This is a genomic window from Corynebacterium glyciniphilum AJ 3170 (assembly GCF_000626675.1).
Taxonomy (GTDB): Bacteria; Actinomycetota; Actinomycetes; order Mycobacteriales; family Mycobacteriaceae; genus Corynebacterium; species Corynebacterium glyciniphilum.
Map to the genome: position 1 here is coordinate 1,143,055 of NZ_CP006842.1, position 109,229 is coordinate 1,252,283.

General features: G+C 64.6%; 117 protein-coding genes and 3 pseudogenes (2 of these 120 only partly in view). 54 read left to right on the top strand and 66 right to left on the bottom strand.

All coding sequences use genetic code 11. The annotated features are described in order from the left end of the window. Nucleotides 1-639 carry the 5' portion of an ABC transporter permease gene (locus CGLY_RS05305; protein WP_038547072.1) on the bottom strand. The gene continues 174 nt to the left of window position 1, outside the view, so only the first 639 of its 813 coding nucleotides appear in the window; it begins with the start codon at nt 637-639; its stop codon lies beyond the left edge, outside the window. Next, a pseudogene (locus tag CGLY_RS05310) lies at nt 636-1,511 on the bottom strand (ATP-binding cassette domain-containing protein); the annotation flags it as partial. The pseudogene CGLY_RS05310 and the gene CGLY_RS05305, both read right to left, overlap by 4 nt. 141 nt (nt 1,512-1,652) lie before the next feature. On the opposite strand from CGLY_RS05310, the gene CGLY_RS05315 reads away from it, so the two are divergent. The 5 genes from CGLY_RS05315 (at nt 1,653) to CGLY_RS05335 (ending at nt 7,250) form a co-directional block, all read left to right on the top strand. Next, entirely contained in the window at nt 1,653-2,777 is a 1,125-nt protein-coding gene (locus CGLY_RS05315; protein ID WP_038547077.1) for a TetR/AcrR family transcriptional regulator, read from the top strand. A gap of 52 nt (nt 2,778-2,829) precedes the next feature. Then, nucleotides 2,830-3,891, top strand: coding sequence for a YdcF family protein (locus CGLY_RS05320; protein ID WP_038551485.1), 1,062 nt, complete (start codon nt 2,830-2,832; stop codon nt 3,889-3,891). Nucleotides 3,892-3,948: 57 nt separating this feature from the next. Further along, nucleotides 3,949-4,644: an HAD-IA family hydrolase gene (locus tag CGLY_RS05325; RefSeq protein ID WP_038547082.1), complete on the top strand. Its 696-nt coding sequence runs from the start codon at nt 3,949-3,951 to the stop codon at nt 4,642-4,644. A 34-nt stretch (nt 4,645-4,678) separates the two neighbouring features. Beyond that, entirely contained in the window at nt 4,679-6,397 is a 1,719-nt protein-coding gene (ilvD, locus tag CGLY_RS05330) for a dihydroxy-acid dehydratase (RefSeq protein WP_038547084.1), read from the top strand. 91 nt (nt 6,398-6,488) lie between these two features. Next, nucleotides 6,489-7,250: a lysophospholipid acyltransferase family protein gene (locus CGLY_RS05335; protein WP_052539708.1), complete on the top strand. Its 762-nt coding sequence runs from the start codon at nt 6,489-6,491 to the stop codon at nt 7,248-7,250. On the opposite strand, the gene CGLY_RS05340 is transcribed toward CGLY_RS05335, so the two are convergent. From CGLY_RS05340 to CGLY_RS05350, 3 genes are read right to left on the bottom strand one after another with little or no spacing between them, the layout of a single operon-like run. Continuing rightward, the gene (locus CGLY_RS05340; protein WP_038547087.1) at nt 7,235-8,263 is read right to left on the bottom strand and encodes an ABC transporter substrate-binding protein; all 1,029 of its coding nucleotides are present in this window, start codon (nt 8,261-8,263) and stop codon (nt 7,235-7,237) included. The two genes, CGLY_RS05335 and CGLY_RS05340, sit on opposite strands and share 16 nt — an antisense overlap. Then, nucleotides 8,260-9,048, bottom strand: coding sequence for an ABC transporter permease (locus tag CGLY_RS05345; RefSeq protein WP_052539712.1), 789 nt, complete (start codon nt 9,046-9,048; stop codon nt 8,260-8,262). The genes CGLY_RS05340 and CGLY_RS05345 overlap by 4 nt, the downstream gene beginning before the upstream one ends. Continuing rightward, the gene (locus CGLY_RS05350; protein ID WP_038547090.1) at nt 9,045-9,836 is read right to left on the bottom strand and encodes an ABC transporter ATP-binding protein; all 792 of its coding nucleotides are present in this window, start codon (nt 9,834-9,836) and stop codon (nt 9,045-9,047) included. Before CGLY_RS05350 ends, CGLY_RS05345 begins: the two co-directional genes overlap by 4 nt. 368 nt (nt 9,837-10,204) lie before the next feature. On the opposite strand from CGLY_RS05350, the gene CGLY_RS17090 reads away from it, so the two are divergent. The 3 genes from CGLY_RS17090 to CGLY_RS05360 all read left to right on the top strand — a co-directional run bounded on the left by CGLY_RS17090 (nt 10,205) and on the right by CGLY_RS05360 (nt 12,080). Then, the gene (locus CGLY_RS17090) at nt 10,205-10,381 is read left to right on the top strand and encodes a beta-class phenol-soluble modulin (protein ID WP_144313632.1); all 177 of its coding nucleotides are present in this window, start codon (nt 10,205-10,207) and stop codon (nt 10,379-10,381) included. Nucleotides 10,382-10,514: 133 nt separating this feature from the next. Next, a complete protein-coding gene (locus tag CGLY_RS05355) occupies nt 10,515-11,438 on the top strand; it encodes an arginase family protein (RefSeq protein ID WP_227590394.1) in 924 nt (307 codons plus the stop codon). Between the two features lie 12 nt (nt 11,439-11,450). Beyond that, nucleotides 11,451-12,080, top strand: coding sequence for an HAD family hydrolase (locus CGLY_RS05360; protein ID WP_038547096.1), 630 nt, complete (start codon nt 11,451-11,453; stop codon nt 12,078-12,080). Between the two features lie 24 nt (nt 12,081-12,104). Here CGLY_RS05360 and CGLY_RS05365 read toward each other — a convergent pair whose 3' ends face one another. The 3 genes from CGLY_RS05365 to CGLY_RS05375 form a co-directional block, all read right to left on the bottom strand. Further along, nucleotides 12,105-13,280, bottom strand: coding sequence for a calcium:proton antiporter (locus CGLY_RS05365; RefSeq protein WP_038547099.1), 1,176 nt, complete (start codon nt 13,278-13,280; stop codon nt 12,105-12,107). Nucleotides 13,281-13,389: 109 nt separating this feature from the next. Beyond that, the gene (locus CGLY_RS05370; protein WP_038547102.1) at nt 13,390-14,700 is read right to left on the bottom strand and encodes an SLC13 family permease; all 1,311 of its coding nucleotides are present in this window, start codon (nt 14,698-14,700) and stop codon (nt 13,390-13,392) included. 203 nt (nt 14,701-14,903) lie between these two features. Continuing rightward, a complete protein-coding gene (locus tag CGLY_RS05375; protein ID WP_144313633.1) occupies nt 14,904-15,593 on the bottom strand; it encodes an EamA family transporter in 690 nt (229 codons plus the stop codon). Between the two features lie 289 nt (nt 15,594-15,882). Here CGLY_RS05375 and CGLY_RS05380 point away from each other — a divergent pair, with 289 nt between their 5' ends. Together CGLY_RS05380 and CGLY_RS05385 are read left to right on the top strand one after the other, a co-directional pair. Next, nucleotides 15,883-16,791, top strand: a complete 909-nt coding sequence (locus CGLY_RS05380) for a LysR substrate-binding domain-containing protein (protein ID WP_038547108.1) — start codon at nt 15,883-15,885, stop codon at nt 16,789-16,791. Nucleotides 16,792-16,864: 73 nt separating this feature from the next. Continuing rightward, the gene (locus tag CGLY_RS05385; RefSeq protein WP_081803786.1) at nt 16,865-17,947 is read left to right on the top strand and encodes an alpha/beta hydrolase; all 1,083 of its coding nucleotides are present in this window, start codon (nt 16,865-16,867) and stop codon (nt 17,945-17,947) included. A gap of 3 nt (nt 17,948-17,950) precedes the next feature. On the opposite strand, the gene CGLY_RS05390 is transcribed toward CGLY_RS05385, so the two are convergent. After that, entirely contained in the window at nt 17,951-18,595 is a 645-nt protein-coding gene (locus tag CGLY_RS05390; RefSeq protein WP_038547111.1) for a TetR/AcrR family transcriptional regulator, read from the bottom strand. 150 nt (nt 18,596-18,745) lie between these two features. Here CGLY_RS05390 and CGLY_RS17950 point away from each other — a divergent pair. From CGLY_RS17950 to CGLY_RS05400, 3 genes and pseudogenes are all read left to right on the top strand, one after another. Beyond that, nucleotides 18,746-18,958 (top strand): annotated as a pseudogene (locus tag CGLY_RS17950) (MFS transporter); the annotation flags it as partial. 73 nt (nt 18,959-19,031) lie between these two features. Continuing rightward, nucleotides 19,032-20,084, top strand: a complete 1,053-nt coding sequence (locus tag CGLY_RS05395) for an MFS transporter (RefSeq protein WP_265101961.1) — start codon at nt 19,032-19,034, stop codon at nt 20,082-20,084. Nucleotides 20,085-20,270: 186 nt separating this feature from the next. Continuing rightward, nucleotides 20,271-21,299: pseudogene (locus CGLY_RS05400) on the top strand (MFS transporter). On the opposite strand, the gene CGLY_RS05405 reads toward CGLY_RS05400, so the two are convergent. Beyond that, the gene (locus tag CGLY_RS05405; RefSeq protein WP_038547114.1) at nt 21,260-21,817 is read right to left on the bottom strand and encodes a GNAT family N-acetyltransferase; all 558 of its coding nucleotides are present in this window, start codon (nt 21,815-21,817) and stop codon (nt 21,260-21,262) included. The pseudogene CGLY_RS05400 and the gene CGLY_RS05405 overlap by 40 nt on opposite strands. A gap of 49 nt (nt 21,818-21,866) precedes the next feature. Continuing rightward, complete coding sequence (locus CGLY_RS05410; RefSeq protein WP_144313634.1) at nt 21,867-22,478, bottom strand: TetR family transcriptional regulator; 612 nt, start codon at nt 22,476-22,478, stop codon at nt 21,867-21,869. A 91-nt stretch (nt 22,479-22,569) separates the two neighbouring features. Here CGLY_RS05410 and CGLY_RS05415 point away from each other — a divergent pair, with 91 nt between their 5' ends. Beyond that, entirely contained in the window at nt 22,570-23,112 is a 543-nt protein-coding gene (locus CGLY_RS05415) for a GNAT family N-acetyltransferase (RefSeq protein ID WP_227590395.1), read from the top strand. Here the strand turns inward: CGLY_RS05415 and CGLY_RS05420 are convergent. Together CGLY_RS05420 and CGLY_RS05425 are read right to left on the bottom strand one after the other, a co-directional pair. Beyond that, nucleotides 23,060-24,280 (bottom strand): MFS transporter, encoded by a 1,221-nt coding sequence (locus CGLY_RS05420; protein WP_038547120.1) that lies wholly within the window; start codon nt 24,278-24,280, stop codon nt 23,060-23,062. The two genes, CGLY_RS05415 and CGLY_RS05420, sit on opposite strands and share 53 nt — an antisense overlap. Before the next feature lie 16 nt (nt 24,281-24,296). Further along, complete coding sequence (locus CGLY_RS05425; RefSeq protein WP_038547123.1) at nt 24,297-24,914, bottom strand: TetR/AcrR family transcriptional regulator; 618 nt, start codon at nt 24,912-24,914, stop codon at nt 24,297-24,299. Between the two features lie 106 nt (nt 24,915-25,020). On the opposite strand from CGLY_RS05425, the gene CGLY_RS05430 reads away from it, so the two are divergent. Both CGLY_RS05430 and CGLY_RS05435 read left to right on the top strand, forming a co-directional pair. Continuing rightward, nucleotides 25,021-26,106 carry a helix-turn-helix transcriptional regulator gene (locus CGLY_RS05430; protein WP_052539719.1) on the top strand — a complete coding sequence of 362 codons (1,086 nt, stop codon included), beginning with the start codon at nt 25,021-25,023 and terminating at the stop codon, nt 26,104-26,106. Nucleotides 26,107-26,129: 23 nt separating this feature from the next. Beyond that, entirely contained in the window at nt 26,130-27,599 is a 1,470-nt protein-coding gene (locus tag CGLY_RS05435) for an MFS transporter (RefSeq protein ID WP_158407374.1), read from the top strand. Here the strand turns inward: CGLY_RS05435 and CGLY_RS05440 are convergent. The 3 genes from CGLY_RS05440 to CGLY_RS05450 form a co-directional block, all read right to left on the bottom strand. After that, nucleotides 27,555-28,184, bottom strand: a complete 630-nt coding sequence (locus CGLY_RS05440; protein WP_038547126.1) for a class I SAM-dependent methyltransferase — start codon at nt 28,182-28,184, stop codon at nt 27,555-27,557. The genes CGLY_RS05435 and CGLY_RS05440 overlap by 45 nt on opposite strands. Nucleotides 28,185-28,193: 9 nt before the next feature. Further along, nucleotides 28,194-28,475: a PLDc N-terminal domain-containing protein gene (locus CGLY_RS05445; RefSeq protein WP_052539724.1), complete on the bottom strand. Its 282-nt coding sequence runs from the start codon at nt 28,473-28,475 to the stop codon at nt 28,194-28,196. A 103-nt stretch (nt 28,476-28,578) separates the two neighbouring features. Beyond that, nucleotides 28,579-29,361 (bottom strand): class I SAM-dependent methyltransferase, encoded by a 783-nt coding sequence (locus tag CGLY_RS05450; RefSeq protein ID WP_038547129.1) that lies wholly within the window; start codon nt 29,359-29,361, stop codon nt 28,579-28,581. 103 nt (nt 29,362-29,464) lie between these two features. Between CGLY_RS05450 and CGLY_RS05455 the strand changes: the two genes are divergently transcribed. Continuing rightward, nucleotides 29,465-29,788 carry an ArsR/SmtB family transcription factor gene (locus CGLY_RS05455; protein ID WP_038547131.1) on the top strand — a complete coding sequence of 108 codons (324 nt, stop codon included), beginning with the start codon at nt 29,465-29,467 and terminating at the stop codon, nt 29,786-29,788. Next, nucleotides 29,785-30,957 (top strand): MFS transporter, encoded by a 1,173-nt coding sequence (locus CGLY_RS05460; RefSeq protein ID WP_038547134.1) that lies wholly within the window; start codon nt 29,785-29,787, stop codon nt 30,955-30,957. Before CGLY_RS05455 ends, CGLY_RS05460 begins: the two co-directional genes overlap by 4 nt. Here CGLY_RS05460 and CGLY_RS05465 read toward each other — a convergent pair. Further along, the gene (locus CGLY_RS05465; RefSeq protein ID WP_227590396.1) at nt 30,929-31,990 is read right to left on the bottom strand and encodes a glucose 1-dehydrogenase; all 1,062 of its coding nucleotides are present in this window, start codon (nt 31,988-31,990) and stop codon (nt 30,929-30,931) included. The genes CGLY_RS05460 and CGLY_RS05465 overlap by 29 nt on opposite strands. Nucleotides 31,991-32,012: 22 nt before the next feature. Continuing rightward, nucleotides 32,013-32,891 (bottom strand): SMP-30/gluconolactonase/LRE family protein, encoded by an 879-nt coding sequence (locus CGLY_RS05470; protein ID WP_038547137.1) that lies wholly within the window; start codon nt 32,889-32,891, stop codon nt 32,013-32,015. Between the two features lie 102 nt (nt 32,892-32,993). Between CGLY_RS05470 and CGLY_RS05475 the strand changes: the two genes are divergently transcribed. The 3 genes from CGLY_RS05475 to CGLY_RS05485 are packed head-to-tail and all read left to right on the top strand — an operon-like array spanning nt 32,994 to nt 37,090. Further along, nucleotides 32,994-33,632, top strand: a complete 639-nt coding sequence (locus CGLY_RS05475) for a YczE/YyaS/YitT family protein (protein WP_038547140.1) — start codon at nt 32,994-32,996, stop codon at nt 33,630-33,632. Between the two features lie 31 nt (nt 33,633-33,663). Then, nucleotides 33,664-35,082, top strand: a complete 1,419-nt coding sequence (locus CGLY_RS05480; RefSeq protein WP_227590397.1) for a magnesium chelatase — start codon at nt 33,664-33,666, stop codon at nt 35,080-35,082. Next, complete coding sequence (locus CGLY_RS05485) at nt 35,075-37,090, top strand: vWA domain-containing protein (protein ID WP_052539726.1); 2,016 nt, start codon at nt 35,075-35,077, stop codon at nt 37,088-37,090. Before CGLY_RS05480 ends, CGLY_RS05485 begins: the two co-directional genes overlap by 8 nt. On the opposite strand, the gene CGLY_RS05490 is transcribed toward CGLY_RS05485, so the two are convergent. The 4 genes from CGLY_RS05490 to CGLY_RS05505 all read right to left on the bottom strand — a co-directional run bounded on the left by CGLY_RS05490 (nt 37,087) and on the right by CGLY_RS05505 (nt 40,443). Continuing rightward, nucleotides 37,087-37,863, bottom strand: a complete 777-nt coding sequence (locus CGLY_RS05490) for an SCO1664 family protein (protein ID WP_038547142.1) — start codon at nt 37,861-37,863, stop codon at nt 37,087-37,089. The two genes, CGLY_RS05485 and CGLY_RS05490, sit on opposite strands and share 4 nt — an antisense overlap. Nucleotides 37,864-37,885: 22 nt before the next feature. Continuing rightward, nucleotides 37,886-38,470 carry a DUF3090 domain-containing protein gene (locus CGLY_RS05495; protein WP_038547145.1) on the bottom strand — a complete coding sequence of 195 codons (585 nt, stop codon included), beginning with the start codon at nt 38,468-38,470 and terminating at the stop codon, nt 37,886-37,888. 127 nt (nt 38,471-38,597) lie between these two features. Beyond that, nucleotides 38,598-39,293 carry a histidine phosphatase family protein gene (locus CGLY_RS05500; protein WP_038547148.1) on the bottom strand — a complete coding sequence of 232 codons (696 nt, stop codon included), beginning with the start codon at nt 39,291-39,293 and terminating at the stop codon, nt 38,598-38,600. A 10-nt stretch (nt 39,294-39,303) separates the two neighbouring features. Next, nucleotides 39,304-40,443, bottom strand: coding sequence for an FAD-dependent monooxygenase (locus tag CGLY_RS05505; protein ID WP_038547151.1), 1,140 nt, complete (start codon nt 40,441-40,443; stop codon nt 39,304-39,306). A gap of 70 nt (nt 40,444-40,513) precedes the next feature. Here CGLY_RS05505 and CGLY_RS05510 point away from each other — a divergent pair, with 70 nt between their 5' ends. Next, nucleotides 40,514-41,113, top strand: a complete 600-nt coding sequence (locus tag CGLY_RS05510; RefSeq protein WP_038547154.1) for a TetR/AcrR family transcriptional regulator — start codon at nt 40,514-40,516, stop codon at nt 41,111-41,113. Nucleotides 41,114-41,214: 101 nt separating this feature from the next. After that, nucleotides 41,215-42,420, top strand: coding sequence for an MFS transporter (locus CGLY_RS05515; RefSeq protein ID WP_227590398.1), 1,206 nt, complete (start codon nt 41,215-41,217; stop codon nt 42,418-42,420). A gap of 28 nt (nt 42,421-42,448) precedes the next feature. Here the strand turns inward: CGLY_RS05515 and CGLY_RS05520 are convergent, their stop codons facing one another. After that, nucleotides 42,449-43,042 (bottom strand): TetR/AcrR family transcriptional regulator, encoded by a 594-nt coding sequence (locus CGLY_RS05520; protein ID WP_038547159.1) that lies wholly within the window; start codon nt 43,040-43,042, stop codon nt 42,449-42,451. Nucleotides 43,043-43,182: 140 nt separating this feature from the next. Between CGLY_RS05520 and CGLY_RS05525 the strand changes: the two genes are divergently transcribed. After that, the gene (locus tag CGLY_RS05525; protein WP_038547162.1) at nt 43,183-44,400 is read left to right on the top strand and encodes a Cmx/CmrA family chloramphenicol efflux MFS transporter; all 1,218 of its coding nucleotides are present in this window, start codon (nt 43,183-43,185) and stop codon (nt 44,398-44,400) included. Between the two features lie 459 nt (nt 44,401-44,859). Here CGLY_RS05525 and CGLY_RS05530 read toward each other — a convergent pair whose 3' ends face one another. Further along, nucleotides 44,860-45,852 (bottom strand): ABC transporter substrate-binding protein, encoded by a 993-nt coding sequence (locus tag CGLY_RS05530; RefSeq protein WP_052539727.1) that lies wholly within the window; start codon nt 45,850-45,852, stop codon nt 44,860-44,862. 267 nt (nt 45,853-46,119) lie between these two features. Between CGLY_RS05530 and CGLY_RS05535 the strand changes: the two genes are divergently transcribed. Together CGLY_RS05535 and CGLY_RS05540 are read left to right on the top strand one after the other, a co-directional pair. Further along, the gene (locus CGLY_RS05535; RefSeq protein WP_227590399.1) at nt 46,120-46,518 is read left to right on the top strand and encodes a MerR family transcriptional regulator; all 399 of its coding nucleotides are present in this window, start codon (nt 46,120-46,122) and stop codon (nt 46,516-46,518) included. Nucleotides 46,519-46,553: 35 nt separating this feature from the next. Next, a complete protein-coding gene (locus CGLY_RS05540) occupies nt 46,554-47,468 on the top strand; it encodes an NADP-dependent oxidoreductase (protein WP_038547168.1) in 915 nt (304 codons plus the stop codon). A gap of 137 nt (nt 47,469-47,605) precedes the next feature. Here CGLY_RS05540 and CGLY_RS05545 read toward each other — a convergent pair whose 3' ends face one another. Genes CGLY_RS05545 through CGLY_RS05560 form a run of 4 tightly spaced genes read right to left on the bottom strand, consistent with a single transcriptional unit; the run spans nt 47,606 to nt 50,302 of the window. Beyond that, on the bottom strand, nt 47,606-47,878 hold the full coding sequence (locus CGLY_RS05545) for a hypothetical protein (protein ID WP_038547170.1): 273 nt from the start codon (nt 47,876-47,878) through the stop codon (nt 47,606-47,608). A 6-nt stretch (nt 47,879-47,884) separates the two neighbouring features. Further along, entirely contained in the window at nt 47,885-48,118 is a 234-nt protein-coding gene (locus tag CGLY_RS05550; RefSeq protein ID WP_038547172.1) for a hypothetical protein, read from the bottom strand. 53 nt (nt 48,119-48,171) lie between these two features. Next, nucleotides 48,172-49,956, bottom strand: coding sequence for an ABC transporter ATP-binding protein (locus tag CGLY_RS05555; RefSeq protein WP_052539728.1), 1,785 nt, complete (start codon nt 49,954-49,956; stop codon nt 48,172-48,174). Continuing rightward, complete coding sequence (locus tag CGLY_RS05560; protein WP_038547175.1) at nt 49,943-50,302, bottom strand: MerR family transcriptional regulator; 360 nt, start codon at nt 50,300-50,302, stop codon at nt 49,943-49,945. Before CGLY_RS05560 ends, CGLY_RS05555 begins: the two co-directional genes overlap by 14 nt. A 57-nt stretch (nt 50,303-50,359) precedes the next feature. On the opposite strand from CGLY_RS05560, the gene CGLY_RS05565 reads away from it, so the two are divergent. The 8 genes from CGLY_RS05565 (at nt 50,360) to CGLY_RS05600 (ending at nt 60,516) form a co-directional block, all read left to right on the top strand. After that, nucleotides 50,360-50,926: an RBBP9/YdeN family alpha/beta hydrolase gene (locus CGLY_RS05565; RefSeq protein ID WP_038547177.1), complete on the top strand. Its 567-nt coding sequence runs from the start codon at nt 50,360-50,362 to the stop codon at nt 50,924-50,926. Nucleotides 50,927-50,931: 5 nt separating this feature from the next. Then, a complete protein-coding gene (locus CGLY_RS05570) occupies nt 50,932-52,140 on the top strand; it encodes an MFS transporter (RefSeq protein WP_081803791.1) in 1,209 nt (402 codons plus the stop codon). Continuing rightward, a complete protein-coding gene (locus tag CGLY_RS05575) occupies nt 52,137-53,333 on the top strand; it encodes an MFS transporter (protein ID WP_038551536.1) in 1,197 nt (398 codons plus the stop codon). Before CGLY_RS05570 ends, CGLY_RS05575 begins: the two co-directional genes overlap by 4 nt. 88 nt (nt 53,334-53,421) lie before the next feature. Beyond that, on the top strand, nt 53,422-54,477 hold the full coding sequence (locus tag CGLY_RS05580) for an SGNH/GDSL hydrolase family protein (RefSeq protein ID WP_038547183.1): 1,056 nt from the start codon (nt 53,422-53,424) through the stop codon (nt 54,475-54,477). Between the two features lie 86 nt (nt 54,478-54,563). Then, entirely contained in the window at nt 54,564-54,743 is a 180-nt protein-coding gene (locus CGLY_RS05585) for a hypothetical protein (protein WP_144313635.1), read from the top strand. 261 nt (nt 54,744-55,004) lie between these two features. Beyond that, nucleotides 55,005-56,525 (top strand): DUF3375 domain-containing protein, encoded by a 1,521-nt coding sequence (locus CGLY_RS05590; RefSeq protein ID WP_038547188.1) that lies wholly within the window; start codon nt 55,005-55,007, stop codon nt 56,523-56,525. Continuing rightward, nucleotides 56,522-57,178, top strand: coding sequence for a DUF4194 domain-containing protein (locus CGLY_RS05595; RefSeq protein ID WP_038547191.1), 657 nt, complete (start codon nt 56,522-56,524; stop codon nt 57,176-57,178). Before CGLY_RS05590 ends, CGLY_RS05595 begins: the two co-directional genes overlap by 4 nt. A 2-nt stretch (nt 57,179-57,180) precedes the next feature. After that, nucleotides 57,181-60,516: an ATP-binding protein gene (locus CGLY_RS05600; protein ID WP_227590438.1), complete on the top strand. Its 3,336-nt coding sequence runs from the start codon at nt 57,181-57,183 to the stop codon at nt 60,514-60,516. On the opposite strand, the gene CGLY_RS05605 is transcribed toward CGLY_RS05600, so the two are convergent. The 10 genes from CGLY_RS05605 to CGLY_RS05650 form a co-directional block, all read right to left on the bottom strand. Then, a complete protein-coding gene (locus tag CGLY_RS05605) occupies nt 60,513-60,827 on the bottom strand; it encodes a hypothetical protein (RefSeq protein ID WP_038547197.1) in 315 nt (104 codons plus the stop codon). The genes CGLY_RS05600 and CGLY_RS05605 overlap by 4 nt on opposite strands. A gap of 5 nt (nt 60,828-60,832) precedes the next feature. Further along, nucleotides 60,833-61,435 (bottom strand): hypothetical protein, encoded by a 603-nt coding sequence (locus CGLY_RS05610; protein ID WP_052539730.1) that lies wholly within the window; start codon nt 61,433-61,435, stop codon nt 60,833-60,835. 18 nt (nt 61,436-61,453) lie between these two features. After that, nucleotides 61,454-61,708 (bottom strand): hypothetical protein, encoded by a 255-nt coding sequence (locus CGLY_RS05615; protein WP_038547200.1) that lies wholly within the window; start codon nt 61,706-61,708, stop codon nt 61,454-61,456. A 19-nt stretch (nt 61,709-61,727) separates the two neighbouring features. After that, complete coding sequence (locus CGLY_RS05620; protein WP_038547203.1) at nt 61,728-62,198, bottom strand: universal stress protein; 471 nt, start codon at nt 62,196-62,198, stop codon at nt 61,728-61,730. 72 nt (nt 62,199-62,270) lie between these two features. Next, nucleotides 62,271-62,750 (bottom strand): universal stress protein, encoded by a 480-nt coding sequence (locus tag CGLY_RS05625; RefSeq protein WP_038547206.1) that lies wholly within the window; start codon nt 62,748-62,750, stop codon nt 62,271-62,273. Then, nucleotides 62,747-64,387, bottom strand: coding sequence for a tripartite tricarboxylate transporter permease (locus CGLY_RS05630; RefSeq protein WP_081803792.1), 1,641 nt, complete (start codon nt 64,385-64,387; stop codon nt 62,747-62,749). The genes CGLY_RS05625 and CGLY_RS05630 overlap by 4 nt, the downstream gene beginning before the upstream one ends. Next, a complete protein-coding gene (locus CGLY_RS16675; protein WP_052539732.1) occupies nt 64,384-64,899 on the bottom strand; it encodes a tripartite tricarboxylate transporter TctB family protein in 516 nt (171 codons plus the stop codon). The genes CGLY_RS05630 and CGLY_RS16675 overlap by 4 nt, the downstream gene beginning before the upstream one ends. Beyond that, nucleotides 64,899-65,915, bottom strand: a complete 1,017-nt coding sequence (locus CGLY_RS05640; RefSeq protein ID WP_081803793.1) for a tripartite tricarboxylate transporter substrate binding protein — start codon at nt 65,913-65,915, stop codon at nt 64,899-64,901. Before CGLY_RS05640 ends, CGLY_RS16675 begins: the two co-directional genes overlap by 1 nt. Before the next feature lie 296 nt (nt 65,916-66,211). Continuing rightward, a complete protein-coding gene (locus CGLY_RS05645) occupies nt 66,212-66,523 on the bottom strand; it encodes a cupin (protein WP_038547211.1) in 312 nt (103 codons plus the stop codon). Continuing rightward, on the bottom strand, nt 66,520-67,497 hold the full coding sequence (locus tag CGLY_RS05650; protein WP_038547214.1) for a quinone oxidoreductase family protein: 978 nt from the start codon (nt 67,495-67,497) through the stop codon (nt 66,520-66,522). Before CGLY_RS05650 ends, CGLY_RS05645 begins: the two co-directional genes overlap by 4 nt. 71 nt (nt 67,498-67,568) lie before the next feature. Between CGLY_RS05650 and CGLY_RS05655 the strand changes: the two genes are divergently transcribed. After that, nucleotides 67,569-68,594 carry an aldo/keto reductase gene (locus tag CGLY_RS05655; protein WP_052539734.1) on the top strand — a complete coding sequence of 342 codons (1,026 nt, stop codon included), beginning with the start codon at nt 67,569-67,571 and terminating at the stop codon, nt 68,592-68,594. A gap of 11 nt (nt 68,595-68,605) precedes the next feature. On the opposite strand, the gene CGLY_RS05660 is transcribed toward CGLY_RS05655, so the two are convergent. The 3 genes from CGLY_RS05660 to CGLY_RS05670 form a co-directional block, all read right to left on the bottom strand. Continuing rightward, the gene (locus tag CGLY_RS05660) at nt 68,606-69,709 is read right to left on the bottom strand and encodes a DNA alkylation repair protein (RefSeq protein WP_038547217.1); all 1,104 of its coding nucleotides are present in this window, start codon (nt 69,707-69,709) and stop codon (nt 68,606-68,608) included. Next, nucleotides 69,702-70,217 carry a MarR family winged helix-turn-helix transcriptional regulator gene (locus CGLY_RS05665; protein WP_038547220.1) on the bottom strand — a complete coding sequence of 172 codons (516 nt, stop codon included), beginning with the start codon at nt 70,215-70,217 and terminating at the stop codon, nt 69,702-69,704. Before CGLY_RS05665 ends, CGLY_RS05660 begins: the two co-directional genes overlap by 8 nt. A 77-nt stretch (nt 70,218-70,294) precedes the next feature. Continuing rightward, nucleotides 70,295-71,026 carry a siderophore-interacting protein gene (locus CGLY_RS05670; protein ID WP_265101962.1) on the bottom strand — a complete coding sequence of 244 codons (732 nt, stop codon included), beginning with the start codon at nt 71,024-71,026 and terminating at the stop codon, nt 70,295-70,297. A 205-nt stretch (nt 71,027-71,231) separates the two neighbouring features. Here CGLY_RS05670 and CGLY_RS05675 point away from each other — a divergent pair, with 205 nt between their 5' ends. Next, the gene (locus CGLY_RS05675) at nt 71,232-71,849 is read left to right on the top strand and encodes a TetR/AcrR family transcriptional regulator C-terminal domain-containing protein (RefSeq protein WP_038547223.1); all 618 of its coding nucleotides are present in this window, start codon (nt 71,232-71,234) and stop codon (nt 71,847-71,849) included. On the opposite strand, the gene CGLY_RS05680 is transcribed toward CGLY_RS05675, so the two are convergent. Both CGLY_RS05680 and CGLY_RS05685 read right to left on the bottom strand, forming a co-directional pair. Continuing rightward, on the bottom strand, nt 71,815-72,177 hold the full coding sequence (locus CGLY_RS05680; protein ID WP_038547225.1) for a DoxX family protein: 363 nt from the start codon (nt 72,175-72,177) through the stop codon (nt 71,815-71,817). The genes CGLY_RS05675 and CGLY_RS05680 overlap by 35 nt on opposite strands. A gap of 8 nt (nt 72,178-72,185) precedes the next feature. Next, nucleotides 72,186-72,488: an antibiotic biosynthesis monooxygenase family protein gene (locus tag CGLY_RS05685; RefSeq protein ID WP_038547228.1), complete on the bottom strand. Its 303-nt coding sequence runs from the start codon at nt 72,486-72,488 to the stop codon at nt 72,186-72,188. A gap of 174 nt (nt 72,489-72,662) precedes the next feature. Between CGLY_RS05685 and sigJ the strand changes: the two genes are divergently transcribed. Together sigJ and CGLY_RS05695 are read left to right on the top strand one after the other, a co-directional pair. Then, nucleotides 72,663-73,571 carry an RNA polymerase sigma factor SigJ gene (sigJ, locus tag CGLY_RS05690; RefSeq protein ID WP_038551554.1) on the top strand — a complete coding sequence of 303 codons (909 nt, stop codon included), beginning with the start codon at nt 72,663-72,665 and terminating at the stop codon, nt 73,569-73,571. 24 nt (nt 73,572-73,595) lie between these two features. Beyond that, nucleotides 73,596-74,030 carry an NUDIX hydrolase gene (locus CGLY_RS05695; RefSeq protein ID WP_052539736.1) on the top strand — a complete coding sequence of 145 codons (435 nt, stop codon included), beginning with the start codon at nt 73,596-73,598 and terminating at the stop codon, nt 74,028-74,030. Nucleotides 74,031-74,126: 96 nt separating this feature from the next. On the opposite strand, the gene CGLY_RS05700 is transcribed toward CGLY_RS05695, so the two are convergent. Continuing rightward, nucleotides 74,127-75,581 carry an MFS transporter gene (locus CGLY_RS05700; RefSeq protein ID WP_081804031.1) on the bottom strand — a complete coding sequence of 485 codons (1,455 nt, stop codon included), beginning with the start codon at nt 75,579-75,581 and terminating at the stop codon, nt 74,127-74,129. 133 nt (nt 75,582-75,714) lie between these two features. On the opposite strand from CGLY_RS05700, the gene CGLY_RS05705 reads away from it, so the two are divergent. Further along, nucleotides 75,715-76,584, top strand: coding sequence for a helix-turn-helix transcriptional regulator (locus CGLY_RS05705; protein WP_052539740.1), 870 nt, complete (start codon nt 75,715-75,717; stop codon nt 76,582-76,584). Between the two features lie 154 nt (nt 76,585-76,738). Here CGLY_RS05705 and CGLY_RS05710 read toward each other — a convergent pair whose 3' ends face one another. The 4 genes from CGLY_RS05710 to CGLY_RS05725 are packed head-to-tail and all read right to left on the bottom strand — an operon-like array spanning nt 76,739 to nt 79,814. Further along, nucleotides 76,739-77,656 (bottom strand): MsnO8 family LLM class oxidoreductase, encoded by a 918-nt coding sequence (locus CGLY_RS05710; RefSeq protein WP_038547231.1) that lies wholly within the window; start codon nt 77,654-77,656, stop codon nt 76,739-76,741. Next, on the bottom strand, nt 77,653-78,174 hold the full coding sequence (locus CGLY_RS05715; protein ID WP_038547234.1) for a hypothetical protein: 522 nt from the start codon (nt 78,172-78,174) through the stop codon (nt 77,653-77,655). Before CGLY_RS05715 ends, CGLY_RS05710 begins: the two co-directional genes overlap by 4 nt. After that, nucleotides 78,171-79,016 carry an alpha/beta hydrolase gene (locus CGLY_RS05720; RefSeq protein ID WP_052539742.1) on the bottom strand — a complete coding sequence of 282 codons (846 nt, stop codon included), beginning with the start codon at nt 79,014-79,016 and terminating at the stop codon, nt 78,171-78,173. The genes CGLY_RS05715 and CGLY_RS05720 overlap by 4 nt, the downstream gene beginning before the upstream one ends. Before the next feature lie 9 nt (nt 79,017-79,025). Next, nucleotides 79,026-79,814, bottom strand: a complete 789-nt coding sequence (locus CGLY_RS05725; protein ID WP_038547235.1) for an SDR family NAD(P)-dependent oxidoreductase — start codon at nt 79,812-79,814, stop codon at nt 79,026-79,028. A 172-nt stretch (nt 79,815-79,986) separates the two neighbouring features. On the opposite strand from CGLY_RS05725, the gene CGLY_RS05730 reads away from it, so the two are divergent. Continuing rightward, a complete protein-coding gene (locus tag CGLY_RS05730) occupies nt 79,987-80,307 on the top strand; it encodes a cupin domain-containing protein (RefSeq protein WP_227590400.1) in 321 nt (106 codons plus the stop codon). Nucleotides 80,308-80,449: 142 nt separating this feature from the next. Here the strand turns inward: CGLY_RS05730 and CGLY_RS05735 are convergent, their stop codons facing one another. Continuing rightward, complete coding sequence (locus CGLY_RS05735) at nt 80,450-81,754, bottom strand: MFS transporter (protein ID WP_052539744.1); 1,305 nt, start codon at nt 81,752-81,754, stop codon at nt 80,450-80,452. A gap of 126 nt (nt 81,755-81,880) precedes the next feature. Between CGLY_RS05735 and CGLY_RS05740 the strand changes: the two genes are divergently transcribed. Further along, nucleotides 81,881-82,198 (top strand): ArsR/SmtB family transcription factor, encoded by a 318-nt coding sequence (locus CGLY_RS05740; protein ID WP_038547238.1) that lies wholly within the window; start codon nt 81,881-81,883, stop codon nt 82,196-82,198. Nucleotides 82,199-82,209: 11 nt separating this feature from the next. On the opposite strand, the gene CGLY_RS05745 is transcribed toward CGLY_RS05740, so the two are convergent. After that, nucleotides 82,210-82,653 (bottom strand): DUF7937 domain-containing protein, encoded by a 444-nt coding sequence (locus tag CGLY_RS05745; protein WP_038547241.1) that lies wholly within the window; start codon nt 82,651-82,653, stop codon nt 82,210-82,212. Between the two features lie 39 nt (nt 82,654-82,692). On the opposite strand from CGLY_RS05745, the gene CGLY_RS05750 reads away from it, so the two are divergent. Then, nucleotides 82,693-83,313, top strand: a complete 621-nt coding sequence (locus tag CGLY_RS05750; protein WP_038547243.1) for a TetR/AcrR family transcriptional regulator — start codon at nt 82,693-82,695, stop codon at nt 83,311-83,313. On the opposite strand, the gene CGLY_RS05755 is transcribed toward CGLY_RS05750, so the two are convergent. From CGLY_RS05755 to CGLY_RS05765, 3 genes are all read right to left on the bottom strand, one after another. Continuing rightward, complete coding sequence (locus CGLY_RS05755; protein ID WP_144313636.1) at nt 83,310-83,642, bottom strand: hypothetical protein; 333 nt, start codon at nt 83,640-83,642, stop codon at nt 83,310-83,312. The two genes, CGLY_RS05750 and CGLY_RS05755, sit on opposite strands and share 4 nt — an antisense overlap. A gap of 154 nt (nt 83,643-83,796) precedes the next feature. Beyond that, nucleotides 83,797-84,669, bottom strand: a complete 873-nt coding sequence (locus CGLY_RS05760; RefSeq protein ID WP_038547248.1) for a Fic/DOC family protein — start codon at nt 84,667-84,669, stop codon at nt 83,797-83,799. Nucleotides 84,670-84,859: 190 nt separating this feature from the next. Further along, nucleotides 84,860-85,669, bottom strand: a complete 810-nt coding sequence (locus CGLY_RS05765) for a TrmH family RNA methyltransferase (RefSeq protein WP_038547250.1) — start codon at nt 85,667-85,669, stop codon at nt 84,860-84,862. A gap of 140 nt (nt 85,670-85,809) precedes the next feature. Between CGLY_RS05765 and CGLY_RS05770 the strand changes: the two genes are divergently transcribed. Then, complete coding sequence (locus CGLY_RS05770) at nt 85,810-87,012, top strand: MFS transporter (RefSeq protein ID WP_038547253.1); 1,203 nt, start codon at nt 85,810-85,812, stop codon at nt 87,010-87,012. Nucleotides 87,013-87,069: 57 nt separating this feature from the next. Here CGLY_RS05770 and CGLY_RS05775 read toward each other — a convergent pair whose 3' ends face one another. From CGLY_RS05775 to CGLY_RS05785, 3 genes are read right to left on the bottom strand one after another with little or no spacing between them, the layout of a single operon-like run. Next, nucleotides 87,070-87,897, bottom strand: coding sequence for an SDR family NAD(P)-dependent oxidoreductase (locus CGLY_RS05775; RefSeq protein WP_038547257.1), 828 nt, complete (start codon nt 87,895-87,897; stop codon nt 87,070-87,072). Then, complete coding sequence (locus CGLY_RS05780; RefSeq protein ID WP_227590401.1) at nt 87,894-88,841, bottom strand: SDR family NAD(P)-dependent oxidoreductase; 948 nt, start codon at nt 88,839-88,841, stop codon at nt 87,894-87,896. Before CGLY_RS05780 ends, CGLY_RS05775 begins: the two co-directional genes overlap by 4 nt. A 5-nt stretch (nt 88,842-88,846) precedes the next feature. Beyond that, nucleotides 88,847-89,482, bottom strand: coding sequence for a TetR/AcrR family transcriptional regulator (locus CGLY_RS05785; RefSeq protein ID WP_052539746.1), 636 nt, complete (start codon nt 89,480-89,482; stop codon nt 88,847-88,849). 148 nt (nt 89,483-89,630) lie between these two features. Here CGLY_RS05785 and CGLY_RS05790 point away from each other — a divergent pair, with 148 nt between their 5' ends. Beyond that, a complete protein-coding gene (locus CGLY_RS05790; RefSeq protein ID WP_038547259.1) occupies nt 89,631-90,272 on the top strand; it encodes a LysE family translocator in 642 nt (213 codons plus the stop codon). Here the strand turns inward: CGLY_RS05790 and pdxR are convergent. Both pdxR and CGLY_RS05800 read right to left on the bottom strand, forming a co-directional pair. Next, on the bottom strand, nt 90,263-91,672 hold the full coding sequence (gene pdxR / locus CGLY_RS05795) for a MocR-like pyridoxine biosynthesis transcription factor PdxR (RefSeq protein ID WP_038547262.1): 1,410 nt from the start codon (nt 91,670-91,672) through the stop codon (nt 90,263-90,265). The genes CGLY_RS05790 and pdxR overlap by 10 nt on opposite strands. Nucleotides 91,673-91,775: 103 nt before the next feature. After that, the gene (locus CGLY_RS05800; RefSeq protein WP_038551575.1) at nt 91,776-92,099 is read right to left on the bottom strand and encodes a HigA family addiction module antitoxin; all 324 of its coding nucleotides are present in this window, start codon (nt 92,097-92,099) and stop codon (nt 91,776-91,778) included. Nucleotides 92,100-92,240: 141 nt separating this feature from the next. Here CGLY_RS05800 and CGLY_RS05805 point away from each other — a divergent pair, with 141 nt between their 5' ends. Continuing rightward, nucleotides 92,241-93,137 (top strand): DNA-3-methyladenine glycosylase family protein, encoded by an 897-nt coding sequence (locus tag CGLY_RS05805; protein WP_038547264.1) that lies wholly within the window; start codon nt 92,241-92,243, stop codon nt 93,135-93,137. On the opposite strand, the gene CGLY_RS05810 is transcribed toward CGLY_RS05805, so the two are convergent. The 3 genes from CGLY_RS05810 to CGLY_RS05820 all read right to left on the bottom strand — a co-directional run bounded on the left by CGLY_RS05810 (nt 93,112) and on the right by CGLY_RS05820 (nt 97,028). Then, nucleotides 93,112-93,990 (bottom strand): RCC1 domain-containing protein, encoded by an 879-nt coding sequence (locus CGLY_RS05810; protein WP_227590402.1) that lies wholly within the window; start codon nt 93,988-93,990, stop codon nt 93,112-93,114. The two genes, CGLY_RS05805 and CGLY_RS05810, sit on opposite strands and share 26 nt — an antisense overlap. A gap of 168 nt (nt 93,991-94,158) precedes the next feature. After that, entirely contained in the window at nt 94,159-96,036 is a 1,878-nt protein-coding gene (locus CGLY_RS05815) for a calcineurin-like phosphoesterase C-terminal domain-containing protein (protein WP_052539747.1), read from the bottom strand. 98 nt (nt 96,037-96,134) lie between these two features. Further along, nucleotides 96,135-97,028 (bottom strand): LysR family transcriptional regulator, encoded by an 894-nt coding sequence (locus CGLY_RS05820; RefSeq protein ID WP_038547270.1) that lies wholly within the window; start codon nt 97,026-97,028, stop codon nt 96,135-96,137. 79 nt (nt 97,029-97,107) lie between these two features. Here CGLY_RS05820 and CGLY_RS05825 point away from each other — a divergent pair, with 79 nt between their 5' ends. From CGLY_RS05825 to CGLY_RS05835, 3 genes are read left to right on the top strand one after another with little or no spacing between them, the layout of a single operon-like run. Continuing rightward, nucleotides 97,108-98,100 carry an EamA family transporter gene (locus CGLY_RS05825; RefSeq protein WP_081803797.1) on the top strand — a complete coding sequence of 331 codons (993 nt, stop codon included), beginning with the start codon at nt 97,108-97,110 and terminating at the stop codon, nt 98,098-98,100. After that, nucleotides 98,097-98,741 carry an NAD(P)-dependent oxidoreductase gene (locus tag CGLY_RS05830; protein WP_038547273.1) on the top strand — a complete coding sequence of 215 codons (645 nt, stop codon included), beginning with the start codon at nt 98,097-98,099 and terminating at the stop codon, nt 98,739-98,741. Before CGLY_RS05825 ends, CGLY_RS05830 begins: the two co-directional genes overlap by 4 nt. Next, on the top strand, nt 98,710-99,315 hold the full coding sequence (locus CGLY_RS05835; protein ID WP_038547276.1) for an MFS transporter: 606 nt from the start codon (nt 98,710-98,712) through the stop codon (nt 99,313-99,315). Before CGLY_RS05830 ends, CGLY_RS05835 begins: the two co-directional genes overlap by 32 nt. Nucleotides 99,316-99,398: 83 nt before the next feature. Here CGLY_RS05835 and CGLY_RS05840 read toward each other — a convergent pair whose 3' ends face one another. The 4 genes from CGLY_RS05840 to CGLY_RS05850 all read right to left on the bottom strand — a co-directional run bounded on the left by CGLY_RS05840 (nt 99,399) and on the right by CGLY_RS05850 (nt 102,772). Then, the gene (locus CGLY_RS05840; RefSeq protein WP_038547278.1) at nt 99,399-99,839 is read right to left on the bottom strand and encodes a GNAT family N-acetyltransferase; all 441 of its coding nucleotides are present in this window, start codon (nt 99,837-99,839) and stop codon (nt 99,399-99,401) included. 26 nt (nt 99,840-99,865) lie between these two features. Next, nucleotides 99,866-100,480, bottom strand: a complete 615-nt coding sequence (locus CGLY_RS17100; RefSeq protein WP_081803799.1) for a TetR/AcrR family transcriptional regulator — start codon at nt 100,478-100,480, stop codon at nt 99,866-99,868. Nucleotides 100,481-100,600: 120 nt separating this feature from the next. Continuing rightward, on the bottom strand, nt 100,601-101,203 hold the full coding sequence (locus tag CGLY_RS05845) for a M23 family metallopeptidase (protein WP_038547281.1): 603 nt from the start codon (nt 101,201-101,203) through the stop codon (nt 100,601-100,603). Nucleotides 101,204-101,206: 3 nt separating this feature from the next. Then, nucleotides 101,207-102,772, bottom strand: a complete 1,566-nt coding sequence (locus CGLY_RS05850; RefSeq protein ID WP_038547284.1) for a GMC family oxidoreductase — start codon at nt 102,770-102,772, stop codon at nt 101,207-101,209. Nucleotides 102,773-102,877: 105 nt separating this feature from the next. Between CGLY_RS05850 and CGLY_RS05855 the strand changes: the two genes are divergently transcribed. The 6 genes from CGLY_RS05855 to fni are packed head-to-tail and all read left to right on the top strand — an operon-like array spanning nt 102,878 to nt 108,734. Continuing rightward, nucleotides 102,878-103,165 carry a hypothetical protein gene (locus CGLY_RS05855; RefSeq protein WP_038547287.1) on the top strand — a complete coding sequence of 96 codons (288 nt, stop codon included), beginning with the start codon at nt 102,878-102,880 and terminating at the stop codon, nt 103,163-103,165. Continuing rightward, on the top strand, nt 103,165-104,517 hold the full coding sequence (locus CGLY_RS05860) for a tripartite tricarboxylate transporter permease (RefSeq protein ID WP_038547290.1): 1,353 nt from the start codon (nt 103,165-103,167) through the stop codon (nt 104,515-104,517). The genes CGLY_RS05855 and CGLY_RS05860 overlap by 1 nt, the downstream gene beginning before the upstream one ends. A 56-nt stretch (nt 104,518-104,573) precedes the next feature. Continuing rightward, entirely contained in the window at nt 104,574-105,500 is a 927-nt protein-coding gene (gene mvk, locus CGLY_RS05865) for a mevalonate kinase (protein ID WP_227590403.1), read from the top strand. Then, entirely contained in the window at nt 105,497-106,522 is a 1,026-nt protein-coding gene (mvaD, locus tag CGLY_RS05870) for a diphosphomevalonate decarboxylase (RefSeq protein ID WP_038547298.1), read from the top strand. Before mvk ends, mvaD begins: the two co-directional genes overlap by 4 nt. After that, on the top strand, nt 106,519-107,634 hold the full coding sequence (locus CGLY_RS05875) for a phosphomevalonate kinase (RefSeq protein ID WP_227590404.1): 1,116 nt from the start codon (nt 106,519-106,521) through the stop codon (nt 107,632-107,634). The genes mvaD and CGLY_RS05875 overlap by 4 nt, the downstream gene beginning before the upstream one ends. 14 nt (nt 107,635-107,648) lie before the next feature. Continuing rightward, nucleotides 107,649-108,734, top strand: a complete 1,086-nt coding sequence (gene fni / locus CGLY_RS05880; protein WP_038547300.1) for a type 2 isopentenyl-diphosphate Delta-isomerase — start codon at nt 107,649-107,651, stop codon at nt 108,732-108,734. A gap of 5 nt (nt 108,735-108,739) precedes the next feature. Here fni and CGLY_RS05885 read toward each other — a convergent pair whose 3' ends face one another. Beyond that, nucleotides 108,740-109,229: the end of a 2-isopropylmalate synthase gene (locus CGLY_RS05885; protein ID WP_052539750.1), read on the bottom strand. Its footprint extends 1,283 nt past the window's final position; 490 of the gene's 1,773 nt are visible here — the last part of the coding sequence; the start codon falls outside the window, past its right edge; its stop codon occupies nt 108,740-108,742.

A 109,229-nucleotide genomic window follows, 5' to 3' on the forward strand; every position in this document is an offset into this window, starting at 1 on the left:
TCCGGGCAGTGTGTCGATAGGTGCAGCCAGACTGGTGCCGAAAAGCAGCACGATGAAAGCGAAGAACACGAACATCATCAGGGTGTTCTCGTCCTTGAAGAGCACGCCGAGGAACACGGTCACCCAACTGATGCAGAAACCGAAGAAGATGGCCAGGGCAGCCGCGCCGAGTGCAGAGACCGCATCAGTGTGGACGCGGAATCCCATGAGGAACCCGATGGCGAAGAGAACCACCACCGCAATGACGTAACGGACGACATCGGCAAGAATGGAGCCGAGCAATGGTGTCGTCCTGCCGATCGGCAGACTGCGGAACCTGTCGAAGACGCCCTTCTTCATGTCGATGTTGAGCGCCATACCTGATGAGAGCATCCCGGACAATCCTGCCCCTGTCACGACGATTCCCGGGAAGACGTACTGGATATAGTCCCCGGAGGAGCCTGAGACCGCACCGCCGAAGAGGTACACGAACAGCACGAGAAAAATCACCGGTGTCATCACGCCGTTGGCCAGAAGTCCGGGATTGCGTGCGGTCTTGGCCAGGCTCCGCCTCATGAGCAGGAGGCTGTGCCGCCAGAATGCACCGGGCCTGGGGGAGGCCGGCGGGGTGATGGTGGTCGGGGTCGTGGCGGTCATCATGATCGTGCTCCTTGGGGCGCATCCTCGGTGAGGGAGTGGAAAACTTCGTCCAGGCTCGGCAACTGCAGGGAGAATTCGTTCAGGGTGATGTTCTCCTCGGCGAAGCGTCGGGTCATCTCCATCACCGACCGGTCATCGGCGACACGGACCCGTAGTTCGTGGGAGCTGACCCGCTCAACGGGTGCATGGGTGACCTGTTCCAGGATGGACGCGGCGCCGTCGAGAGTGCGTGGCTCGGCGGGGTGGACCCGGACGGTCTGGCCGCCGATCCTGCGTTTGAGTTCGGCCGGGGAACCGTGCGCGATGACCTGCCCATGGTCGATGACCGAGATCGCGTCGGCGAGGGCATCCGCTTCCTCGAGGTACTGGGTGGTCAACAGCACGGTGGCACCGTCGCGGACCATGCTGCGGATAATGTCCCAGAGGTCCGCACGTTTCCCCGGGTCCAGGCCGACCGAGGGTTCGTCGAGGAAAATGACGGCAGGATTCCCGACGAGGCTTGCGGCCAGGTCGAGCCGTCTGCGCATACCTCCCGAATAGGTGGATACCGCGCGGGACGCGGCGTTCGTCAGTCCGAAACGTTCCAGGAGTTCATCGGCTCTGGTTTTCGCCGTCGATGCGGGAAGGTCCAGTAGCCGGCCGAGAAGGGTGAGATTGCCGTGGCCGGTGAGTTCCTCGTCCAGGGTGGCGTACTGACCCGCCAACCCGATCAGCCGACGGACCTCGGCAGCCTCACGGACAACGTCGAACCCGCCGACGTGAGCAGAACCGGCGTCCGGAGAGATCAGTGTCGAAAGAACGCGGATTGCTGTTGATTTTCCTGCGCCGTTCGGTCCCAGGACGCCGAGAACGGTGCCTGGCGGAGCGCTGAGATCTACGCCGTCGAGGGCGGTCGTGGAGCCAAATTTCTTTACGAGACCTTCTGCCCGGAAAGCCTCGGTCATGTTTCGGATATTCATGACACATGATGATATCATCTGAAACAGAGACGGGTCAGACACGAGGAGGAACACATGGCTGGAGGACGTAGGGCCGAGCAGCAGGAACGCAACCGGCACCGCATCCTGTCCGCGGCTCGGGACGAGTTCTCGGACGTCGGGTACCGGAGTACGAAGATTGACGCCGTTGCCGGACGCGCGGAACTGACGAGGGGAGCGGTCTACTCGAATTTTGTCGGGAAACGCGCTCTCGGACTCGCCGTTGCTGTCGGTGTACTTTCCGAGACCGCCGATGCCGCTGACTGGGCAGGACGGCCCGCCCCCACACGACAGGACGCAGTGTCGTCACTGGCGCGGGGGTGGCTCGCTCGTCTGCCCGCCGGAGGAGCAACAGGGGACTCGGAGCTCGCTCATCTTGTCAGCGACCTCCACGCCGAGATCCGGAATGACCGTGATCTACGCGACGCCTATTCCCAGCTCCTGGCCCTGGACGCCATCATTCTCGGCCGGGCGTTGGAGACACTCGGGCAGGGAGAAACGGGCCGTCAGGTCAAGGTCGCCTCGTCGCTGTTGTCGCTGCTGCACTCGGCTGGCAACCTCAGCGCCATGGCCCCCGGATTCACCGACCCGTTCGATGTCGTGACCGGATGTACCTCACTTGCGGCGACGGATTTCTCTGATGCATGGACGCCTCCGCACGCATCCATCGTGCCACCCGTTCACGCCGAGGACCGCCCGTGGGAGCCTCCGACAGGAATGTATGACCTGATCACTGGCAGTGCTGTGGAGTCGTGGGCCACGGGTGGCGACACCATCATTGCGGTGCTCGGTCTGCGACAGGCCGCCGCGGTGGAACAGGCGCTACGGTCGGCAGATGGCGAGCACGTCACCCTGGTCTTGGTCACCGACGACCCTGGCGAACGTGCGCCACTCGCTGAGATGGCGCTCGCCGAACTTCTCGGCGTCCTGCGCCCTGTGGTGCCTTCCGATGCGCTCGCCGGACTGACCGTCATCCTGGATCGCGACGGTCGTTGTGCAGAGGCTGTCGGTCTCCGGGCCGCCACCGACGACACTCACGTGGCGCTTCGCATCGGCGGAGGTCGTATCACCGCTCGCGCGGAAGGCCCGGCAGCCTGTCACGCGCTGACCACCATGTCTGACCACATGTCCGACCACGGGATGAGTCGACCCGCCCGGTAGTTCAGTCCTGGGCACGATGACCGGGCGACCGGAACCGGGGATAGTGACCACCATGCACACCGCCTCAGTCATCTCGCTCGCCTGCCTGACGATCGTTGCCGCGGTGACTGTCTGGCGGATACGCAGGCACCCGCGGCGTCCGTCCAACGGGTTCTGGTTGCTCGCCACCGTCGGTGCACTCTGGTATGCGGTACTGGCACTGACGTCGGCACTGATGCCCGTGCACGCGGTGTCGGTTCCGGCATTGATCGGTACGGCACCCACGCTCATCCTCCCCGCACTGGTGATCATTGCCGGAGTCTCACTCATTGCCAATACCGGGGTGGTGGTACGTCGTGAAGGCGTGCGTCCGGCAACCCTGACGCCTGCCGTGATCGGAGTTGCCCTGCTGGGGACGGTGGGTCTCGCGACGACGGCGCTCTATATCGCGGCGGGCGACGTCACCGTATTGTCCTGGTCGGCGCGTGCGGCGGTGAATGTCGCCGTGCTGGCCCTGATTCCCGGCACCATGCTGATCGTCGAACTGGTCGCCTACACCGTGTACGCGGTGGTCTACCGGTGGCTCCCGCATCGCGACGAAGCGAATGTCATTGTCGTCCTCGGCTGCGGACTCGTCGACGGCGCGGTATCGCCGCTGCTGGCTGCACGGGTGGATACGGCGATCGCCGAGTACACCGCTCGGGAGGATGCAGGAACAGCTCCTCTGCTGGTCATGTCCGGCGGACAGGGGGCGGACGAGACGCGTACAGAAGCGGAGGCCATGGCGGAGTACGCGCGGGAACGAGGGGTGCCCGACGACAGGATCCTCATGGAGATGCAGTCCACCAACACCGAGGAGAACCTGTTGTTCACCGAAGAGCTGCTGGAGGACGCGGGGTTCGCCGACCCGTCCCTGCTCATCGTGACCAGTAATTTCCACGTCCTGCGGTCGGTGTCGCTCTCGCGCCAACTACGCCTGCGGGTAGGCGCACTGGGGTCGCCGACGCCGTCGTACTACCTGCCCTCGGCGTTCCTCCGGGAGTTCGCCGCACTTGTGGTCCACTACCGGTGGGCGAACGTCCTCGTCTGGCTCATGCTTACGGCACTGTGGGCTGTCCCGTTGATTGTCATGTGACCGTAGACTCGTGCCACACCGCCAGAACCCACGCCGACGCCACCCACGGGAGCATTGATGAGTACAGATTCCAGATTCACTGTCGCGGCCATCCTCTTCGACATCGACGGCACGCTGGTGGATTCCACCCCTGCCGTGAACCGGGCGTGGCGTGCCTGGGCAGCCGAGCACGCCATTGACGCCAGCGAGGTCCTCGCCGTGTGCCACGGGCGCCGATCCGCCGACACCATCGCGGACTTCCTCCCGGCGGACCAGGTGGCAGCCGAGGCCGAGAAGCTTGAGGCGCAGGAAGCCGGAGACGTGGACGGTGTCGTCGCACTGCCAGGCGCGGCAGAACTGCTCACGTCTCTGCCCGCCGGCATGTGGGCGGCAGTCACCTCGGGTTCACAGGCATTGATGCGTGCACGGCTCAGTGCGGCGGGCCTCCCCGTCCCGGGGAACCTGATTGCCGCCGAGGACGTCACCGAGGGAAAACCGGATCCGCAGGGGTACCGGAAAGCAGCTGAGGCACTGGGGGTCGAACCCGAAGACTGCCTGGTCATCGAGGATGCCCCGGCAGGATTAGGTGCCGGACGCGCCGCCGGTGGCCGGGTACTCGCGGTGGCGACCTCCCACGCACGCGAAGAACTGGAAGCGCTCGGACGCGGTGAGGCGCCGGACGCCGTCCTTGATGACCTCACGGATCTCCGGATCGAGGCTCAGGACGGTCGGCTTGCCGTCACAATCGCCGACGGCGAGAGCAAGCAGGAGTAACCGTCGCACAGGTCAGGTCTACTAGAGTTGGGATATGGATCACAGCACAGACAACAGAGACCCAGTAGACATCAAACCCCGGTCCCGGGATGTGACCGACGGCCTGGAGAAGACGGCAGCCCGGGGCATGCTCCGCGCGGTCGGCATGGGCGACGACGACTGGGACAAACCTCAGATCGGCGTCGCCAGTTCCTGGAATGAGATCACCCCCTGCAACCTGACCCTGAAGAAGCTCGCCGGCTTCGCCAAGGAAGGCGTGCACGCGGCAGGCGGGTACCCGCTCGAGTTCGGCACGATCTCCGTGTCCGACGGCATCTCGATGGGGCATGAGGGCATGCATTACTCGCTGGTGTCCCGCGAGGTCATCACGGACTCGGTGGAGACGGTCATGTCCGCCGAGCGGCTCGACGGCTCGATCGTGATGGCAGGCTGTGACAAGTCCATTCCCGGCATGCTCATGGCCGCGGCGCGGCTGGACCTGTCCTCGGTGTTCCTCTACAACGGCTCGACGATGCCGGGACAGGCACGTCTGTCGGACGGGACGGAAAAAGAGGTCACTCTGATCGATGCTTTCGAGGCGGTCGGCGCCTGTCGGGCGGGCAAGATGTCAGAGGAGGACGTCGGAATCATCGAGCGGGCCGTCTGCCCCGGAGAGGGGGCGTGCGGCGGCATGTACACCGCGAACACCATGGCGTCCGCCGCAGAGGCTATGGGGATGAGCCTGCCCGGCTCCGCCGCGCCGCCGGCGATCCACCGGAACCGCACCGAGTACGCACGCCGCTCCGGGGAGGCCGTCGTCGGCCTGCTGCGCAAGGGCATCACCACCCGTGACATCATCACCCGTGAATCCCTGCTCAACGCTGTGGCGGTGGTCATGGCCCTCGGTGGCTCCACCAATGCGGTGCTGCACCTGATGGCTATCGCACATGAGGCGGGCGTCGACCTGAAGTTGCAGGACTTCAACGACGTCGGCGACCGGGTTCCGCACTTCGGTGACCTCAAACCGTTCGGCCGGTACGTGATGAATGACGTCTTCAGGGTCGGCGGCATCCCCGTGGTCATGCGCGCGCTGCTGGACGCCGGCCTCATCGACGGCACCTGTCTGACCGTGACCGGTAAAACGGTTGCGGAGAACCTTGCCGAGATCAACCCGCCGGATCCTGACGGGAAGATTCTGCGCAGCATGGACGAGCCGTTGCACGCGACCGGCGGACTGAGCATCCTCACGGGGTCGTTGGCACCTGAAGGAGCGGTGGTGAAGACCGCCGGCTTCGATGCCGAGGTGTTCGAGGGCACGGCACGGGTGTTCAACCAGGAGAAGCCGGCGATGGATGCTGTGCTCAACGGTGAACTGAAGAAGGGCGACGTGGTCGTGATCCGCTACGAAGGGCCCAAGGGAGGGCCTGGAATGCGGGAGATGCTGGCGATCACCGGTGCCATCAAGGGTGCCGGCATCGGTAAAGACGTCCTGCTGATCACCGACGGTCGGTTCTCCGGCGGGTCGACGGGCCTGGTCATCGGTCACGTCGCTCCGGAAGCGGTGGACGGTGGTCCGATCGCCTTCATTGAGGACGGTGATCCCATCAGAGTGGACATCCCGTCCCGCTCCATCGATCTCCTCGTCGACGAGGAGACGCTGGCGGACCGGGCCAACGGCTGGACGCCGCCACCGAACCCGCGGTTGCACGGAGTACTCGGGAAGTTCGCCAAGCTGGTGCAGTCCGCGTCGGTGGGAGCGGTCACGAACATCTGAGGACCGGCGCACCCTGCCGTCCCTACGATTTCCTCAAGGAACTTCAGGGTTTCTGGGCCGATCGTCCCCAGGGGCGGCTAGGGTACTTGCCATGTCGAACGAAATGTCCTGGGCGGCGCGTGCCATCATCACCAGAACCAACGGTACGGTCGCAGCGCCCCGGCAGCGTCGACGGACGCTCTACGATCTGGTGAAGAATATGATCCTGTGGATCTTCTACCTGCAGAATATCCGCATCGAGATCGAAGGGGCAGAGAACATCCCGCTCACCGGCGGCGTGATCCTCGCCCCGAACCACCGTGCCTACTATGACGTCATCCCGGTCAGTGGACCGCTCCAGCTGCGCGGCGACCGTAAACCGCGCTACATGCTGAAGAAGGAGGCCTTCGTGAACCGATGGATTTCGAAACTGTTCGTCGAACTCGGTGGCATCGCGGTGGACCGCGCACCGGGAAAGGGACGGGAGTCATTGTCTGCGGCCGTCGATGCGTTGCAGGACGGAGAGGTTGTCGCGGTCTTTCCTCAGGGGACGATCCGCCATGACAAGGAGATCGGCGAGCTGAAATCCGGCGCGGTACGCATGGCGGCCCGGTCCGGAGCGGTGATCGTTCCGGTCGGGTGTTCCGGGACGCAGAAACTGTGGACCCGGGGAGAGCGACCGCGTCTGGGTGGACGTCGGGTGACCGTGTATGTCGTGGTCGGCGAGCCCATCACTGTGGACGGCAAGGGTACGGAGGGTACGGAGGGCACGGAGGAAATGGACGCCGGAACCTCAGCGCTACGGGCCCGGTTGCAGTCGGTCAAGGACCGGGCCGATGAGGCGGCGATGAGGCGCACCTACGCCGGGAGGTAGTCGTTGGTGGTGGCATCGGCACCGTTGATCAGCGCATTGCTTCCTGTTGCCGCATCGAGCAGTCCGTTCTCGCGCATCCAGTCGGCGTAGTCCGACCACGCCTGCGGATTCTGCACCCCGAAGGTGGTGTCGCCGTCGCTGTTGCCCTTCTCCAGGATATCGATGGTCGCCTCGACCATCGCCGCCAGCAGGTCGGGGTCGTAGGCACCCGCAGTTTCCGGGGTGAGCGCGTCGACGGCCAGGGCTGCGTCCCGCATCGCCGCATCGTGGCCGTCGGCAGTGCCGGCGAGGAAATTGCGGACGCGGTCGGCGTACGCGTCGTCCTCGGAGAGGCGGGTGGGGTTGGCGATGATCACTAGTTCCGCAGAGGACGGTACACCCATCTCGGCGGCTGTCAGCGTGGTGATGTCGGTGCGTTGTGCGAGTTCAACGCCCTCGATGTTGGGGTAGGCGCCGAAGATGGCATCCACCTGATCGCTGAGCAATGCCTGGTTGAGGTTTTGTTGGACGTTGGGCATGGTGATCGACTCCGGGTCGATCCCAGCTTGTTCCGCGATGTAGTTCAGTGTGGCCTGCTGCGACGGGAGCCCTGACGTGGCCACGGATTTTCCCTCAAGGTCGCTGGGCTCGGTGATTCCGGAGCTGGCCTTGGTGATCAGAGAGTTCAGGGGTGTGGGGATCAGAGCACCGACATTGATCACGTCCAGGCCCTCGGCGCGGGCAATGATCGTGTCGGTCTCGTAGCTGATCGCCAGGTCCGCCCGTCCCAGGGAAACGTCCTTGGCGGCGTCAGCGGTGTTTCCGGGAAGCAGGAATTCCACGTCCAGACCCTGCTCATCGTAAGCGCCGGTGTGGTCGGCGGTGTAGAGGGCCAGGTGGTCGGGGTTCGGGTTCCAGTCCAGTAGAACGCGGGTGTGACCGGTGTTGTCGTCCTCCGCGCCGCCGCAGGCAGTCACCGACAGTGTGGTGGCCACAGTGACAAGGAGGGCGGCGGATCTGATCAGGGGTTTCATCGGGAACCTTTCGGAGATTGTGAGGGGGAGTGGGCCGCCCAGGGGCAGCAGAGTCGCTCCAGCATGGTGGCCAGCAGCAACAGCGTGGCGGACATGACGGTCAGCACCACCACGAGGGCGAAGACATAGTCGGTCTGTAGCCGGGGGATGGCCTGGAGCAACAGGTACCCCACACCGTCGGTGGAACCGGTGTACTCCGAGAACACCGCGGCAACCGGGGCATAGGTCACCGCGACCCGGAGCCCGGCGAAGCCGGCGGGCAGGGCGGACGGGAACCGCAGGCGCCAGAACACCGCGTGGCGGGTGCCGTGCAGGCTGCGCATCGTGTCCACCAGCCGCTGGTCGACTCCGCGGATACCCGACAACAGGTTCATCGCCACCGGGAAGAAACAGACCAGGGCAACCACGATCACCTTGGGCAGCATCCCGTACCCCAGCGCGATCGTGAGTATCGGGCCGAGCACGATGGTGGGTACCGCCTGCGACGCCACCAGCAGTGGCGTCAGTGCGCGTCCGAGTAGCGGCAGGTAGCCTGCTGCAACGGTGACAACCAGGGCGACCGCCACTCCGCACAGGATGCCCAGCAGCGTTTCGGTCAGCGTAAGCCACGTCGCCGGGGCCAATCGTCCCGCCCAGTTATCCCGTAGCGCGGTGACGACCGACCCGGGCGAGGGGAGGACGTAGTCCTCGATGCGCGTCCCGGAGGTTGCCGCGACCCAGAGCAGGGCGATGAGGACCACCGTGACCAGGGGAGGAGCGACGGAGGAGAGGGCGCGTGTACTCACTGCCCACCTCCTGCGAGTTCACGCAACAGGGCGGCGCGGGCCTCCGCGAAATCCGGATCAGCGAGGACGTCTTCCCGGGGGCGTCCAGCGCGACGGCTAAACCATCCCGGCCACGTCTGTCGCACCCGACCGTCGGCCAGGAGAATGACCCGGTGGGACAGCAGCAGAGCCTCGTCCACATCATGAGTCACCATGATCATCGTGGTCGCTGCCTTGTGGATGTTGTCCGTGGCCGGTGCGCTGAGCACGGTATGGAGCCAGTCCTGGATGTCGGCGCGGGTGATTGCGTCCAGTGCACCGAGCGGTTCGTCCGCGAGTAGGACGGGTTTCTCCGCGAGCAACGCCCGGGCCAGCGCGGCACGCTGTCGCATACCTCCGCTGAGTTGGTCGGGACGGCGACGACCGTGGTGCTCCAACCCGCACCAGGCCAGCACTTCGGCGGCTCGGGCACGGGCCGCGCGTCGGCCTACGCCACGGTTGCGCAGTGGAACGGCAACATTGTCACGGACGCTGAACCAGGGCAGTAGGCTGTCGCCCTGGGGCATCAGGGCACAGTGATCGAGCCGTGAGGAGTCGTCGGTGTGGTTGAGGACGGTCACACTGCCCTGTGCTGGAGAGACGAGCCCACCGATGAGGTGCAGCAGTGTGGACTTGCCGCACCCGGAGCGGCCGATGACGGCGACGTGCTCGCCGGCGGTGACGGTGAGATGGACGTCCTGCAGGACGGCAGGAGAGTGCGGGTAGGCGACGTCGACACGGTCGACGGCCACCGCCGTGACGGGCGGCATAGGACATTCCTCCGCTCATGTGAATGAGGTCAGGTTCAGCGGGTGTGATCTCAGCCCCGGCGCAGCGCAGTTGCTGCGTGGCGGGACACCCCGTGTCTGTGGGTGGTCAGGTATTCAGTTGGTTACGTACTGCCTGGAGACATCATAGGGGACCGGCGCGCGTTTCGGGAGCTTCCAGCGTCTCCGGTGGCGGACGAGCTGACATAGCACGTCTCGCGGGAAAAGGTGTTTATGGGGGAGGCACACATTCTAATGTGGTGCGCGACACTTTCCGGTGCGGTCCACACTAACCGGTTTATAGTCCACAGGTGATGGTCGAATACCGACCATCAAGACCCGTTCTTTTGACCTCACTCAAGGAGAAATACATGTTCGACGCGCTCACTGAACTCGCAAAGTCTATCGCAGGTATCGTCACCTCTGCCATTGAGGGCGACTGGGCAGGTCTCGCCACCAACATTGTGGGCACTGTCCGCGATTCGATTGGTGTCGGTTCCTCTGCTCTGGAGGCAGGTTCCTCGGTTATTGAGGCCTCCGCGGAGTAGCACAGTTCCGGAAGATATGCGGTTGACTGCTGGCCGGTCACGCGAGCACGGGAAAGGTTAACCGGTTATCTGGCAGAATGCGCACAACTCGTGTCTGTCACTCCGTCCCTGACGGCTGGTAGCATTTCCCCTGATGAACATCGAGCTGATTGGTGTGCCCTTTGACGGCTACGGTCGGACTGGACATCAGGATTGCGCTGCCGCAGTGCTTCGCGAGACCGGGCTGGTTGAAGCCCTGCGTCCCCATGATCTCTGTGACCGTGGGGATCTTCAACTGCCCTCGGGGGAGTCTGTCCGAGGAGCGCAGACAAACTTACTGAATGAGCCTGCCCTCATAGAGATGACTGAGCAGTTGAACACGAGGGTGGCCGAGACGCTCAGTGCCCACAGGTTTCCTGTCGTTGTCGGGGGTGACTGTTCGCTGCTGCTCGGGGTGGTTACCGGGGTGCGCGACGCTCTTGGGCGCATCGGTCTGTTGTTTATCGACGGGCACGAGGACACCATGCCGTTGGATGTCGTTGAGGATGGGGAAGCCGCCAACTGTGAGATCGGTTTATTGCTCGGACTAACTGGGCGTCAGCTAGCGGGCCCACTCGCTGGAAAACTCCCGGCATTGGATCGACACCGTCTGGCGATGATAGGTCAGCGTGACGCGGAATGGCGCCGACGGTTCAATGTCGGCAGCCTCGCAGATGCGGGAGTGTGGTCGAGGGACCTCGATCAGATGCACAGTTGCCCGGAGACCTCGGGTCGGGTTGCGGCGGAACACTTGCGTCAACATGCCGACGGTTGGTGGCTACATGTGGATCTGGATGTGCTGGATCCAGTGGTGTTCTCCGCCCAAGGCCTGCCTGATTACCCAGATGAACCTGGTGGACTTGATATGGCACAGCTGGAGGCCGTTGTCGGCGGTGCTGTTCGTGCCGGAGGCTGTGTGGGGATGAGCGTGACGATCTATGACCCTGCACAGGATCCAGATCGGTCAGGTGCCACGGCAGTTATCGGGCTGATCGGCGACATCCTGCGAGAATGTGCGCACGATTCACATGACTTCTAAGGAAGGTAGTTGATGATAATGAACCCCCGTGACCTTCGATGTGAGGCTGTTGTTTTTGATCTCGGAAACGTTCTCATCGGCTGGGACCCTTATCTCCCCTTCTGTGATGACATGAGCAGAGCTGAATGGCAGGAGCTCTCCTACAGCGCAGACTTCAGTGCGCTGAACATCATGGCGGACAAAGGTTCTCCGCTGGATGAGGTAATTTCCCAAGCGTACGAGAGGGGGTCCCGGTACGGTGAATTCATCGAGCGTTACTATGATCGCTTCGACCGGTCGCTGACGGGGCCCGTTCCTGGAACGGCGGAGGTCGTCGACGACCTTGAGGCCACAGGTGTGAGACTGCTTGGGCTGACTAACTGGTCGGCTGAAACCATACATCACGCGCCTCGTCACGCTCCTTCCATCCGCAAGCTGGAAGGCCTTGTTGTCTCCGGTCAAGAAGGAGTAGCTAAACCTGATCCGGTGGTTTTCCGACGTCTGATCCAGCGCTACGGCATTGACCCTGTCACGTCCGTATTTATCGATGATTCAGTGCATAACGTCGAAACTGCGAATGAACTCGGTTTCACCGCGATCCAGTTCGTTGATGCGGAGCGCTTAAGGGATGTGCTTGCCCATCGTGGAATCCTGAGTGCCTGAAACTGACATCGTTGCGGGCCCGGATCAGGCGAATATAGACAACCCGTACACAAAAAAGACCATCAAGTGCGCCGCGCCGTGGAGAGCCGTCACCCGACGTCCGGTGAACGTCGCTACCGACAGCATCAGAGTGACCGCCAGGAGAACCAGATTGGTCGGCGACTCGAAGAGCTCGACCCGCTGGCCGGTCAGCATGCCGATGGTCAGGACGGCTGGGATCGTCAGCCCCACCGTCGAGACCAGCGCCCCGTGGCAGAGATTGCTGACCCGCTGGATTTCGCCCTGATGGGCCGCCCGGATGGTCGTGATCGTCTCCGGCAGGAAGACGACCATCGCGATGAGCACACCGGAGAGCGCGACCGGCACGCCGGCGCGGGCCAGTCCGTCGTCCAGCAGGGTGGCCATGTCGTGAGACAGCAGGACGATGGGGAGCACGGTCAGGAGCAGGATCACCGAGCGCGCCATGACCTCCGGGCGGTGTTCGGCGAGAATGTCACGGACGCTGGTGCGCGGTGTCGTCTCGGCGTTCTCGTCGGCGGGGTGAGCGGGCTGTTGGCCGACTTCCTGGAAATCGCCGCGCTGCGCCCCCATCTGTCGGTAGAGGAAGAAGACGTAGAGCGCCACCGTGAAGACGATGATCGGGATCTCCTGGCCCACGGTATAGGTGCCATCTGATCCAATCAGGCCGGGCATGACGAAGGCCATCGTCGCCAGGACCACCAGTACGGAGAGATAGGCTGAGGTGCCCGTGCGGTTGGGGAGCATGCCCCCGTGGCGGTGACCACCGACGATCAGTGCCACTCCGATGACCAGGTTGAGGATGATCATGGACACGGCCATGACGGAGTCACGGGCGATGGTGGTGTGGTCACCCGGACCGAGCATCACCGCAGAGATCAGGATGACCTCGATGACCACGATCGAGAGGGTGAGTATCAGGGTGCCGTAGGGATCACCGAGTCGGTGAGCCAACCGCTCTGCCTGGGCGACGACGCCGAACGCACAGATGACGATGACGGCGATGATTCCCACGAGAACGGCGGTCAGCGCCGATGTCGACAGAGTGCTCTGGAGCCACGGCCGGGCCAGGAGGGTGGTGAGAAAGGTTCCCCAACCAAGGACCAGACGGAAGATGACGGCGGAGGAGAAAGCGCCGCGCAGGGAACTACGGTGCCCTGCGCGATCGGATGCACTGGTCATAGCTGTGTACCCGGGGTTTCTGCGGGGTCGTCCCTGCTCAGGGTGTAACCGGCCGGGTCGTCCCGGCGAGTGTTGTGACCAGACCATGTTAACACCGTATTTCGGAGACTCAGAACGGCAGGAACACCAGGAGCCACGCCAGCAACGGTCCGATGACCACAACCACCCCGGAGTAGATGAGCATCTGGCGGAAGAACTGGTCGCGGTGCGCGGCGTCGACGTTGGCCAGGACCATTGCGCCGTTGGTGGAGAACGGTGAGACGTCCACGACCGTGGCCGCGATGGCGATCGCCGCGGCTGTCCCTGCGATAGGTAAGTCGCCGCTGACCAGGAACGGTGCTGCCATCGTGATCGCGATACCGATCGTCGCTATGGACGACGCGAGCGCTGAGACGATCCCGGAGAGGTAACACAGCAGGAGCAGACCGATCAGCGGAGCTCCGAGGGAGGAGACCGCGTCGGAGATCACGTCAACCGTGCCTGCGGCCTCCAGAACCTCGATGTAGGTGATCATGCCGCCGACCAGCACGATCGTCGACCACGAGACAGTGGACAGCGCCGTGTGGGAGGCGGTCGGCTTCAGGATGGCCAGACAGCCGCCGATGATCAGTGAGACAACACCGATATTCAGGCCGAAGATACCGGCGCCTATCACGAGTGCCGCGAGTCCGACCATCGTGGCGATCTGGTATGAGCTGATCCGGGTGCGTGTGGTGGTGGCTCCGGGCTCCGCGGGGAGTCCGGCCGACTCGTCGGCGTCGACGAGATCCTGGTCGGCCCGCGCGAGGGCGCCGAAGAGGTGACGTCCACCGAGGAAGACGTAGACGATGATCCCCATCAGCACGTTGAAACCCAGTGCCATGAGGAAGAGTGTCCACTGGTGGTTGCCGAGGTCATTGTTGCGCAGGAAATCGTTGACGTAGATCCCGTACACACTCAGCGGAGAGAGTAGTCCCGCCATGCCCCCGTGGACGACCATCATGCCCATCATGAGCTGGTTGATGCGGTATCGGCGGGCGAAGGGAATGGCCAGTGGAGAGATGACCCCGATGGCGAAGATTGCACCGATGGACATGAACGCCCCGGTCAGGGCGAAGAAGATCCAGGGCATCACTGCGCGGTTTCCGCGCACTGCTTTCATCGCCCAGTCGAGGATGATGTCGATGGTGCCGTTCTGCTGGGCGAAGCCGAACAAATAGGTCAGTCCCATGAGAGCGATCATCAGGTCGACGGGGAACCCCGCGAAGACCTGATCGAAGACGCCGTCGGCGCCGCCACCGGCATCATCGCCGAAGCCGGGGACAACAAGACCTACGATGAATGCCCCGATAAGTCCTAGAATGCCGAGGTTGACATTACGTAATGTGCCGATGAGGAAGATCAGCACCAGGACAGTGATCGTCAGGACGTGCGGGCTCACAGTACTCCTAGCGGGAAACAAGTTCGCTGCCGGTGCCAGTACGGGACGGCTACCGCATGGGGTGGGCGGTGACCCGTCACCGCGCCTGGGAGCGGCGGGGACTCGACGCGACATGCCGTGGTGAGGCGTGCGACCGGAGTGATGGTACTCCGGTGTGGAAACGTCACTGTCACAGGGATATAGAGGAGAGCACGACCGGAGGTTCAGGTCGTCATATTGATCAAGGGCAGGACGACTGCGGCGATCGTCAGCCCGCTGATCTGCGTCAAGCTGAGGCGTTCCTTGAGCACAACCAAGGCAAGAACCACCGGGACCGCCGGATACAGGGCGATCGCAACCATCACCGGTGCCAGGTTCGCCTCGCGAGTCGCGTAGAGATAGCTGACCATGGCTAACGCAGCCAGGACTCCGACCGCCGTGGCTTTTACCGCCCTGCCACGCTCCCGGTAGATGAGAGCAACGGGGGCACGGTCTGCCTTGATCCATAAGATCATCCCCAGGGGAATCACACTGACCAGCTGACCCACCAGCATCGGTGCCGCCGGATCAGGGCCACCGATACGGCTGAGGGAGAAGAGCTGTACGGCATATCCGAGACCGGCGACCAGACCGAAAGCGACAGCGGTTGCACCACCCGCTGACGGTTCATCGCATTTCTCTCGACGGGAAGGCCGACTCAGCATGATGGTCGCGGGGATCAACAGCATCCCCGCGGCAAGGAGGCCTGGCTCCACTGGTTCACCCAGGGCGACGATCGACAGGAGGAAAGGCACGGCCACGGAGACGATGCTTGTCACCGGGACAACGACGGTGATCCGGCAGTGCCGCATGCCTTCATAGAGAACGCCGACACCCCCACCGGCGCCGAGACCTGACACCACTGCCCAGAGCATGTCAGTACCGGGAGGCCAGCCTCCCGAGAGCGGTAGCGTCAGTACTAACCAGACCACGAATAAGACAGCACCGCCGAGCTGAGAACAGATGGCCACCACCGCGGCCTGAGTCCGTCGTGCCAGCACACCATTGAAAAAATGTGATGTCCCGAACATGACAGCTGCCATGACCCCCAGAGCCTCACCGATAAGACCTCACTCCTTCCCGGATCTCCCGGGTTTCACACTATGGTGGACTTTCTGTGCGGTCTAGTTCCTGTTAAGCAACGATATTGTTTACTCTGGGTTCATGCTTGATCGACGTATGGAGCTGTTGCGCGTTCTCGACCGGGTAGGAACTATCACCGGTGCCGCCGAGCTGCTTTACCGCAGTCCCTCCGGATATTCGCGACAACTGAGCAGCCTGGCCGACGAGCTGGGCGTTCAACTATTGGAGCAGCACGGTAGAGAAGTGCGGTTGACCGCCGCGGCGCGCAGATTGGTCTCCTATGCCGACGAGGTAAAGACATCATGGCTGCGGACGAGGGCCTCGCTAACTGAAGAATCAGACGGCGGTGGACGGCTGAGGATCGGAGCGATCCCCACCTCTCTGTCCAGGCTTGTGGTTCCTCTCCTCGGTGATTTGTCAGCAGCGCACCCGCTGCTGAGCATCCGGTTGTCAGAGGTTGATGCTCCAAGGTGCTTTGACCAGCTCATCGCCGACCAGCTCGATGCTTGCCTCGTTCCCGCCCGGGCCGGGGTTCCGCCGCAGAGTGACCGCAGATTCCACCAGAGATCAGTGATCGTTGAACCGATTGACGCGCTGGTCCCTCCGGAGCATCCCGCTGCCGGACGCCCCGGGATTTCACTCAAGACACTGGCAGAGGACCGCTGGGTCCTGCCAGGTGATGAACGCTCAGGTCATGAGGAGATTCTCAGTGCCTGTCACGCCGCCGGGTTCACACCTCAAGTACAGCACTATGCGCAGGACACGCAAGCGGTGTCGGATCTGGTTGCAGCCACTGGTGCTGTCAGTTTGACGTCGAGGTTCGCTACCTACCGCTCGCTCGCCGTCCGCGTTCCGTTGACCGGTAGTCCACAGCCAGGACGGCAGCTCCTGCTCTGTACCGCTGCGGGGGCGGAGAACACAGCCGCACTCGGCACGTTGGTGGAGCTCATCCGGCTTCGGACGCCCGTGACAGATCTTGGCGAGGATTGAAGAGCACCACCCACGAGGGCACTTATCACCATTCAATTCCGCCGGGGTCGGTAGCTCTGTACGCTGCTGTTTCATGATCAGATTGTCTGCAGGGATTCCTGCGCACCCCTCACCACTCTCCGTTGCCAGGATCGCCGCCGCTCTCACTGCAGGAGCACTTGTTGCCGCAATCGTCCCGCTCGCCGCTGCCGGACCTAACTCTGTGACCGAGTACTCGGTTCCCGCCGGATGTGCGCCCTACGCGCCGCGGGACGTGGAAGAATCGGCATCCTCTGGTTCGGGTGGTGGGCCGCCGAAGCTGATGGAGGATGCACCCGGAGCCGTGGAATGCCAGGTCCCGTCGCCCTCGATGGGGCGCGACTTCTCGGTGATCGTCCGCCCGTCGCTGTCCCCGAACAATGAGAAGGTCGCCCTTTTCCTCGACGGGGCCGACTCTGGTGAGGTCAACGGCTGGGTCGAGAAAGCAGGCGCGGTCAACAAGCTCACCGACGTTGACATGACTCTCGTCTTCCCGGTTATCGACCCGTGGACGTGGTCACAGAACTGGGACGGGGGAGTGGAGTCGTCCGACGCACAGTTCGAGACTTTCCTTGCCGGTGAGCTGCCGGACTACCTGGAAAACGCCTTCGACGTGCCCGGCGGCGGACGCGGAACCACAGGTGTGGTCGGCTTGAGTGCCGGGGCCTACGGCACGTTGAATCTGGCGACGAAGTATCCCGAGCAGTACAGCTCGGTGTACGCCCTCAGCGGGATCTACGATCCGCAGTCTGCGGGAGGGCGCTTCGCCATCGACGCAACATCGACCTACCTCAGTGGTCGGGAGCGTGCGCCGTGGACGTCCGAGGCGAGTCGGGCTGCGAACAATCCGATGCGTAACCTGCACAAGCTCACCATGCCTGCGATAGTCAACGTCTCCACCGGCATCGTTCATCCGGAAGAGATGGTGGGCACGGATCCGCTGTCGGCGTTCTTCGTCGGCGGCCCGGTGGAGACCGGAACGTTCGTGATGACCGCCCAGCTGCAGGCCGAGGCGATCCGCCAGGGCATGGACAACATCGACTTCCGTTACGACATTCTTGGCGGGCACACCTGGCCTACCTGGCGACGGGCTGCCTTCGACAACGGGACGATCTGGACGTTCCTGGAACGGATCTGAGTTCTAAGACGGGCCCCGTCGGGTGTTGCGTCGGGCTGGTCCCAGCGGCTCCTGTTCAGCGGTCAGGGTAAGTACTTCGCTGGTGTTGTCTTCGAAGATACAGGTCATGAGATTCCGGGCGTCGGGGTTGTCGTCGACGACCTCGGGAAGGCCGAGTCCGAGGACCGTGTTGATCAGCATCCCCTTGGCGAGGAATGCTTCGCACTGTGCGTCCGTGAGCCCTACCTCATCGCGCAGGACTCGGTAGATCCCCAGCATCCCGTCCCTGGCCAACGGGCCGAAGCGAGGATGGTGGCCCAGGGTGAACAGGTGCATTGTGGTCAGGAGGACTCCCCGGTCAGCAACGAGGTTGACGTAGGCCCGTCCGAGGATTGCCTGCATCTCGCCGTCGGACGCGGGGGAGCGGGCTCCTGTGTCGCGGAAGACTGAGGCAATGCGGTCGATTGCGCGCGATGCCGTCTCGGCAAAGAGATTCTCCTTCGATCCGAAGGTGCGCACGACGTAGGCCTGGCTCAGTCCGGCAGCATCCGCGATGGCGTCGGTGGTCGCACCGGCATATCCGCGTTCGCCGAAGACGACACTTGCTGCGTCGAGCATCAGTTCGCGACGCTCTGTCGCAGGGATCCGTCCGGGCGCGCCATTGTTCACGTTGACAGGATATCAGTTGATTACCTAGGTTAGTTGTAATCAACTGATTACAACTAAGGACACGTGATGGCTGACATATCCCTTCAGCGCCGGGACGTCGGGGTACGACCCACCTGGCTGGTGGTGCTCGCCGTGTCGCTGCCGATGTTCATGGCCGCACTCGACAACCTCGTGGTAACGAACGCTCTACCGGTGATCCGCGAGGATCTCGGTGCCTCGCTGGAAGCCCTGACGTGGACGGTCAACGCGTACACCCTGAGTTTCGCCTCGCTGATCCTGATGGCTTCCGCCCTGGCTGACCGTTTCGGGCGCCGACGGGTGTTCATGGGCGGTCTGTTCGTGTTCACTCTGGCCTCTCTCTGGTGCGGATTCAGCGATGACGTCGGCATGCTCATCGCCGCCCGTGCACTGCAGGGAGCGGGGGGGAGCGGCGGTCATGCCGCTCTCGCTGACACTGCTGAGTACGTCCGTTCCTCTGCGTATGCGGCCCGCGGCAATCGGGATCTGGGGCGGCGTCTCCGGTCTCGGCGTGGCGCTGGGGCCGATCATCGGAGGAGCGGTCGTGGAAGGGCTGAGTTGGCAAGCGATCTTCTGGCTCAACGTGCCGGTGGGGCTGATCTGTCTGCCGCTGATCCGTTATGCGCTGCCGGAATCGCACGGTCGACCCGAACGGCTCGACGTCCTCGGCGTCATCCTGGCGGCCGGCGGTATCTTCACGCTCACCTTCGGTATTGTCCGCGGTAATGATGCAGGCTGGACCAGCGGTGAGATTCTAGGAGCGTTGGTGGCAGGTGTAGCGCTGCTTGTCGCGTTCATCGCCTGGGAAACCCGGGTGACTGCCCCGCTACTGCCGCTGCGGCTCTTCCGGAACAGGAGCTTTGCTGCGGCGAATGTCATCGGCGTGGTCTTCTCCTTCGGAATTTTCGGCGCCGTATTCCTCCTGATCCAGTTCCTGCAGCTTGTGCAGGGAGCCAGTCCGCTCCATGCAGGAGTCATGACCATGCCCTGGACACTCGCGCCGCTGGTGGTGGCGCCGCTGACCGGCTTCATCACACCGCGCACCGGGACGCGGCCGGTGCTGATCGCCGGGCTGTTGTTGATGGCGCTCGGGCTGTCCTGGATAGCTGTTCTTCTCGATCCGGCAGTGGAGTACCACGTACTCGTTCCGGCGTTTGTCGCCGCCGGCGTGGGAATGGGCCTGGTGTTTGCACCATTGGCGACGGCCACGCTGCACGGAGTGGCGGCAGAAGACCAGGCGACGGCATCGGGGACCAATTCGACGGCCCGCGAACTCGGCATCGCGTTGGGCATTGCCGTACTTACCGCCGTCTTCACTGGAGCGGGAGGCGAACTCACCCCTACCGGGTTCACCGAGCCAGCGGTCCCGGCGGTTCTCGTCGGTGCGGTGGCGCTCGTGGCCGCAGCCGTGACGGCCATGGTGATTCCCAGGGATTCCGGTAGGGCGGCGCCTCAGGGGGTCGCCGCCTGACTGCTGGTGTGCAGAACATCACGCGGCGAGGACCGGTTTTTCCGGACGGAGGCTTGAATTCACCAGGAAGACAGGTCGACAATGGAATGAGTTCGTCACGGACCGTTCTCGGCCCCGGTTGGGGAATTCCCTACACCCGGGGTTTTTCGTGTCCGTCCATTCACGTCGCGTGAAGGTGTTTCCACTATGGGGGACAAGTCGCAGTTGCCGTCCCGCCTCACCCGTCTGCCACCGGCACAGTATGCGCAGCGCAAACCTGTCCCGCGACAGACGGAGATGGGGCGCCGGCGACGGCCGATCGCCATGTTCGCTCTCGCGCTCGGCAGATTCGGCATCGGGACCACATCGGCATCAGTGAGGCCCAAGCGGGACACATCGTCACCTCCTATGCCCTCGGCGTGGTGGTCGGTGCGCCGCTGATCACCACCTTGACCGGACGAATCCCGCGACGTCGGTTAATTATCGTCCTGATGGCCGCCTTCATCATCGGTAACGCCATGAGTGTGGTCGCCCAGGGCTACGGGGTGCTGTTGGTGGCACGGTTCATCGCCGAGCTACCGCACGGCGCCTATTTCGCCGTCGCGAACCTGATCGCCGCGTCGATGGCCGATCCCGGGAAACGGGGGCAGGCGATCGCACGCATCTCACTGGGTCTGGCCACCGCCACGGTGATCGGGGTGCCGGTCGCCCAGTGGATCGGGCAACAGCTGGGCTGGAACAGCGCCTATGCGGTAGTGGCACTCGATGCCGCATATGACCCTGATGCCGATGACCCGCCCGTCGACCGAGATCGGAGCTCTGGTGAACCCCCAGGTGCTTCTTTCGCTGGCTGCGGGAGCGATCGGGTTCGGCGGTATGTTCTGCGTGTACACCTACATTTCGTGGACGATGACCGAGCGTGCCGGGTTCCCCGAGGAGCTCATGTGGTTCGTGCTGATGGTCTACGGCATCGGCATGGTGGTCGGTAACTGGATCGGTGGGCGTTTTGCCGATATCAACGTTGATGCGACGGTGGCAGGGTCACTGGTGACCATGGTGGTTATGTTTGTCCTGCTGTCCGTCGGCGGTGTGGTGATTGACGCCGGATTCAACTACTCCTACCCGGCGCTTGCCGGGGCAGTGCTGGCAATCGGCGGCCTGGTGGTGTTCGTACCGGCCGTGCTGCTGCGTCGCCGTCAGGTGGCCCGTGCGGCGTCGGTCCGGGTGATGTCATAGACGTAGTGCAGCAGCGTCGTGGTGTGTCCGGACGGGGCGCGGTCTGCTGTTCGTCCGACGGGTACGAACCCTGCTCGAGTCAGGACGTGCCGGGAGGCAGTATTCACCGGCACGGTTCGCGCTGTCAGCTGTGACAGACCGCTGCGGCGAACGAATGACACGGCCAGATCCAGGGCCTCGGTTATCCGACCCGTTCCCCGGTGCGCCGGATGGAGCCAGAATCCCACCTCGGCATGATCATCGGTGACATCGAAGAGTACAAGACTGCCGCAGAAGTCGTCGGTGGAGACGTCGGCGATAGTCAGGACGGCAAGGCTTCCGCGGGCCAGGCCCGGGACGACCTCGTCGCGGACCATGGCTCGGACGGAATCCGGAGTGTAGGTGGGTTCCGGCAGGTGGCCGTACTGGCGTACGTCGGCGTCCCGGGTGCCCTCGGCGAATGCCTGCGCATCTTTGTCGGCGAGCGGTCGGAGGCGGGTGTCGGTGCCTTCGAGGGGGAGAAGTGAGCTATCGAGCATATCATCAAAACTAACATAGATAGCTTAGTAGTGTCGGCAAGGTTCCGGTTCAGAGTTCTGCTGCTTGCGCTGAGAGTGCTGCGAGCCCGGCAACGACAATCGCCTCAGCATTAACGGAATGTTCGGAATGGAGCCGCGAGTAGGTCGGCGCGATTCCGGGATCAACGGTGGCTGTGCGTTCGTTGTCCACCATCGGGGAGGCGTTGGCGCTGCCGATGACGAAGTTCGACAGCGCGTACGCTGAGCCCAATGGGTCAGCCACGCCGGCGTCGTCGAGAAGGACACACATTCTTTCTGACAGTCGGAGATAGTTCGGGCCACGGGGCGCACGCATGCCGATGACCTGGCAGGCCCACCGGTGCCGTGCCAAGTGGTGGTAGTAGGCGAGCATCAGTGACTGCATGGAAGCGTCCTGTAATGCTGCGGTTACCCCGGGGTCGGTTCCGAGCGTCTCGTCCAGGGCGAGGTCGAAAAGATCGTCCACTGATTCAATGCGCGAATAAAGACTCGGCGCGGCGACGTCGAGTTCTTTCGCGACTGCCCGAACCGTCAGTGCACGCAGTCCTCCGGCATCGAGGAGTGCGGCGGCGGCGCGGGCGATGTCCTGCTCGGTGATGGTTCGCGTGCGTTGGGCGGGCTTGCGGTGTTCCCAGTAATTCACGTCCACCAGCCTATCGGGTGGGGCCCACCGTACTAAGCAACCTATGTTAGTTTTGGTAGCTATGTCCCCGGATACCCATCCTCTGAGCATCGTGACCACGGACCGCCTCCACCTCCGACTGCACACGCGTGCCGATGTCGGCGCCTTGCACGGGATCTACTCGCAGGAGAACGTCGCCAGATACCTGCTGGACGATCCCTGGACCGAGGAGGACGCTGCCCGTCATGTCGCGGACCGGTGCGCGAAGACCGGTGTGGACGGCGGCAGCGGAGCTCTGGCCGTGGTCATCGAACGGGACGGGCAGGTGGTGGGAGACGTCCTGCTCTGGTGGACTGACCGGGAACGCCGCATCGCGGAGATCGGGTGGGTTCTGGATCCTGCATACGGCGGGCAGGGGCTCGCCCGTGAAGCGGTCAGTGCCGTTCTCGATCTGGTGTTCCGACGCTACCGGGCGCACCGCGTCGCGGCACAGATGGACGCACGCAATGCGGCGTCGTCCAGACTTGCAGCTGCGGTGGGGATGACGCGCGAAGCCCATCTGCGTCAGGACTGGTGGAACAAGGGGGAGTGGACCGACACGGTCATCTACGGTGTCCTCGCCGAGGATCGTGCCCTTTGCTCTGAACGGTTGTAGGCACGGGTAACCGCCGCAGCGACACAGCCCCGAGCGTCGCCAGAATCACAGCAGCGATCACCATGGCGGTGGTGAAGCCTGCGTGTTCGACGGCGAAGCCGGTCAACAGCGGACCGCCGGCGAGTCCCACGGCGTAGGCCAGGGTGTAGAGGGAGAATGAGCCACCCAGGGTCGGTGGTTGTGCCTGGAACCCCTGGTCACTGATCAGGGTGGTTGCCGGAGCGTGGAGCAACGCGGCGGACACGCCGAGCAGGCCCATACCGATCGCCGTCTGCCACAGTTCAGTTGACACGCCGACCGTCAGGAGCGAAGCGACGACGGCCACGATCCCGAGTCCGATGAGGATGCGGGACGACACCGAGGCCACGAGGCTACCGACGATCGGATTGGCGATGACCCCTGTCAGGGCGGCGAGCCCGAACAGCAGGCCGATGGTCAGTGCGCTGGCATTCAGGTGGACGGGCAGGACAGGTTCGACGCCTGCCATCACGGCCGCACCGATCACGATGGCCACGACGATGGACACTGAACCGGGAACCCTGAGTACCGCAAACGGGCCGGAGGTGTCGTCGGCGACGCGGGGTGAGTCCTTGATCAGGATGATCCGAAGTACGCCGTCGATCAGTGCGACGGCTGCCGCGAACAGGAAGGGTGAGGCGGTGCCGAAGTGCTCGACCATGACACCGGCGAGGGGTGGGCCGATGAGCACTCCGAGGGTGATCATGGAGATCGCGATCCCCATCTGCTGGCCGCGTTTCTCGAAGGTGGTCGTTGCCGCGATCAGCGATAGCGCGGCGACCCAGGACATCCCGCCGGACATCCCCTGGGCAGTGCGCGCGAGTAGCAGCAACCAGTAGGGGCCACCGGTGGCGAACAACAAGGTGGCGGCCGCCAGACCGACCATGCCGATCAGCAAGGGGGTCTTCGGCCCGTAGCGGTCGACGAAGCGCCCGGCGACGAGGGCGGAGACCACGACGGCCACCGCATAAGAGGCGAACAGAACACCGGTCCACGTGGGACCCGCATCGACCACACTGGGCAGAAGGGGGAGGACGGGCACCGCGAGTCCGACGACGAGATTGTCGGTGAACAGTGCTATGGATGCGACAATGAGCGCACGGGTCGAAGAGGTGCCCCGCGGGGACGGGGAGGGATCATGAACGGTCATGATGAATCGGTTTTCCTTAGGTGTTGAGCAACCCCCTCACCAGCGCTGACATTGCAGCGTCCAGGTCATCGGGTTGCGGTAGATCGTGAGGGCGGGTCACCGCGGTGACGGTGAGTCCCTGGAGAAGGGTGAGAACCATTCCTGCGATCGTCTCCGTGGACGAGGCACGGGGCGGTCGAGGTGCCTGAGACGCCCGTTGGATGACGGCGTCAGCGATGCGGCCTTTCCAGGCGTCCAGCGCCTGGGTCTTCGCGTCCGCCGGATCTGTCGCCTGCGGGGCAACAAGAACGGTGGTTGATGCCAGTGCCCTGAACTGGTCGTCTTTCTGCAGTAGCGTGACATAGCCGCTGAGAAGGGCGGTGAGCCACTGGGCGGAGTCCTGGGGCGTCGGGTTCTCGGGGAGGTCGTCAGTGAAGAGCCGGTCCCCGTACGTCGACCAACCCCACTCCAGTGCGGCCGAGAGGAGTTCCGTCTTGGACTGGAAGTGGTGGTTGAGTGCCCCACGGGTAACGCCGGCACGTTCGGCGATGTGCTCGAACGTTGCCCCCCTCCACCCCTTCGATTCGAAGGACATCAACGCCGCCTGTAGCAGCGCCAGACGCGTCTTTGCCGCGTCCTCGGCTGTTCGTCTCATACAAACAAACTAGCATGTATGTAAATGAGGTCAACCCTCTTCTCGGTTGGATGCTCGTCCGTTTCGGTACGTTCACACGAGCCCCGGGGATGATTAGGATGACCTTATGGCAGAAATGTTCGTCGTCGGCGGAGAGGCGGCTTCGCCGGAGCAGGGTCAGCAGTATGCGGCCTACTTCGCCACCATAGCCAGGGGCCCGTCGGATCCGGCCGGGACGGCGACGTCGCCTGTAGCTCGGCGCTACCCTCTGCGTTCGGACGTAGGAGACGGAGCTATCGACGTCGTCGAGACTCCTGCACATCTCCGCATCGTGCGGTATGACACGTGTTTCCGGGCGCCTCACCACCTCGGTTACAGTTTCGGAGCCGATCGTTTTGAGCTGGAAATATGCTTCGGTGGACGGATGGACATTGAAGAACGCAGCGCGGGGAGTGGAGAGGTGACCTCCGGCCGGACGTCGCTGTCCCCGCCCCGCGAAACACGCGGTGTGGTGTCTTTCCCGGCGGGAGAGCGCTATCGCGCGGTGTCGATTTCAGGGCGACTCCGCGATCTGGCTCCCTGTCTGGGGTCACTCTCCCCGGATCGGTACCGCGACATGTTGGATCACGATTCCCAGCACGCTGACAGGCGTTATCTCGGAATCGCACCTCGCCAGAAGGAACTGCTCGATGGTGGCCGGGACATCTACCGCGGGCTCAAGGACGTGTGCGACGCGTCGCGTGCGCCGGGCCTACGCGAGAACTTCCGGCTGGAGGCTGACGTGATGTCGGTGCTGGGGCTTCTGCTTTCGGAGAGTGGGGGGATGCACGCCGAGCCTTCTCCGCGGATGGCAGAGTTCGAGGAGACCAAAATCCGGGCGATCCCGGAGTTGCTCTGGAAAAGTCGCCATGACCTGCCGACAGTTCCGCAGCTGGCACAGCAGTTACGTATGTCGCCGAAACGCCTCCGCAGTCTCTACTGCGACGAATTCGGTACGACGGTGATCGAGGGGCACCGGCGACGTTGTGTCGATGAGGCAGCAGATCTTCTTGCCCGGACCGACTGGACGGTCGAGCATATCGCCCATGAATGCGGGTATGCCTCCGCGTCGAACTTCGTCTACGCGTTTCGCCGTCAACGGGGTTGCACTCCCGGAGCGTACCGCCGTCACTCCCTCCACACAGTCAGGGATGCAGCTCCACACCGGTACTGATGTTCTGCCGCCACGATTGGTCCATGAGATTTGTACATGGTGTTCCTGAAAACAAGTCCGGCGCAGCGCCCACCGGTTCCGGTTCCGTGGTCGATCCGAAGTATCACCACACGATGCCACTGGTGTTGTCCTGTGTCGCAACGTTTCTCTTGATCGCCTACACCACTATCGTCACTGTCGCCGTGCCGACCGTTGCAGAAGACCTCGGGGTGGGTTTCGGTGTCCTGCAGTGGGTGATCGATGTCTACACCATTGCTCTGGCTGCGCTACTCGTGCCGATCGGAAGCCTCAGTGACCGCGTCGACCGCAGAGTGTTGCTGGCGACAGGGTTCGGTCTCTTCGCCATGTCGTCGTTGATGTGCGCTGCGGCGACGGATGCCACTGTTCTGACGTTGGGCCGGTGTGCCCAGGGCATCGCAGCTGCGATGATGTTCGCAACGACGCTGCCCCTGCTGGAAGCCTCCTACAGAGGTCGTGCCCGGGCGGTCGCCTTCAGCATATGGGGTGCCGTGTCCGGGTTGGCTGCAGCAGCAGGCAATGTCATCGGGGGACTGCTCTCGGTCTTCGGTTGGCGGGCGATGTTCGTGATGGCGGTACCGGTGACCTCGGTCGCAGCCGTAGTCTCCCTGAGGATGCTTCCCCGTCAGGTGGTTCATCAGCCTCGACCGGTGGATAGGTGGGGGATGGTGTTGCTCTCGGTGGGAGTCGGAACCCTGGTCGTTACCGCGCTGCTCCTGGCCGACGGTGCGCCACCGTGGCAGATCACCATGGGGACAGTGCTGTGCATCATCTCCGTTGTATGGTTCGTCGTCCATGAACGACGAGCAGGCACGCCTGTCTTTCCGGCATCCATGGTGACGCGCCCGGGTTTCGTTGCCGCGGTGCTTGTAGCCGTCGTCTACTACTGTGCGTCTTTCGGACCACTTCCCGTGTTGTCACAGTGGTTGCAGGAAGAAGCGGGGCGGACCGCAGTCGGGACGGCGGCCATCCTGTCAATCCAACCGATCCTCTTCTTTGCGGTATCCGCCGTGTTTGGCCCTCGACTGGGCAGGGTGACCAGGAGGATACCTTTCATGGGGGGACTGGTGCTCTGTGGTGTCGGGTGCGCCGCGTTTCTTCTGGTGGTGGTCGTGCCAGGATGGCCGGCGTTGCTGCCTGCAATGATGCTCACTGGTGTGGGAGCGGGCATGATCTCGCCGGTCCTGCCTGCGGCGGCGATGGCGGATATGCCTCCTGATCAGACTGGGGTCGCTTCCACCGCCATGAATGCGGCACGGCAACTCGGCATCAGCATCGGAGTAGCGGCGTGTGCATGGACGGTGCGGGTCACTCGAGAGGCCGGCCACGGGTGGGGGGTCGGAGTGAGCGCAACAGGACTGGCCGCCGGTCTGTTGTGCTTCGCTGCGGCAGGATTGGTCGGTTGGATCCTCCGGCGCCGCTCCGACGACTCAGTGGGGTTTCTGCCAGGTGAGCAGGTAGCGCCAGAACAGTAGTCGGCGCACTCGAGAGGCAGGTAGTAGCGGCGCGGCTGTACGGGCGACCTCACGAGTGGTCAACGACGGTGACAGGTCCATCGGCATGGAAGTATCAGCCGGATCCGTGGAATAGGGGCTCTGAAGGCCCAGCGACTGCCTGACGTGGAATAATCCACCCAATGCGTGGTGGGTGACCGTTGCCGCGAGCTCGACCGGCCACTCCCGCCGGAGGTCGGTCTTCGGCAGCGCGATAGCAGCGAGTATGCCTCCGGGGCGCAGCGCGGCGGCAAGTACCGGCAGCACATCCGTCAGCTCCATGTGGTGCAGCGTGCTGATCGAGAAGATCGCGTCGTACGTGTCCCGTGGGGGCGGGGACTCCAGTACATCGCCGAGAATGCACGTCACATTGTCGGGGACCCGTCGCTGTGCGCGGTTGATCATTGCAGGTGACCGGTCGAGTGCGTCGACGTGGTCGACACGTTCGGCCAACTGCGCAGCGAAAGCCCCGGAACCACAGCCGACATCAAGCACCTGTCCGCAGCCTGTCGGCAGCTGCTCCATCAGGAGCCGGTGATAGAAGGAGTTGTGGTCCCAGGGCAACATGACCGCATGCTACCTGGGCTGCAGCGCAGCGTCGTTCTTTGTGAACTGCCCGGTCCGCCCCCACAGGAACCACAGGGCCGCACCGAGGATCGGGAACGCCAGGATCAGGAGGATCCACACGGCCTTTCCTCCCCCGGCGAGCACGTCACTGGTGACGACGCTGACAATGGCGGCGATGACGAAGGCCAGGATCGCGAGGGCGATGACGGCGATAACGACGAGCAGGGCGATGGCCCAGCCGTTGGACAGGCTGCCGTCGGAGTTGGTGACAGCGGCAAGTGTGTACTGCATGATTCCTCCATGGATGGTGGGGATTGAACTCAGCTATTATCTGGCGCTGCGTCCAGTGCCCGCATCATCCCACGGTCTGATTATTCTCGGACGCCGCCGTCCGTCATCGCCGTGCCTCGATGAGGTGTCGACTTGAGTAGGCGACGAACGGACGCCCGGCTCGCATCTGCGCATCCAGCTCGCGCAACGTGTCGGTGTAACGGTCCACGGAGAAATCCGGGACCCACCATACGCATTTGCGCAGGATCCACACCACGGCCCCGACGTCGAAGAATTCCATCCGGCAGCGTGCCGTCTCAAGTCGCTCGACGGTCAGCCCGGCAGCTTCGGCGGCGGCAACCTCGCCGTCCGGTCCGTGCGGGTCGCGGCCTTTGCGCTCTACCGGGCGCGGGCCGAGAAAGAACTCGATCAGTTCGAAACCGGAGGCCGGTCCCACGTGTTGTGCGAGGTAGTGGCCCCCGGGTGCCAGGACACGGTAGATTTCCGCCCAGTTCGGGGTCACGGGGTGGCGGGCACTGACCAGGTTGAAAGATTGCTCGGGGAAGGGGAGTGGGTCGCCGCCGGACACGGCGGTCTCGACGACATCGACGCCCCGCGGTCCCAGGAGTTCGCGCGCACGCTGCGCGTTCGGCGCCCACGCTTCGGTCACGGTCATTCGATGAGGCAGTGTCGGGGCCTCATTCACCACCTCGCCGCCACCGGTGTCGATATCCAGGGCTGCAGCGTCGGAGTTCGAGGCAGCCAGGGAGCCGAGACGATCAGAGAGGAGGTGCGCGTATCCCCACGGTGGCCGCTCTTCGGTGGCGCGACCATCCAGCCAGTCGAACCCCCATCCGTCCACGTCGGCGCTCTCGGCCTCGGCGATCAGGTCCTCGAAAGATCTCATGGGCCCACTGTAACGAACCGTGGACGTCCGACCCCACCTTGACCGTGCGGGAATTGTCGCACTATCATCGTGCGGAAATAGTCGAACGAACAAGGAGAAGGACATGTCCCCGTCCCGGACCTACGAACACCCCGACACCGACGACATCACCATCCACCGCGTACTTTTCGCGCTCAGTGAACCCCTGCGGCTGAATATGGTGCGGGTGCTCGCCGCCCGCGGGGAAGTCGACAGCATCGATCTCGGGCCTGACCTTCCCCGGTCCACACTGACCCACCACACCAGCCTGTTGCGCGAATCAGGCGTGGTCTTCGTCCGCGCTGAAGGTCGGAAGTGCATGATCCGGTTGCGCACCGATGACCTCGACTCCCGGTTTCCGGGGCTCATTGATACCGTGCTGAGCGGATATGACGAGGTAGGGCAGTGATCCGCAGGGTGTGGCCGTTGACCGCCGCCGCGGTCGCCCTGGGTATCGACGCCTACGTCCTCGCCGGTGTTCTGCCGCAGATCGCCGGCTCCCTGTCCACCACCGCAGCGATGATCGGACTCGGTGTCACCGCGTTCACTGCCGCGTACGCGGTGGCGGGCCCCCTGTTGTCAGGACGGCTGACCCGCGGAAGCACCGCCCGTGCGTTGTTGATCGCCCTCGGGGTATTCAACCTCGGCAATCTCATCACCACCCTGGCGCCCGGCGTGGAGATCTTCCTCGTGTCACGGGTCATCGCCGGCGCGGGTGCCGGTATCCTCACCGCTGTCGCCACGGCGACGGCTGCAGCAATGGTGGAGGACGCCGAGCGGGGCCGCGCGATGTCGATGGTGACCTTCGGGCTGTCCGCCGGAACAGTCGCCGGCGTCCCCCTCGGCATGCTGATCGGCGACACCGCGGGCTGGCGGTGGACCATGGCCCTGGTCGTCGCTTTCGGAGTATGCGGCATGGCGGCGCTCGCTGTGCGTGCCCGTAATCTCCCGGTACTGGACAGTGGTGGTGGGCCGGTCTTCAGTGTCCTGCGCTCGGCGAAGACCAGCCTCGGCGTTGTGGCCGCATTCCTTCTCGGTGTCGCGAGCCTGGGGCTGTACACCTATCTCCTGCCGATGGCGGAATCCCGCGGCCTGGACGACTGGGGGTTCGCACTGGTGTGGGCCTGGGGTATCGGTGGGGTCGGGGCAACAGCCCTGATCGGAAAACCGCTCGACCGCTTCGGTCCGCGACCGTTCCTGATCGCCCTGCCGGTGATCCTCGCGCTCGGTTTCGCCGTGGCCTGGCTCAGCGGCAATCCTGTCGCGTGGATCGTCGCCGCGGTGCTCTGGGGAGCAGCAGGGTGGGCGACGGTCCCCACACTGCAACAGGCCTTGACCGCCGATCGACCCGCCCAGGCCATGCCGGTCATCGCCTTCCAGATGGCGGCGATGTACCTCGGTTCTGCCGTCGGAGCTGCGGCGGGAAGTAGTCTGCTCAGCGGCGGGACCGTCGCAGCGGACCTCGCCGGATGGGCGCTCATCCCTGCCCTGGCAGCGCTGCTGTTGGCGGGGGCGATCAGCCTGCGTTATCTGCAGGCGACACATCCCGTCACGACTGCAGGTCGATCAACACCTTGATGTCGTCGTCCTGATGCTCGAATGCCTCAGCGAACCGCGACAGCGGCACCGTCCGGGTAATCAGCGACGACAACCAGTCATGATCGGCCTTGCCCAGCACTTCTGCCGCGGTACGCCAGTGGTCGACATTGGCGTTGACCGAGCCGACCACGGCAGTGTTGTTGAGCACCATGCGCTTGCCGGCGGCGGCGATGTCGACTTCCATCTTATCGCCCTCCCGAATCCCCAGCAGGCAGATCACCGGATAGGGGTGCTCGTGGGTGAGAGCAGCACCGACGAGGGGACCAGCACCGGTGGTCTCGATGACGATGTCCGGGTCCACCGAGTCCAGGATGTCCCGGAACTCGCCGGTGTGGTACTCGGCGCCCAGCTCAGCGACGAGAGTCGGCTTCACACCTTCGGTCACCCGGTCGACGACATGAACATCCAGACCCCGCTGCTTCCCGATCAGTGCGGCCAGCAGACCCACGGGGCCGGCACCTGTCACCACAACGGAGGACGGCTCGAACCAGGCGCGATTGCCGAGGCGGTCGACCTGGTCCCACGCCTTGGCGACCACGGATGTCGGCTCCAACAGAGCTCCCGCGACGCCGAGAGCGTCGTCTACCTTGACCACGAAGTCCTTGTGGACGACCCACTGTTCGGCACCGAAGCCGTCGATCTCCTTGATGCCGCGTTCGCGGTACTTCCCGTTACGGCACATGTCGAATTCACCCCGTGCGCACGCGCCGCAGGGCTCCGGATCAGGACGACGCACCACACCGACCACATGGTCTCCCGCCTCGAAGCCCGATCCCTCCGGCGCCGAGACGACCTCGCCGAGGGACTCATGCCCGATGATCAGTCTCTTGTGCCCGTCCGGCGCCCACCCGTAGCCACCGGAGTTGAGGTCGTGGTCGGTACCGCACACCCCCAGCGCGAGTCCACGGACGAGCAGTTCGTCATCGCCAGGGACGGGGGCGTTGAACTCCTCGACGGACAGGGAATCGGCCTGACCTGGTTCGACGGTGATGGCTCTGATGGTGTCGGTCATCGTTTCTCCTGAAATACGTGTGTCAGCCGGCAAAAGGCCGGACGGGTTGGCCGTGGACACCGGGGATCGCGGTGAAGACCGCCCCGGCAGTCGGTTGCGTTCCTTCCGCGACGTTCTCACGGGTCGTCGTGATGAACAGTCGGTCCAGATCCTGGCCGCCGAAGGTGCACGCCGTGACGTTGGTGACCGGCAGCTGCACTGTGTCGATGAGTATCCCGGACGGGTCACGGCACTCCACCCGCGAGCCACCGTAGATCGCCGTCCAGATGTTGCCCTCGGCATCGACACACAGGCCGTCTGGTCCGCCGGCCGGGTCATCGACGTCGAGGGTGAACAACGTCCTGCCCTCGTGCAGACCGAGATCAGCGTTCCAGGCGTACACCATGGTGGAGCGTGTCGGGGTGTCGTTGTAGTAGGCCAGGGAGCCGTCCGGGCTCCAGTCGATCCCGTTGGAGACGGTCACTCCATCGCGCACGGTCGTCACGGAGCTGTCGCTGGACACCGACACGAGGACACCGCCGCCGGCAGCCTGGTCGTAGCGCATCGTGCCGGCGTAAAGGCTGCCGTCCGGTGCACAACCGCCGTCATTGAAGCGGACGTCGGGGGAGTCCACCACCGTGACCAGGGCGCGGAGATCGGAGAGACCCGGATCGTCGGCGCGGCAGATCCTATGTTCGGTGGCGAGGACGGCACCACCCTCTGCCCGCGGTCGGAGGAATGCCGCAACCGGACTCCCGACGTTCACCGACGTCACGGCACCGTCGTCGGCGGCGGTGAGCACCCGGCCTGCGGTCATATCGACGTAACGCAGGGTACCGGCGACCGGGGAACCGTCCTGCGGCCACCACACAGGACCTTCAGCGTGGTAGGCGACCGGATCGGTGAACTGCTCTGCCTTCATTCGCCCGAGTCTAAGCACCCGCCGGACAGGGTGCACCGCAGGCACCCCCGCACCAACCGCGGCGTACCGTGGCAGCGACACGACGGACACAAGGAGAATGACGTGGCGAAACTTGGCAGCCGAGAAGCCTGGCTGCGCAGCGGCTATGCACTGTTCGGTGTGATGATCATCGGCCTGGGCGCGGCGATCCTGCAGACCGGGGGAGTCGGCGTGGATCCCTACACCGCACTGAACACCGGAGTGAGCTCCACCATCGGGTGGACGCTGGGTACCTACCAGCTGGTCAGCAACCTCGTACTGTTCATCCCGGTGCTGATCTGGGGACGGAAATACATCGGACCAGGCACGGTGATCAACATGGTGCTCACCGGCTTCTTCATCGACCTGTTCTCGTTCCTGCTGGGACCTGTCATCCCCGATGACCCGTCTCTGCTGCTGATGACCGTCTTCTTCGCCGGCGGGATCGGTGTCTTCGCCTTCGGAGCCAGTGCCTACATGAGCGCGGGCGTAGGTACCGCACCTTATGATGCCATCGCGCCGATGATCGTGGACAAGACCGGATGGAACTACACAAAGGTCCGTGTTCCGCAGGATGTCCTGACGGTGGTCGCCGCTGTCCTGTTCAAGGGGCAGGTCGGGTTCGGTACGGTCATGACCGCCTTCTTCAACGGTCCGTTGATCCAGTTCTTCACCGAGAAGATCAATAAGCCCGCCGTGGAGCGGCTGGTCCAGCGGCACTGAGGGCAGCTGTGATCGGCGTAGCGTTGAGAGGGTGAGCGAACGCACCGACATCACCGATATCACCACCATCAACACCCTCAGGGACCTCCGTGCCGCGGGCCACGTCCAGAAGAGCCTGCGCGCCGAGATCCGGGACAACCTCCTCACCGCCCTCCGCGACGGTCGCGATCCCTGGCCCGGCCTCCACGGGCTGGCAGACACCGTGATCCCCCAGGTGGAACGCGCCCTGATCGCGGGGCATGACATCGTCCTGCTCGGCGAACGTGGGCAGGGCAAGACCCGGCTGCTCCGCACCCTGGTCGGACTCCTCGACGAATGGACGCCGGTGATCGCCGGTTCCGAACTGAGGGAACACCCCTTTAACCCGATCGGCCCTGAGAGCCGCCGCCGGGCGGCGGAACTCGGCGACGACCTGCCGGTCGCCTGGATCCACCGGGACGAGCGGTACGCCGAGAAACTCGCCACCCCGGACACCAGCGTCGGTGATCTTATCGGTGACGTCGACCCGATGAAGGTCGCCGAGGGCCGGAGCCTCGGCGACCCCGAGACCATCCATTACGGTCTGATTCCGCGTAGCCACCGTGGCATTGTCGCGATCAACGAACTGCCCGATCTGGCGGAACGTATCCAGGTGGCGATGCTCAACGTCATGGAGGAGCGCGACATCCAGATCCGTGGCTACATCCTGCGGCTGCCCCTCGACGTTCTCGTCGTCGCCAGCGCGAACCCGGAGGACTACACCAACCGCGGACGGATCATCACCCCACTCAAGGACCGGTTCGGCGCCGAGATCCGTACCCACTACCCGGTCGCCCTGGATGACGAGATCGCCGTCATCCGGCAGGAGGCGGACCTTGGGACCGACCCGCGGGCGGAGGTGCCCGACTACCTGGTCGAGATTCTCGCCCGGTTCACCCGTGCACTGCGGGACTCGTCCTCCGTCGACCAACGCAGCGGCGTCAGTGCCCGTTTCGCCATCGCCGGAGCTGAGACGATCGCGGCCGCCGCCGTCCACCGCGCGGCCAGACACGGAGAGGACCGCCCGGTGGCCCGACCGGTGGACCTCGAGACAGCGGTCGACGTCCTCGGTGGGAAGGTCGAGTTCGAGTCCGGCGAGGAGGACCGTGCCGACGACATCCTCGACCACCTGCTGCGTACCGCGACGGCGGCGACGGCGCGGGCGCTGTTCCGCGGGATCGACCTTGAACCCCTGGTGGCGGCCCTGGACGGCGGAACTCTGATCAACACCGGCGAGCAGATGACGGCCGCGGACTTCCTCGCCGGGCTCCCCGACATCCCGGGGTCGGACCTCTACGACCGCATCTGCCAGCGCCTCGACGCCGTGGACGACGGACAACGTGCCGCGGCCCTCGAATTCGCCCTGGAGGCGCTGTTCCTCTCCCGCCGGATCGACAAGGAGATTGTCGGAGGCGATACGGTCTATGGCTAACAGGCGCCTCACCAGGCAGGCTCGATTCGGACGTTACACCGGCGGTCCCGATCCGCTGGCCCCACCGGTCGACCTCAGTGCCGCACTCGACGCGATCGGCGAGGACGTGATGGCAGGGGATTCCGCCGAACACGCGGTCCGCGAGTTCCTCCGACGCGAGGGGCTCGACGACATAGCGCGCCGGGTGGCGGAACGTCGACGCGAAGCAACCCACGGCACCAGTCTGGACGGGACGTTGCGGGAGATTCGGACATTGCTCGATGCCGCGGTCTTGGCGGAACGCCGCCAACTGGCCCGCGACATCACCCTCGATGACACCGACCGTGCCTTCGCCGAGATGCGGTTGGAGAACCTTCCTCCGTCCGCCGCGGCCGCGGTCAGTGAACTCAACGACTACCGGTGGCAGAGCAGCGAGGCGCAGGAGGCCTTCGACACGATCCGGGACCTGTTGGGCCGGGAGATGCTGGACCAGCGCTTCGCCGGCATGAAGAACGCCTTGGAGAACGCGACCGAGGAGGACCGTGCCGCGACCCAGGAGATGCTCGACGATCTCAATCGGCTCCTGGACGCCCACCAGCGCGGCAGTCTCTCCCCGCGGGAGTTCGACGAGTTCATGGACAAGCACGGTGCGTACTTCCCGGAGAATCCACGGACGGTCGACGAGTTGCTGGACACCCTGGCCCAACGGTCGGCTGCGGCCCAACGGATGCGCAACTCGATGTCGCAGGACCAACGCGAGGAACTCGACGACCTGGCACAACAGGCTTTCGGGTCGCCGCGACTCCTGGACTCCCTGCGCCACCTGGACGGATACCTGCAGGTACTGCGCCCGGAGGAGGACTGGAGCGGCAGAGAGACGATGGGGGAGGGCGAATCCCCGGAACATGCCGGGCTCGGCGACGGGACGGGTGTGTTCCAGGACATCGCCGACCTCGACCGCCTCGTCGACCAGTTGTCGCAGTCCTACGCGGACTCGTCGCTGGGCGATGTCGACCTGGACGTCCTGCAGCGGCTGCTCGGGGATGAGGCCACTGCCCAGGTCCGGTCGCTGCAGGACCTGGAGTCGGCATTGATGACGTCGGGGACCCTGCGACGCGGCCAGGACGGGCGGCTGCGGCTGAGCCCGAAGGCGATGCGCACACTCGGACAATCCCTGCTCCGGGACGCGGCCGACCGGCTGTCGGCACGCCGCGGCCAGCGGGACGCGCACGTCGGTGGCGCGGGAGGAGAGGTGTCGGGGGCCTCCCGCCCGTGGGAGTTCGGGGACACCGCGCCATGGGACGTCACCAGGACGGTGGCCAACGCCGTGCGGCGGACCGTCACCGATGGTGCGGACGCCTCAGCAGGGGTGAGGCTGGAGATCGACGACATCGAGGTGCAGGACATCGAGGCACGAACACGGGCCTGCGTCGCCCTGCTGGTCGACACCTCGTTCTCCATGGCGACGGAGGGACGCTGGGTGCCGATGAAGCGCACCGCCCTTGCACTGCACACGCTGGTCACGACGAGGTTCCGGGGCGACGACCTCGAACTGATCACCTTCGGGCGTCGTGCGCAGGTCACCGACATCGACCAGCTCACCGGTCTGGAGGCGGAGTGGGAGCAGGGAACCAACCTGCACCACGCACTGCTCCTGGCGCACCGTCACTTCCGCCGCCACCCGGACGCCCGGCCGGTGCTCCTCGTCGTCACGGACGGCGAACCGACCGCCCACCTGGAATCCGGTGGCCGGGCGTTCTTCGACTACCCGCCTCATCCGCTGACCGTTGCGAACACGGTGCACGAGCTGGATGCCGTGGCACGGGCGGGGGCACAGACGACGTTCTTCCGGCTCGGCGATGACCCGGGGTTGGCCCGTTTCATCGGCTCTGTCGCCCGTCGTGTCGGCGGGGCGGTGGTGGCACCGGATCTCGGCGATCTCGGTGCCGCAGTGGTGGAGTCGTACCTGGGGTCGCGGACACGCGATCGACAGCGGCGCCGACAGGGGCACCGGCACGGGCACCGCTAGTAGAGCGGCCAGGGGACCGCAGGCATGTCACTGCGCGGACCGGGGAACCGACCGGTACCGAGGAGTTGGTCACAACGGTCGGCAAGTGCCACGACTTCTGCCACGCTGAGCAGTTCGTCGAATGAGTCGCCCAACCTCCCGTCGAGCCCGTCGCGCACCTGCCGGACGGCGGCGAGTTCGTCGTCGGAGAGATGCTCTCCGACCCATCCCCACAGCACGGTGCGCAGTTTGTTCTCGGTGTGGAAGGTCAGCCCGTGGTCCACCCCGTACCGGTGCCCGTCGGCCATCGGCAGGATATGGCCGATCTTGCGGTCGGCGTTGTTGGCCAGGACGTCGAAGAGAACCATCCTGCGTAACGGGGTGGAATCCTCGTGGAAGAGGGAGACAGGTTCGTCCTCCTCATCGACGCCGTCGAGCACGTGGCGCCATCCGTCCTGTTCCAGACGCGAGGCGTCCGGGGTTGCCACGAGCTCTACGGGACCCGGCCCGGTGAGGGGCTCGCACCACAGCTGGACCATGCCCTCGCCAAACGGTCCGTCCCGCAACCAGGTCAGGGGAACGACACGGAATCCCAGTGCGTCCGACAGAGTGTAGGCCGCGACCTCACGGCGGGCGAGAGTGCGGTCAGGAAAGTCCCACAGTGGTTTTTCGCCGATCAACGGCTTGTAGACCACGGTGGTCTCACCGATCTGGCCGCGGAACGTCGCATTGGAGGCCGAGACAATCCGGCCCTCCAATTCAAGATCGCCCTGCGGAGGTGTCGCGGTCGACATTCCGGGAGGATGTACCGTCACGTCAGAACCCGTCGGGTCCGCCGCACTCGTGGCCGTCGGGGTCCATCGGCTGCCCACACCGGGGGCAGAGCGGGCGGCCGGAGTTCACGATCGCCAGCGTCCGGTCGACGAATGCCTTCGCGGCGCCGACGGGGATACGCACCGACAGGAGTTCCTCCGGCTCGACCTCGAGTTCGATGGGCTCGTCGGCGTCCACGGAGGCCTGGAGTTCCTCGAGCTCCTCCGGATCGATCTCCGGCGGGGGAGCGGCCTCGATGACGACCTGGGAGGTCTTCGGATCCCAGCCCAGGCTCAGGACCCCGACCCGGAACTCCTCGTCGACGGGCATGTCCAACGGATCATCGTCGACGAGCAGTTCGTCTGTTTCAGTGGGAACATTGAACGGGTTGCCGTCCTGACTGCGGAGCCGGTCGAGTAGTTCGGCGATCCCCTCCGCGAGGGCGGCGGACTGCTGCTTCTCAAGGGAGACGCTGACCGTCGCACCCCGGTCGCGGGCCTGCAGGTAGAACGTCCGGTCACCGGGCAGCCCCACAGTGCCGACAACGAAGCGGTCCGGCCAGTCGAATCCGTATGTGGTGGTGGGCATAAAGACCATTGTAGGAGTCTTGGCACTCACGGTGCAGCGAGTCCGCCAGCCGCCCCGGTAACAGAGCAACCCCGGGGGATGGTGTGACCGACCTGTCGGGTTGCTGCCTCGTCGGTGGCGGACCGGCTCAGCGTGGCTCGCCGTCATGCCCGGCCCCACCGCCGACCTGTACTCCGTCGCCGGCAGCGGGGACGAGCCAGGACAGGTCGCCGTCCGAGGTATTGACGCACAGGACGTGCGGCATCGCTGCGGTGTAGCGGATGACCGACACGGAAGCAGGGTCGGCGTGCACCCGCTGGAAATGGTCGAAAGGCATACCGTATGCGTCGGCGACAACGGACTTGATGATGTCTCCGTGGCTCACCGCGACCCAGACGGCGCCGGGGCCGTGCTCCGATTCGACGGTGGCGTCATGGTCGCGGATCGCGGTGACGGCCCGGGCCTGCATGTCCGCCAGGGATTCCCCGTCGGGGAACACGGCCGCCGAGGGGCGCCCGACGACGGTCTTCCACAGTTCTTCCTTACCGAGCTCGGCGAGCTTGCGACCCTGCCAGTCACCGTAGTCGCACTCGGTGATGCCGTCGTCGGTGGTGAAGGACGGAGTGCCTGACTGGTGCTCGAGGATGGCCTGGGCGGTCTGCCGGCACCGCTGCAGCGGGCTGGAGACCACTCCCACCAGGGGGACCGTCGCCAGGCGTCCGGCGGTGCGTTCCGCCTGCCCGCGGCCGGTATCGTCCAGGGTGACGCCGGGGGTTCGCCCGGCCAGGATGCCGTCGGTGTTCGCGGTGCTACGTCCGTGTCGGACCAGGATGACTGTGGCCATGGGATCGAGGCTAGCCGGGACGGGGCCACCGGTGCATGCGGCGGTTCGCTGCTCCGAGGAGACCTCCGGGTGTGAGTCGGAGGGCGGTGTCGCGGAGTCCGGCGAGAAGCGGGTGGGAGGCCTGCGCCACGCGTGCTGCCCACCGGGAACGTTGCATGATCGATGTCGTCCGGGCGTGTCGGAACTCCGTGTAGGTGGTGAGGGCAGCGCCGAGCGAGGCCGGCGAAACGCCCCGGAGAAGGACGGTGAGAGTAGCGGCATCCTCGATGCCCTGGCCCGCACCTTGGCCGAGGTTCGGGGTCATGGCGTGGGCGGCATCACCGATGAGCACGGTACGTCTCTCCGTCAGAGAGGTGAGCGGTGTGAGCAGGTCATAGATGTCATGGCGCATCAGATCGCCCGGAGGGGTGGCTGCGATGCAGTCCTGGATCGGTGGGTGCCAGCCGGCGAACCGCCGACGGACTTCGGCGTGTTCCTCGGGATAGATGGTCCCGGCGGGGCAGTTCAGCGTCCCGAACCAGTAGATGCGGTTGTCAGGAAGGGGGACGATGCCGAAGATCTGCCCGCGGCCCCAGGTCTCTCCTGCCTCGTCGTGGATGTCGACCGGCTCGCTGGTCACGCCGCGCCAGGCGGTGTACCCGGCGTAATGCAGGCCGGTGTCCAACCCCAGGACCCGACGGTTGGGGCTGTGGATCCCGTCGGCAACGATGACCAGGTCAACCGGGTCGACGCGTGCAGTGTCGTGGTCGAGGACGATATGCGGCCCTCCGCTGGGATCGACGGTTGCGGGCGAACCGGTGTGGAGCGTCCCCGGCACGAGACTGTCAGTGAGGGCGCGGTGGAGGTCCTGTCGGTGAACGCTGCGCATCGACCCGGTTGCCGACGCCGGAGCGGTGGTCAACCACCCGCCCGACGGCGAGCGTTGTCCGGCGCGCATCGATGCGATGGCGGCACTGGACACTCCCCGGACAGTGTCGCCGAGTCCGACGAGGTCGAGGGCTTCGAAGGCATTGCCGAACAACGTGAGCCCTGCGCCCACAGCGTCGGAGTGGGAGCGACGTTCGAAGATGACCACGTCGTGACCGTCTCTCTGCAGTCCTGCGGCGGCGACCAGTCCGGCGATCCCGGCACCGATGACGGCGATTCTCATGGCGTACACCCTTTCGCGTTGTCGTGGCTCTACATATGTAGAGTACTCGACGTCCACTAGGATTGCCGATGTGTCGGAGCAGTCACAAGGGCAAGACCGCCGAGCAGAGATCGCTGACGCCGGAATCCGGATCATCGCGTCACGCGGCGTGCGTGCGCTCACCCACCGGGCCATCGACACGGAGGTGGGCCTGTCCGCCGGATCGACGTCGTACTACGCCCGTACCCGGCGCGACCTCATCGTCCTCATCGTGGGACGGTTGGCGACGCGTACGACAGCGGATATGTCAGCGGTGCAGTGGCCGGATTTTCTCACGGTGTCTACTGCAGCAACGCTTGTTGCACGGGCCATCGGGGCGACGCTGCAGCGCGAGGAGGAGCACGTCGCCCGGATCGCTCTGCACATCGAGTACCGTCACGACGACGAGATTCGCGCTCTGTTGGCGGGGGACCCACCGGTGCAGCCGCACCTGGTTGCAGCGGCAGAGCGGTGCCTCCAGCTTCTTGGAGTGGATGACGCTGCGGAGGCGGCCGCCGATTTTGTCGGGTTGGTCGACGGCCTACTGATGCGGCGGATCATTCGGGGAGGTGGTGTCGACGTGAGCGACGATGCCGGTGCGGAGCGGATCGTCCGTAACTACCTTGCCGGACTGGTAGCCGGCGAACGCTGATGGTCGAGTGGGAAGCGGTGCTACGGGTATGACTGTCACTGCCGGTGCTAGTCACGGCAGGGGCCTGGCTACCTGGCCCGCGCCAAGCCACGGTGACGGGCATGGAAACAGTAGAAGACACCTGCTCACGCGGTATGTCGCGACGCACCGCCTCCCTGGCCCTGCTCGCGTTGAGTATCGGTGGTTTCGGGATCGGTCTCACGGAGTTCGTGATTGCCGGACTGCTCACCGAAGTCGCCGACGACCTGGGGGTGAGTATCAGCGTCGCCGGTCATCTTGTGGGAGGTTATGCCCTGGCCGTGGTGCCCGGCGCGCTTGTTCTCACTCCGTTGCTGATGAAACGTCCGCCCAAGCAGGCGCTGCTGGTTTTGCTGGCATTCTTCATCGCCGGAAGCCTGTTGTCCGCCTGGTCGCCGAACTACGAGATCATGTTTGCTGGGCGAGTCTTCGCCGCACTCGCCCATGGCGGTTACTTCGGGATCGGTGCCGTGCTGGCGGCATCCCTGGTCCCGCGGCAACGACAGGCGTCCGCGGTGGCGGCGCTGTTCGCTGGGCTAACCATCGCCAACGTCCTCGGTGTACCTGCCGGGTCGTTGATCGGTCAGCAGTTCGGGTGGAGGACGGTCTTCTGGGTCATTTCGGTGGTGGGCGTGGTGGCGTTCGCCGGACTCGTCGCTCTCGTCCCGCGCACTGAGCCGGAGAAGGACCAGCTCCCGGTCGGCCAGCAGTTCAGGGCACTGGCACGGCCGCAGGTTCTGGCGTCACTGCTCACCACCGCGCTTGTTTTCGGAGGCATGTTCGGCGTCTTCACCTACATCGAGCCGCTGCTGCGTGAGGTCAGTGGCTTCTCTGCTGCGACGGTGCCGTGGCTGTTGGTGTTGTTCGGTGCCGGTCTGTTCCTGGGAAACATCGTCGGTGGAAAGGCGGCTGACCGCAACGCCGACAACGCCGTCCTGATCCTGTCTCTGCTGCTGCCCGTCGTTCTGCTCGTCCTCGGGGCTGTTGCTGCGATGCCGGTGGCGACCGGCATCATGCTCTTCCTGCTCGGGCTCGTGGGATTCGCCACTGTACCGGGGCTCCAGGCGCGGGTCATGCGGCATGCTCATGGCGCGGCCACCCTGGCATCGGCCACGAATATCGCGGCCTTCAACCTCGGCAACACCGTCGGTGTGAGTATCGCCGGAGCTGCGATTGCTGCCGGGTTCGGGCTGCGTAGTCCGACGCTCACCGGTGCTGCACTGACTGTTGTCGGGTTGATTCTCATCTTCATCGCCAGGGCCGCTGCCCTGCGCCGGGTGGAAGCGTAGGTGTTCACCCCGCCTGAGGTGCCTGGCGTCAGGGGAGTGCGGCGCTCGCCATCCGGGTGATCGCGGCGAGGTCGTGTTGTGGAACACCATCACGAGCTCGCTGGGCCAGCCCGCTCAGCACAGTCATCACGTAGGCCGCTGTCGCGGCTGAGTCTGTTTCTTCGGGGAGACGTCCTGCTGCGGTGTCATCGTCGATCTTGGCGGCGATCTGGGCCGTCTTATGCTGGCGGAGTTCGGACAACTCATGGTGGACGTCCTCGTCGTCCGTACCGGCGTCTCCACCGGCAATCAGGCAACCCGGGGGCAATCCGTCGCGGGTGTAGCGCTGTGGTGCTTCCGTCAGGATCCGGCGCAGTGCGAGGGCGGCCGTCGGCTCCTCGTTGAGTGCGGCATCGATGAATCCGCCGTACGTGTGGTCGTATACGCCGACTGCTTCGGTGAACAGGGCGCGTTTTCCGCCGAAGGCGTTGTAGAGACTGGGCTGCCCGATCCCCAGCTCCTGGCTGAGGTCGCGTACCGACGTGGCCTCGTAGCCCTTGCGCCAGAACACCCGGATCACGGTGTCGAGGGCGGTGTCCCGGTCGAAGCCGCGGGGCCTGCCGCGGGGTGGCGTGGAAGTCATTCCCCCATTGTATGTCGGACGCTACAAAATGTGCTACGTTCGCTTTTTATAGCACTCGATATAAAAAGGAGGATGGCGATGACATCGCTAACGGGAACGAACACTGCAGTTGTCGGGTACGAAAAGGGGGTACTGCTGTGATGCCACTGGCAATCTGGGGTATCGGTTTCGGCATCTTCGCCCAAGGCACCAGTGAGCTCATGCTTGCCGGTCTGCTGCCCGACATGGCCGATGACCTGCAGGTGACCATCCCACAGGCGGGAATGCTCATCAGTGCTTTCGCGCTCGGCATGCTCGTCGGGGCGCCGGTGCTGGCGGCGCTGACCCTGCGCTGGCCCCGACGCTTCGCCCTCCTGCTGTTCCTCGCGGTGTTTGTTCTCAGTCATGTAGTCAGCGCGCTCACCGGTAGCTATGAACTGTTGCTCGCCATGAGATTCATCGGAGCATTCGCCTATGCCGGGTTCTGGGCCGTCGGCGGGAGTACCGCGATGGCGTTGGCGGGACCTGAGCGACGTGGGCAGGCGATGGGCATCGTCGCCGGCGGGCTGACCGTCGCCACCGTGCTCGGTCTACCGGCAGGAACGTGGATCGGGCAGCACCTCGGCTGGCGGGGTGCGTTCTGGACGGTCGCGGTGCTCTCGATTATTGCGGCTGTCGTCATTGTGTTCTGCGTGCCTGCCCTGCGCCCGGAGAATCCGCCGAACCTCCGTGCCGAGCTCAGGGGCCTGCGTCCTCCACGGTTGTGGTTGTCCTATGCCATGACGGCGACGGCGACCACCGCACTGCTCGGGACGTTCTCCTACCTCTCGGCGATGCTGGTCGAGACCACCGGTCTTGGATCATCCTGGGTGCCCGCGGTGTTGTTCGGCTACGGGTTCGGAGCGCTCGTGGGTATTGCACTCGGAGGAAAGGCCGCTGACCGCTATCCGAGTTCTGTCCTCGGTATCGGTTTTAGCGGACTGCTGGTGACCTCGGTGCTGTTGGCGGTGTTCGCGCAGTATCCGGGCGCGGTCATCGCCTTGGTCGTGGCGCTGGGCTTCCTCGGTTTCAGCACCAACCCTGCGTTGAACTCGCGCTTCATCCCTCTTGCGCCGGACGCTCCCACGTTGTCGGTGTCCGGGAATGTCTCCGCGTTCAACGTTGGCATCACCCTCGGACCGTGGCTCGGCGGGTTGGCACTGTCGGCGGGGCACGATTATCCGGTCATTCCCGCTATCGGTGCCGCGGTCGCGGTCCTCGCGCTGGTGCTGTGGGCATGGGACCTGGTCCTGGACAGCAGGACGAGACGAGCACCGTCGAATCAACGGCGGGAGCCGTGCGGCACGGAGGCGGTGAGAGTCGAGACTCCTTGTGGATAGGCGTGACAGGCGCGAGGCTTCCTGGGACGTGCACCGTCGGTTGGTTTTGAGAGGCGCGGCCACCCCTGAGTGTCCGTCCCGGAGGCACGTCAGTCCACTAACTTAACGGTATTGACTCTAGGGCGTGTATCCAGGCTATGGTGTCCGGCCGTCTCTGATTGAAGCCGACCGAGACATCGCCGAGTTCTCCAGCCTGACCGCCCCACTGAAGTCATCTGGAGTCTCCAGGTCCAGCTCTTTGGCCCGGCTCGGACTGTCGATCAGACCGAACTCTCTGAGAAAGGCGACACGCGGATCTCCGGGAACGTAGAGTCCGGCCTCGTGGCCGTTGCCCTCGAAAATCGGGGCCGTACCGGAAGGACGCCCCCTTCAGGCTCGAGTACTTCGCCGCCTCGGGTACCATGGCGTCCTCCGACTCCGCGATGAGACCAGCCGCCTTGTTTATTGCGTTTCCTCTCGTCAGTCCGTCAGGTCTTGCGAGACACGGTCAGCGAAGGCGAGCGCGGCGGAGGGAGACCCGTACTGCATCTCCATGTCATAGGTGAAGACCCGGTTGTTCTTCACGAACGGCAGAGACCGCCACTGCGGATTGTCTTTGAGTTGATCCATCATGTTCTCGAAGTCGGCATCGTCTGTTTTCCCCTGTACGGTCCCGATCCACACCGCGTCGAGATCGGCGAGCCTGTGGATCTGCTCCATGCTCAACTCAAGATCCCGGTCGCCCTCCTCAACCATGAGGTCCAGGCCCAGGTCGGAGAACACACCACACTCCAGTCCGGCGTAACAGCCCACGTTGAACTTATTGTCGTAGAACCCTAGTGTTCCCACGGTGAGCTCACCGTGGCCGGAAGATTCTATCTTCGCCCGGAAGTCCTCAGTCGCAGCAGTGTATCTGTCTTTCCACTGCGTCAGATGCTCTTCCCTGCCCAAATCGGCGGCGGTGCGTTCGAAGTGCCTGAGCCACGGTTCGCCGTCGAAGGAGTTGTTCGAGTAGGTCGAAGCCACGGCGGACAACTTGTCGTGCGCTTCCTCCAAGCCGCCGATCCCGTTGAGGATGAAGTCCGGGGCAGCATCCGCCACCGCCTCATAATTAACCTCGGGATAGTTGACGAAGGTATCCGTCACATTCTTCAGCGCATCCTGCGGAAAATAGGACGGGAACGAGTCGTAGCCGTCACGCACCGGCTGAGTGGAGGCGAGTGGGATCCCCAGGGTCGCGAGGATGTCCACGTCAGTGGTATAAAAACCCATTGCGGCGGTCGGTTCGTGTTCTAGGTCCACTGCATGACCGAGCGGATCAGTCGTGTGAATTCCACCCTGGGTGCTTGTCGCGGTGTCCTCCTCGTCATCGGTCGAGCAGCTCACCGTCGCACTCAGGGTCAGGGCGGCGAGCACCGTCGCCGCCGTCCGACGCAGCAGGGACGCCTTCTGCGTCAGGGCCGTTGCAGTCATTTTCGCTCCTCATTGTCGTGAATCGCCCCCTCAGCAAAGGGTTACCTTGGTAGAGGCTACAGAGCGGACCAGTATGCCAAGCGACAGAAATCGTCGCTCACCGGACATCCGTCAGGAACCCCGTCACCGCGTCCGGAGCTCCTGCGGTCCACGGCCGGCGGCACGCTATGACAAGCTGACGATTGTGTACCGGGCGGTGGCGGTGCTGTCAGTGGTCGTCGCCTGGCTCGCACCTTTAGGAGTCACGCCCTAGACTCTGACACCTATGTGAGAGCCAACCCCGGGAAGGAGTCCTCGATGCGGATCGGTGAACTGTCGCGGCAGACCGGTGTGAGTATCCGTTCCCTGCGCTACTACGAGGAGCAGAACCTGCTGCACCCGGCTCGGCTGTCCAGCGGGTACCGGGTCTATGACGACGCTGATGTTGACCGTGTGCATCGTATCCAGGCTCTGCTGTCTGCGGGGCTGAGCACCCACAAGATCGAACACATCCTGCCGTGTCTCCAGGGCCACGAGGGTGATCCTGTGGCGCTGGCCTGTTCGGACCTCTACGACGAACTCGTCGCTGAGCGTGATGAGCTCCTCGACCGTATTGACGCACTACGCGCCTCAGTGACGGCACTGGATGCTGTGATCACTGCCAGCCCACAGCCCACGACGACTTGACTCTCACACTGGTGTGAGCCTTTAGCGTCGACACCATGAGCAACGTCACGAGTAATCGAATCGCCTACTACCGCTACGGTGGCCCGGACGTCCTTTGCTGGGAGCCTGAGGAACTCTCCGCTCCTGGAGTCGGGGAGGTGCGGATCCGGCAGGAGATGATCGGGGTCAATCCGGTGGATTGGAAGATGGTCGCCGGATACTTCCGGCACACTGACCGTGTGCCGTTTCCACACGTCCCGGGGTGGGCCGGCACAGGGGTGGTCGAGGCTGTCGGAACTGGAGTGGCTCATCTGCACATCGGTGATCCGGTGATAGCCGGTGCCCGTGGAGGGGCTTTCCGGGAGCATCTGGTGGTGGATGCCAGCCTCGTCGTGTCCCGTCCGGACTCGCTGAGTATCGAGCAGGCGGCAGGGCTGCCGTCCTCTGCTGTGGCCGGATACTCATTGGTCGAAAACCTTGATGTGGCGGCGGGGGATACACTGCTGGTGCACGGAGCCGCCGGCAGCGTCGGTTCGGCGGCAGTGCAGGTCGCCGTCAGTCGGGGAGCCGAGGTCATCGGGACGGCGTCGGCAGGCAACCACGACTACCTGCGCTCGCTCGGCGCGGTAGCCGTGGAGTACGGCCCCGGGCTTCTCGACTCACTGAGACGCCACCGTCCCATCGATGCCGTCGCTGACGCCGTCGGCGGGCGGGAAACGGTGGCCGTGACTCGCGAGGTCCTGGGCACGCGTGGTCGTGCCGTTACGGCGTGGGGAGACCCCCACTCGGACGCCGCCGGAATTCCGTGGGTGCGACACCCGGCGGACGAGTTGGAACAGACCGTGGCACTGGCTGCGCGGGGCGTGGTCAACGTGAGGATCGGTGCGACCTTTCCACTGGCGCGGGCCGTAGACGCGCTGACGTTCAGTCAGACGGGCCACCCGGCCGGAAAGATTCTGCTGGTTCCCTGATGATGGCGATCACTGCCATCACCTAGAAACCAGGTAGATTTCCAGGCTGAAGCACGTCGGCGCATGATTGCGCGCCGGTCATGCCCCCTACGCAGCTGGAGCATTCTCCCGGCGCACATGGCGGCGTGTAACGAGGGTTATGCGCTGGCGCCGTAGCGCTGGCGGGCAGCTTCACCGCTGGTGCCGATAGCATCGCCAACTTCACGCCACGACAACTGCTGCTTACGCGCGGCCTGTACCGCGTCGGCTAACTCTCGTTCAGCGACGTCACGTCGCCAGGCTGCGAGTTTGACGGCCATCACCGGAGGCAGTGGTGCGTTCTGGTCTGTGGTCTTGGGGTCGTAGTCTTCGAAGGCGTCGGCGAACTTGTCCGCACGCGCCTTGATCTCGGCAATGGTTCGTCGAGTCATTGTTGTTCACCTCAGGTACTTGGATCGGGCCGGACGCATGGCGTGGGCGACGGCGATGACCTCGTGCCATTCGATGACCCCGACTTCGATGAGCGTGCCGGAAATATCCGGACCTATAAACATCGTCATTGAGTCGTCTTGCACGAAGTGGCGGACAGGGAAGCGGAGCGCATGGAGTATTGCCGCCTCTGTGACACCGTGTCGGTAGGCGCTGTCAAGGATGAGCGGTTCGGGCTCCATGGCACAAGGTTACTTGTTGTGTGGTTGCTTGCCAACCTTACAAACCACCGCAACTAAGCATCTGAATCAGGCGCTCCCGTATGGATGCGCAGGGCTTCAATGAACTCCCGGTACAACTCATCGCGACCAACGAGCTCCCGGTGGGTACCGGAGTCACGGACCTTTCCTCCGTCCAGCACCACGATCTGATCAGCATCGAGAATGGTGGACAGCCGGTGGGCTATGGTCACCACGGCCCCAGTTCGGGCAGCTGTACTGATGACCTTCTGGATCGCGGCTTCGGTCGTGCCGTCCAATTGCGCGGTGGCCTCGTCCAGCAACAGAACATCCGGTCTGTGCACCAGGGCCCGTGCCACGGCCAGGCGCTGGCGTTCGCCTCCGGAGAGGTTGGTGTCGGCCACAGCACTGTCGAGTCCGTCCGGGAGCGTCTGGATCTTCGCGTCCAACTGCACGGCGGCAAGGGCATCCCACGCGTCCCGGTCGGACGCGCCGGGGGAGCGGAACAGGACGTTGTCCCGGACCGTACCGGGGATGACCGGGGTCTCCTGCTCGACATAGGCGATGCGTGAGCGCACATCGTTGATGCTCAACCGCTCGTAGGGAACGCCGTCGAGTTCGAGTCGTCCTGAGCGAGGGTCGATGAAACGCAGCAGCAGCGAGAACACGGTCGTCTTCCCGGCACCGGACGGCCCGACGACGGCAAGATGCCCGGTCCGCGGGACCTCGAGTGTCACATCATGCAGTACCGGTTCATCGGCATCCTGGTAACCGGCCGTCACCTGTCTCAGCGCCAGCGCCGGCCCGCCGTCCGAGGACGCATTCTGGGGGCCGTCGGCCGGCCGTGCGTCGGTGTCTTCGAGCGCCAGATGCTCCGTCTCCTGGATCCGCGCCGCAGCGGCCAGACCCGACTGCACCGACGAGAAAGCCCCGGCCAGTGAGGTGATCGGATCAACAATGTTGAAGGCGTACATCAGGAATGCCACCAGGGTCGATACAGCCAGCTCACCGGAACTCACCCGCCAGGCACCCAACCCCAGAATCACGATAATCGCCAGCTGCATGCCGCCGCCGGCCACCGTCCAGATCAGTGACGAGTACCAGACGGACCGGATGGAGTAGCGTGCGGACTCTTCAGCCTTGCCGGTGACCCGGTCGATCTCGCGGTCCTCGGCACGACTCGACTTCACCGTACGCAGTGCCCGCATCCCGCCTTCCAGCGTTGACCCGAGCCCTCCGATCGCGTCCTGCGCCTGTTTGTCGGCCTTACCGATCTGGGGCACGAGAACGCCGAACATCACGCCGATGATGAGCAGTGCCAGCAACGTGGTTGCCAGCAGAGGCAGGTCGAGAAGTGCCATCAGAACGATGGTGCCGACCAAGGAGACCGCTCCGTTGATCAGTTGGACAACGCTGGACGTTGCGGCCTCGCGGAGCAGTACGGTGTCGCTGGTGACCCTGGTGACCAACTCGCCGGTCTTGAAACGCTGGATCTGCTCCAACCGTGCACGGAAGAACCGGTGGATCAGCGACCGGCGGGCATCCAACACGATATGTTCCGCCAGTCGGCCGAGCAGCACGCTCTGCACGAAGCCGGCGAGGGTGCCGACGAGCAGGAGCGCCACCAGGATTGTCACCGGGCCGGCGAGACTACGGTCGGTCCCCAGCCCGTCCAGAACCCATTTCGCTGCCATCGGGGTCGCCAGTGTGACCGCGGTCGCGAACAGTCCGAGAAGAACGCCGACGAGGAGAATGCGCAGGTGTGGTCGCGCGTAGGAGACCAGCAGAGACAGTCCCGCGCGGAGGGGGACTGCGGGCGTGGGGGAGTCAGGAGTCGTCATGGTCGGCGGAGAGAGCGCACAGGCGCTCGCGTTTCTGCTCGAGTGTGTTCTGCTGCATCGTCAGATGTGCGGCCAGGGCATCGAGTTCGGCCCGGAGATCCGGGCACATCTCCAGCGACAGGCCGTGGTTACCGGTGCGGGCGCAGTCGATGTAGCGGCGGATCGGATCAGTTCCCAGGCCGGCAGCGATCATGGTCTGGATCTGCGCCACCCGGACAACATCCTGCTCTGCGTAGATCCGGTAGTCGTTGGTGTCGCGGTGCGGGACCAGCAGGCCGCGTTCCTCGTAGTGTCGCAGCGCGCGGGTGGATACCCCGGTCCGGTCCGCCAGTTCACCGATGAGCACATGTCCTCCTCGTGGATTTGACCTTCACACTAACGTGAAGCCCTATCGTTCCGTCGCATGGTAACTGGAACAACCCCACGACATGCATCGATCATCCATGGCTACGCAGCGACACCACAGGACCACTGGTTCGGCTGGTTGGCTGAACGCCTTCGCTCCGACGGCATCCCGACGGCCGTCCCCGCGCTCCCGAACTCGCTCAACCCGGATCCCGTGGACTGGACCGACGCCGTCCATGCGGCAGTAGGGAAAGTGGACGAAAACTCCGTCATCGTCGCGCACAGTCTCGGCTGCCTCACCGTGCTCCGGTACCTGCGAGCGCTGAGTGGAGCATGGCGGGTGGGGACCCTTGTACTGGTCTCCGGGTTCGTCGACACGCTCCCCGCGCTGCCGGACCTCGATGACTACATTGCGGACGGGTGCGATGTGACGGGACTGGATAGTCACGTTGACCAGATAGTCCTCCTCCGCTCCGACAACGATCCCCTCGTGCCCGCGGCACACACAGACCGGCTTGCCGAGCTTCTGGGAACACCGGCACGGATTGTCCCCGGTGCGGGCCATTTCCTGGCCTCTGACGGTGTTACCTCACTGCCTGAGGTCCTGGAGGTCATCGGACAGTGAGAGTCATGAAAGACCCCATGTACGCCCGTATGGCCGTCCTGATTCTGGCCATTTTCTGCGTCGGTACCGCTGAGCTCTCGCCCAGCGGCATGCTGGGCGAACTGTCCCGGGACATGTCCGTGACCATTCCCACTGCCGGACTCCTGGTCACCGTGTACGCATTGACCGTGGTCTTCGGCGGTCCGGTCATCACGGCGATCACCACCCGTATCCGACGCAAACACCTGCTGGTCCTTCTTCTGCTCGTCTTCGTCCTCGGCAACGTGGTCTGCGCCACCGCCCCCAGCTTCGGCGTCCTGCTCGTCGGTCGAGTGATCACCGCCGTCATTCAGGGAACTTTCATGGCTGTCTGTGTCGTCACCGCCGGCGCCATGGTCGCGGAGAACCGACAAGGGTCCGCGGTGGCAGGCACGCAGTTCGGTGTGACACTGGCCACCGTGCTCGGCGTGCCGTTCGGAACGCTGATGGCGCAGCAGGTGGACTGGCGGGCAACCTTCGGCACCGTCGCCGTCCTTGCCTCCATCGCGATCGTGCTCATCCTGCTGACGATTCCCGACGCTGGTGGAGCATCGGTCCACTCCTCCGTGCGACATGAGTTCCGCGCGTTCGCGAACTGGCAGGTGATCGGCACCGTACTGGCCACCGTGTTGTGCTCGGGTGCCATGTTCACGGTCATCACCTACATGGTGCCGTTGCTCACGGATGTGGGAGGTTTCCCCGCTGCGTGGGTGTCCGCAGTACTCCTTGCCTACGGCGTTGGCTCCATTATCGGGAACGTTATCGGTGGTCGGTGCGCCGACCGTTCCGTTGAGGGCACCGTCCTCGGACTCTCGTGGACGCTTGCCGTCGTGTGCGTCATCTTCTGGATCGCCGCCCCGTCGGCGGTCGGCAGTGCAGTAGTGCTCATCCTGTTCTCGGTCGCGACGTTCGCGCTGATCCCGGGGCTCCAGGTGAGGATCCTCTCGACGGCGTCAGACGCCCCGACACTGTCGTTGACGGTCAATATGGCCGCCTTCGCGCTGGGTGCCGCGCTCGGTTCGTGGGCCGGGGGACAGGTCATCACTCTCGGCTTCGGCGTCCGCGCCGTGACTCTCGCTGCCGCCCTGTTCGGTGCGCTCGGCGCACTCGTGATCGCGCAGGTCGTGTATGCCGCTCGGCGTACCACTGCGTCGACGACGGACAGGAGTGCAGCGGGGAGCGAGGCTTCGCGATGAGAGGATCCACGGGGCATACCCGAGTCAACGCAACAACGATGGCCAAGTTGATCGCGCTTGCCGCGGCGACGTTCGTCTACGTCACCTTCGAGGTGTTTCCCGTCGGCCTTATCCGGGACATCGCAGACGGCGTCAACGTCAGTGAAGGGCAGGTCGGTCTGCTGGTCAGTGGTTATGCGATCGTCGCTGCGTGCGCCACGATTCCCACGGTCGCGCTTGCCTCGCGGGTATCCCGTCGGGCTGCCCTCGTTGTCGCGCTTGTCTTCCTTGTCATCGCGGAAACGCTCACCGTCGCATCGACGTCGTTTGCGATGCTCGCTGTCAGCCGACTCATTGCTGCACTCACTCACGGCGTGGTCTGGTCGCTGGTGGCGCCCGCCGCCGCGACGCTCGTTCCGCGTGAGCGGGTCGGTACCGCGACTGCCGTGGTGTTCGGCGGAGCCTCGCTGGCGTTGATCTTCGGCAGCCCCGGAACCACGTTCATCGGTGGGCTCATCGGCTGGCGGGCCACTGCTCTTCTGCTCACCGGAGTGACGATCGCGGTCACCGTTGCCGTCTTCTACTCCCTACGGTCAGTGGGGGAGAGGGTCGCGGTATCACACGGGGACGCGGGGACGTCCCGCACCGAGGTGAACTGGCGCGCCGTGCTGGTGCTCTGCGGGATCTCAATCCTGCTTGTCACCGCGCATTTCATCTCCTACACCTATATCGCAGTCATCGTCACCGAGGTCACGGGAGCAGCGGGGCTCGTGGTGGCGATCCTCATGCTCTTCGGCCTCGCTGGAGCTGTCGGTACGGTCCTCATCGGACGCGTCATCGACCGCGGGGCACGACGGGCGGAGGTAATCACGATGTCGACGTTCGCTGGCGGGCTGGTGATCCTGGCGCTGGCCATGCTGCCGCTGCCGCCGGGGCTGCAGTCTGCGGGAGTGTTCGTTGCTGCGGCGGTGTGGGGGCTGGCGTTCGCTGCCACGGGCCCGGTGTTTCAGACCGGCGTCCTGCGTATCGCGGAGGGTGACGCTGACCGGGCGTCCTCGGTGTACGTCACCAGCGTCCAGGTCGGTATCGCCGCTGGCTCAGCGTTGGGTGCCCCGATCCTGGCACAGTCAGTTGTATGGCTGCCGCAGGCATCGGCGATGGTGGCGCTGGTTGTCCTGGTGCTCGTGGTCGGTTGTCGGCCGACGTCATCGTAGAGAGGGTGATTTGCATCACTGGCGTACCTTTCGCGACAATAATGATTTGCATAAGAAATTACACTTATCAAGGAAGCTGGGAGATCCCGTGAAGAAGTCCATCACCTCCGGAGCGGTAGCGCTGTTCACATCAATGATGTTGGTTGGCTGCAGTGGGCAGGATTCCAACGGCGCGGGGCCGGATGCGTCGGATACTGAATCAGGGTCGGCAGTTGAGCAAGCTTCCGGGATCAACGAAGGCGTCTTCTTCGGAGACAGTCTGACTGATGCGGGGACCTACGGATTTCGCTGGACGACCATGCCGGGGGAAAGCTGGGCACAGATGGTGGCTGAGGAGTTCGGGCAGTCCACCGACAGTAATGAACATGTCGCCAATGTTGACGATGTGCATCAGGGGATTCCAGGAAATCCTGGCCCAGGTGGCTTGAATTATGCGGAAGGCGGGGCCCGTGCTGACGAACCCTATTCGGCTGTATCTGACAATCCCGACGGTACCCCGATCGCCGCGACTGTTCAGCTGCAGCGATATCTTGATCAACATGATTCTTTCCGTTCGGACCAGTTCATCTCGCTGTTCATCGGGACAAATGATGTCGCTCTGAACTTCGACCCGAGCCAGAATGAGGAGATCGCGGAGGGACTGAGCAACGATGAGCGGCTGCCCGACGACGTCGCGGAGGCTGAACGATCGAGGATTGAATCAGCTGCTGAATCCGCCGGCGAGACGGTGCAGAAGATCCTGGATAACGGGGCTGAGCACGTTCTTGTTTTCAACCTTTATGATCTCGCTGATGCGCCGTGGTCCGACAACGGGGCGACACAGGATTTCATGGGGGAGATGACAGATGTGTACAACGAAAAGCTTGAGTCATCGCTACCTGATGACCCGCGCGTGGACCTGTTTGATTTGTACGCACTGATGAGCGACATCGTGGCAGCTCCGGAGGACTACGGGTTCACACACGGCGCGAATGAGGATGCCTGCGCTCCTGCTGACGTTGAGTGGTGTGACGAAGGCGAGTGGAAGAGCCCGACCGCTGACCGGGACTATGTGTTCGCTGGTCGGGTTCACCTCACGACCCGGACAAACGAGATCATCGCAGACCGAGTTCTTGAGAAGGTCAACGAGGACATGCAGGGCTGACGACGCCCCTTTTCCGGACACGAATCTGATGATCGTTAGTCCAGTAGGATGAAATGCATCCTGACCGCTGATGAGAGGAGCCCATGATGGCTGATCGCAAAGGGTCGGTGGAACCGAAGGCAGTGATCGTCGGGATCTTCGGCGCAGTCATGGCGATATGGCTCGCAGTACGGAACGAGTCCCTCGTCGGTGGGCTTATCTTCTTTGCGCTTGTCCTCCTCGGCGCGGCGATCGTCCACTGGGTAAACCGCAAGGCTGACAGGTAGCTCAGGTAACTGTGGGTCCCTGCGGCTTCACGTCGTATGGCTGCTACAGGGATCGGCAGAACGCGCTCGTTATCTGAGTCACCCCTCAGGGCCATTCTGGCCTCCGATTCGTCCTGAGCGGTGTCTCAGATGACAGGGGCACGCACGGAGTCGGGACCAGGCACGTCAGCCCGGCCCGCACCACCCCGGAAACCGGCCCGGAATCCGCTTCCGACCACACCGAATCCGGCGCGGCGAACCCGGGCGCTACACTCTTCCCCGATGGTAATCATGCGTGCAGAGGCGGCCTATCAACGGACAGCGGCGGCCTTCAAGAACCCGACCCTCGACCTGCTGCACGGCAGGTACGCGCCGTTCGTCGTCGCGGCGTTGTCACTGATCTTCACCCCGGACCGTCCCACCGTGGCGATTTCCGACGCACACGTCGAGGTCGGCGACGTCGTCGAGGAGCTCCGCGCTGCAGGATACGACGAGGACGACCGGGGCTCCCGGGGTCTGCCCTCCGGGAACGGTCGGGAGATCTGCCGCTACTGGGTCCGCGTCGGCTGGTTGGTTCCCCAGATCGAGGACGACGTCGAGGTCTACCGGCTCTCCGCCCAGGCCGTCGGTGCCCTGGAGATCGTCGGTCGCAGTGGTCTCGGCCGTGCCCGGGTGTCCCGCTCCCGCGTCCGGACCCTGTTGGACGCGGTCGAGCACCTCGCCCACGAGGCCGAGACAGACCCGCAGGAACGTATCGCCACGCTGCGCGCGGAACGTGCGGCGATTGACGAGGAGATCGATAAACTCGAACGCGGGGAGGTCGACCCGGTCGATGACGATCAGCTGCTCGAGGAAGCGGAGAACGTCGTCCACCTGTCCCGCGAACTTCCCGCCGACTTTGCGCGGGTCGCAGAGTCGATCAACGCGATGCAACGCGATGTCGTCGCCGACCTGCGGCGGGACGTCCGGCCGACCGGTGAGGTACTGCGGGAGTATCTGCACCGCGGCCAGCACGTCATGGAGGCCACGCCCGAGGGGCGTGCGTTCTCCGGCGCGCTCAACCTCATCGGCGACCCGGAGAACATCGACCACCTCACCGATCAGCTCAGCATGCTGATGGCCCTGCCGTTCTCCCGGCACATGAGTGCCGATCAACGCCGCGAACTCCTCGCCATCGCCCGGCGGGTCGAGCAGGGTGTGCAGGAGGTGCTGACGGCGCAGCGTCGTGCGTCGCACGTGATCACGGCGCAGGTGAGGACACATGATCCTGTCCGTGACCGCGAGGTCGATGATCTGTTGCGTAACGTGATGTCCGGGCTGCAGACCTGGATGCAGGAGACGGCGGCCGACGCCCGCGCACACGACGCCGTCGCCCCGCTCCGTAGCTTCCCGACCGCACACCTCGGCCATCTGCGGCAGACGCTCAATGATCTCCATCCACCCGGAGCTCCGGAACCGCTGCGTCGCGAGGACGAGGAGGGCTGGGACAACCCGGACATTGAGTTCCTCCATGCTGACACCCGCGCCTGGGGCGGGCCGCACTACCCGGAACTGGAGCAGTTCGTCGCGGACCTCGACGGGCCGTTCGACCTGGCCACGGCCTTCGGCACCGTGCCGGACGACACCCGACGCCCCGTCGACCTGCTGGGACTGCTGGAGATCGCCCACCGTAACGGCATGGAAGAGGGTGATGACGTTTCGGTCGTCGAGACACTGCGTCCGGACGGGACCGTGCGCCGATTCGCCTTCGGTGCCGTCACCGCCCGAGCGGCTGCGAACACTGTGAAAGGATCGACCGAATGACAGAGCCCACCGATCCGCCCACCGATCCCTTCATCGATACCGTGTCCATGGAGCAGGACCCGGACGAATGCTTCGCCGGTGACAGGGGAGTGCTCGACCCGGAGGTACGCCGGGTGCTGGTGCGTCTGCTGCAGCGCCGGTTCCTGCAGGCTGACCGTAACCGTGACGACTGGAAAGTCCTGATGGACAACCAGCAGGTCATCGAGTCGCGCCTGCATGATCTGTTCGTGCGGCTCGTGGTCGATTCCGACCGGGGAGTCGCCTACAAACAGCAGGTGCGCTCCGACGAACTCGACGTGCCGATCCTGCTTCGCGACGAGGCATACACCCGTGCCGAGACGCTGGTGCTGGTCTACCTGCGCACCATCTACCAACGTGAATCCACTGCCGGCGAACTCGCAGCCCGGGTCGATGTCGAAGAGGTCGAGCAGACCGTGATGACCTACTTCACCGAAGCCAACGGTGACATCGCACGGCGGCAGAAACTGATCCGCAATGCTCTGGGGCGCCTGCGGCAGGAAGGCATCATCGACGAGGAGACCGAGGGCCGCTACCGGATCAGCCCCCTGGTCGAGATCGTGCTCAGCGCCGACCGGTTGCGGGAACTCGACGACTGGCTGCAAGAACAGATACAGGGAGGTTCTGAGCAGTGACAATGCTTGACACGTTGTTCGGACTGGTGCCGGCGGAATCCCGCGGGCAGCAGTGGTTGGCCGACGAGCTTCACCTGGTCAACTGGGGCGGATACGAGGGAGCCCACCGCGTGAAGTTTTCCCCCGAAGCGACGCTGCTCTGCGGCGGTTCCGGTTCGGGGAAGTCCACGCTGATGGACGCCTACATTGCTCTGATGATGCCGCACACCACACCGTTCAACGGTGCATCCAACGGTGGTGTCACCGGGCGTCCCCGCGGGGAAGACCAGCGCAACATCCTGTCCTACAGCCGCGGCAAGATCGATGAGTCCCGCACCGATGACGGTACCCAGGTCACCGTGCTGCGTGGTGACGGATGCGATACCTGGACCGCGGTCTCGATGACCTGGACCGATCACGACGGCTCCCGGTTCACCGCCGTGCGCGCCTGGTACGTCCCGGCCTCCGCCCGGGTGCTGGAGGACACCGTCAAGGTCCGCGGAGTGGTGGAGGGAGATTTCGACCCGGCCTCTCTCGAGACGGCAGCGTCCCAGCGTCTGGCGGATTCCGCGGTCAAGGCCGCTGGCCTGGAGACGATGGCCACCGACCGCGAGTTCCTGGCACGGGTGCATTCGGTTCTCGGCATCGGGGCCGCGGGTGCGGGCGCCAAGGCCATGAGTCTGCTGGCCCGGATTCAGGCGGGTCAGCAGATCACCACCGTGGACGAACTGTACAAACGCATGGTCCTCGAGGAACCCGAGACGATGGTCACCGCGGATGCCGTCGTCGCACACTTCGATGAGCTGGAGAGCACCCGGACCAGGATGGTCACCGCACAGAAGCAGGTGCGGGTGCTGCAGCCGATCCGGGGGATCCGGTCGAAGATCGAGGAGTCCGCCGAGCGGTTACGCCTGCTCGACGAGATCGGGCGCTTCTCGGACCCGGCGTCGTTGACAGCCCTGTGGCGGACCGGACGCCGACTGGAGCTGCTCCACGAGGCGGAGACCGAGGTCAGGAAGCAGAAGCAGGCGGCGGACGCTGACGTCCGGGCCCAGATGGCGCTGGCTGAGGCAGCAGAGACAGAACGCGACGGCCTGCTGGACGTCCTGCGTCACTCCGGTGGTGACCGCCTGGACACCGCCGAGCGGGAGCTTGCACAGGTGGAACGTCGGCTGTCCACGGTCCAGCAGGCCCGCGCACGGTTCGACGAGAACATCGCCTGCCTGAACCAGGACGTCGACACAGAGGCGGATTTCACTGCCCTGGCCGAGCGCGCCCGTGCAGCTCTCGCTGATCCGGGGGCGAAGACCTCCGCCCGTGACGACTACGCAGAATCGCGCGTGGAGCTCAAGAAGCTGCGACGCCAGCTCGCCGAGCTGGAGACCGAACAGCGGTGGACCGAGCAACGCAGGGACAACATCCCGGAGCGGCTGCACGTCGCTCGGCGGCTCCTCGCCGACGCCGCAGGGCTGTCGACCGAGGACCTGCCGTTCGTTGGTGAACTCATTGACGTGTCGACCGAATACGAACCCTGGCGAGAGGCATTCAACCTCGCCCTCGGCGGTTTCGCCACCACGATGCTCATTGACGCCGACGACCTGGCCCGCTTCCGGGCGGCTGTCGATGCGGTACGCACGGACGTTCGGCTGCGCTACGAAGGTGTGCACACCGGCTTTGCCCAGCGTGACCGTCTCGACCCGCAGCGCCTGCCCGGCCGGCTCGACTACCGGGAGACCGCGTTCACCGGGTGGTTGCAGGACCGGCTGGAACGCCAGTTCGGCTTCTTCTGTGTCGATTCCACCGACGGACTTTCAGCGCGGCAACCCGCACTGACGATCACCGGCCAGGTGTCCCAGGGGGACCGCGGCGCCCACGGCGGGCACGGCGGACGTAATGTGCTGGGATTCTCCAGCCGACGCCGCCTGGCAGAACTGGAGGGAGACGTGGCCGACCTCCGAGAGAAGATCCGGGTCGCCGAGGACGCGGAACGCCGGGCAGGCGCCGAACTGGACGACCTGGACGCCCGCCACGCTGCCTATGCACGGGTGACGGACGTGAGCTGGAACCAGATCGACGTCGCCACTGTCGAGCAGGAGCGCGAACGCTGGGCGGGCATCATCGCCGACATCACCGACGGCAATCCTGAGATCGCCGACCTTCAGCAGCAGATTGCCACGTTGAAGACGAAAGTCACCCGACTGCAGGAGAGCACCGGCCGGGCGAAAGGCGACCAGGAGCGACTGGCCCGGCAGTGGGCCGACACCGTCGACGAGGTTGACGCGGCGCAGGCCGCCCTCGATGAGGCGGAGGGCGCGGAGCGGTCGCTCAGCGACGCCCAGACGTCCTACCTGAACGAGCGCTTCGACCCGGCGGGCGGTGGGGCCTCCGGCTCCCGGCTGGCCCGGTTCGACGCCGCGCTGGACACCGCCTCCCGTCGCCTGGAGGACGATCGGGCAGCCGCCCAGTCCACCGTGTCGGAGCAGCGCGAGACACTGCGTCGCACCCTGGAGACGTTCCTGGACACCTGGCCGAACCCCACGCTGCGCGCCGATCCCGACACTTCCCTGAAGGACTTCGAGAGGATCCTCGAGGACCTGGAGACCAGCGGACTACATGAGCTGGAGGCTGAGTGGAGGAACAGTCTGCTCACCCTGTCGGGCAATGACCTGACCAATCTGGACTCGACGCTGGGCCGCTCCCTGCGGGAGATCCGTGAGCGGATCGAGCCGATCAACCGGATCATGGAAAACCTCCCGTTCTACGACGACGACCACCGGCTCCAGATCGTCCCCCGGGAGAATCAGTCGGAGGTGCGGCGGCGGTTCCGCAAGGACCTGCGTGACGTCCGCCGTTTGATCGAGGACGCCGCCAGCGACGCCGAACGCGAGCAGGCTTATGAGCGCATGGCACGGCTGATCAACCGGATCCGCCGGACGGCCCCGGACTTCGCCGACCTCGTCGACGTGCGCAACCATGTGCGGGTCAGCGCGGAGAAGATTCACGCCGAGTCCAAGGAGCATGCTGCGCTCTACGACCACATCGGTGAGAAGTCTGGTGGGGAGTCTCAGGAGTTGATCGCCTTCATCGTCGGTGCCGCGCTGCGCTACCAGCTCGGCGACGCCGACGCCGAACGACCACGCTATGCCCCGGTGTTCCTGGACGAGGCGCTGATCAAGGCTGACGCACACTTCACCAAGCGTGCCATCGGAGCATGGCGTGGGCTGGGATTCCAGCTGGTCATCGGTGCTCCGAATGACAAGTACAGCGCGATCGAACCGCATGTGGATGTTGAGTACGACATCCTCAAGGACACTCAGGGCCGTTCCTGGGCGAAGCCAAAGGTGGCGTTGCTGGACTAGCTGTCATTGCCGGTGCGGCGGGTGACCTTCAGCTCGCCGGAAGTGGTCTTGCTGAGGTGCCAGTTCTTCGCACCGATCGGCGTGCCCGCGCCGGTGGTGTAGGTACTGACCTGCAGGTGGCCGGCAGTGGTCTCGGTACTGGTCTCGGTACCATGCGCCGGGATGAGCTCGGCCTCAGCCTCGGACTCGTCGGAGAAGACAAGCAGGCACTCGGCCACGCCAGTAGGAAGCTCCTGGCCGTCCTGGAGACGGAGTACCGCTCCGGGGAAGAGGTGGGAATGGCTCACGTGGAAGGTGATGACACTGTCCATACGCCTTATCGTACGGAGAGCGGGCCGATGCCATCGCTTGCTTGGTGCGACCTCAGGGAACCGTCTGACCAGAGGGCTGCTGACGCGTGTCCCAGCAGCAGCTTGGGGTAGTACGCGGCAGCGAACCATGGAGCATTTCTTGAGCGGCCGAGATACCTGTCCAGTGCGAGACCACCGATCGTGAGTGCAGGTCCAAGAATCCGCCGGGCCGGCCACCACGCACGGATCGTCGCTGTCGATGCCAGTAGGTAGCCGTAGTGGGATGTCGCCCACGTAATGCAGTCCGGACGGCCTCCGATGCCGTGGTCCAGCCAAGCGACGGCATACGGATGGACGTGGAAGACGGAGAACCACAGATGGTCGACGTGGCCCTGTGTTGGGCGTTCGTACCAACGGGCACAGGTACGTGTGTTGTTGACGTAGGCACCTCCGACCAGATCAAGCGCGAGGAGTGCAGTGATGCCGGCGGCGGGACGGCCTGCGCCTCGACGACGTGATAGTGCCGCTGCGCCGGCAGCGCCGACGACCGACGTGCCTAGGGTTATCCAGTTGTTCGCACGGGTCGCTTCAGGCCCTACGAACCGTGACCAGCTTGCTTTCAGAGTCATGGTGCTCATCTCCTTCGGTCAGCGAGCCGTGAAGACCTTCAGGGAGTAGGCGCACACGACGGCCGCGACGAGGGCGACGATGCCGTTCGTCACTGCACCGGCGGTCGTCACCTCGTCGAAATCGGACACGGACACCACAACGTCCAGGAAGATCAGCACCGTGCCGAGGAACAACAGGCTTACGCAGCTGAACACCCCTCCGGTACGGAGGACGTGACAGAGCCAGGCTGCTCCGATGAGAAGGGGGCCCAGGACCAGGGAGACCAGGAACACGGGTCGGTGCCGCGCTGTCTTACTGCTGGGTGGTGTTGACGATGTAGAGGTCGCAGGCTGCTTCCGCCGCCACTTTGCGTGCCACACTTCCGAGGATCCGCGAGATGCCCTGGACGTGCTTGTTACCGACGACGATGGTGTCAGCGTTGAGCTTCTCCGCCTGGAGCAGGAGCACATCGGCCGGGGTTCCTTCGACGGCGGAGGCGTGGACTGTCAGCGACGGGTAGGTTTCGCGCAGGACGGCGGCGACAGAATCGGCGACCTCCTGGGCGGCATGGGAGTAGCCGTCGGTGAGCTTCTGATAGGCGGCCGAGGTTCCGGGGCCCATGTTGTTGCTCTTGGCCGCCTGCAGGGTGACCGAGGCGCTGATGCTGTACGCGGAGAGGACGTGCAGCTCCGTGCCGATTCCGTCGGCTAGCTCCGCCGCTTTCTGTGCGGCGGCGAGCGCCGTCTGGCTGGAGTCGACCCCGGTCACAATAGTCTTCGTCATCGTGCGCCTTTCCGAAAGTGTCGCGTACACCGCGATGGTTTATGTTCCGTCAGTGTAGCTTGTCTCGGAACGTCAACGGTGGGTGGTGTTGACGATATAGAGGTCACAGGTCGCCTCGGCGGCGACCTTGCGGGCGACGCTGCCGAGGATCCGGGAGATGCCCTGGACATGTTTGTTGCCCACCACGATTGTGTCCGCCTTCAGCTGCCGGGCCTGCTGCACGAGAACCTCGGCGGGGGTCCCTTCCTCTGCGGAGGCTACGATGGTCAGCTCCGGGTGTGCCTCCTGCAGAACGGCGGCGACAGCGTCTGCGATCTGAGCAGCAGCCCGGGCCTGGCCGTCGGTGAGGTTCTGGTAGGCCACCGAGGTGGAGATCCCGAGATCCTTGGTCTTGAACGACTGCAGCGTGTCAGCGGTACTGATGCTGTATGCGGAGAAGATGTGGAGCTCCGCGCCGAGGCCTTCAGCGAGTTCGGCAGCTTTCTCCGCGGCGTTGAGTGCCGTCTGGCTGGAGTCCACGCCTGTGACGATGGTTCTGGTCGTTTCGGTCATCGTGTGCCTTTCTCGTCGTCGGTCGACGTCGGCGCGGCCGTGGCATCGACAGAATCATCATCCGGGTGATCGTCCCGGACATCGTTGTACTCGGCGGCAAGGTCAGAACTCTGCTCGTCGTCAGAACTCTGCTCGTCGGCCTTGTTGAGTTGGTCGGCCTTGTCGATCAGCTTCGGCCGTCGGACAGCCTGCCAGATGGCGAAGCCGATGGAGGCCACGGTCAGGATACCGAGAACCAGCGGGATGGGTTCGAGCATCCACCGGAAGCTCCCGTCGTTGATGATCATCGCGCGGCGGAAACCACTCTCGGCGATCGGGCCGAGGATCACACCGATGATCAGCGGCGCCAGCGGGAAGCCGCCCTTGACCATGATGTAGCCCAGGATCGCCGCCAGGAACATCACCAGTACGTCGAAAACGCTGGAGCGCATGGCGTAGGAGCCGACGACGGCCAGGACGATCACCGACGGCCAGAGCAGACGCGGCGGGACGGACTCGATGAGCTTCACCCAGAAACCCGTTCCGAACCAGCCCAGGATCAGCAGGACGAGGTAGACGACGGCGAAGCCGATGAACAGGCCGTAGATCAGGTCGGGGCTGCCGGTGAACAGCGTCGGTCCCGGCTGCAGACCATGCACGGTCAGGGCACCGATCAACACCGCCGAGGTGACGTCGCCGGGGATGCCGAGGGTCAGGGTGGGGACCAGGGCGCCGGCGGTGCCGGCGTTCTTGGCGGACTCGGCGGCAGCGATACCACGCGGGTCGCCTTTGCCGTACTTGGACTTGTCCTTCGCCGCCCGCTTGGACTCGTTGTAGGCCACGAAGGAGCTGATGTCACCGCCGACACCGGGGATGATTCCGATGACGAAGCCGATGGCGGATCCCAGGATGCCGGAGGGCATGAGCTTGCGGAACCACGAGGGGGTGGCACTGAACTTCTCCGGCTTCATCTTGAGGTTCAGTTTGGCGACCCGTTCGACCTGGAGGAAGGCCTCGGAGACGGCGAAGAGGCCGATCATCAGGGGGATGAAGGAGATACCCGAGATCAGGTCGGCGTTGCCGAAGGTCAGACGCGGGAAGCCCTGGATCGTGTCGAGGCCGATCATGGCGATGCCCAGGCCCAGGAATCCGGCGATGAGACCCTTGACCATCCGGCCCTCCGAGATGGAGGCGATGATGGTGAGGGCGAACAGGGCCAGCATGAAGTTTGCCGAAGAGCCGAAGCCCAGGGCGAAGTCGGCGATGACAGGGGAGAAGAAGGCGAGCAGCAGCACACCGATGAAACCACCGATGCAGGATGCGAGCACCGAGATCTTCAGCGCCTGCACACCTTTGCCAGCCATCGCCATGGCATGGCCGTCGGCGACTGTCGCGGCAGAGGCAGGGGTCCCCGGAGTACGAATGAGGATCGCGGGAATCGATCCCGCATACACCGCTCCGCCGTAAATGCCCAGCAGGAGCATCATGCCGGCCAGCGGTTCCAGGGCGAAGGTGAAGGGGAGCAGCAGTGCCACTCCGACGGTCGCGGAGATGCCGGGGAGGGCACCCACAACCATGCCGATCAGGACACCCAGGACAAGCATGATCACGACCTGGAAGTCTGCGACGGCGCTGAAGCCGTCCATCCAATTACTCATGGCAGAATCCCCTCAATGATGCCGGAGGGCAGGTAGACCCCCAGGGCGTCGGTGAACAGGTAGTAGACGGCGACCGAGATGATGACGGGCACGAGCACGAGCCGGAGGATGCTCCGGATACCCATGATCAACAGTCCGAACACCATGAAGATCAGGGACGAGAGCATGAAACCCAGCGGCGTCAGCGCGAAGGTGTAGGCCACGCTCGCCACGACAATCAGCCCGGTCCTCAGGCGCGATCCCGGCTCCGGCAGGAAGATGTTCTTCTCACAGTTGAAGAAGAGCATCACTCCCAGGACGACGAGGGCTCCGCCGATGAGGCGGGGCAGGGCCGCGGTTCCCGGGTCTTCCGGTTGGCCCGGAGCGGGGAACCCGAAGGCCAGGAACAGGACGACTGCTCCCAGCACGATGACGATCACGGCGATGATGCGGTCGCCGAGCAGGGAACCGTCTCGCGTGGGTGTCGCGCTGTCAACAGGTGTGCTGGTGGGTGTGTCAGTGGATGTGGACATCAGTTGCCTCCCAGTCCGGCGTCCTCGACGACTGTTTGGTAACGGTCGTATTCCTCGGAGAGGAAGGCGTCGAAGTCGGCGGCATTCTTGTATTCCTGGGTGAATCCCAGGTTGTCCATGTAGGTGGAGAAACCTTCGCTCTGGCGCGCCTCGTTGAAGCACTCGTTGAGTTCCTCGACGGCCTCGTCCGGGGTTCCCGCGGGAGCGAAGAGCCCGAGGATGGCGAAGCTCGTCCAGTCCATTCCGGCTTCCTTGAGGGTGGGGACCCCCGGAAGGAAGTCGTCCAGGCGGTCCTCACCGGCGATCGCCAGGGCGCGTAGCTGTCCGCCCTCAATGAAGGGGGCGATCTCTGCGGCGCCGACGGACACGGCTCGGGTCTCGCCGCCCATCACGGCCTGCAGTGCGCCGGCTGCACCGCCGTAGGGGACGTTACGGATATTGGGTTGGTCGGCTTCCTGGGCGAGCCCGGCGAAACCCATGTGGTAGATCGAGCCGGTACCGGAGCTGGCCATGGTGACGTCTTCGTTCGTGGTCAGTAACTCGTCGATGTCCTCGATGTCGGAGTCTGGCAACACGCCATAGGCGATGGGTTGTTCGCTGTACTGCATGATGCCGCGGACGTCGTCCGGCCCGATCTCGGAGACTCCCAGGTGGGGCAGAATCGACAGCTCGATGGACGCCACGCCGATGGTGTTGCCGTCGGCGGCGGAGGATGCGACGGACTGGAATCCGACGGTTCCGGAACCGCCGGTCTCGTTGCGGATGATGACGTCCCTGCCGCAGGTCTGCTGCGCGTAGACGGCGAGCTGACGGGCGGTGCCGTCGGCGGAGCCGCCCGGGTCGAAGGGGACGACAAGGTTCAGGGGTGCACCGCTGCCGGAGGATGAGCCCTCCGATTCATCGTCCGAGCCGCAGGAGGTCAGGGCCAGGGCCCCGATCATCGTGAGGGCCGCGATACTGGTGCGTGCCTTGCTGCTGGTTGGTGTTCTTCGTCTAGTTGGGATCTGTCCACTCATTCATGTGTCCTCTGGTCTCAACGCCGTTCACGGCACCCGTTCGCTGTGCGCACGTTCGTTCGCTTTACGACTAAAACTTACCCGATGGAAAGTGTTAGTCACAACATTGCGAGGAAAAGGCGATGTAGATCACACTGTGATGCGTGTGACATAGATATAGGAGGCATGAATAATCACGAGGTGATGCATCTGAGGTGCCAGAATCGGTCAGTCTGGAGGCTCTGCGCCGACTGATCTTGGCACCTGGCTCACGTGGCCGGGTGTTGCTCGGATGAACGCATCACATCATCGAAGAATCACACACTGCCCTTGCGCTCGACCACGAGGATCCGGGCCTCGGCATCGGGGTGGGCGACATGGGCGTCGCCGATGTCGACGCAACACACCGTTCCGGGTGTGAGTCGTTCGATATGCTCTTCGTCCTCGACGAGGTAGTGCATGTCCACGGTGCCGTCGAGGACGACGAAGATCTCCGGGCCGTCGTTGACGTGCCACGTGTAGGGCTCGTCGGTCCAGTGGAGTTTCGCGGTCGCCTGGTCGAACTCGCCGAGGTCGAGGGCACCCCAGGGGCGGTCGGCGGTGAACGTGCTGGCGTCGATGAACCTCATGCAATGCTCCGTTTCGGGTGGACGAGCACGGTTTTCCCCACTGTATTTCCCGTACGCAGCGCCGTGAGCACCTTCGGCGCATCCTGGATCGGAACCTGGTCGCTGACCCGGACCTGAATCTCGCCCGAGGCCACCAGTGCGAGGGCCCGGCGGAGGTACGCTCCGACGGTGTCGGGGCGCTCAGCGGAGAGGGCACCAAGGTTGAACCCCAGCACGCCGATCCCGCTGAACCACAGGGTGTTGCTGCTGATGAGTTGGTCGCCGGCTTGTGCGGCGTCACCGACGGCGAGGAGTCGCCCGCCGAGTCGCAGGAGTCCGAGACTGGTGAGTCTGCCCGGCCCTGCCACAGGGTCGACCACCACATCGAACTGCCGCCGGGTTGCCTCGGCAACCTCGTCGCGCAGCCACACCTCGTCGTACCCAAGGTCGCTGGCAGTCTGTCGTTTCTCCTCGGAGCCCACGACGCCGACCACTCGTCCGGCGCCGAGTACGCGGGCCACCTGGCCGAACTGTGATCCCAGCCCGCCGGCGGCGGCATGGACGAGGATATCTTCCCCGCGGTTGAGGTGGGCCACCTTCTCCAGGGCGAGGAGAGCGGTGGTGGTGTTGGACGGCACTGCCGCGGCGAGGGCGGCGTCCATGCCCATGGGTAGTGGCGCAACCAGGTCGGCGTGGGTCGTGGCGATCTGACCGTAACCGCCACCGTTGTTGATGGTCAGCGCGGCGACTGCGTCACCGACCCTGAGTCCGTCCACGCCCTCGCCGAGGGCCCGGATGTGGCCTGATACCTCGATGCCGGGTACCCATGGCAGGGGATTGGGGACGAGGCCGTCGGCAAACAGGGCCTCCACATAGTTCGCTCCGGCGTAGTGAACGTCGAGTGCGACCTCCCCGGAGCCTGGAATGGGTGCCTCGATCGTGTCGTAGCTCAGTCCTTCCGGTCCGTCGTAGCTGGTGATCTGTACAGCCTTCATCTCGCGCCTTTCATCTTGAGTCAGTATGCTGTCGTGAATAAGCATACTGATACCGAAAGGACGGGAGCAAGATGACGATGAGAACGCTGGGCAACGGTGGGCCGTTGGCCGGGTCGGTTGGATTGGGTTGCATGGGAATGAGCTGGGGATACGCGGAAAGCGGGCGCAACGACGCTGCCTCCGTTCGCGTGATTCGGGACGCCCTCGACGGCGGAATCCGACTCCTGGACACTGCCGGGGTGTACGGGGACGGGCACAACGAGAAACTGGTCGGCACGGCGATCGGCGGGCGGAGGGAGGAGGCTGTCGTCGCGACCAAAGGTGGTCTTGTGGTCGACGATCTCGCCACCCGACAGATGCACCGCGACGCGCGTCCCGATACTTTACGTAGACAGGTCGACGAGAGCCTCCGGCGTCTCGGTATCGACAACATCGACCTCTTCTACCTGCACCGCGTCGACCCGGATACGCCGCTGGAGGAAAGCTGGACTGCACTGGCCGGGCTGGTGGCTGATGGAAAGATCCGGCACCTCGGCCTGTCTGAGGTGACCGTCGCGCAGGCGGAGGCCGCGCACGCCGTCCATCCCGTCGCTGCGATCCAGTCGGAACTGTCCTTATGGACCCGCGAACCGCTCGGCGACCGGTCGTCGGACCGGGCCGAGGACCCGTCCACCACGAGCGCTGCAGGAGTGGGGAGCCCTGCCGGTGGTGATCTTGTGGAGTGGACGGGACGTCACGGCGTGGCGTTCGTCCCCTTCGCGCCGTTGGGACGCGGCTACCTCACCGGCACCCTGACCTCGGACGGTTTCGAGGATGGCGACTTCCGGGCGACCAACCCTCGCTTCCTCCCGGAGGCCTTCGCCCGGAACCGGGCCATTACTGACGAGGTCGCCCGGATCGCCGCCGCTCATGACGTGACATCCGCCCAGATCTCCCTGGCATGGTTGCTCGGGTTGGCTGACCACGTGATCCCGATCCCGGGGACGCGCAGCAGCGCGCATTTGCGGGAGAATCTCGGTGCAGGGCAGATACTGCTTACGAGCGACGAGCGGGCCGTGCTGGACAGTCTCCCTGCACCGGTCGGATCACGGTACTGAGCGTAGGCGCATCACCGTTCAGCGACGACGTCGACCGTCGTCGCGCCGAGAATCCGCCCATTGGCCTGGATCTCGATGCGGTGAGGGCCAGGACGGATCGTCCTGATCGAGACGTGTTTGAAAGCATGACGGCGTGAGAAGCTCACAGGCTCACCCGCCGGGAGGTCCCGTACCGTCAATTTGAACACCTTGCCCGCCTTAGCGCCGTGCGCCCCCTGGTAGTGCACCAGGTAGTCGATCGCAGCCTTCGTCGGGGCGGATGCGTGCAGCGTGAAGGAGATCGTCGTCGTTTCTCCGATGGTGATCGCCGACGGACTGCAGGACAGTTCCGTGAGCTCAATCGGAGCGTCGTGGTCGAAGCCGAGAATGGCAAGAGCCCCGGGGTCGCCTCGTTTGATCAGTGTGCGCAGGCCGTGGCGCACCACGAAGTCACCCTGGGTGGACTCTCCGGCCCACCTTCGGGCGGTGTCGAGGACGAGCCCGGGGTGGTCCTTGCTGATGTCGTTGAGGTGGTTCGCGACCGAGCGGCGGACATAGAGTGAGTTGTCGTTGACCAGTGGTTCCAGAAGCGCCAGGGAATCGGTGGGGTCGTCGATGAACTGGTACAGGCGGCGACCCCAGGGGAGTCGGGGCCGTGTCCCCTCGGAAACGAGCCGCCGGACGTGCTCGTCGGCGCTGGTAGTCCACGCCTTCAACTGCTCCATCGTCGTGTCGTAGTGCGCGTCGATGAACGGACGGATCGCAAACTCGGCGGTGTAGTGGGACGTCAGGGTCCCCAAGAGGGGGAGCGCGATGTCAGGACGGTCGAGCATGGCCGTGGCAATGTACTCGTTGACGGCCATGGATGCCCAGCCCTGCAGGTTTCCCTTCCCGTCCTGGTTGTCATTGTCGACCGCGTGTTGAATCAGCCGGGCGGCGTCATCGGGTGATGCCGGTAGCACTTCTGCGAGCGCTCGGGCGATCCAGGTAACCCGGGCTTTCAGTTCGAGACCGTCCAGTCCGGAGACCGCCCGCTGCTGGAAGTCGGCACTGTCGAAGGATCCTGAGACCTCCGAGAATGCGTCGGCAAGTCGTCCGACGAGCTCGGGTGACAGTTCATCTTTGAAATCAGCCATGTGGCTGCACCTCCGGAGTCTCACCGCGCAGCGTGGACGTTGCCCGCTGCAACAGAGCGCGTAGCTGCCTGCGCTCGGGGTCGCTGAATGCCCTGCCGAGTCGCTCTTCGATGCCGCGGGCGAGGTCATCGGCCTGGAGCACAAGCTCGGCGCCGTCCTGGGTCAGGGTGGTGACCAGCACCCGACGGTGGATCGCGGACGGGGTGCGCTCGATCAGACCGCGCTTCTCCAGCTTGTCGAGGATGGTCCCCATAGTCTGTGGCGTCACGGCAGCCACGCGGGCCAGCTGGGCGGACGACTGTCCCGGCACATAATGCAGCGACATCAACACGGCGTACTGGGGCACCGTCAGTCCCAGAGGGCGCAGGGCGGCGGTCTTCGCCGCCATCATCGCCTGCTCCGCCTGCTTGATGTGGGAACCGACCCGCGCGTCCAGGTCCTCGGCGAACTCGTCTCCCCCGTGACGTGGCAGGGGGAGGCAGAAGTCGGGATCGGGGATGTCAGCCATCTCACCAGAATAACGGTGCTGAGACTATATCGGCGACCGGTATCCGGTGGCGGTCAGAATGATCGGCCGGGCAACGGTCAGCTGGGGGAGGAGCGTCCGATTTTCCAGTAGCCGTAGAACGAAATTGCCGACTTCGGTACGCCTGCCGCAACGAGGCCACGTCGCGTGCCTGTCGCCAGCGAGTTCTCTCCGGCCACGAAGACCGTGCCAGGGCCGCCGGGCGGCGTCATGGTCAAAGCTGCGGCGCGGGCGCGCTCGCCTGGCATCGCCCCGTCCCCGTCAGGGCTCGTCAGCCACGTCGCCGAAATATGAGGACCGAATGTTGTGCCCAGGATGTCGTCCTGCGTCGGGACCTCGACGATGAGACGGGTAGGAAGAGAGGCGGGGGTCTCCTCGGCGATGGCAAGTGCGGCGGGTAAGCCACTCCCGTCGGCGACGAGAAGCTGCCACTCCGCGTCCTCGCGTGGCCGGTACCTGCGACCTTCGTCGAACATCCCCACGGGGCTCCCGGGTTCTGCCTGTTGTGCCCAGACGGAGGCAGGCCCGTCACCGTGAACGACGAAGTCCACGTCAAGTTCATTCGACTCGGGGTGGAAAGCGCGGACCGTGTAGTTCCGGACATAGGGCCGTACGTCCTTGGGCATCAGAAAGTACTGCGCGGCCCACCCGTTGTTGGCGAACGTGGGCATCCGTAGCTCGGTCTGTCCGGGACGAGGGAAGAACAGACGGAAGCACTGGTCACCACCGTGGTAAGAGAAGCTCTCGAGAGCATCGCCTCCGACGGTCACTCTGACCATGTGATCAGACATCTGGGTCCGCCTCACGACCGTCAGTGACATCATCTGTCGCCGGTGTTCTTTCCCGAAGCGTGCCATTCTCATCTCCATTCCAGCGGTGTCCGGGACGCGGGTGACCGGACAGTTTTCTTGGTCAGTGACCAAGAAGTTACTGTAAGATAACCTGGACTGCAGGTCAACAGGGTCGAGAATGCGGCATGAAACGGGGAAGAGAACTATGACGACGGAGCGGCGGGGACGCGGGGACGTGATTGCCACCGCATTCGAGCTCCTCGATGAGGCGGGACTTGAGGCCCTCACGCTGCGTGAGGTGGCGCGGCGCCTGGGTGCGCACCTCAACACGGTCTCGTACCAGGTGAAGACGAAAGCCCGTTTGCGTGAACTCATGGCTGATGCGATGCTCGGCTCGCTTACTCTGGATGGCCTGACCGGTGATCCGGCAGCCAGGGTAAAGGAGATTCTTCGTCGTTACCGGTCGTCGCTGCTGTCACATCGTGACGGTGCAGGACTGGTGGCAGGAACTGTCGCCGTGGAGAAGAACACGCTACGCGTGGGTAATGCGATCATCGAGGCATTGTTGGAGTCCGGAGCCGACAAGGAAAGCGCTGTACGGACATTCTGGGGGCTCCATTACTTCCTCCTCGGTCTCGTCCAGGAGGAGCAGGGGCTCCCCGCCCAGGAGCATAAGGACGTCCTGGAGGTGATTCATTCCGGGAACTATCCCGCGATGGCGGAGGTGGGAGACATTATCCTGAACGATCCTTTCGTCTGCCGATTTGAGTTCGGGCTCGATGCTTTTCTTAGGCATCTAGAGCCAGGAGAGTCAATGAACTGAGGGACAGCGCAAGGTAGACGCCAGGGAAAGCGATGTTGTGAAACACCCGCGCCCGCAGATGTGCCAGGTTTGCTCCGAGGAAGAAACACACCAGTCCAGCGGCAGCCGCGATCGGCACTACGGGCACGTCGAGAAACCACAGCGCCAGGCCCGCTCCTCCCACACCTTTTGCGATGGCGAGCGCGGGAAGCCAGCGTGCAGGGACGTTCACCTGCGCGGAGTTGTCGAGAACGAACCGGGCACGCAGGACGTCGGCAACAGCGATGGAAAGATTGGCCGCAGCGGTCGCGCCCACCACAGCACCTGTCAGCAGCGTTGGCACGGTCATCGCCGTCCTCACGCGGTGTGCGGGAACTCGGCGGCGACACGGTACAGGCCCGGCGCCGGGGACCCCAGCGCCGAAACTCTCTGCGCATAGCTCGCCGCAGCAGGATCGGACTGCGTCTGGGACGCTGCCTCGGCAGTCTGCCAGGTGGCGACGTTGAGGACACGTGACTTGTCGACACTGACCAGGATTTCCGAGGATACGAAACCCGGGCGCTTGGAGATGACCTTCTCGGTACTCTCGACGAGAAGGTCGACGACCTCCTGCTGTTTCTCCGGGCTGACATCGATGATATTGACGAACGTCGCGGACATGGTGTGCTTCCTTTCTGAGAACTGTCGCTGTAGGCAGGCTGTTGTCCCTGCCGTGGAGAAGAGACGAGACAGTGCCCCATTACGTGAGGCGCCTCACGCTTTTACCGGCTACGTCGTCTCTACAGCGAGATCACTGTTTACCGACATTGAGGACGAAAGATGCGCGAGGAGACGATGAACACGGAGAATCCCGACACCGACCGCGGCGTCCTGTTGGGGTTGTCCTATCGGCTCCTCGGCTCCCTGACAGATGCCGAGGACGCGGTCCAGGAAACCTACGTCCGCTGGTACCGGATGAGCGCACGCCAGCGGCAGGAGGTACGGTCGCCGCGGGCATGGCTGATCAAGACGGCGGGACGTATCGGGCTGGACATGCTCACCAGTGCCCGGGCGCGCCGGGAGACGTACGTGGGGGAGTGGCTTCCAGAACCCGTGCCGGGAGATGTGCCGTGGAACGGCATGTCCGGGCACGCAGGTGGGGAGGATCCAGCGGTCCAGCTGGTCCAGGCCGAGTCGGTGTCCATGGCGTTAATGGTGGTTCTGGAAACAATGACTCCGGCCGAGCGGGTGGTGTTTATCCTCCATGACGTCTTCGGGTTCACCTTCCCGGAGGTCGCGGAGGTGGTGGATCGCTCTCCGGCGGCGTGTCGGCAGCTGGCGACATCGGCACGTCGGCGTGTGCGGCGTGAGCGGGTGCGGTCGCCGGGGACGGCGAATGCGGAGGAGCATTCGCGGATCGTGCGATCCTTCCGTCGGGCGTGGAGTTCGGGGGATGTGGCCGGTCTGGTCCAGATACTGGATCCGGCGGTGACGGCGGTGACCGATGGTGGTGGGGTGGTGTCGGCATCGACTGCACCGTTGCGTGGAGCGCAGGATGCGGCGCAGTTCTTCGTCGGGGCTTTGACGAGACAGCCCGGGCTGGTGATCGTGGAGGACCAGGTCAACGGGCAACCTGGACTGGTGGCATCGCATGAGGGGCGGGTGGTCGCGGTGGTCAGCCTGCTGGTCGACGGCGGACGGGTCGTTGAAGCGTGGGCGGTGCGTAACCCGGAGAAACTTGTAGCGTGGAACCAGCGTAAGTGAAGCGAATGAGGGAGGATCTGGTTCATGATCGAGGAGGGAACAGGGTTCTACGCGGTTCCGAGTTCGGTGAAAGTGGTGGTCCTCGCCGCTGGAAACGCAGGTCGGAAGGTCCTGCTCGGACTCAATGGCAGAGGGGAGTGGGAGTTGCCTGGTGGGTGGCCGGATAAGCAGGACGTGACCCTGGCGGATACTGCGGCTCGGGAGGTGCTGGAGGAGTCAGGAATCGTTCTTGATAATGATCCCGTACTCGTCGGTGCCGAACTTTTCTCCCCGGTCCCGGGGCGTCAGGTGACTCTGGTCTGCCTTGCAACCCGACTGGATATTGCAGAGACACCGACGCCCAGTTCGGAGCACAAGGACGTGCGATGGTTCGGGGTGGACGTGCTGCCCGCGAACCTTCCCCTGGTGTACAGGGGGTTTATTGACGGCGCCGCACGGCAGCAAGCAAGAACGAGATGAGACCGTATTCCGTCCGAAAGGCCGTGACGACGAGATCTCTCCCGTCGTCACGGCCTGTTCAGCGTGGATCGTGGTTGGTGCTGTCGTGCTGCGGCGTTAAGCAGCCAGGGGTACGGCCTCCGGAGCTGTTTCGGACGACTCCTTCTCCTTCGGCAGGTGCAGGAACGCGCCGAGCAGGATCGCCGCAACCAGCGCGATGGCGGCGTTGACGCCGATCGCCAGCTGCAGACCGGGCAGCAGGGTCGCTGCGACCATACCCGTGGCGATGGCTGACATGACCGGGGTGCCCAGGGCGATACCGACCTGCTGGCTCATGGTCACCAACCCGGTGGCCAGCCCCTGCTGGTGGGCGGGAACCCCCGCGGTGGAGGTCACGGTGTAGCCGACGATGGCCACGAGGTTCGCCACACCACCGAGGAACGTGAGGATCAACAGGGGGACCAGCCAGCCGTGGCTCTCCCCGGCGAACGCCAGAGGGGCGGTCGCGGCAGCCTGGACGAGAAGACCAATGACAATCGCGGTCTTTGGGTTGGTCATACCGATGACCCGTGGGGCAATGAGACCGCCGATGACGGTACCGATACCGAGGACTCCGAGGATCAGTCCCGCAGCAATGGCGCTGTAGCCGAGGATCTGCTGCAGGTACAGGGTCAGCAGGAACACCAGCGAGGTGAATGTGCCGAAGGCAAGGAGCCCGGCGGTATTGCCCCAACCGATGTTGGAGCGCTTGAGCAGTGACGGAGCGACCAGCGGTTCCTTGACACGCCCTTCGATCGCCAGGAAGACGGCAACCAGGATGACCGCGGCGAGGATCGGACCCCAGGTGCCCGGGTGTGTCCAGCCGTTGTGACCGGCGGCGTCAATGCCGAAGACCAGGGCGACAAGAGCCAGCGTGATCGTGATCGCGCCGGGAACATCAAGCTTCGGACGGGCGTCGGACGCCGGCTCGCGCAGGACGAAGGGTGCGATGATGATCACGGCAACGGCGACGACGACATTGATGAAGAAGGCCCAGCGCCACGACACAGCACCGGTGAGCAGACCACCGAGGACGGAACCAGCGGTGAAGCCGGCGGCCATGAGTGCTCCGTTGAGGCCGAGCGCCTTCGAGCGGGCGGGGCCCTCCGGGAACATGGTCGTCATCAGCGACAACGCGGCGGGAATGACCATGGCACTGGCGATACCCTGGCCGACGCGGGCGGCGATCAGGAGGACGGGCTCGGTGGCCAGTCCGCCGGCGAGCGAGGAGATGCCGAGCAGGACGATGCCGATCATGAACAGCTTCTTGCGACCGAAGAGGTCGGCCACGCGACCGAAGAACAGGGTGAACCCTGCGGCGCACAGTGCGAAGGCGGTGACGATCCACTGCAGGGAGGCAGTGGCGAAACCGAGCTCAGAGCCGATGTGCGGCAGAGCCACATTCAGGATCGAGAAGTCCACCGCGAGGGTGAAGTTGGCGGTCAGCAGGACGACCATCGCGATCTTCTGCGCGGCAGTGAAGCGTTCTGTGGGGGACGGGGTGGGTGGAGGTGCTGTCTCTGTGTTTCTCATGTGTCCCAGCATCGTGGGAGGCGACAAGGGTAACCAGAGCCCTGATGTGCGTGGTCTGGGGGCGGCTGGCCTGAGGTTGCCTAGCACTGACAGGGGTAGGCAACGTCAGGCCAGGTGCGCGATAATCGTTGACATGCACACACCACAGTCGTTGCAGGCAGCCGGTCCGGTCACCGAACTGGGGGAGTTCCTGCGGTCACGGCGTGACCGCATCAGCCCCGACGAGGCCGGGATCAACAGTTACGGGCGGCGCCGTGTGCCGGGCCTCCGGCGCGAGGAACTCGCCCAGTTGGCCGGGGTGTCGGTGACCTACCTGACCCGGTTGGAGCAGGGCCAGTCGCAGAACGCGTCCGACGCGATCATCGACGCTCTCGCCCGCGCCCTGCAGCTCGATGCCGATGAACGGGCGCACCTCTACGCCCTGGCACACCCTGTTCCGGTTAAGCGACCGCGGACGACGGCGAAACCGGAGATCGCTAAACCGGGCGCCGAACGGCTACTGCACTCGATGGGGGATGTTCCGGCGGTGCTGCTGGGCAGGTTCAACGACATCCTCGCATGGAACCACTCCGGTCACCTGTTGTTGGCCGGCCACCTGGATTGTGATGCCCCGTCGCGCGTCGAGGACCGGCCGAATCAGTTGAAATTGCTGTTCCTGGATGAGCACGTCCGGGATCTCTACGTCGACTGGAAGGACGAGGCCGCTCTTGCCGTTGCTTCGCTGCGCTACGTCGCCGCCCAGTTCGCCGACGACCGACGCCTGGCAGAGTTGGTCGGGGAGCTGAGTATGAACAGCCCGGAGTTCGCCCGATTGTGGGCGGGGCACGATGTTCGTCTGTGCACTAATGGGGCCAAACGATTCCGGCATCCCGAGGTCGGTGAGATGACGTTGGGCTACGAGGTGCTGCATCTGCCGGAGGGCAACGGCCAGCGCATCCTCACCCACACCGCGGAGCCGGGGAGTGCATCCTTCGCAGCGCTGCGACTGCTCACCGCCGTGTGACCGCCGTGTGACCGCTGTTGCGCGCACTGATGCGCATCACCGGGTCGCGTCGGGACGCTATCACCGGCCAGCGTGAGCCAGGTGCCAGAATCGGTCACCGCGGACCCTCCGATCCGACCGATCTTGGCACCTGGCTTACGCGGCCCCCACAAGGTCAGTCGGCGAACTGTTCGGCCAATAACCGGTAGGAGGTCAGCCGGTCGTCCGGGTCGCTGGTGAGCGTGTTGATCATGACCTCGTCAGCGCTGTGGTCCTTGGCGAGGTCGTGAAGCCGTTGAGCCACTACGTCCGGAGTCCCGGCGATGATTGCCGTGGACCGGGCCTTCGCCCGGGTGCGTTCAGCGTCTGTCCACGGGTGGGTGGCGGTGGCACCGGCCGACGGAATCGGCCCGTCGTACCCGAGGTCCTTGCGGGCGCGCCACAACAGCATCGCATCGGCCAGCTGTTGTGCTCGCTGAGGGTCTTTCGCAGTGATGGCACGGACGGCCAGCACGGTGTGCGGCCGGTGGCACTTCGTCGTGGAGGCCTCCCGGTAGGCGGCAGTGGCTTTCTCACCGCCGCGGGGGACGAAGAAATGGCCGTGCACGTAACCTGCGCCGAGATCTCCTGCCAGCGGCGCGGCGGAACCACCGGCGCCGAGAACCCACACCCTCCCGTCCGGCTCACCGGGCACGGCGGGGTGCTCGGCGCCCAGTGCCCCTACGAGGGCATGGATCTTCTCGGCGTAGGCGGGGTCGTCCAGCGCGGCCCTGCCAACCCCGGTGTCCATCCGGTCGCCGTGGACCTGTCCCAGCAATCCCATCACCTCGATAACCTTCGCTGCCTGGTAGAAGGGCAGCAGAATGCCGCCGGTACCGACGCGGATGGTCGACGTGCGTTCCAGCGCCAGGGCTGCCATCATCTCCGGGGCGGGGCTGGCGAAGGACGCGGAGCGGTGATGCTCGGCGAACCAGATGCGGTGGTAGCCCAGAGTCTCTACGTCCTCTGCCAGACGCAGTCCGTGGGCGACAGCATCTGCCCGGTCCGGGACGTGGTCGGTGACCGGGACCTGGTCGAGGACGGAGAGCCTCATGCCGACCGCCTCTCGGCGGCGGGGTGGATGGCGGGGATGATCCGCCAGTCACCACCGACCTGGAACACCAGGTTGTGGATGTCCGCCGCAGCGATGGTACGCAGCACCGGCACCAGTTCATCGGCGTGGTCCGGGCTGGCGACGTTCAGGGGCCACTCCCCAATGGTGGCACCGCGCAGGTGGGGATGGTGGAATCCGGCGCCGTAGGTCGCGATAAGACTGACTGGAGCCAGCGTCGCCGTACGCTGTTCCGGCCAGGTCAGTAGCCACGAGGAGAGCAGGCCGCCGCGCTGGTCGCGGTGCAGGCCGGTCACCTCGATCTTCCCGGTGCCGGCGAGCAGGTGGTCGTTGAACTCGGCGAGAACCTGTCGGGCCGGACCGTCGAGAAGCTGTACGGCCTCGGTGAACGCGGATTCTTTGCCGGCACGGGTGATGTGGCCGAAGTGGTTGCCGTCGCGGAGATCGATGAAGTGACGGGTCAGTGCTTCCAGTGGGGCGGGAGTGGTTGTGGTGGTCATGAGAGTTTTCCTTCCGGGTAGTGGTGGTGGGGTGGATGCTGATCGCGGTCTCCGCTGAGCTCGTTGAGCGCGGTGATGATGGTGGGGAGGACCAGTCCGGTGGGGTTGAGAATGTCGGCGTGCCCGGTGTTGTCGAGTGAGCGCAACGACGTAGGCACGGCGTCGTCTCGCAGCCGGGCGGCGTAGGCGCCTATGTCGTCGCGGACCGGGTCGTCGGCACCCACGATGAGGGACACCGGCGCCAGGCCGGTGAGGTCGGCGGCCTGCAGGGGAGTGGCGGGCACGGTCGGGTGTGGTGCTGTGTCACCGAGCCACCGCCGCCAGGCGGCCATGAGGTCTGAACGCCCAGGTGCCACTGCCGATGGCGCAAGGTAGGACGCGCGGGAGCACGCCGGGTCCAGCGGCGGGTAGGCCAGCAGTTGTGGTGGCACCCGGCCGTCGGCGTCGCGGCGAGCCAGGGCTGCGAGGGCGGCGATGGTTCCGCCCGCGCTGTCACCACCGACGGCCACCGGGAACTCGCCAGCTCGTTGTTCGGCCCAACCGAGTGCGGCGAGCATGTCGAGAACCGCTGACGGATGGTGGTGTTCGGGGGCGAGGCGGTAGTCGACGGAGACGACCGCCCAGCGTGACAGGGACGCGATCCGGGATGTCACAGGTGCCCAGTGGCGGGCAGACCCGTACTGCCAGGATCCTCCATGTGCCCACACCAGCCAGCCTCGTGGCTGGTCCGGGCGGTGCACGAGGAGTGGAACGTGGGCCCCGTCGGACGTCGGCGAGTGCTCCCACCGGGTCTGCACCCGGGTGTCGACGTGGCTGCGGACGTGGGGTTCTGCGGTGCTCATGGGTCGGCCTCATATCTGGCGCAGTGCGCCGCCGTCGACGGCCCACTCGGCGCCGGTGACCTGCGCTGCCCGTGGGGACAGCAGGTAGGAGATCACCGTAGCGACGTCGTCGGGACGACCGATCTTTCCGGTGGGTAGTCGACGTTCCTCACGGATGAACCGTTCGATCGCTGTATCGGGGTCGGTGCCGAACCGTGTGGCGAGCTGGTCACCGAACCCACCGGGTGCGTCGAACAGCGCGGTCCGGGTGGGGCCGGGGGAGACCACGTTTGACCGGATTCCCGCAGGCCCGAACTCTATGGCCAGTGACTTCGACACCGACAGCACGGCGGCCTTGGAGGCGGCGTAAGCGGACATGGTCGGATCCGGCATTCGGGCAGCCTCGCTACCCAGGTGGACGATGCTGCCGCCGGTGCTGTGGGACTGCATGGCGGTGATGACGGTGCGGGTGAGCCGGACGAGCGCGACGACGTTCATGGCGAACGTTGCGTCCCACAGCGCGTCGTCGAACGCGGTGAACGAGTCCCGGGTGTCGAACAGGGCGGCGTTGTTCACCAGCCCGTCAATCCGACCGTGGCGGTTGAGCGTGTGCTCGACCAGTCGCGTCGCTGCTCCGGGGGCGGTGAGATCGGCGGCGACGAAGTCGGTACCGGGCGGAAGCAGGTCGCCGTCGGGTGCGTGACGAGCGACGGCGACGACCTGGGTGCCTTCGTTGGCGAGTTCTCGGACGGTGGCCAGGCCGATGCCGCTGGTGGCTCCGGTGACGATGACGACGTGGTCATTGAGCTGCAGATCCATCGGCTTCTCCTGTGTGGGGGCATGTACGTGTGGTCATGCCTCCACCCTCGCCGGGCCTGTGGGAGGTAGCCAGAACCCCCGGTTGCCTAGCACTGACAGGGATAGGCGACTGCCGGCGTGGGCGTGCACTCTTGGGTCATGGCAGACAGAGAAAACTGGAGATTGACGGAGGATGAAGCAGATGAAGTTTATTGATGCCGGTGGCTACACTGCCGATCGACCTTGGGAAGCTCTTGATCTCGGTGAATTCGACAACGCAACCGTCCGATTGCACTGGACCGATCAGCCCTACACGTGGCACGTCAATGACGGCCCAGAGCTCTTCGTTGTCCTGGACGGGGCTGTCGACATGCACTATCGGGTTAATGGCGAGAAGCGAGTAGAACTGCTCACTCCCGGCACTGTGTGCTGTGTGGAGACCGGGGATGAGCACGTTGCCCATCCGGCTGGGACGGCCAGGATACTGGTGATAGAGCGCAAGGGGAGTATCTGAGGCTAGAGTTTCGGTAATTGATCCTTTCGCAACCAGGATCTCAGCTCCCGTGAAAATGAAAGGGCCGGAGAAGTGGCGGAATTCGAGATTGTGAGGAACGGGCCGAAGGTCTCACGTCGCCCACTGGATCCGTCATATCTCGTCACTGTTGTACAGGTGACGTTTCCGTGTTGAGCTCGGGCGTTGTATTTTTCCGGGACGTGCGGACCGACACTCGGTGAATGAGGACGAAGGCGATCCCGAGGAGTGCCACCAGGCCGATCATCGTCAGTGCGGCGGCGACGAGACCGTCGTGGTAAATCCAGGGGTGTCCGGTTCCACCGGACGCGACCAGTTGTCCTGCGTTTCCGGGGAGTGTGGTGGTGACGATGGCGGCGAGAATGGCGGCATAGGCGGCGACGAAAACAGCTTCGGAGCCGATTCGCAACAGGTTGATGACTCCGGACGCGGCACCGGCACGTTCCGACGGCACGGCGGCAAGCGCCTCGGCGTCGACGAATCCCAACGGCAGTCCGAAGCCCAGGCCGAGCAAGACCATGGGGGCGATACCTACCGCGACGGGGAGATCCGGGCGCAGGAGAAGAACAACGCCCACGCCGCCGACAATGAGCATGGTGAAAGAGACCGCGATAACACTGGTGGGTGTGGCTCGCCCGGACTGCATGATTCGGTGGACCAGTGTCGGAGCGATGAGGACCGGAACCGTCATCGTCAGCATGAGGGCTCCGATGACTCCGGAACTGAGGTTATGGATCGCTCCCAGGGCGCTGGGGAGGTAGGTCAGGAATGTCACGAACCCGATGGCCCCGGCCACCGGCACGAGTGTCATCGCGAGGAAACTCGGGGCCTTCAACGCTGAGAAGTCCAGGAGCTGGCGCAGTGACGTCTCGCCGCGCCCGAGCCGAGGCAGCCGGGTGGATCCCAGCAGGGCGACAGTTAGGACGATGGCCTGTACAGCGAAGATCCCGCGCCAGCCCCAGACGGAGAGCAACATGCCGGACAGTGCTGGACCAGCGGCCAGTCCGAGGCCGTTGATCGTCCCGAACAAGGCGAATGCCTTGGCTCGGGCAGGGCCCTCGAACAGGTGCGTCAGCAACGGTGCTGCTCCAGTGAGTACGGCGGCCGATCCGATACCGGCGATCACTCGTCCGGCATCGAGGATGCTCAGCGTGGGCGCCAGAGCACTGATGATGCCGCCAACTGCGGCTATGACGATGCCGATACGGAATGAGCGGGTGTATCCGATGCGGTCGGAGAAGGCTCCCCAGGCGATGGTGCAGATGGCGAACGAGACGTTGAAGCCGTTGACGACCCACTGCAGTGGGGTCGGGTCGGATCCCAGGTCCGCGGCGATGCCGGGAAGTGCGACGGCGGTGCCGGAGATGGACAGCGGGATGACGAACTGCGCGAACAGGATCACTGTCAGTAGTAGTCGGGGTCGGGGCATGAGCACTCCTGTGGTTCGATGAAAAGCTAAGGTTCGAATATTGACGAACCTATGCAAGCACGTCGATGAGGTACGATGCAAGACGAACCTTCAGTAGTGCGTCGAAAGACGGAGAAAGGAAGTATCGTGCCCCGTCAGCCACAGTCCCCGGAGCCAGACGAGATCGAACTCGGCGCGGTGTTGTCCGCGCTGGCTGATCCGCATCGTCGCCGTGTCGTCCGTGCCCTGGTGCACGACGTCGACGCCAGCGAGCGTTCCTGCACGAGCTTCGGGCTGGACCTGTCGAAATCGACGCGGAGCCATCATTTCAAGGTGCTTCGGGAAGCTGGGCTGGTGAGACAGGTGGACCGGGGCAACAGGAGTGGGGTAACTCTCCGCCGTCAAGATCTCGACGCGCGCTTTCCCGGGCTGCTTGCGCTGATCGGGGATGAGGACGGCGACTGACTCTCGCTGCGTCAGGCGATGGGGCAGTGTTCGCCCTGGCGTGTGCGCACGACGTGGGGAGCGATGATCAAGGCGGCATACGCCGACACGAGAAAGAACGCGACCGGACCTTGCTGCGGTTCCGTCAAGGACGGATATCGCGAGGCGGCAGCGCCATAGATCACGGCATCGAGGAGGAGGCCGGTGGCGGCGATCCCGGAGCCGAACAGGAGCCGGTGGGTTATCGAATCAGCGCGTCGACGGCGGTATAACACGTAAGCGATGACTGCCAGGGCAAGAGCTGCTGCGGTAAAAGCGATGATCGCGAGCACTCCGGGCCATGAACCGGAATCCGGCAGGAGGACTGGCCCGAGTGTGGTGATCAGTGTTGTGGCGATAACCCAGATTGCGACTCCGTAGCCGATGGCGGTGAGAACGTCGTGACGGTCGGGAAATGTGTTCGGTGTCTTGGTCATGCTGTCATATTAGTGGAACGATCGTGGTAAAAATAGGACATGGCCCGTCCTAGGAATCCTGAACGCAAAGCAGAGCTACTCGTTGCGGCTACCGACGTCGTGCAGCGGCTCGGAATCGCAGGCGTCACCCTGCGACCTTTAGCCAACGAAATTGGAGTTGCTCCGCGCACGTTGCTGTATCACTTTGGCAGTAAGGAGAAGCTGCTCGTCGAGGTCATCCGCGATCTGAGGCGACATCACGCCCAGATAGCCCAGTCGCTTACCCGGGTGCACTGGGAGGATGAGCCTGAACGGCAACTTGGTGAGACGGTTGATCGGCTGTGGCAGGAGGCGAAGCTACCTGGAGCGCGTCCGTTTCTCGCATTGTATTTTGAGCTCGTGTCGCTGGCGATCCGCGATCCAGACCAGTACAGGCCGTTACTCGTTGACGCCGACAGAGAATGGGTGGATGCCATCACGGGGTATCTTGTCCGCTGTGGTATTCACGAAGAGGAGACAACTGCGATGGCAGACACCCTCTTGATCGGGTATCGCGGTGCGGTGTCATTCGCCCTTGCCACCGGTAGGTGGGAGAGTGCAGAAGCATCGATCGCCACGGCAATAGTCGAGGTTCAGGACAGGATCAGGGACTGTCTCGCAGCCGCCCGACGTCGAAATTAGAGGCCTACAACCGTTGCGGTCACCGTGAACTCGTCCTCACCGTGCTTCGTGATCAGCTGGATACCACGTCGGGCGAGAACTTCCTTCAGCCGTGACAGTCGTTGCAGTGCTGGGGCCGAAACGATTGTTGAGCTGACGCTATGGATATTCATCCGGCCTGCATCCACGGTGATATTCACGTCGGGTGTTCCCGGATATTCCAGGATGGCGGTGACACTCGCCCGCAGTACCTCACTCAGCGGTGAGTCGAGCATCGGGCCATCCGCGTCGTGAATGCTCACGGAGACGGTGGCGCCCGCTGCCTCAAGGAGCGCCTGGGCACTTTTCACCTCCAGTGCACCAGTGTGGGGCACTTGGCTGAAGTGCCAAATGTCAGGAATCCCCGTGACAGCCCAACGCTCACAGTGGAGGTGAGCACTATCGAACGTCTAGCCGGAGATGGTCGCGAAGATTCTTCTACTTCTTATTTTGTGGTAGAGAGGCTTATGGCGACGCAACCTGACGGTAGACCTGTCGCAGTGGTGTCGAGTCGGTGTGTATGCCGGAGGGGTCCACGAACGTCGCTGCCGAGGCACGGATCCAGTCCTCGCAACTCACCCGGTTGAAGTGCAGTTCCACACCGTGTCGGCCGGCGAGGTCGGTCATGAACAGTCGCGATGCCCGCCCGTTGCCGTCGCGGAACGGGTGGGCGAAGTTCAGGTCAGTGTGCAGGTCGGCCAGTGTGCCCACTCTCTGGTCGAAGGTGGCCTCAGCCCAGTCGAACCGCTCGATCGACCGGTCAAGTTGGCGCATGTACATGCTCATGCTGTGGTGGTCACCGAACCCGTGGGTCCCTTTCATCATGTTCACCACCCGGGGTCGGCCCGCCCACGGGTAAATGTCCTCGAACAGGGTGTGGTGGATCGACGAGAGGCGCTCGCCAGCACCCTCCCCGTCGATGACGAGCTCGCCGGACGCCATCGCCATTGCGCGGCCCGTCGCCACGATGTGCTCGACTGCGCCGAGGCACGCAGCATCACGCAGGCCGAGATAGCTACGCAGGGTGGTCGTGCCGGGAAAGAAGTAGCTGCTCCACACGTCGGGCTCGGGTCGGAACCCCCTCCGCCTGTCCGGATCGCCGCCGTTGTTGGTGGCGAGAGTGTCAATTTCGGTGCGCGTCAGGAAGGACGAACCGTTGCGTTGTCTACGGTCTGCCAGATCCCGGATATCCGTCCCGGTGGGTTCCCACCCTTCCAGGACGCTGCTGTGCGCTGCTTCGATGACCGGCTCGGCGTCGGCGTCGCTCACGCCGGAGAACACATCGGGGAACGCGGCACGATAACCGTCGATACCAGTCAACGTGGTGAAATCGGTCATGGTCGGCGCCTTTCCGTGACGTGCGGAACTCCAATTGTACGGTCCGTGGCCTACTGCCGCGAGAGCCTCTCGTCGAGGTCCACACCGAAACTGGCTTCGCAGCCGGCTGTGCCGTTCTCGTCGTGAGAGAGCAAGTTGTACCAACGCCTGGTTCAGCGGCACACAGCACAAACAGATGCTGCACTGCCACCTACCCGCAGCGCGAATGGGCCCGTTCGTGTAGTGCAATACCCGCCGAGACCGAGACATTGAGTGACTCTATGTCGTCCGACATCGCGATGGAGCACCGATAGTCAGCGATTCTGGCGATGTCAGTGGATACGCCGCGGCGCTCGCTGCCCAGCACTATCGCGATTCGTTCCTTGACCCTCTGCAGAACCTCGATCGGCACGGTGCAATCAGCTGCCAGTGTTGCTACAGGAATCTGCTGTTCGTGCAGGTAGTGGATGACGTCGCGTCGAGGCGCAATCACGGTAGGCAGGGTAAAAACCAGACCTCTGCTTGCCCTGATCAAGCGCCGATCGAACACGGTCCGTAGTCCACTATCCAGGAGAATGACCGCCGCGGCATTGAGACCCGCGGATGTTCTGACGATCGCGCCAATATTGCCGACCAGGCGCACGCCATCAAGAACGATGATGTCACCGGAACTGTCGGAAAAGTCGCTGAGCTCACCCGGAGCGGGCGATTGTGCCAAGGCGAAGATGCGTGAGCGTTTGTCGTCGCCGAAGATCCTCTTGGTGACGGCGCTGGACAGCGTGTGTATCTGAACTTCGTGCAGTTCAGACACCACCTCGTCGAGTGCGAGGGGATTGCGACCTTCGGTGATGTAGAGGCTGTCGATCAGGACACCGCTGCGTGCTGCCTGGACAATGTTCTCCAGGTCATCGATCAGAATGACGTTCGGCGCGACGGCTCGACGTCGCACCACGTCCGTAATGCGACGAGCCACGGGGTGATAGGGGTTATCGATGATGTGGTGCTGTACTGGTGCCGCCATGTGGAGGACGTTCCGGTATGACGCGACGTGAGGGTCAAATCAGCATGCCGTTGATACACTGAGATGGTCTGGAGTTGCCGCCCCTGACCGTCCGGGGGTGGCGTGCACTGCAGTCGTCAGGGCGGCCCTGGAGCCGTCTCATGCTGCTGCACCGTTTTTCTGTCCCCGTCGCCCTGTGGTTCGTATTCTTTGTGAACGGGGCTGTGCTGTCGAGTTGGGCGCCGAGAATACCCGAGGTCAAGGATGATCTCGCGCTCTCGGACAGTGCACTTGGTACTGCGCTGCTGGGCATCGCGCTGGGTGCTGTTCCTGCGATGCTGATCACCGGTCGCGTCCTGCGGAATGCGCGTGACGTGACAGTCTGCGCCGTTGCGGCTCTGGCTTTTCCAGCCGCTCTACCCCTGATTGGGTTCGCAACGGGTCTTGCGACGTTGATGGCCGTACTTCTACTGCTGGGAGTGTTGAGCGGGGTACTCGACGTTGCGATGAACACTGCAGCAATGCGGGTCCAGGCGGCTGAACACAAGCGCATTATCGGCACGCTGCATGGCGCGTACAGCATCGGCGTGATGGCCGGCGCAGGTGCTGCGGCCTGGGCCGTGCACCTTAAAGCGGACCTGACCGCTCACTTCCTGGCCTCGGCGGCATGTCTGCTTGTTCTCGGTGCGATGGCCTCCGCTGTGCTCGTCGCCTCAACGTCCCACTCTCGGGAAGACGCTCGTCAATCACGGACGACGGCTGCCATGGCCCCGACAGACAAGCCACGGTCCAGGGTCGGATGGGTTCCTGTCACTGTAGCGGTACTCGCTCTCAGCGGGTTCCTTCTGGAAGGCATGGTCACCGACTGGTCGAGTCTTCTCCTTCGGCGCGACATGGGCGCCGATCCTGCGTTTGCTGCATCGGCTCTCACGGTGTTCAGCGCAGCCATGTTCCTTTCGCGGACGGCCAGTGACATGCTGTCGCGGTACATCCCGGACGGTATTTTCGTTGTCGTGGCAGCTGGTGCCGTCGCCGTGCCGACTGCCGCCGCAATCATGGTGGAGAGTCCGGGAGTCGCTCTCGTTGCCGTCATTCTGATCGGCCTCTGCGCCGGCCCGATGTTTCCGCTGGCACTGACTCGCGCTGCACACGCCCGGCCACACGAGGTCGCTGGCGTCAGCGCGCGGCTCAGCGTCATCGGTTATGCGGCCTATCTTGCCGGACCGCCCGTGATCGGCGTCGCCGCGGAGTACACAGGCCTTCCCGCGACCTTCCTCGGCGTCACCGTGGTCACAGCAGTGTGCCTTCTGGGGACAGCCTTCGTCTGGCGACGCCACAGCAGACACCACCGTTCGGTGCTCTGACTTCTTCTCGTCATTGCCGGAGCAACTGGTCTCTGGCGGTGTGGTCTGTCTTTCAGGTCACCACTCGATCCCCAGCATCTCCGCGCTCCGCTCCCAGTGTCCCCGCACTATTGCCGGATCATAGGCTTGCCGGTTGGTACGTCCGACTCGTCGGGGTGTCGCATAGTACTTGCCCGACTGCCACGTCTCGTCCGGCCGCGCGTCGATGAAATGCCGCAGGCGTGCGCCGCCCCGTTCCGGGGAGATGAGGAACGCCTTCAGCGCTCCGTGGTAGATGCGCTGAAAGGAGCTGTCGGTGTCTGAGGCGAAGTTCGTCGCGACGATACCGGGGTGGAATGCCACCGAAGACAGCCCCTGCGCATGGAAACGCTCGTGCAGGCCCGTGGTGAACAGGATGTTCGCCAGCTTGGCGTTACCGTAGGCCAGGTTCGGCGAGAAGTTCTGCCAGGTGTTCAGATCGTCGAGAGTGATCCGGCCGAACAGGCGTGCGCCGATACTGGAGGTGTTGACCACAGCAGCCTGACTGTCGACGAGGAGGTCGATCAACAGGTGTGTGAGCAGCGTCGGGGCCAGATGGTTGACCTGGAAGGTCATCTCGAACCCGTCCGGGGTCGCTGTGGGGCCGGAGAAGATCCCACCGGCATTGTTCGCCAGGACATCGATACGGTCGCAGGTCCTGCGGAGCGTCGCCGCGAGTTCGCGGACATCATCGAGTCGGGTGAAATCCGCGCAGTGGTAGTCGGCTCCGAGTTCGTCGGCCACTGCCCGGGTTTTCTCCGGTGAGCGTCCGATGAGAACTAGTCGCGTATCGCCGTCGGCGAGTTGACGGCTGGCCGCGGCGCCGATTCCGTCGCTGGCTCCGGTGATGACGAGGGTGCGTGTCATGTGTTGTCCTCCTGGTGCATGAACGGTGTGGTGAGGTGTTCGACGGCATCCCACAGTTGTCGTTCGCGATCTGGGTCGTAGGACTCCGGTGAGGAGTCCGCGACATGGTCCCGGTCGATGTAGGCACCGCTCGGTGCGGGAATATCACCGACGACCGCCTCGGCGAGTAGTGCTCCGGCCTTCGCCGATGTCGTAGCCAGTGGCGACACGGTCAGTGCTGGCATGAGCCATCTCATCGCGAACCGGGACAGTACGTCGGCGTCCCGCGTGAGGCCGGTGCCGGGGACCAGGCCGGGGTTGTATCCGTACACCGCTGGACCGGTGGGAAATCGGCGGGCGTATTCGTGGAGCAGGTAGATCGCGGCCAGTTTGCTGGTCGAATAGGCTGTGCGTCCGGCCCTGGTACGTCCCGGTGGTGAGAATGCGCCGGTGTGCGCCAGGATGTCGGTGGGTAACCACCGGGGTCCGGGCACCATGCCCAGGTTGTGGCGCAGATCCCCGACGTGCGTGTCGCTGACGGTCACGACGACCCGGCCGCCGGGACGGACGTGCTGGTGCAGTGTGCGGAACAGAATGTGGTTCGCCAGGACGTTGACGGCGAACGTCGCCTCGAAGCCGTCGACAGTTTCTACCAGTGTTGACGTGTGCTGAACCCCGGCGTTGCAGACGACTGCGCCCAGGGGCGGGAGATCGCCGGCGCCACAGCGGTGGGCGACGGTCGCCGCAGCCTCGTAGACGCTATGCAGAGACGCCAGATCGGTGGGAATGGCAGATACCGTTCCTCCCGTTTTCTGCAGGTCCGCGACGACATCCGTGGCATCGCCGCGGCTGAGGAGCACAAGGTGTGTGCCCGGCTGGCGGGTCAGCAGTCGCTGTGCTGCGACGCGACCGATGCCGCGGGTAGCTCCGGTCATCACGACGGTCTGGTTCATCGTCTGGGTCACTGTCGTCACCTCCCCGGAACGGCGTGGGGGAGCCCGTGGGACGGAGCTCCCGTGATCGCCTGGACGAGGAGGGAGACGTCCTCGTCCCGAAGGATCTCCGTCGCGTCATCGGAGCCCATGAAAGCCGCCCGAGCGAGGATCGCGCCGATAATCAGATGCGCGGCGGAGGATGCGTCGCCGGCACGTCGCTCGTCCCGCTCCTCGGCGCGCTTGAGGACGGCGGCGAGGTGGTCACGCGTCGGTTCGAGCACACTGTGCCGGACGATGGCGGCGAGTTCGGGGTCGTGCGCAGCTTCCCCGACCAGTGCCACGAGCGTTGCTCCGACGGCTCCGGACAGCACACGGCGCTTGTGGGCCAGCAGCTCGACGAGATCGCCCTCCGTCGTCCCGGTGTCAATGTCGGCGTTTTCGGTCTCGGCGATCTGGGCTGCCGCAGCAAGGAGGAGGTCGCGCTTCGAGGGCCACCGGCGGTACAGCGTCGCAGTCGAGACGCCGGCACGCTTGGCGACGGCGGCGGTGGTCAACGCGGCATAGCCGTTCTCGGCCAGCAGCGCGAGGACGGCCTCCATGATCGCAGGGGTCAACTTGGTGTTCACCGGGCGTCCTCGGGTGCTCCCAGGGTGGTCATCGGTGGCAGCCATGGCGTCACTCCCTTTTTCGATACGAAACGAGTTCGTTTCATAACGTAGTCGAACCGGAGTGGCCTTGCAATCAGTACTCGGTTTGGACCATGACAGTGGAGGATCATTGGATCTGTAGTTAGACCATGATCTCCCGCACGCTGACAGAATGACCATTGAATTCTGGATCACCTCGATCATCGTGACCGCGACACCAGGGACCGGGGCACTGTTCACCGTCGCCGCCGGACTGAACCGCGGCATTCGAGCCGGGCTGATTGCCGCGGTGGGCTGCACTTTGGGCATCATTCCTCACCTTGTGCTCGCCCTCTCCGGTGCAGCGGCAGTGTTCGCGGCGAGCCCCGTCGCTTTCGGCGTCCTCAAGTGGCTCGGTGTCGCCTACCTGCTGTACATGGCGTGGGGGACCTGGCGCCAGACCGGGGTCCTGGCGCCCGACACCGACGAGGCTGACGGCGCTGACGAGAGTGCGCCGATGACGGGGCCGTCTTCCGGGAAGGTGATCGGAAACGCTGTTCTCGTGAATCTGCTCAACCCGAAGCTCACCGTGTTCTTCTTCGTCTTCCTGCCCCTGTTCGTTGATACCGGGGCTGACGGTGCCGTCCTGGAGATGGCAATCCTCGGTGCCGCGTTCATGGTGGTCACCCTGCTGATCTTCGCGGTTTACGGTGTGTGCGCCGCCTGGTTGCGCCGGTACGTGGTCGGACGACCGGTGGTGATGGCGTGGATCGGGAGGGTATTCGCCGCATCGTTCGTCGTCCTCGCGGTGATGCTCGCCCTGACTCAGCAGTGAGTGTTTCGTACCAACTCACCGAGTTGCCGGATGGCCGCGTCAAGACGCCGCGGGGAATGCGGACCGTACCCGATAACCACCCCGGGCGGGCCCGGGGCGGCGCGGTGGCTCGACAAAGGTTGTACCGCGAGGCCGGCATCGCGGGCTCGCGCACAGAGTGCGACGTCGTCGACATGGTCAGGCAGGCGGACGAGCAGATGCAGGCCCGCGGCAATACCGTCGATGGTGCATCCGGGGAGGTAGCGGTGGATCGCATCCACAGCTGCGTCACGGCGCTCCCGATGGCGCAACCGGAGGCTGCGCAGGTGACGCTCCAGCACGCCGTTGTCGATCAGATCGGTGAGGGCGAGCTGGGGCAGGGCAGGAGAGCCCAGATCCGTCGCCCACCGCAGCTCCGCCAGGTCGTCCCGCAGCGGTTCCGGGACGATCACCCAACCGAGACGAAGCGCCGGAGCAAGGACCTTCGACAGGCTGGAGACATGGACGATGCGGTCCGGAGCCATGGGGTGCATGGCCCGGACCGGGGAGCGGTCGTAGCGGTACTCGGAGTCGTAGTCGTCCTCGATGATGAACCCGTCGGTTGACCGTGCCCACTCCACCAGCGCACGGCGGCGATCAGGAGACAGGACGACACCGGTCGGGAACTGATGGGCCGGGGTGACCACGGCGGCACCCACTCCGGTACGGGAGAGGGCGTCGACGTCGATGCCGGAGGCATCGACCGGGACGGGATGAAGCTCGTCCAGCCAGTAGTTCAGGATCCGGCGGTTGCCCTCCGCGCCGGGATCCTCGACAGCACAGTCGGTGATGCCGCGGCGGCGCAGTACCTGCGCGAGCAGGCTGAGAGCCCCGGTCACCCCGGCAGTGACGATGATCTGCTGTGGTGAGACGGCCAGGCCACGACTACGCCCTAACCATGACGCCAGCGCCGTCCGCAGTGCCGGAACGCCGGCGGGATCGGCGTATCCCAGGTCATCCGGTGTCGCCGTGTCGAGGACGCGTCGTTCTGCACGCAGCCAAGCTGCACGCGGAAAAGCGCTGATGTCCGGCACCCCGGCGGAGATGTTCAGTAGCTCGCCGTGCTCTGCGAGTTCTGTGGTGGTGTCAGAGGCCGCCGCGTCCGACGGTGAAGCTGGTGAGGGGATCGTGGTTGCAACTTCGGTACCGCCACCACGGTTGGTGACCAGGAGGCCTTCCTCCGTCAGACGTCGGTACGCCTCCACGACGGTGCCACGCGACATCTGCAGTTCCGTGGCCAGCGTCCGCGTCGCAGGCAGGCGGTTACCGGGCCGGAGCACAGCGTCGGCGATCGCCGCGCGGAGTTGCGCGGCGAGCCATGCTGTCCTGCCCCGTGGCGGAGCTGCGGCGGGGTCGAGGGAGAGGAAAGTTGAACCGGTCATGTGGTGCAGGAGTTTACGTGGGGAGTGGGACTGTGAACCACTCTTTGAGCGTGTGACGAGCACGAAGGTGGGGCCGTGCGCACTACTAGGAAGATCGCTTGTCTCAACTGGGGATGTTGCTTATGTCGGTGTTCTGTCGGGCGTGGAACAGGTCGTGGGACTCCTGGATGCCGACCCAGAATTCCGCAGAGTTGCCGAAGTAGGCGGCCAGCCGGACCGCAAGACTCGCGGAAAGCCCGATCTGTCCACGCACGAGCCTGGAAATCTGAGACTCTGACACACCCAGGTCTTTTGCGAGGCGGTACTGGGTGATGGCCAGTGGTTCCAGGAACCCCAGTTTGAGGATTTCTCCGGGGTGGGGAGCAGGGATGATCACGGAGTCCGCGTTGTCGTCCTGGTTGTGGTCAGTGGTAGTCGGTGAAGTCAACGTCAACAGCGCCTCTGCCTGTCCAGATGGAGATGATCCGGTACTGGTTGTTTACCCGGATCGAGTGATCTCCGTAACCCTCGCAGCGATCAGCATAACAAGCACGTGGCACAGTGTCCTCGAGCGTCGGATACTGGAGGAATGACTGACAGTGAGCTGACCCGGACGATGACCCCGCTCTTCGCGTCGCCGGTATCGCTCGATACGTTCCGACGTCACGGCGACGACATGATCGACCGGTGGGACGGTCGCCGGTTTACACGTGCCGTCGATGCTGGGGACGGTGTGGAGGCCGTCCAGATTGATGTGGGCTCAGAACCTGGCCCGACAACATGGACGGTGACGGCCGGTGGATACCCGTCTGACATCGAGGACGTGGTCCATCGTCAGTTCATCGTCGGCGATGCTCCTGGCGAGGGGTGGGTGGACACCTGCCCTGAGGTGGCGGGGAAAGTGCCGCGCGAGATCATCGACTCGGCTGCAGTGGTGCGGTCTACATCGCTGTTCCAGTCGGTGGTCCGGTGCGTGACTGCCCAGCAGATCAACCTTGAGTTCGCCTCCGTCCTGCGGCAACGTCTGGCAACACGACTCGGCATCTACCATTCTGTCAGAGATACGGGCGCGTACTGGCTGGACATCGACAGGGCGTTGAGCACGTCGGTGGACGAGCTACGGGACATGCAGCTCAGCGGTATGAAGGCCAGATTCATTCTGGCGACAGCCCGCGCAATCGCTGACGGTGTCCTGGACAGCCAGACACTCACTGCGCTTGACGATGTCGAGCTACGTAGTCGGCTGACATCGATCCCCGGTATCGGACGCTGGACCGCCGACTGGGTGATGATCCGCTGGTTCGACCGCCCACTGGTCGCGGCAGGGGATCTCGGCGTGCGGAAGGCGATTCGCTGGCTGCACGATCTTGCTGAGATGCCGAGCGAACGCACCGTCCGTGAGCTCACCGCACACTGGGGTGAGCACGCTGCTGTCATCCAGGCGGCGGTGATGGAGGCGTTCAACCGGCACAACGCCAGGGGCTGAGACGGCCGGCCCACGTTGCGATGTCCCGCTGGCCGTCAGTATTGGTCCCTGCACTGACGAGGGACCCATCGGAACACAATCCGAGCGTATGGGCCGAGCCTGCGGCGATGGCGACGATGTTTTCCCAGCTCTCGATATCACACTGGCCGTGACTGTTGTCGCCGGCTGCCAGAACTCGGCCTGAAGCAGTCACACCCACCGCATGCTGGCTCCCCGCGGACACCGTGACAATATCTTCCCACTCGTCGATGTCGGCTAATCCAGTGGTTGGCGCCCCGGTGATGAGAACCCGCCCGTCGGCTTTCAGCCCGACCGTGTAGGCCGAACCGGCTGCGATGGCGGTGAGATTTCTCCACGCCTCCACCGCGCATTGACCTCGCCGGTTATTTCCTGCTGCCACTGCGGATCCATCGTCGCGTAGCGCGACGGAATGCCAATCACCGCACGATACAGCCACGATGTCTCTCCATCGGCTCACATCACAGGCACCCTCGGTGATCCGACCGGTCGCCGACGCAGTGCCATCTGAGCAGACTCCGAGTGTCCGCCGCCAGCCCGCTGCTACCGTCGCTATGTCACGCCAGCCCCCGGTGTCGCACTGGCGGTCGTGATTCCATCCGGTCGCCAGAACGGTGCCGTCCGAGCGGAGACCGACAGTATGCGATTTGCCGGTGTTCCTGGCGGTATGCACATTCCCCGCTGCTACGGCGACGACATTGTTCCAGTGGTCGACATCGCATTCGCCGGCTCGGCCGTCACCGACGGCGGCCACGGTACCGTCTCGCAGCACCGCGACCGAGTGACGCCTGGCTGCCGCCAGCATCAGTCTGCGACCTCGCTCTACTGTCTCCACATGGAGAGAATACGTGCCTGAGGGGAAGCAGATGGCGCACGCTTGTGGCGGGCTACGCAGAATCCCGTGCCCTGTGGTTGGACACTGCCCATCACGCACAAGGGTGCCTGGGACATCTCTGGCTCGCCGTGTACGGCAACTAGATGGGAGCGATTACCTGCACTCTGCCTACTGGTTGTCCTCGGTGACGGTAAACGCCACCGTCTGCAAGCTCTGGTGCCCGTACCGGTCGGTGCCCTTCACCTCCACGGTGTGTTCGCCGACAGCCAGGTCGTCCGGCAGCGTCGCACGCCAGACATGCGGACTGGCCTGGGCGACGTTGCCGGAGGAGCTCAGATTGTGCGTGGCGGAGACAGTTTCCGTGTACTCCCAGCCCTTGTTCAATGCTTCGCCCTCGGCCGGCTGGGTGTGCTCGGCATCGACAGTCTCTCCGTCGATCGTGACCTGGACATCCGCACCGGTGGAGCCGCCGAAGAAGCTGGTCGTCAGGTAGGACCCTCCGTCGACGACGTCCTGCTGGGACACCTCCAGCGGATCAATCTGCTCCGGGGCATCCCCCTGCTTGTCGTTGTCCTGCCACTGTTGGGCGTCTTCGGCCCACGTGCGCCAGGTGGGCGAGTTGATACCGGTGAGGAACTGGTGGTCCTGCTCCTCATTGCGCACCGTGTAGTACTCGCTGCGGCCAGTGCCGTCGAACTCAAAGGTCAGCACGCCCGGCTCTGCCGCGTCCGACGTGTAGGCGTGGGGGACGCCATTGTCGTTGAGCTCACCTGAGTACCAGTCGCCGGACACCGCGCCGGCGATGATCTGGTCGTGGCTGAGCTGGGTGATCGGGCTCTGATCGTTGTCGGCCCATTCTGCACGCTGTTCCCCGGCGACGAGGTGTTCGAGGGTGTGGGTGTGTCCACCGACAGTCACCGCATGGGGATAGTCAGCGAGGATCTCGTAAAGGTCGTCGGCGTTGTCGGTCACGACCTCCTGATAGCTGACGATCGGTGCATGCGCGGCGATCACGATCTGCTGGTCCGGCTCAATGGTGGCCAGGTCATTCCTGAGCCATTCGAGCTGTTGATCGTCAATCTTCTCGTCGTATCCGCCGTTGCCGCTGCCGTCGTCACCGTTGTAGACGATGTTGTCCAGGGCAACGAAGTGGGTCTCGCCGACATCGTAGGAATAGTACGGCGCGCCGAAATCCCGACGGTAGGTGTCGGTGGCATTGACGTCGGAGGTGGCGTCGTAATCGATGTCATGGTTCCCCGGCAACGCACGGACAGGGCCGTTGGCATCGCTGTACAACTGCTTCAGGTCCGGATTGAGGCTCAGGTCGTCGCCGACATTGTCACCGAGCAACAGGATTCCGCAACCGGCGTAGTCGTCCCGCGCGGCCAGGTCCGCGGGAGCACCCTTCCGGGCGTACTCGACTTCCTGCTTGTCGTAGGTCTGTGTGTCTGCCGCCATGGGGCAGGACTGCTCCGGTGACGCGGTGGCTTCGGATGCCGCAAGCGGAAAGTTCACGGCAGAGGGGACCGGGCCGGTTGGTTCGAGCCCTCCGAACGTGAGATCCGGTGATCCTTCCGGATAGTGCTGGTAGCTGAACTGGGCGAAGTTGTCTTCGTCGACGGGGACCTGCCAGCCGGCAGGTTGGGTGACCGACACCGACATGTTGTCGCGGACGGGGAGCTCATAGCGGCCGGTGTCATCGGTGGTGGTCACGTCGATACCGTTGGTGACTCGGACGCCGGGGACACCAGCTTCGTCCCCGTCGAGCGCGGAGTTCCTGTTGGCGTCGTCAAAGACGCGACCGGTGAAGAGGCTCTGGTCATTGGCTTCTCCGTCGACGACCTCGACGGAGCCTTCGTAGAGGCCCTCGTTACCGGACGGGTCGGTGGGAGCGGAGGATCCCGGACGTGAGCTTGAACCGGGCAGTGCGGAACCGTCCTGGGCGTAGGCGGGGGTTTGCGCCGGGGCGGTGGTGAGGATCACGGCAGCGGCGAGGACGGTGCCGAGAGGTGCGCGTAGCGAGCGCGAGTGCATGCGTGAGGGCATGGGAGCATTCTCCTGTCAGAAACTGAGGGTCGGCATGTGCCGTCACACAGTCTGGGTGCTACCTGTGTCACCGTGGTGACGATGCAGGAGAGTGCAGATCAACGCCGGGTGAACAGGTCATGATGAGCGTCGGTCATCATCTCCACCAGCGCCGTCGCCGCCGGCCCCGGGTTGAAATCACTCCAGGCCAGATACTGGATGCGCGACGGCCCGTCGGCCACGTCGAGGATGTGCACATCAGCGTCCTCAGGGATGGCGTCGCGGGAGAGGAGAGCGACGGCGAGTCCTTGCCGGACGACCTCCAGCATGAAGCTGGTGTCTACTGCCTCGAAGGCGACATCGCGGGTCAGGCCGGCGTCGCGGAACGCCACGTCGGACTGCGCCCGACCCGGCGAGTCGACCGGGAAATCCACGAATGCCTCGCCGTCCAGGTCGGCGAGTGCGATGTTGTCACGTCCGGCGAGACGGTGAGTCGCGCTGACCACCGCCACGAGATCCTCGCGGACAAGTTCCTGACTACGTACTCCGCGGGGTGGTTGACCGGCGGGTAGACCAAGCACCGCGACGTCCATCCCTCCGGAGCGGATGGCGGCGATGAATTCGTCGCTACTCCCGCCGAGAAGCCGGATCTTCACTGCCGGGTGAGCCTGGTGGAACCTGCCGAGGACCGCCGGGACATCGATGGCGGTCACCGTGGGAATTACGCCGATGGTGACCGTGCCCCGGATCCGACCGGTGGCTGCGGCTGCGTCAGCGGCGGCACGGTCGGCGGCGTCCAGACTGGCCTGAGCGGAGGGAAGGAACGCTGCACCGGCGTCGGTGAGTTCGACCCTCCTGCTGGTACGGGCGAAAAGCTGCACGCCGAGTTCGTGCTCCAGTGCTTTGATCCGGTGGCTCATCGCCGACTGCACGATGTGGCAGCGCTCCGCTGCTCGGGTGAAGTTGCGGGTCTCGGCGACGGCCAGGACGTACCTCAGTTGCTGCAGTTCCATAGATCAATCATGTATCACGATCGGTGGAATGAAAAACATGTGTTGGACTCATGTCTCGTGCTGACTGACGATGAAAGGCATGACAGCAACCACAGCAACAGCCGCACCCCACCAACCACCGCCCTCTCCACCGGGCGCGCCACCACCAGCGACGGGGAGCGCACGGGTGGGGTGGACGGCCCTGACCGCCATCACGCCCGCGGTGTGGGGGACCACCTACATCGTGACCACGCACATGCTGCCGGACGGCCACCCGCTGTTCGCGGCGATGATGCGCGCCCTGCCCGCCGGACTGATTGCCCTGCTCCTCGCCCGGACGCTGCCGCGTGGATCCTGGTGGTGGAAAAGCCTGGTGCTCGGCACCCTGAACATGGCGGCGTTCTTCCCGCTGCTCTTCCTCACCGCCCAGCATCTACCCGGCGGGGTCGCCGCCACGCTGAACGCGTCCCAACCCATCGTCGTCGCCTTCCTTGCCGTGGCGATCCTGCACGAGAAGCTCTCGGTCTGGCGACTGGGGTGGGGGATCGTCGGTGTCGGTGGCGTGGCCCTGGTCGTACTCGGTCCCGGGGCGGGGCTGGACCTTGTCGGTCTGCTGGCAGGTATCGGTGCCGCCGCATCGATGGGCACCGGCGTGGTGCTCACCAAGAAGTGGGGACGCCCGGACGGGGTCAGCGCGACGGCGCTCGCCGGATGGCAGCTCACCGCGGCAGGGCTCGTCCTGCTGGTCCCGGCGCTCCTCGTCGACGGTGTGCCGCAGGACATCGACGGCACCACGGTCGCCGGATACCTCTGGCTCGGACTGGTCGGCGGCCTGATGACCTACATCATCTGGTTCTCCGGTATCCGACGTCTCCCGGTCACCGCAACGGCATTGCTCGGCCTGTTGTCTCCGCTGGTGGCAGCGGTGCTGGGAGCGGTCATCGCTGGGGAGTCGTTCGGCACCGTTCAACTGGCAGGGTTCGCCCTGGCGCTGTCGGCGATGGTGGCGGGCCAACTCCCACCGCCGCGGAAGACGACACAACGCACGACGAACTCCCGTACGGGACACTCACCGGAAGGAACTGACTCATGAACATCGCCGTCATTGGGGCGACCGGCATGGCGGGCAGCGCCATCGTCGCCGAAGCACTGTCCCGCGGACACCACGTCACCGCGGTGTCGCGGCATGCGCAGGGGAGTGGAAACGATCTGCTTCGAACCGTCGCCCTGGACCTTGCCTCACTGGACGCGGTCGCGGATCTGCCGCAGATCCTCGCCGGCGTCGACGCCGCGGTGCTGGCTGTGCGGCCTTCGCCAGGCTCGGAGCATCTGATGGGGCCGATGACCGCCACCGTCCTCGACGCCGCAGAACGTGCCGGGACCCGCGTCCTGGTCGTCGGTGGGTCAGCACCCTTACGCTCGCCGGACGATCCGGATCGTCTCCTCATCGACGACACCAGGTACATCCCCGAAGCCTGGCGACCGATCGCCGGAGCGAGTCTGGACCAGTTCCAGGTGTGCATGGAGCACACCCGCACCCGGTGGACGTATCTCAGCCCGTCGGCGGTCTTCGAGCCAGGGGAGGACACCGGCGGATACCGACGAGGCACCACCACGTTGCTGACGGACAAACACGGCCAGTCCCGCGTCACCCCGGGCGACCTGGCACTGGCCGCCGTCGACGAGAGCGAGGAGCCCGGCGATGACCCGCACATCACCGTCATCGGACGCTAACCGCGACCAGACGCCGGACACCGGACCGTCCGGCGTGTTCACGCCATCACTGCGGTTGCTCACCGTCGGGTTGCTGGTCTCGGTCGGCATCGTGGCGTTCGACGGTCTCGGGGTCACCACCGCGATGCCGCAGAGTCGACGCGAGATGCGACAGGGGACGGTGACGTGCCGGGCTGATTCGATGATGGGTCTGGTCATCCTGGCTGTAGGTATCGCCGTCATCGCCGTGACCCTGCTGGGGGAGGCCCTCCCGGTGGGAGTCGCCGTCGTTGGCTGGATGATCGGCGGGTTCGGCATGGGGCTGGCCTACAACGCCAGCACTGCCGAGACGTTCAGTGAGACCAGCGAGGATGCCTCGGGACAGATGAGCGGCACCATCCAGATGGCGCAGACTCTCGGCACCGCCTTGGCCGCAGGCATAGGGACGGCCGTGATCGGAGGGGCCGGAGGCGGCGATGAACTGCACACCGCGATGATTGCGATCTTCGCGCTGACGGGCGCTTTTGCACTGATTGCGGTGCCGCTGGCGATGAGGGTCCGGACGGCGGCTCCCAGTGGTGCCGTAAAGGAGTAGATCGTCGGAGGATCACGATGGTAGCTCGTATCCCACCGGGTCGACACCCCAACCGAGAACCCTTGTTTCCCAACCTTCCGTCATTACTTCAGCATGGGGACATGGGGAATTCCATCTTCAAGAAATTCTTCTCCAGCACGCGTGAAGCCGAAAGACTCGTACCACGCCTGTAGGGGCGCTTGGGCATCGAGAACGATCTTCTTATGCGGCGCGACTTGTGAACACTGGTTCAGTGCGTATGTGAAGAGATCGCGGGCGATGCCGGTACCCCGGTAGTTCTTGTCTGCAACAACGCGTCCGATACGTAATGACTGTTCTTCGGTCAGTATTCGTAAAGTGGCGGGAATGTCGAGGTTTTTAGTGCACCAGACCTGGAGGCTGTCTTCTTCGAGGTCCCTCCCGTCGAGCTCTGGATATGCGCAGGACTGCTCCACGACGAAGACATCGCTGCGGAGCTTCAGTATTCTGTAGAGCGTACGTGGATCCATGTCCTTTAGGTTTCTTGAGTGGTATTCGATGCTCAATTTGCAGTTCCTCCTGCTGGGGTTGTTCATTCGATATGGGCGGAGGGTGGTGATGCCATTTTCCGAAGTGTGTTATCGACTTCCATCGCAAGGATTGATTCCTGGATTTCGGCGCTGTAGGTCTCCGGGTCTAGCGAGGCGAGCAAGGCTAGGCCTTCTGTTGCTGCGATAAGCTGAATAGCTGAGATTTTCACGCTGTCCGTGGAAGCGTCTGGGGTGCAGGTGGATATGATGCGGGCGATTCTATGCAGCCATCTTCGGTTCCCCGAGACATGTATTTTTCGCATCGCATCATCGGATAGTGCCGTGGCTGCGAACCCTGCCCATACGCGGGCCTCGTGTTTCCTTTCCGTGTCGAGAGGTAGTACGCCACAAAGCACCTCTTTGAGGCGAAAACGGGGCGATTGATGCGTATTTTCGGCGATGTTTGCTCGTTCTTCCGTGCGTTTGTAAAGCACTTCCCGAGCATGCTTGAGCATGGCGCCGCGTGATCCGAAATGGTGCATGATGAGGCCCGTTGTGCAACCTGCGTGCTGCGCGACTCGGCGCACGGAGGTCCCTTCGATGCCGTCTTCGGCGACGGTTCTCCATACCGCCCGCGATAGTCGTTCACTCGTCGGCTCTGTGTCTTCGGTGGGCATATCCTCCCCGCTCGTAACGACTGTTACGGCGAGGTTATGTGAGAACGGGGGTATTAGCAAGCGACTGGAAGATCGCACATTCCTACCCGCAGCCCGCGACAACTCGACGGGGAGTGACTGTCACACGATGTCTCCGTTGCGGGGCAGCGTGCCGTGAAAGGTCACCGCCACGGGGTTGCCGCAGGCGACATCAGGGCCTTGCACAGCCTGGAGATGCAGGTGTGGCTCGGTGCTGTTGCCCGTGTTTCCGCATTCGGCCACTGCGGCCCCGACATCAACAAGCTGGCCCCGAGTGACGCTGATGCTGCCGTGCCGGAGATGGCACAGGGCGACAACGATGCCGTCAGTCTCGATCACAACATGATTTCCCGCCAAGGACACCCATCCAGCGGCAACCCGTCGTCGCTGCGTCAGCGCGTATCCAACCGACGGCAGCCCCCGGTATGCGGGGTGGTCGCGCTCGCCGTCGTGGACCGTGACAACTGTTCCATCAACCGGGGACAGGAGTGTCCGCCCGAATCCGGGGAACTTTTCCGGCGGTTCGGGCCGTACGAACGATCCGAGGGTGAGTGGTGCAGAGCGCCCGTCGTCCACCGGGACGAAGTCGATGGCGTAGGACGAGGCGAACTGCGCCGTCCCGTGGCTCGGAACACGGTTAGCGGGGCTGTTCTGGACGAGCCATCGTCCTGTGAACGGATACGCCATATCGAGAGTGCCAGTCATCCCTCACCCTTCGCCCAGAACGAACTCCGCAGCCTTCTCGCCGATCGCGATGGACGGGGCGTTGGTGTGGCCGCGGATGATCTCCGGCATCACCGATGCGTCGGCGACGCGGAGACCCTGCACACCACGGACCCGCAGATGCGGGTCCACCACCGAGTCCTCGTCGGTGCCCATCCGGGCGGTACTTGTCGGATGGTAGAGCGTGTGCGACGCGCCGGTCAGGGCCTCTTCGCAGCGTTGTTCAACCGTCATCTTCTCCCCACCGGCGGGGACGATGAACCGTCCACTCTGGCGCGACCGCAGACTCGGCGCGTCGAAGATCCGCGAGCAGATCTCCAGGCCGGCCAGCATCGTCGCCCGGTCCTGTCCGCCTGCATCACTGAGGTACCGTGGGTCGATCACCGGTTTGGTCATCGGATCAGCAGAAGCCAGGGTGATTTCGCCCCGGCTCTCCGGCTGCAGCAGGATCGGCCCCATCGTCAGTCCGTGTTCCGGAATGCCGGTCAGCCCCTCATTGACGTAGGCGACCGGGGCATAGATGATCTCCAGGTCGGGGGCGGCAAGCTCCGGGCGGGATCGGACGAACCCGTACGCCTCAGCGACGTTCGAGGTCAACAGCCCTCGTCGTCGCGCCAGATACCGGGCGACATGAGGCAGCTTCGTCGCGTCGAGCAACGTTCCTTTCTCGGTAGCGACGGCGAACAGCGAGACCAGGTGATCGCGCAGGTTCTTCCCGACCTCGGACGAGACAGCTACCGTCGCGATCCCATGCTGCGCAAGATGCGCAGGATCGCCGATGCCGGAGAGCATCAGCAGCTGCGGAGTGTTCACCGCCCCTCCACACAGGATGACCTCGCGCCGGGCACCGACGGCGCGTTCCCGGCCGTCGTGCAGGTAGTCCACACCGACCGCGCGGGTCTCGTCGAAACGGACCCGGGTCGTCTGAGCGTTTGTCCGCACGGTCAGATTCGGACGGAGGGCCGCCGGACGCAGGTAGGCCGTCGCGGCGCTGGACCGTGCCCCGTTGTGCTCGGTGACCATCGTCTGGGTGAAGCCGTCCGGTGCATCGGCGTTGGCGTCCTCGACGCGGTAGCCTACCTCCGAGACCGCTCGGAGGAAGGCTGCGGTGTGCTCACTGGGGTCGCGCTGGTGCTCGACGGACACCTCCACGCGGTCCAGGGCGCGTGAGATCTCCGTCCAGGACCACTCCGGTCCGGCGAGTTCGCCCCACCGGTCGTAGTCTTCAGCAAAGCCGACGACCCACATCAATGCATTGATGGACGAACTTCCGCCGAGGACCTTGCCGCGTGGCCAGTAGATCGACCGGTCACGTAGGCCGGGTTGGGGAGTCGTGGCGTAGTCCCAGTCGAACTCGGAGCGGAACGTCTGGGAGAACGCCGCGGGGATAGTCACGCCCTGGCCCTTGTCCTTCCCGCCGGCTTCGAGCAACAGGACGGACCTGGACCCGTCGGCGCTGAGTCGGTTCGCCAACGTGCAGCCTGCTGACCCGGCCCCGACCACGATGTAGTCGAACACCTCCGGGAGGGATGCGGTAGTGGTCTCAGACATGTGGAACCTCCGGTGTCGGAACTGTTTGACCTTGAAAGTAGACGAGAATTCACACCGGCGGGTGGTAATGCGCCACACCGGAGGAGACACGTAAGGTATGTAGGCATGCCTAACACTGACCGTCGTCCGGGCGACCACGACGACTACATCGAGGTGTGGAACGACCTCGTGTCGACCCGTGACCTCACCTGGTCACTGCTCATCTGCGGTGTCACGACCGCGCTCGCTCTCCTGATTGCCACGGCATTGTCCTCCAGCGAGTTCTTCTGGGGGCTCGGCGGTGCCGTCGTGGGGTTCGTGGTCTGTGTGGTGGTCTTCACGCCCAAACGCGTGGTGCGCATCATTGACGGCAGCACTGACAGCACCACTGATGAGACAGCTGGGGCCGTCTGATGGACGCCACGCTGCTGCTCCCGATGCTCCTCGCGGCCATCGCTGCGATCCTGCTCTACACCTTCATCGGCTTTATTCCGGGAACGGACGAGACGAGTGTGCTGGTGCCCGTCACCCTCGCCCTCGCGCTGGCAGGTGTCGACCCGGCCGTCCTGCTCACCTTCTTCATCGCGGCGATCGTCACCCTGAATCTCACCAACGCCATCCCCACCGCCCTGGTGGGATTGCCCGGAGGGGTGCTGTCGGCGCCGATGATGGAGCATTCGCTCTACCTCAAGAGCCAGGGCCGGGCCGCTGAGACGATCAAGAAGATGGCCGCCGGCAGTGCGATCGGCACGATCATCGCCATCCCTGTCAGCCTGGCCATCGCCACAGCGATCGCTCCCTACGCCGACACGCTGCGCGAGTACGGCACCCTGCTCTTCGTCGGTGGTGCGGTGCTGCTCGCCCTGCTGGGCGCCAACCGGCTGCTCTCCCTCATCGCCATCATCCCGATGTCCCTGCTGTTCCAGGGACTCCTGTCGCTCTACCGTGACCAGGGGGTGATCCCGCAGGACGGGAACATCTCGGTGTCCTTCTTCCTGGGCATCACGATCGGCCCACTGCTGGTCTCTGTGCTGGGGCTCCTCAACCGCAGCCACCGGGAGAACCTGCCCGGCCACCCGCCGACGACGGTGGACATCTCCCGCAAAAATCTGCGGGGCCAGTCGCTGGCCCCGAACAAGATCCTCACCAGGGACGAGACCGCACGCACGGGACTGTGGTCATTGATCTCCACACCGTTGTTCTTCCTCAGTCCGGTGGGCCTGACGTTCCTGCTCGGCGAAGGCGCGGCAGGACGCTCCGGCGACCGCACCACGCGGGCGAACCGGGCGGTCGCGGGGATGAACGGCGTGGCCCACGCCAGCTACCTCTCCGGCACGATCATCCCACTGCTGGCGATCGGCATTCCGCTGTCCCCGGTGGCCATCGGCCCGGCTCAGGCACTGTTCAACGCACCGCCGGCGCTCACCCTGGACAACAACCTGCACCATCTGCTGAGCACGCCGATGTTCATCGTCGCCGTCGTGCTCGGTGCCGTCCTGGCACTCGGGCTGACCTACGTCATCGCGGTGCGCTACTCCTACCGGATCACCTACGTGGTGATGCGCTACATTCCGCACGAGGCGGTACTCGGACTGTTCATCGGTTTCATCCTGCTGCTGGCCTACCTGGACGCCGGGGTGGCCAACATCTTCGGCGTCCTGCTGGTCGGGGTCGCCTGCGGAACGCTGAACAAGTTGGGCGTAGGCTACGGCGTGCAGTTCATGACGTTGTACGCGTCCCCCTGGATCGTGCAGAACCTGCTGTAGTGAGAAAGGATTCTGTGAAGTCGTCTCGGGAACCTCACGTCGGACATGGTCGGACAGTGGCCAAGGTCATCCTCTTCGGTGAGCACTCCGTGGTCTACGGGCACCCTGCTGTGGCCGTGCCGTTGCACAACCTGCACATGACTGCCACGGTGCGCCCCGCCGCCGTGGTCACCGCCCCGAGCACACTGAACTGTCTCGACTGGCACGGCCCGCTGGACGCCGCTCCCGCACAGCTCGCCTCCGTGGTCGAGGCAGTCAAGGTGGCCACCGGCTTCGCCGGGCATCCGGATACTGGCCTGCATGTAACCACGCAGGCCGACTTCCCGCCGGAGCGTGGGCTGGGTTCCTCCGCTGCTGCTGCCGGCGCGGTCATCCAGGCCGTACTGGACGCCTACGGTGTTCCGGCGTCCCCGCAGCAGCTCTTTGATCTCACTCAGGAGGCTGAGCGCATCGCCCACGGTCATCCGTCCGGACTGGACGCGCTGACGACCGCCTCGTTGGCACCGGTGTATTTCCGGGACGGAGCGGGGACGGCCCTGGACATGAACCTGACGGCCTGGATCGTCATCGCCGACTCCGGGGCGCAGGGCAGCACCCGGGAGACCGTCGGCGATGTCCGACGCGGCTACGAGACCTCCCCGGAGCAGGTCGGTGCCCTGCTTGACCAGCTCGGCGCGATCGCCGAGGGGGCGGCCGAGGACCTGCGGACCGGCGATGTCAGCGCACTCGGAGAGAAGATGAACGACGCCCATCGTCTGCTGGCTGAGCTCGGGGTCAGCGACGACCGGCTGGACGCGATGACCGGCGCCGCCCGTGATGCCGGGGCCGTTGGCGCGAAACTCACCGGGGGAGGACGAGGCGGATGCATCATCGCCCTGGCCCGCACCGGTGATGACGCCGCACGCATCGCCGGCAGCCTCACCGACGCCGGGGCGTCCGGCACCTGGATCTACGCACCCCACCTCGAGAAGGCGGCACCATGAGCCCACACAGGAAAGCGACAGCGACCGCACACGCCAACATCGCCCTGATCAAATACTGGGGCAAGGCCGACGAGGCACTGATCATCCCCCGCACGTCGAGCCTGTCCCTGACGCTCGACGAGCTCTACACCACCACCACCGTGGAGTTCGGCGGGGAAGGCGCCGAAGGCGCTGGCGGGACCGATCACGCCACCCTCGACGGTGCCCCCGTCACCGGTCGCGCGATGGAGCGCATCACCGCGTTCCTCGACATCGTCCGTGAACGGGCGGGTATCCGGGGTGCTGCGCAGGTGGCATCGGTGAACACGGTGCCCACCGCTGCCGGGCTAGCCAGCTCCGCCTCCGGGTTCGCGGCCCTCGCCGGCGCGGCAGCCGCGGCGGCCGGTCTCGATCTCGACGACCGCGACCTGTCGCGTCTGGCACGCCGGGGATCGGGGTCGGCGTCGCGTTCCGTGTTCGGTGGTCTGGCTGTGTGGAACGCCGGGACTGACGATGCCACGTCCTACGCCGAGCCGGTCGCCGGTGGTCAGAGCTTCAGCGACCGGTTGGCCATCGTCGTACTCGTCCTTGACGACGGGCCGAAGGGTATCTCCAGCAGGGAGGCGATGCGCCGCACCGTCGACACCTCGCCGGACTACGAACCATGGGTCGCCCACCACGCACGGCACCTCGCCGATGCCCGTGCCGCGATCGCCGACGGCGACCTCGAGCGGCTGGGGGAGGCCACCGAAGCCAATGCCCTGGGTATGCACGCCACGATGCGCGGTGCCGTCCCACCGGTCGACTACCTCACCGCAGCCAGCCGTGCAGCGGTGCAGACGGTACAGGCCGCCAGGGACGCCGGTTTCCCCGCGTGGGCGACCATGGACGCCGGTCCGAACGTCAAGGTGCTCACCAGCGCAGAGCAGGCGGAGGCCCTGAACTCCTGGCTCTACGACCGGCTTGCACCTGCTACCCCGGGGCTGCGCACCCTCGTCACGCACGCCGGCCCCGGGCTCACAGTCGAGAAAGGACAGTCATGACTGCACCACGCATGGCCGAGGTCCGTGCTCCCGGAAAGCTCTACATCGCCGGCGAATACGCCGTGGTCGAGACGGGCTTTCCGGCTATTCTCGTTGCCGTCGACCGCTACGTGACCGTACGGGTCACCCCCGCGACCGGCACCGGACACATCACCTCCGACCAGTTCACACAGAGCCGGGTGGAATGGCACCGCGGGGACCGGCAGATGATCGTCGAACCGGATCAGGCACCGTTCGATTTCGTGCTGGCCGCCGCACGCGTCGTTGAGGAGGCAGCGGTGGCTCTCGGCACACCACTGGAGATCTTCGACGTCGACATCACCAGCGAGCTCGACGACGACTCCGGGCGGAAGTTCGGGCTCGGTTCATCCGCCGCCGTCACCGTGGCCACCGTCCGTGCCCTGTGCGACTACTACCGGCTGGACCTGACCAGGATGGAACAACTGAAGCTTGCCCTGCTCGCCAGCATCTCCGTACAGACGTCCGGATCCGGCGGCGACGTGGCGGCCAGCATGTTCGGAGGCTGGATCGCCTACACCTCCTTCGACCGGGAATGGGCCCGGGCGGAACGCGGCGTCCGCCCACTCATCGACCTGGTGAGCATGGACTGGCCCGGGCTGTCGGTCCGGAGAGTCTGCCCGCCGGACCATCTGCAACTGCTCGTCGGCTGGACCGGCTCGCCGGCGTCCACTTCCCGACTGGTCGGGGACGTGCAGTCCCGGAAACAGGGGGAGGGGATGGACTACACCAGGTTCCTCGCGGAAAGCCGGCGCTGCGTGACCGGGCTGATTGCCGCCCTGGATGACGACGACGCCGCCGGTATCAGGGCAGGGATCCGCCGCAACCGTGAGCTGCTCCGTGAACTCGGCGAGCACTCCGGCACCACCATCGAGACACCGACACTGCGACGCCTGATCGAGATTGCCGAAGCCAACGGTGGTGCGGCGAAGACCTCCGGGGCCGGAGGCGGCGACTGCGGTATCGTCCTCATCGACAGCGAAGCAGACGGGGCCGACGGTGGTGGGATCGACAGTCTGCTTGCGGCCTGGGAACGCGCGGACATCCGCGTCCTCAACCTGCACGACCATCAACCCGACGGGACCATCGAGTGACAGGGAACAAGCCAATGAGCACCAACCGCAAGGACGACCACGTCCAGCTGGCCGAAGAACTCACCACCGAGGGACGCGCAGCACACCCCGCCGGTGGTTTCCACGACCTGCGGTTCATGCACCATTCGTTCAACGGCCTCGCCCGCGACGCCGTCGACATCTCCACCACCGTGACGGGCGCACACTGGCCGGTGCCGTTCTACATCAACGCCATGACCGGCGGCAGTGAGAAGACCGGACAGATCAACGCCGACCTCGCCAGGGCTGCCGCAGCCACGGGCGTGGCCATGGCCAGTGGTTCCGTCAGTGCAGCCCTACGCGAGCCCGCGTTGGAACCGACGTTCCGCATTGTGCGCGACAGCGCGCCCGAGGCATTCATTTTCGCCAATGTCAGTCCGGAAGCCTCGGTGGAGCAGGCGCGCCGGGCGGTGGACCTGTTGGACGCCAATGCCCTGCAGATCCACGTCAACCCGGCGCAGGAACTGGTGATGCCGGAGGGAGACCGCGACTTCCGCTCCTGGCTCGACCGCATTGCCGAGATCGTCTCCGGGGTGGACGTGCCCGTGGTCGTCAAGGAGGTCGGCTTCGGACTCAGCAGCGAGAGCATCGCGGAGCTTGTGGAGCGGGGGGCGACCACCGTGGACGTCAGCGGGCGCGGCGGCACCAACTTCATCGACATCGAGAACCACCGCCGGTCACGCCAGGAGTACACCTACCTGTCGGGGTGGGGACAGAGCACGCCCGAGTGTCTGCTGGACACGCTGCACGGGCCCGCCGGGGCGCCGGAGGTGGACGTGCTCGCATCCGGCGGCGTGCGCACCCCGCTGGACGTGGTGCGCGCCCTGGCCCTCGGTGCCCGTGCCGTGGGAGTCAGCGGGCACTTCCTGCACGTGCTCATGACCGACGGGCCAGAGGCACTGGAGGGGGAGCTGACGGCCTGGACAGATCAGGTGCGCACCCTGATGACACTGCTCGGGGCGGCGGACGTCACCTCGCTGTCGTCGACGGACGTCCTCGTCACCGGTGAGACGGCGGAGTTCGCGCGGTTGCGGGGTGTGGACCTGCCGTCGCTGGCGCGTCGGCGGACCGCGGCCGGATAACAGGCTCACACCACCTTGTTGGCCGCGGCGACAACTGCGTTCATGCTGGCTGCCAGGACCGAGGAGTCCCGTCCAGCGACCCACTGCGCCGGGGACACGGTGTCTTTTCCGTTCTTCCCGTTCTTGCCGTCTTTCCCACCGGACCGGAACTCCAGCAGGGTCAGGGCATCGCTACCGCTGCCCGCGGTGACACTCGTCTGGGACAGCCCGATGACCTCGACGGTGACCCCGACTTCTGCGAGAGCCGTGACGAGCGCCTCCACCGGGCCACAGCCGGTGACAGTGTGCGTAGATTCTTCATCGTCGATCCGGAGCTGGATCGTGGTTGTCGCACCGTCTGGCGAGGCGGCGTCGTCACCGGTCTGGTAGCCCACAACGCCGATCCGGCCGTCGACGGGGGAGAGGTACTCCGAGGCGAAGATCTCCCACAGGTGGTCAGCGGTGACTTCCACACCGGTGTCATCGGTGTGGCGCTGGACATGGGCGGCGAGATCG

What these genes read in the sequence shown, in the direction of transcription:
- CGLY_RS05360 (WP_038547096.1), top strand. Translation starts at nt 11,451, where the DNA reads ATGATAATGAACCCCCGTGACCTTCGATGTGAGGCTGTTGTTTTTGAT.
- CGLY_RS05700 (WP_081804031.1), bottom strand. Translation starts at nt 75,581, where the DNA reads ATGAGAAACACAGAGACAGCACCTCCACCCACCCCGTCCCCCACAGAA.
- CGLY_RS05495 (WP_038547145.1), bottom strand. Translation starts at nt 38,470, where the DNA reads ATGCCCACCACCACATACGGATTCGACTGGCCGGACCGCTTCGTTGTC.
- CGLY_RS05405 (WP_038547114.1), bottom strand. Translation starts at nt 21,817, where the DNA reads ATGCTCGATAGCTCACTTCTCCCCCTCGAAGGCACCGACACCCGCCTC.
- CGLY_RS05565 (WP_038547177.1), top strand. Translation starts at nt 50,360, where the DNA reads ATGGTAACTGGAACAACCCCACGACATGCATCGATCATCCATGGCTAC.
- CGLY_RS05335 (WP_052539708.1), top strand. Translation starts at nt 6,489, where the DNA reads ATGTCGAACGAAATGTCCTGGGCGGCGCGTGCCATCATCACCAGAACC.
- ilvD (WP_038547084.1), top strand. Translation starts at nt 4,679, where the DNA reads ATGGATCACAGCACAGACAACAGAGACCCAGTAGACATCAAACCCCGG.
- CGLY_RS05655 (WP_052539734.1), top strand. Translation starts at nt 67,569, where the DNA reads ATGACGATGAGAACGCTGGGCAACGGTGGGCCGTTGGCCGGGTCGGTT.
- CGLY_RS05570 (WP_081803791.1), top strand. Translation starts at nt 50,932, where the DNA reads ATGAAAGACCCCATGTACGCCCGTATGGCCGTCCTGATTCTGGCCATT.
- CGLY_RS05830 (WP_038547273.1), top strand. Translation starts at nt 98,097, where the DNA reads ATGAACATCGCCGTCATTGGGGCGACCGGCATGGCGGGCAGCGCCATC.
- CGLY_RS05585 (WP_144313635.1), top strand. Translation starts at nt 54,564, where the DNA reads ATGGCTGATCGCAAAGGGTCGGTGGAACCGAAGGCAGTGATCGTCGGG.
- CGLY_RS05380 (WP_038547108.1), top strand. Translation starts at nt 15,883, where the DNA reads ATGCTTGATCGACGTATGGAGCTGTTGCGCGTTCTCGACCGGGTAGGA.
- CGLY_RS05845 (WP_038547281.1), bottom strand. Translation starts at nt 101,203, where the DNA reads ATGACTGGCACTCTCGATATGGCGTATCCGTTCACAGGACGATGGCTC.
- CGLY_RS05505 (WP_038547151.1), bottom strand. Translation starts at nt 40,443, where the DNA reads ATGAGAATCGCCGTCATCGGTGCCGGGATCGCCGGACTGGTCGCCGCC.
- CGLY_RS05435 (WP_158407374.1), top strand. Translation starts at nt 26,130, where the DNA reads ATGAGATTTGTACATGGTGTTCCTGAAAACAAGTCCGGCGCAGCGCCC.
- CGLY_RS05485 (WP_052539726.1), top strand. Translation starts at nt 35,075, where the DNA reads ATGGCTAACAGGCGCCTCACCAGGCAGGCTCGATTCGGACGTTACACC.
- CGLY_RS05710 (WP_038547231.1), bottom strand. Translation starts at nt 77,656, where the DNA reads ATGAGGCTCTCCGTCCTCGACCAGGTCCCGGTCACCGACCACGTCCCG.
- CGLY_RS05685 (WP_038547228.1), bottom strand. Translation starts at nt 72,488, where the DNA reads ATGTCCGCGACGTTCGTCAATATCATCGATGTCAGCCCGGAGAAACAG.
- CGLY_RS16675 (WP_052539732.1), bottom strand. Translation starts at nt 64,899, where the DNA reads ATGTCCACATCCACTGACACACCCACCAGCACACCTGTTGACAGCGCG.
- CGLY_RS05640 (WP_081803793.1), bottom strand. Translation starts at nt 65,915, where the DNA reads ATGAGTGGACAGATCCCAACTAGACGAAGAACACCAACCAGCAGCAAG.
- CGLY_RS05785 (WP_052539746.1), bottom strand. Translation starts at nt 89,482, where the DNA reads ATGGCTGCCACCGATGACCACCCTGGGAGCACCCGAGGACGCCCGGTG.
- CGLY_RS05425 (WP_038547123.1), bottom strand. Translation starts at nt 24,914, where the DNA reads ATGAGACGAACAGCCGAGGACGCGGCAAAGACGCGTCTGGCGCTGCTA.
- CGLY_RS05610 (WP_052539730.1), bottom strand. Translation starts at nt 61,435, where the DNA reads ATGACTCTGAAAGCAAGCTGGTCACGGTTCGTAGGGCCTGAAGCGACC.
- CGLY_RS05665 (WP_038547220.1), bottom strand. Translation starts at nt 70,217, where the DNA reads ATGGCTGACATCCCCGATCCCGACTTCTGCCTCCCCCTGCCACGTCAC.
- CGLY_RS05490 (WP_038547142.1), bottom strand. Translation starts at nt 37,863, where the DNA reads ATGTCGACCGCGACACCTCCGCAGGGCGATCTTGAATTGGAGGGCCGG.
- CGLY_RS05600 (WP_227590438.1), top strand. Translation starts at nt 57,181, where the DNA reads ATGCTTGACACGTTGTTCGGACTGGTGCCGGCGGAATCCCGCGGGCAG.
- CGLY_RS05835 (WP_038547276.1), top strand. Translation starts at nt 98,710, where the DNA reads ATGACCCGCACATCACCGTCATCGGACGCTAACCGCGACCAGACGCCG.
- CGLY_RS05440 (WP_038547126.1), bottom strand. Translation starts at nt 28,184, where the DNA reads ATGTTGCCCTGGGACCACAACTCCTTCTATCACCGGCTCCTGATGGAG.
- CGLY_RS05520 (WP_038547159.1), bottom strand. Translation starts at nt 43,042, where the DNA reads ATGACTTCCACGCCACCCCGCGGCAGGCCCCGCGGCTTCGACCGGGAC.
- pdxR (WP_038547262.1), bottom strand. Translation starts at nt 91,672, where the DNA reads ATGACCGGTTCAACTTTCCTCTCCCTCGACCCCGCCGCAGCTCCGCCA.
- CGLY_RS05775 (WP_038547257.1), bottom strand. Translation starts at nt 87,897, where the DNA reads ATGACACGCACCCTCGTCATCACCGGAGCCAGCGACGGAATCGGCGCC.
- CGLY_RS05365 (WP_038547099.1), bottom strand. Translation starts at nt 13,280, where the DNA reads ATGACCAGTGCATCCGATCGCGCAGGGCACCGTAGTTCCCTGCGCGGC.
- CGLY_RS05695 (WP_052539736.1), top strand. Translation starts at nt 73,596, where the DNA reads ATGATCGAGGAGGGAACAGGGTTCTACGCGGTTCCGAGTTCGGTGAAA.
- CGLY_RS05645 (WP_038547211.1), bottom strand. Translation starts at nt 66,523, where the DNA reads ATGAGGTTCATCGACGCCAGCACGTTCACCGCCGACCGCCCCTGGGGT.
- CGLY_RS05750 (WP_038547243.1), top strand. Translation starts at nt 82,693, where the DNA reads ATGGCCCGTCCTAGGAATCCTGAACGCAAAGCAGAGCTACTCGTTGCG.
- CGLY_RS05450 (WP_038547129.1), bottom strand. Translation starts at nt 29,361, where the DNA reads ATGAGATCTTTCGAGGACCTGATCGCCGAGGCCGAGAGCGCCGACGTG.
- CGLY_RS05540 (WP_038547168.1), top strand. Translation starts at nt 46,554, where the DNA reads ATGAGCAACGTCACGAGTAATCGAATCGCCTACTACCGCTACGGTGGC.
- CGLY_RS17090 (WP_144313632.1), top strand. Translation starts at nt 10,205, where the DNA reads ATGTTCGACGCGCTCACTGAACTCGCAAAGTCTATCGCAGGTATCGTC.
- CGLY_RS05725 (WP_038547235.1), bottom strand. Translation starts at nt 79,814, where the DNA reads ATGGATCTGCAGCTCAATGACCACGTCGTCATCGTCACCGGAGCCACC.
- CGLY_RS17100 (WP_081803799.1), bottom strand. Translation starts at nt 100,480, where the DNA reads ATGCCCACCGAAGACACAGAGCCGACGAGTGAACGACTATCGCGGGCG.
- CGLY_RS05825 (WP_081803797.1), top strand. Translation starts at nt 97,108, where the DNA reads ATGACAGCAACCACAGCAACAGCCGCACCCCACCAACCACCGCCCTCT.
- CGLY_RS05455 (WP_038547131.1), top strand. Translation starts at nt 29,465, where the DNA reads ATGTCCCCGTCCCGGACCTACGAACACCCCGACACCGACGACATCACC.
- CGLY_RS05420 (WP_038547120.1), bottom strand. Translation starts at nt 24,280, where the DNA reads ATGACCGTTCATGATCCCTCCCCGTCCCCGCGGGGCACCTCTTCGACC.
- mvaD (WP_038547298.1), top strand. Translation starts at nt 105,497, where the DNA reads ATGAGCCCACACAGGAAAGCGACAGCGACCGCACACGCCAACATCGCC.
- CGLY_RS05820 (WP_038547270.1), bottom strand. Translation starts at nt 97,028, where the DNA reads ATGGAACTGCAGCAACTGAGGTACGTCCTGGCCGTCGCCGAGACCCGC.
- CGLY_RS05660 (WP_038547217.1), bottom strand. Translation starts at nt 69,709, where the DNA reads ATGGCTGATTTCAAAGATGAACTGTCACCCGAGCTCGTCGGACGACTT.
- CGLY_RS05860 (WP_038547290.1), top strand. Translation starts at nt 103,165, where the DNA reads ATGGACGCCACGCTGCTGCTCCCGATGCTCCTCGCGGCCATCGCTGCG.
- CGLY_RS05315 (WP_038547077.1), top strand. Translation starts at nt 1,653, where the DNA reads ATGGCTGGAGGACGTAGGGCCGAGCAGCAGGAACGCAACCGGCACCGC.
- CGLY_RS05325 (WP_038547082.1), top strand. Translation starts at nt 3,949, where the DNA reads ATGAGTACAGATTCCAGATTCACTGTCGCGGCCATCCTCTTCGACATC.
- CGLY_RS05650 (WP_038547214.1), bottom strand. Translation starts at nt 67,497, where the DNA reads ATGAAGGCTGTACAGATCACCAGCTACGACGGACCGGAAGGACTGAGC.
- CGLY_RS05815 (WP_052539747.1), bottom strand. Translation starts at nt 96,036, where the DNA reads ATGCCCTCACGCATGCACTCGCGCTCGCTACGCGCACCTCTCGGCACC.
- CGLY_RS05675 (WP_038547223.1), top strand. Translation starts at nt 71,232, where the DNA reads ATGACGACGGAGCGGCGGGGACGCGGGGACGTGATTGCCACCGCATTC.
- CGLY_RS05770 (WP_038547253.1), top strand. Translation starts at nt 85,810, where the DNA reads ATGCTGCTGCACCGTTTTTCTGTCCCCGTCGCCCTGTGGTTCGTATTC.
- CGLY_RS05760 (WP_038547248.1), bottom strand. Translation starts at nt 84,669, where the DNA reads ATGACCGATTTCACCACGTTGACTGGTATCGACGGTTATCGTGCCGCG.
- CGLY_RS05765 (WP_038547250.1), bottom strand. Translation starts at nt 85,669, where the DNA reads ATGGCGGCACCAGTACAGCACCACATCATCGATAACCCCTATCACCCC.
- CGLY_RS05850 (WP_038547284.1), bottom strand. Translation starts at nt 102,772, where the DNA reads ATGTCTGAGACCACTACCGCATCCCTCCCGGAGGTGTTCGACTACATC.
- CGLY_RS05805 (WP_038547264.1), top strand. Translation starts at nt 92,241, where the DNA reads ATGACTGACAGTGAGCTGACCCGGACGATGACCCCGCTCTTCGCGTCG.
- CGLY_RS05530 (WP_052539727.1), bottom strand. Translation starts at nt 45,852, where the DNA reads ATGACTGCAACGGCCCTGACGCAGAAGGCGTCCCTGCTGCGTCGGACG.
- CGLY_RS05500 (WP_038547148.1), bottom strand. Translation starts at nt 39,293, where the DNA reads ATGGCCACAGTCATCCTGGTCCGACACGGACGTAGCACCGCGAACACC.
- CGLY_RS05875 (WP_227590404.1), top strand. Translation starts at nt 106,519, where the DNA reads ATGACTGCACCACGCATGGCCGAGGTCCGTGCTCCCGGAAAGCTCTAC.
- CGLY_RS05705 (WP_052539740.1), top strand. Translation starts at nt 75,715, where the DNA reads ATGCACACACCACAGTCGTTGCAGGCAGCCGGTCCGGTCACCGAACTG.
- CGLY_RS05555 (WP_052539728.1), bottom strand. Translation starts at nt 49,956, where the DNA reads ATGACGACTCCTGACTCCCCCACGCCCGCAGTCCCCCTCCGCGCGGGA.
- CGLY_RS05720 (WP_052539742.1), bottom strand. Translation starts at nt 79,016, where the DNA reads ATGAGCACCGCAGAACCCCACGTCCGCAGCCACGTCGACACCCGGGTG.
- CGLY_RS05465 (WP_227590396.1), bottom strand. Translation starts at nt 31,990, where the DNA reads ATGACCGACACCATCAGAGCCATCACCGTCGAACCAGGTCAGGCCGAT.
- fni (WP_038547300.1), top strand. Translation starts at nt 107,649, where the DNA reads ATGAGCACCAACCGCAAGGACGACCACGTCCAGCTGGCCGAAGAACTC.
- CGLY_RS05595 (WP_038547191.1), top strand. Translation starts at nt 56,522, where the DNA reads ATGACAGAGCCCACCGATCCGCCCACCGATCCCTTCATCGATACCGTG.
- CGLY_RS05350 (WP_038547090.1), bottom strand. Translation starts at nt 9,836, where the DNA reads ATGCCGCCCGTCACGGCGGTGGCCGTCGACCGTGTCGACGTCGCCTAC.
- CGLY_RS05680 (WP_038547225.1), bottom strand. Translation starts at nt 72,177, where the DNA reads ATGACCGTGCCAACGCTGCTGACAGGTGCTGTGGTGGGCGCGACCGCT.
- CGLY_RS05525 (WP_038547162.1), top strand. Translation starts at nt 43,183, where the DNA reads ATGCCACTGGCAATCTGGGGTATCGGTTTCGGCATCTTCGCCCAAGGC.
- CGLY_RS05735 (WP_052539744.1), bottom strand. Translation starts at nt 81,754, where the DNA reads ATGCCCCGACCCCGACTACTACTGACAGTGATCCTGTTCGCGCAGTTC.
- CGLY_RS05630 (WP_081803792.1), bottom strand. Translation starts at nt 64,387, where the DNA reads ATGAGTAATTGGATGGACGGCTTCAGCGCCGTCGCAGACTTCCAGGTC.
- CGLY_RS05605 (WP_038547197.1), bottom strand. Translation starts at nt 60,827, where the DNA reads ATGGACAGTGTCATCACCTTCCACGTGAGCCATTCCCACCTCTTCCCC.
- CGLY_RS05470 (WP_038547137.1), bottom strand. Translation starts at nt 32,891, where the DNA reads ATGAAGGCAGAGCAGTTCACCGATCCGGTCGCCTACCACGCTGAAGGT.
- CGLY_RS05545 (WP_038547170.1), bottom strand. Translation starts at nt 47,878, where the DNA reads ATGACTCGACGAACCATTGCCGAGATCAAGGCGCGTGCGGACAAGTTC.
- CGLY_RS05385 (WP_081803786.1), top strand. Translation starts at nt 16,865, where the DNA reads ATGATCAGATTGTCTGCAGGGATTCCTGCGCACCCCTCACCACTCTCC.
- CGLY_RS05445 (WP_052539724.1), bottom strand. Translation starts at nt 28,475, where the DNA reads ATGCAGTACACACTTGCCGCTGTCACCAACTCCGACGGCAGCCTGTCC.
- CGLY_RS05515 (WP_227590398.1), top strand. Translation starts at nt 41,215, where the DNA reads ATGGAAACAGTAGAAGACACCTGCTCACGCGGTATGTCGCGACGCACC.
- CGLY_RS05855 (WP_038547287.1), top strand. Translation starts at nt 102,878, where the DNA reads ATGCCTAACACTGACCGTCGTCCGGGCGACCACGACGACTACATCGAG.
- CGLY_RS05590 (WP_038547188.1), top strand. Translation starts at nt 55,005, where the DNA reads ATGGTAATCATGCGTGCAGAGGCGGCCTATCAACGGACAGCGGCGGCC.
- CGLY_RS05715 (WP_038547234.1), bottom strand. Translation starts at nt 78,174, where the DNA reads ATGACCACCACAACCACTCCCGCCCCACTGGAAGCACTGACCCGTCAC.
- CGLY_RS05575 (WP_038551536.1), top strand. Translation starts at nt 52,137, where the DNA reads ATGAGAGGATCCACGGGGCATACCCGAGTCAACGCAACAACGATGGCC.
- CGLY_RS05550 (WP_038547172.1), bottom strand. Translation starts at nt 48,118, where the DNA reads ATGGAGCCCGAACCGCTCATCCTTGACAGCGCCTACCGACACGGTGTC.
- CGLY_RS05790 (WP_038547259.1), top strand. Translation starts at nt 89,631, where the DNA reads ATGACCATTGAATTCTGGATCACCTCGATCATCGTGACCGCGACACCA.
- CGLY_RS05745 (WP_038547241.1), bottom strand. Translation starts at nt 82,653, where the DNA reads ATGACCAAGACACCGAACACATTTCCCGACCGTCACGACGTTCTCACC.
- CGLY_RS05320 (WP_038551485.1), top strand. Translation starts at nt 2,830, where the DNA reads ATGCACACCGCCTCAGTCATCTCGCTCGCCTGCCTGACGATCGTTGCC.
- CGLY_RS05620 (WP_038547203.1), bottom strand. Translation starts at nt 62,198, where the DNA reads ATGACGAAGACTATTGTGACCGGGGTCGACTCCAGCCAGACGGCGCTC.
- CGLY_RS05730 (WP_227590400.1), top strand. Translation starts at nt 79,987, where the DNA reads ATGAAGCAGATGAAGTTTATTGATGCCGGTGGCTACACTGCCGATCGA.
- sigJ (WP_038551554.1), top strand. Translation starts at nt 72,663, where the DNA reads ATGAACACGGAGAATCCCGACACCGACCGCGGCGTCCTGTTGGGGTTG.
- CGLY_RS05355 (WP_227590394.1), top strand. Translation starts at nt 10,515, where the DNA reads ATGAACATCGAGCTGATTGGTGTGCCCTTTGACGGCTACGGTCGGACT.
- CGLY_RS05430 (WP_052539719.1), top strand. Translation starts at nt 25,021, where the DNA reads ATGGCAGAAATGTTCGTCGTCGGCGGAGAGGCGGCTTCGCCGGAGCAG.
- CGLY_RS05375 (WP_144313633.1), bottom strand. Translation starts at nt 15,593, where the DNA reads ATGCTCTGGGCAGTGGTGTCAGGTCTCGGCGCCGGTGGGGGTGTCGGC.
- CGLY_RS05625 (WP_038547206.1), bottom strand. Translation starts at nt 62,750, where the DNA reads ATGACCGAAACGACCAGAACCATCGTCACAGGCGTGGACTCCAGCCAG.
- CGLY_RS05395 (WP_265101961.1), top strand. Translation starts at nt 19,032, where the DNA reads ATGCCGCTCTCGCTGACACTGCTGAGTACGTCCGTTCCTCTGCGTATG.
- CGLY_RS05340 (WP_038547087.1), bottom strand. Translation starts at nt 8,263, where the DNA reads ATGAAACCCCTGATCAGATCCGCCGCCCTCCTTGTCACTGTGGCCACC.
- CGLY_RS05670 (WP_265101962.1), bottom strand. Translation starts at nt 71,026, where the DNA reads ATGTCTGATCACATGGTCAGAGTGACCGTCGGAGGCGATGCTCTCGAG.